The sequence below is a fragment of the Janthinobacterium sp. P210006 genome (genome assembly GCF_036231885.1).
Taxonomy (GTDB): domain Bacteria; phylum Pseudomonadota; class Gammaproteobacteria; order Burkholderiales; family Burkholderiaceae_D; genus Janthinobacterium; species Janthinobacterium violaceinigrum.
Map to the genome: position 1 here is coordinate 624,861 of NZ_JAZARD010000001.1, position 114,614 is coordinate 739,474.

102 protein-coding genes, 1 tRNA gene and 1 pseudogene (2 of these 104 cut by a window edge) are annotated in these 114,614 nt (G+C 62.4%); 75 read left to right on the forward strand and 29 right to left on the reverse strand.

Translation table 11 applies throughout. From position 1 onward, the window contains the following. Positions 1-234 carry the 5' portion of a DUF3052 family protein gene (locus tag VPH41_RS02815; RefSeq protein ID WP_328568889.1) on the reverse strand. The gene continues 144 nt to the left of window position 1, outside the view, so only the first 234 of its 378 coding nucleotides appear in the window; it begins with the start codon at positions 232-234; the stop codon falls past the left edge of the window. A 113-nt stretch (positions 235-347) separates the two neighbouring features. Here VPH41_RS02815 and VPH41_RS02820 point away from each other — a divergent pair, with 113 nt between their 5' ends. Further along, positions 348-1,031, forward strand: a complete 684-nt coding sequence (locus VPH41_RS02820) for a PadR family transcriptional regulator (protein WP_152285005.1) — start codon at positions 348-350, stop codon at positions 1,029-1,031. Positions 1,032-1,053: 22 nt separating this feature from the next. Then, a complete protein-coding gene (locus tag VPH41_RS02825) occupies positions 1,054-1,890 on the forward strand; it encodes a siderophore-interacting protein (RefSeq protein WP_328568890.1) in 837 nt (278 codons plus the stop codon). A gap of 82 nt (positions 1,891-1,972) precedes the next feature. On the opposite strand, the gene VPH41_RS02830 is transcribed toward VPH41_RS02825, so the two are convergent. Both VPH41_RS02830 and VPH41_RS02835 read right to left on the reverse strand, forming a co-directional pair. Beyond that, complete coding sequence (locus VPH41_RS02830; protein ID WP_034780029.1) at positions 1,973-2,557, reverse strand: response regulator transcription factor; 585 nt, start codon at positions 2,555-2,557, stop codon at positions 1,973-1,975. 28 nt (positions 2,558-2,585) lie between these two features. Then, a complete protein-coding gene (locus VPH41_RS02835; RefSeq protein ID WP_328568891.1) occupies positions 2,586-4,598 on the reverse strand; it encodes a sensor histidine kinase in 2,013 nt (670 codons plus the stop codon). A gap of 146 nt (positions 4,599-4,744) precedes the next feature. Between VPH41_RS02835 and VPH41_RS02840 the strand changes: the two genes are divergently transcribed. From VPH41_RS02840 to VPH41_RS02865, 6 genes are all read left to right on the forward strand, one after another. Next, a complete protein-coding gene (locus VPH41_RS02840; RefSeq protein WP_328569608.1) occupies positions 4,745-5,737 on the forward strand; it encodes a TRAP transporter substrate-binding protein in 993 nt (330 codons plus the stop codon). Between the two features lie 122 nt (positions 5,738-5,859). Then, complete coding sequence (locus VPH41_RS02845; protein ID WP_152256639.1) at positions 5,860-6,432, forward strand: TRAP transporter small permease; 573 nt, start codon at positions 5,860-5,862, stop codon at positions 6,430-6,432. Beyond that, entirely contained in the window at positions 6,429-7,709 is a 1,281-nt protein-coding gene (locus VPH41_RS02850; protein ID WP_099666605.1) for a TRAP transporter large permease, read from the forward strand. The genes VPH41_RS02845 and VPH41_RS02850 overlap by 4 nt, the downstream gene beginning before the upstream one ends. Positions 7,710-8,134: 425 nt before the next feature. Next, entirely contained in the window at positions 8,135-8,647 is a 513-nt protein-coding gene (locus tag VPH41_RS02855; RefSeq protein ID WP_328568892.1) for a methylated-DNA--[protein]-cysteine S-methyltransferase, read from the forward strand. Then, positions 8,644-9,561, forward strand: a complete 918-nt coding sequence (xerD, locus tag VPH41_RS02860; RefSeq protein ID WP_226941581.1) for a site-specific tyrosine recombinase XerD — start codon at positions 8,644-8,646, stop codon at positions 9,559-9,561. The genes VPH41_RS02855 and xerD overlap by 4 nt, the downstream gene beginning before the upstream one ends. Before the next feature lie 80 nt (positions 9,562-9,641). After that, positions 9,642-9,848, forward strand: coding sequence for a hypothetical protein (locus VPH41_RS02865; RefSeq protein WP_328568893.1), 207 nt, complete (start codon positions 9,642-9,644; stop codon positions 9,846-9,848). Between the two features lie 67 nt (positions 9,849-9,915). Here the strand turns inward: VPH41_RS02865 and VPH41_RS02870 are convergent, their stop codons facing one another. From VPH41_RS02870 to VPH41_RS02880, 3 genes are read right to left on the reverse strand one after another with little or no spacing between them, the layout of a single operon-like run. Further along, positions 9,916-11,193, reverse strand: coding sequence for a TolC family protein (locus VPH41_RS02870; protein WP_328568894.1), 1,278 nt, complete (start codon positions 11,191-11,193; stop codon positions 9,916-9,918). Next, the gene (locus VPH41_RS02875) at positions 11,180-14,284 is read right to left on the reverse strand and encodes an efflux RND transporter permease subunit (protein ID WP_328568895.1); all 3,105 of its coding nucleotides are present in this window, start codon (positions 14,282-14,284) and stop codon (positions 11,180-11,182) included. The genes VPH41_RS02870 and VPH41_RS02875 overlap by 14 nt, the downstream gene beginning before the upstream one ends. Next, on the reverse strand, positions 14,277-15,419 hold the full coding sequence (locus VPH41_RS02880; protein WP_328568896.1) for an efflux RND transporter periplasmic adaptor subunit: 1,143 nt from the start codon (positions 15,417-15,419) through the stop codon (positions 14,277-14,279). Before VPH41_RS02880 ends, VPH41_RS02875 begins: the two co-directional genes overlap by 8 nt. A 236-nt stretch (positions 15,420-15,655) precedes the next feature. Between VPH41_RS02880 and VPH41_RS02885 the strand changes: the two genes are divergently transcribed. Both VPH41_RS02885 and VPH41_RS02890 read left to right on the forward strand, forming a co-directional pair. Further along, a complete protein-coding gene (locus VPH41_RS02885) occupies positions 15,656-16,336 on the forward strand; it encodes a response regulator transcription factor (protein ID WP_152284998.1) in 681 nt (226 codons plus the stop codon). Then, the gene (locus VPH41_RS02890; RefSeq protein WP_328569609.1) at positions 16,329-17,726 is read left to right on the forward strand and encodes a sensor histidine kinase; all 1,398 of its coding nucleotides are present in this window, start codon (positions 16,329-16,331) and stop codon (positions 17,724-17,726) included. The genes VPH41_RS02885 and VPH41_RS02890 overlap by 8 nt, the downstream gene beginning before the upstream one ends. Here VPH41_RS02890 and VPH41_RS02895 read toward each other — a convergent pair. From VPH41_RS02895 to VPH41_RS02910, 4 genes are all read right to left on the reverse strand, one after another. Continuing rightward, positions 17,718-18,029: a hypothetical protein gene (locus tag VPH41_RS02895; protein WP_328568897.1), complete on the reverse strand. Its 312-nt coding sequence runs from the start codon at positions 18,027-18,029 to the stop codon at positions 17,718-17,720. The genes VPH41_RS02890 and VPH41_RS02895 overlap by 9 nt on opposite strands. Further along, positions 18,029-18,748: an MgtC/SapB family protein gene (locus VPH41_RS02900; RefSeq protein ID WP_226938990.1), complete on the reverse strand. Its 720-nt coding sequence runs from the start codon at positions 18,746-18,748 to the stop codon at positions 18,029-18,031. The genes VPH41_RS02895 and VPH41_RS02900 overlap by 1 nt, the downstream gene beginning before the upstream one ends. A 364-nt stretch (positions 18,749-19,112) precedes the next feature. Then, positions 19,113-22,235, reverse strand: coding sequence for an efflux RND transporter permease subunit (locus VPH41_RS02905; protein ID WP_328568898.1), 3,123 nt, complete (start codon positions 22,233-22,235; stop codon positions 19,113-19,115). A gap of 3 nt (positions 22,236-22,238) precedes the next feature. Beyond that, the gene (locus VPH41_RS02910; protein ID WP_328568899.1) at positions 22,239-23,471 is read right to left on the reverse strand and encodes an efflux RND transporter periplasmic adaptor subunit; all 1,233 of its coding nucleotides are present in this window, start codon (positions 23,469-23,471) and stop codon (positions 22,239-22,241) included. Between the two features lie 391 nt (positions 23,472-23,862). Between VPH41_RS02910 and VPH41_RS02915 the strand changes: the two genes are divergently transcribed. Further along, positions 23,863-26,394: a sensor domain-containing protein gene (locus tag VPH41_RS02915; RefSeq protein WP_328568900.1), complete on the forward strand. Its 2,532-nt coding sequence runs from the start codon at positions 23,863-23,865 to the stop codon at positions 26,392-26,394. 8 nt (positions 26,395-26,402) lie between these two features. On the opposite strand, the gene VPH41_RS02920 is transcribed toward VPH41_RS02915, so the two are convergent. Then, positions 26,403-27,380 (reverse strand): endonuclease/exonuclease/phosphatase family protein, encoded by a 978-nt coding sequence (locus VPH41_RS02920; RefSeq protein WP_328568901.1) that lies wholly within the window; start codon positions 27,378-27,380, stop codon positions 26,403-26,405. Between the two features lie 37 nt (positions 27,381-27,417). Here VPH41_RS02920 and ybaK point away from each other — a divergent pair, with 37 nt between their 5' ends. The 21 genes from ybaK to eutC all read left to right on the forward strand — a co-directional run bounded on the left by ybaK (position 27,418) and on the right by eutC (position 48,593). Next, positions 27,418-27,909 carry a Cys-tRNA(Pro) deacylase gene (gene ybaK, locus VPH41_RS02925; RefSeq protein WP_152256654.1) on the forward strand — a complete coding sequence of 164 codons (492 nt, stop codon included), beginning with the start codon at positions 27,418-27,420 and terminating at the stop codon, positions 27,907-27,909. Positions 27,910-28,013: 104 nt separating this feature from the next. Further along, positions 28,014-28,658, forward strand: a complete 645-nt coding sequence (gene plsY, locus VPH41_RS02930) for a glycerol-3-phosphate 1-O-acyltransferase PlsY (protein ID WP_328568902.1) — start codon at positions 28,014-28,016, stop codon at positions 28,656-28,658. 90 nt (positions 28,659-28,748) lie between these two features. Continuing rightward, positions 28,749-29,414, forward strand: a complete 666-nt coding sequence (locus VPH41_RS02935; protein WP_328568903.1) for a DsbA family oxidoreductase — start codon at positions 28,749-28,751, stop codon at positions 29,412-29,414. Between the two features lie 70 nt (positions 29,415-29,484). After that, positions 29,485-29,775, forward strand: coding sequence for a DUF427 domain-containing protein (locus tag VPH41_RS02940; protein WP_152281531.1), 291 nt, complete (start codon positions 29,485-29,487; stop codon positions 29,773-29,775). A gap of 47 nt (positions 29,776-29,822) precedes the next feature. Then, on the forward strand, positions 29,823-30,788 hold the full coding sequence (locus tag VPH41_RS02945; protein ID WP_287774999.1) for a DUF2157 domain-containing protein: 966 nt from the start codon (positions 29,823-29,825) through the stop codon (positions 30,786-30,788). Then, a complete protein-coding gene (locus tag VPH41_RS02950; protein ID WP_328568904.1) occupies positions 30,785-32,440 on the forward strand; it encodes a GDYXXLXY domain-containing protein in 1,656 nt (551 codons plus the stop codon). Before VPH41_RS02945 ends, VPH41_RS02950 begins: the two co-directional genes overlap by 4 nt. A 50-nt stretch (positions 32,441-32,490) precedes the next feature. Then, entirely contained in the window at positions 32,491-33,735 is a 1,245-nt protein-coding gene (locus VPH41_RS02955) for a metal-dependent hydrolase (protein ID WP_328568905.1), read from the forward strand. A 105-nt stretch (positions 33,736-33,840) separates the two neighbouring features. Next, positions 33,841-35,592: a cation:proton antiporter domain-containing protein gene (locus tag VPH41_RS02960; RefSeq protein ID WP_152281535.1), complete on the forward strand. Its 1,752-nt coding sequence runs from the start codon at positions 33,841-33,843 to the stop codon at positions 35,590-35,592. Between the two features lie 81 nt (positions 35,593-35,673). Further along, positions 35,674-36,582 (forward strand): ion transporter, encoded by a 909-nt coding sequence (locus VPH41_RS02965; RefSeq protein WP_328568906.1) that lies wholly within the window; start codon positions 35,674-35,676, stop codon positions 36,580-36,582. 48 nt (positions 36,583-36,630) lie between these two features. Further along, complete coding sequence (locus VPH41_RS02970; RefSeq protein WP_328568907.1) at positions 36,631-37,611, forward strand: 3-oxoacyl-[acyl-carrier-protein] synthase III C-terminal domain-containing protein; 981 nt, start codon at positions 36,631-36,633, stop codon at positions 37,609-37,611. A gap of 10 nt (positions 37,612-37,621) precedes the next feature. Continuing rightward, positions 37,622-38,659, forward strand: coding sequence for an NAD-dependent epimerase/dehydratase family protein (locus VPH41_RS02975; protein ID WP_328568908.1), 1,038 nt, complete (start codon positions 37,622-37,624; stop codon positions 38,657-38,659). After that, the gene (locus VPH41_RS02980; protein WP_328568909.1) at positions 38,652-39,482 is read left to right on the forward strand and encodes an MBL fold metallo-hydrolase; all 831 of its coding nucleotides are present in this window, start codon (positions 38,652-38,654) and stop codon (positions 39,480-39,482) included. The genes VPH41_RS02975 and VPH41_RS02980 overlap by 8 nt, the downstream gene beginning before the upstream one ends. Then, positions 39,479-40,783: a F390 synthetase-related protein gene (locus VPH41_RS02985; RefSeq protein WP_328568910.1), complete on the forward strand. Its 1,305-nt coding sequence runs from the start codon at positions 39,479-39,481 to the stop codon at positions 40,781-40,783. The genes VPH41_RS02980 and VPH41_RS02985 overlap by 4 nt, the downstream gene beginning before the upstream one ends. Further along, entirely contained in the window at positions 40,780-41,418 is a 639-nt protein-coding gene (locus tag VPH41_RS02990) for a phosphatase PAP2 family protein (RefSeq protein WP_328568911.1), read from the forward strand. Before VPH41_RS02985 ends, VPH41_RS02990 begins: the two co-directional genes overlap by 4 nt. Continuing rightward, entirely contained in the window at positions 41,415-42,530 is a 1,116-nt protein-coding gene (locus VPH41_RS02995) for a sterol desaturase family protein (RefSeq protein ID WP_152281541.1), read from the forward strand. The genes VPH41_RS02990 and VPH41_RS02995 overlap by 4 nt, the downstream gene beginning before the upstream one ends. Beyond that, the gene (locus VPH41_RS03000) at positions 42,527-43,645 is read left to right on the forward strand and encodes a fatty acid desaturase family protein (protein WP_328568912.1); all 1,119 of its coding nucleotides are present in this window, start codon (positions 42,527-42,529) and stop codon (positions 43,643-43,645) included. The genes VPH41_RS02995 and VPH41_RS03000 overlap by 4 nt, the downstream gene beginning before the upstream one ends. Positions 43,646-43,712: 67 nt before the next feature. Further along, positions 43,713-44,276, forward strand: coding sequence for a GbsR/MarR family transcriptional regulator (locus VPH41_RS03005; RefSeq protein WP_328568913.1), 564 nt, complete (start codon positions 43,713-43,715; stop codon positions 44,274-44,276). Next, positions 44,273-44,917 carry a DUF4166 domain-containing protein gene (locus VPH41_RS03010; protein WP_328568914.1) on the forward strand — a complete coding sequence of 215 codons (645 nt, stop codon included), beginning with the start codon at positions 44,273-44,275 and terminating at the stop codon, positions 44,915-44,917. The genes VPH41_RS03005 and VPH41_RS03010 overlap by 4 nt, the downstream gene beginning before the upstream one ends. After that, a complete protein-coding gene (locus VPH41_RS03015; protein ID WP_328568915.1) occupies positions 44,914-46,377 on the forward strand; it encodes a TIGR01777 family oxidoreductase in 1,464 nt (487 codons plus the stop codon). Before VPH41_RS03010 ends, VPH41_RS03015 begins: the two co-directional genes overlap by 4 nt. Before the next feature lie 44 nt (positions 46,378-46,421). After that, on the forward strand, positions 46,422-47,810 hold the full coding sequence (locus VPH41_RS03020) for an ethanolamine ammonia-lyase subunit EutB (RefSeq protein WP_328568916.1): 1,389 nt from the start codon (positions 46,422-46,424) through the stop codon (positions 47,808-47,810). A gap of 9 nt (positions 47,811-47,819) precedes the next feature. After that, positions 47,820-48,593 carry an ethanolamine ammonia-lyase subunit EutC gene (gene eutC, locus VPH41_RS03025; RefSeq protein WP_328568917.1) on the forward strand — a complete coding sequence of 258 codons (774 nt, stop codon included), beginning with the start codon at positions 47,820-47,822 and terminating at the stop codon, positions 48,591-48,593. A 10-nt stretch (positions 48,594-48,603) separates the two neighbouring features. Here eutC and tsaD read toward each other — a convergent pair whose 3' ends face one another. After that, complete coding sequence (gene tsaD / locus VPH41_RS03030; RefSeq protein WP_328568918.1) at positions 48,604-49,644, reverse strand: tRNA (adenosine(37)-N6)-threonylcarbamoyltransferase complex transferase subunit TsaD; 1,041 nt, start codon at positions 49,642-49,644, stop codon at positions 48,604-48,606. 221 nt (positions 49,645-49,865) lie between these two features. Here tsaD and VPH41_RS03035 point away from each other — a divergent pair, with 221 nt between their 5' ends. Next, positions 49,866-50,276, forward strand: a complete 411-nt coding sequence (locus VPH41_RS03035) for a nitrite reductase (NAD(P)H) small subunit (protein ID WP_328568919.1) — start codon at positions 49,866-49,868, stop codon at positions 50,274-50,276. A gap of 47 nt (positions 50,277-50,323) precedes the next feature. On the opposite strand, the gene VPH41_RS03040 is transcribed toward VPH41_RS03035, so the two are convergent. Both VPH41_RS03040 and VPH41_RS03045 read right to left on the reverse strand, forming a co-directional pair. Further along, on the reverse strand, positions 50,324-51,385 hold the full coding sequence (locus VPH41_RS03040) for a 3-deoxy-7-phosphoheptulonate synthase (protein ID WP_099666639.1): 1,062 nt from the start codon (positions 51,383-51,385) through the stop codon (positions 50,324-50,326). 150 nt (positions 51,386-51,535) lie between these two features. Next, positions 51,536-52,213, reverse strand: coding sequence for a hypothetical protein (locus VPH41_RS03045; RefSeq protein ID WP_328568920.1), 678 nt, complete (start codon positions 52,211-52,213; stop codon positions 51,536-51,538). Between the two features lie 160 nt (positions 52,214-52,373). On the opposite strand from VPH41_RS03045, the gene ybiB reads away from it, so the two are divergent. The 12 genes from ybiB to VPH41_RS03105 all read left to right on the forward strand — a co-directional run bounded on the left by ybiB (position 52,374) and on the right by VPH41_RS03105 (position 64,216). Beyond that, positions 52,374-53,366, forward strand: coding sequence for a DNA-binding protein YbiB (ybiB, locus tag VPH41_RS03050; protein ID WP_328568921.1), 993 nt, complete (start codon positions 52,374-52,376; stop codon positions 53,364-53,366). Positions 53,367-53,422: 56 nt separating this feature from the next. Then, complete coding sequence (locus VPH41_RS03055) at positions 53,423-54,637, forward strand: NAD(P)/FAD-dependent oxidoreductase (protein ID WP_328568922.1); 1,215 nt, start codon at positions 53,423-53,425, stop codon at positions 54,635-54,637. A gap of 183 nt (positions 54,638-54,820) precedes the next feature. Next, positions 54,821-55,033, forward strand: coding sequence for a 30S ribosomal protein S21 (rpsU, locus tag VPH41_RS03060; protein WP_008451879.1), 213 nt, complete (start codon positions 54,821-54,823; stop codon positions 55,031-55,033). Between the two features lie 320 nt (positions 55,034-55,353). Then, the gene (locus VPH41_RS03065) at positions 55,354-55,806 is read left to right on the forward strand and encodes a GatB/YqeY domain-containing protein (RefSeq protein WP_152256678.1); all 453 of its coding nucleotides are present in this window, start codon (positions 55,354-55,356) and stop codon (positions 55,804-55,806) included. 130 nt (positions 55,807-55,936) lie between these two features. Further along, the gene (dnaG, locus tag VPH41_RS03070) at positions 55,937-57,733 is read left to right on the forward strand and encodes a DNA primase (protein WP_152256679.1); all 1,797 of its coding nucleotides are present in this window, start codon (positions 55,937-55,939) and stop codon (positions 57,731-57,733) included. 464 nt (positions 57,734-58,197) lie between these two features. Then, positions 58,198-60,438 (forward strand): RNA polymerase sigma factor RpoD, encoded by a 2,241-nt coding sequence (gene rpoD / locus VPH41_RS03075; protein ID WP_092796101.1) that lies wholly within the window; start codon positions 58,198-58,200, stop codon positions 60,436-60,438. Between the two features lie 108 nt (positions 60,439-60,546). After that, positions 60,547-60,625: transfer RNA gene (locus VPH41_RS03080), tRNA-Ile, on the forward strand. Positions 60,626-61,183: 558 nt separating this feature from the next. Further along, positions 61,184-61,498 carry a hypothetical protein gene (locus VPH41_RS03085; protein WP_328568923.1) on the forward strand — a complete coding sequence of 105 codons (315 nt, stop codon included), beginning with the start codon at positions 61,184-61,186 and terminating at the stop codon, positions 61,496-61,498. 102 nt (positions 61,499-61,600) lie between these two features. Beyond that, a complete protein-coding gene (locus VPH41_RS03090; protein WP_328568924.1) occupies positions 61,601-62,341 on the forward strand; it encodes a DUF4145 domain-containing protein in 741 nt (246 codons plus the stop codon). Positions 62,342-62,347: 6 nt separating this feature from the next. Further along, positions 62,348-63,169 (forward strand): abortive infection family protein, encoded by an 822-nt coding sequence (locus VPH41_RS03095; RefSeq protein ID WP_328568925.1) that lies wholly within the window; start codon positions 62,348-62,350, stop codon positions 63,167-63,169. 51 nt (positions 63,170-63,220) lie between these two features. Then, a complete protein-coding gene (locus VPH41_RS03100; RefSeq protein WP_328568926.1) occupies positions 63,221-63,448 on the forward strand; it encodes a hypothetical protein in 228 nt (75 codons plus the stop codon). A 432-nt stretch (positions 63,449-63,880) separates the two neighbouring features. Then, positions 63,881-64,216 carry an FKBP-type peptidyl-prolyl cis-trans isomerase gene (locus VPH41_RS03105; protein ID WP_328568927.1) on the forward strand — a complete coding sequence of 112 codons (336 nt, stop codon included), beginning with the start codon at positions 63,881-63,883 and terminating at the stop codon, positions 64,214-64,216. Between the two features lie 16 nt (positions 64,217-64,232). On the opposite strand, the gene VPH41_RS03110 is transcribed toward VPH41_RS03105, so the two are convergent. Both VPH41_RS03110 and VPH41_RS03115 read right to left on the reverse strand, forming a co-directional pair. After that, on the reverse strand, positions 64,233-64,709 hold the full coding sequence (locus VPH41_RS03110) for a DUF2726 domain-containing protein (protein WP_328568928.1): 477 nt from the start codon (positions 64,707-64,709) through the stop codon (positions 64,233-64,235). Positions 64,710-64,806: 97 nt separating this feature from the next. Further along, positions 64,807-65,520, reverse strand: coding sequence for a YjjG family noncanonical pyrimidine nucleotidase (locus VPH41_RS03115; protein WP_328568929.1), 714 nt, complete (start codon positions 65,518-65,520; stop codon positions 64,807-64,809). Positions 65,521-65,650: 130 nt separating this feature from the next. On the opposite strand from VPH41_RS03115, the gene VPH41_RS03120 reads away from it, so the two are divergent. Both VPH41_RS03120 and VPH41_RS03125 read left to right on the forward strand, forming a co-directional pair. Beyond that, entirely contained in the window at positions 65,651-66,376 is a 726-nt protein-coding gene (locus VPH41_RS03120; RefSeq protein ID WP_328568930.1) for a pyridoxine 5'-phosphate synthase, read from the forward strand. Continuing rightward, positions 66,364-66,897 carry a DUF2947 family protein gene (locus tag VPH41_RS03125; protein ID WP_328568931.1) on the forward strand — a complete coding sequence of 178 codons (534 nt, stop codon included), beginning with the start codon at positions 66,364-66,366 and terminating at the stop codon, positions 66,895-66,897. The genes VPH41_RS03120 and VPH41_RS03125 overlap by 13 nt, the downstream gene beginning before the upstream one ends. Positions 66,898-66,912: 15 nt before the next feature. Here the strand turns inward: VPH41_RS03125 and VPH41_RS03130 are convergent, their stop codons facing one another. Then, positions 66,913-67,407, reverse strand: a complete 495-nt coding sequence (locus VPH41_RS03130) for a DUF4265 domain-containing protein (RefSeq protein WP_287775118.1) — start codon at positions 67,405-67,407, stop codon at positions 66,913-66,915. Positions 67,408-67,527: 120 nt separating this feature from the next. Here VPH41_RS03130 and VPH41_RS03135 point away from each other — a divergent pair, with 120 nt between their 5' ends. Beyond that, positions 67,528-67,944 (forward strand): GFA family protein, encoded by a 417-nt coding sequence (locus VPH41_RS03135; RefSeq protein WP_328568932.1) that lies wholly within the window; start codon positions 67,528-67,530, stop codon positions 67,942-67,944. A 21-nt stretch (positions 67,945-67,965) separates the two neighbouring features. On the opposite strand, the gene VPH41_RS03140 is transcribed toward VPH41_RS03135, so the two are convergent. Next, the gene (locus VPH41_RS03140) at positions 67,966-68,571 is read right to left on the reverse strand and encodes a glutathione S-transferase (protein WP_328568933.1); all 606 of its coding nucleotides are present in this window, start codon (positions 68,569-68,571) and stop codon (positions 67,966-67,968) included. 68 nt (positions 68,572-68,639) lie between these two features. After that, positions 68,640-69,359, reverse strand: coding sequence for a Crp/Fnr family transcriptional regulator (locus VPH41_RS03145; protein ID WP_035828139.1), 720 nt, complete (start codon positions 69,357-69,359; stop codon positions 68,640-68,642). Positions 69,360-69,595: 236 nt separating this feature from the next. On the opposite strand from VPH41_RS03145, the gene VPH41_RS03150 reads away from it, so the two are divergent. Both VPH41_RS03150 and VPH41_RS03155 read left to right on the forward strand, forming a co-directional pair. After that, positions 69,596-69,919, forward strand: a complete 324-nt coding sequence (locus VPH41_RS03150) for a hypothetical protein (protein ID WP_328568934.1) — start codon at positions 69,596-69,598, stop codon at positions 69,917-69,919. Continuing rightward, positions 69,916-71,598: a methyl-accepting chemotaxis protein gene (locus tag VPH41_RS03155; RefSeq protein WP_328568935.1), complete on the forward strand. Its 1,683-nt coding sequence runs from the start codon at positions 69,916-69,918 to the stop codon at positions 71,596-71,598. Before VPH41_RS03150 ends, VPH41_RS03155 begins: the two co-directional genes overlap by 4 nt. Here VPH41_RS03155 and VPH41_RS03160 read toward each other — a convergent pair. Then, the gene (locus tag VPH41_RS03160; protein WP_328568936.1) at positions 71,595-71,813 is read right to left on the reverse strand and encodes an oxidoreductase-like domain-containing protein; all 219 of its coding nucleotides are present in this window, start codon (positions 71,811-71,813) and stop codon (positions 71,595-71,597) included. The two genes, VPH41_RS03155 and VPH41_RS03160, sit on opposite strands and share 4 nt — an antisense overlap. Before the next feature lie 363 nt (positions 71,814-72,176). Between VPH41_RS03160 and VPH41_RS03165 the strand changes: the two genes are divergently transcribed. From VPH41_RS03165 to VPH41_RS03250, 18 genes are all read left to right on the forward strand, one after another. Further along, complete coding sequence (locus VPH41_RS03165; protein ID WP_328568937.1) at positions 72,177-73,715, forward strand: DEAD/DEAH box helicase; 1,539 nt, start codon at positions 72,177-72,179, stop codon at positions 73,713-73,715. 1,192 nt (positions 73,716-74,907) lie between these two features. Continuing rightward, positions 74,908-75,918, forward strand: coding sequence for a UDP-N-acetylglucosamine 4,6-dehydratase (inverting) (gene pseB / locus VPH41_RS03170; RefSeq protein WP_287775132.1), 1,011 nt, complete (start codon positions 74,908-74,910; stop codon positions 75,916-75,918). 9 nt (positions 75,919-75,927) lie between these two features. Continuing rightward, entirely contained in the window at positions 75,928-77,085 is a 1,158-nt protein-coding gene (pseC, locus tag VPH41_RS03175) for a UDP-4-amino-4,6-dideoxy-N-acetyl-beta-L-altrosamine transaminase (RefSeq protein WP_328569610.1), read from the forward strand. Next, the gene (locus VPH41_RS03180; RefSeq protein ID WP_328568938.1) at positions 77,082-77,984 is read left to right on the forward strand and encodes an aldo/keto reductase; all 903 of its coding nucleotides are present in this window, start codon (positions 77,082-77,084) and stop codon (positions 77,982-77,984) included. Before pseC ends, VPH41_RS03180 begins: the two co-directional genes overlap by 4 nt. Continuing rightward, positions 77,981-78,760, forward strand: coding sequence for a glycosyltransferase family protein (locus VPH41_RS03185; RefSeq protein ID WP_328568939.1), 780 nt, complete (start codon positions 77,981-77,983; stop codon positions 78,758-78,760). The genes VPH41_RS03180 and VPH41_RS03185 overlap by 4 nt, the downstream gene beginning before the upstream one ends. Position 78,761: 1 nt before the next feature. Beyond that, positions 78,762-80,051, forward strand: a complete 1,290-nt coding sequence (locus VPH41_RS03190; protein WP_328568940.1) for an aminotransferase class III-fold pyridoxal phosphate-dependent enzyme — start codon at positions 78,762-78,764, stop codon at positions 80,049-80,051. Then, positions 80,048-81,580: a UDP-2,4-diacetamido-2,4,6-trideoxy-beta-L-altropyranose hydrolase gene (pseG, locus tag VPH41_RS03195; protein WP_328568941.1), complete on the forward strand. Its 1,533-nt coding sequence runs from the start codon at positions 80,048-80,050 to the stop codon at positions 81,578-81,580. The genes VPH41_RS03190 and pseG overlap by 4 nt, the downstream gene beginning before the upstream one ends. A 4-nt stretch (positions 81,581-81,584) precedes the next feature. Beyond that, entirely contained in the window at positions 81,585-82,640 is a 1,056-nt protein-coding gene (gene pseI, locus VPH41_RS03200) for a pseudaminic acid synthase (RefSeq protein ID WP_328568942.1), read from the forward strand. 118 nt (positions 82,641-82,758) lie between these two features. Continuing rightward, entirely contained in the window at positions 82,759-84,084 is a 1,326-nt protein-coding gene (locus VPH41_RS03205) for a UDP-glucose dehydrogenase family protein (protein ID WP_328568943.1), read from the forward strand. A 115-nt stretch (positions 84,085-84,199) separates the two neighbouring features. Then, on the forward strand, positions 84,200-85,138 hold the full coding sequence (locus VPH41_RS03210; RefSeq protein ID WP_152256697.1) for a UDP-glucuronic acid decarboxylase family protein: 939 nt from the start codon (positions 84,200-84,202) through the stop codon (positions 85,136-85,138). Between the two features lie 132 nt (positions 85,139-85,270). Next, the gene (locus VPH41_RS03215) at positions 85,271-86,530 is read left to right on the forward strand and encodes a hypothetical protein (protein ID WP_328568944.1); all 1,260 of its coding nucleotides are present in this window, start codon (positions 85,271-85,273) and stop codon (positions 86,528-86,530) included. A gap of 80 nt (positions 86,531-86,610) precedes the next feature. Further along, positions 86,611-87,894: an O-antigen polysaccharide polymerase Wzy gene (gene wzy / locus VPH41_RS03220; protein ID WP_328568945.1), complete on the forward strand. Its 1,284-nt coding sequence runs from the start codon at positions 86,611-86,613 to the stop codon at positions 87,892-87,894. Between the two features lie 13 nt (positions 87,895-87,907). Then, positions 87,908-89,476: a capsular polysaccharide export protein, LipB/KpsS family gene (locus VPH41_RS03225; protein WP_328568946.1), complete on the forward strand. Its 1,569-nt coding sequence runs from the start codon at positions 87,908-87,910 to the stop codon at positions 89,474-89,476. Beyond that, entirely contained in the window at positions 89,466-90,224 is a 759-nt protein-coding gene (locus VPH41_RS03230) for a glycosyltransferase family 2 protein (protein ID WP_328568947.1), read from the forward strand. The genes VPH41_RS03225 and VPH41_RS03230 overlap by 11 nt, the downstream gene beginning before the upstream one ends. A gap of 61 nt (positions 90,225-90,285) precedes the next feature. Beyond that, positions 90,286-91,272 carry an NAD-dependent epimerase/dehydratase family protein gene (locus VPH41_RS03235; RefSeq protein ID WP_328568948.1) on the forward strand — a complete coding sequence of 329 codons (987 nt, stop codon included), beginning with the start codon at positions 90,286-90,288 and terminating at the stop codon, positions 91,270-91,272. Further along, positions 91,256-91,816: a sugar transferase gene (locus VPH41_RS03240; RefSeq protein ID WP_152256703.1), complete on the forward strand. Its 561-nt coding sequence runs from the start codon at positions 91,256-91,258 to the stop codon at positions 91,814-91,816. Before VPH41_RS03235 ends, VPH41_RS03240 begins: the two co-directional genes overlap by 17 nt. 115 nt (positions 91,817-91,931) lie before the next feature. Then, a complete protein-coding gene (locus VPH41_RS03245; protein WP_328568949.1) occupies positions 91,932-93,878 on the forward strand; it encodes a polysaccharide biosynthesis protein in 1,947 nt (648 codons plus the stop codon). Positions 93,879-93,930: 52 nt separating this feature from the next. Beyond that, positions 93,931-95,187, forward strand: coding sequence for a lipopolysaccharide biosynthesis protein (locus VPH41_RS03250; RefSeq protein ID WP_328568950.1), 1,257 nt, complete (start codon positions 93,931-93,933; stop codon positions 95,185-95,187). Positions 95,188-95,305: 118 nt separating this feature from the next. Here VPH41_RS03250 and VPH41_RS03255 read toward each other — a convergent pair whose 3' ends face one another. Continuing rightward, positions 95,306-96,214, reverse strand: a complete 909-nt coding sequence (locus VPH41_RS03255; protein ID WP_328568951.1) for a sulfurtransferase — start codon at positions 96,212-96,214, stop codon at positions 95,306-95,308. Positions 96,215-96,427: 213 nt separating this feature from the next. Here VPH41_RS03255 and dnaE point away from each other — a divergent pair, with 213 nt between their 5' ends. Next, on the forward strand, positions 96,428-99,976 hold the full coding sequence (gene dnaE / locus VPH41_RS03260; protein ID WP_442906213.1) for a DNA polymerase III subunit alpha: 3,549 nt from the start codon (positions 96,428-96,430) through the stop codon (positions 99,974-99,976). Between the two features lie 64 nt (positions 99,977-100,040). Here dnaE and VPH41_RS03265 read toward each other — a convergent pair whose 3' ends face one another. The 4 genes from VPH41_RS03265 to VPH41_RS03280 form a co-directional block, all read right to left on the reverse strand. After that, positions 100,041-100,271 (reverse strand): DUF6139 family protein, encoded by a 231-nt coding sequence (locus tag VPH41_RS03265; RefSeq protein ID WP_152281572.1) that lies wholly within the window; start codon positions 100,269-100,271, stop codon positions 100,041-100,043. Positions 100,272-100,453: 182 nt separating this feature from the next. Then, on the reverse strand, positions 100,454-101,446 hold the full coding sequence (locus VPH41_RS03270; protein ID WP_328568952.1) for a VirK/YbjX family protein: 993 nt from the start codon (positions 101,444-101,446) through the stop codon (positions 100,454-100,456). Between the two features lie 45 nt (positions 101,447-101,491). Then, positions 101,492-102,031, reverse strand: coding sequence for a universal stress protein (locus tag VPH41_RS03275; protein WP_328568953.1), 540 nt, complete (start codon positions 102,029-102,031; stop codon positions 101,492-101,494). Between the two features lie 103 nt (positions 102,032-102,134). Beyond that, on the reverse strand, positions 102,135-102,956 hold the full coding sequence (locus tag VPH41_RS03280) for a MipA/OmpV family protein (RefSeq protein ID WP_328568954.1): 822 nt from the start codon (positions 102,954-102,956) through the stop codon (positions 102,135-102,137). A gap of 157 nt (positions 102,957-103,113) precedes the next feature. Here VPH41_RS03280 and VPH41_RS03285 point away from each other — a divergent pair, with 157 nt between their 5' ends. The 4 genes from VPH41_RS03285 (at position 103,114) to VPH41_RS03300 (ending at position 107,497) form a co-directional block, all read left to right on the forward strand. Next, a complete protein-coding gene (locus VPH41_RS03285; protein ID WP_152256710.1) occupies positions 103,114-103,800 on the forward strand; it encodes a response regulator in 687 nt (228 codons plus the stop codon). Beyond that, on the forward strand, positions 103,797-105,185 hold the full coding sequence (locus VPH41_RS03290) for an ATP-binding protein (RefSeq protein WP_152281576.1): 1,389 nt from the start codon (positions 103,797-103,799) through the stop codon (positions 105,183-105,185). The genes VPH41_RS03285 and VPH41_RS03290 overlap by 4 nt, the downstream gene beginning before the upstream one ends. A 118-nt stretch (positions 105,186-105,303) precedes the next feature. Beyond that, positions 105,304-106,899 (forward strand): ATP-binding protein, encoded by a 1,596-nt coding sequence (locus VPH41_RS03295; protein WP_152281577.1) that lies wholly within the window; start codon positions 105,304-105,306, stop codon positions 106,897-106,899. Further along, entirely contained in the window at positions 106,886-107,497 is a 612-nt protein-coding gene (locus VPH41_RS03300; protein ID WP_287775176.1) for a response regulator transcription factor, read from the forward strand. Before VPH41_RS03295 ends, VPH41_RS03300 begins: the two co-directional genes overlap by 14 nt. Before the next feature lie 15 nt (positions 107,498-107,512). Here the strand turns inward: VPH41_RS03300 and VPH41_RS03305 are convergent, their stop codons facing one another. The 4 genes and pseudogenes from VPH41_RS03305 to VPH41_RS03320 all read right to left on the reverse strand — a co-directional run. Further along, the gene (locus VPH41_RS03305) at positions 107,513-108,613 is read right to left on the reverse strand and encodes a glycosyltransferase family 9 protein (protein WP_328568955.1); all 1,101 of its coding nucleotides are present in this window, start codon (positions 108,611-108,613) and stop codon (positions 107,513-107,515) included. A 34-nt stretch (positions 108,614-108,647) separates the two neighbouring features. Next, positions 108,648-110,381, reverse strand: coding sequence for a lipid A export permease/ATP-binding protein MsbA (gene msbA / locus VPH41_RS03310; protein ID WP_152281580.1), 1,734 nt, complete (start codon positions 110,379-110,381; stop codon positions 108,648-108,650). A gap of 58 nt (positions 110,382-110,439) precedes the next feature. Next, the gene (locus VPH41_RS03315) at positions 110,440-111,579 is read right to left on the reverse strand and encodes an O-antigen ligase family protein (protein WP_328568956.1); all 1,140 of its coding nucleotides are present in this window, start codon (positions 111,577-111,579) and stop codon (positions 110,440-110,442) included. A gap of 326 nt (positions 111,580-111,905) precedes the next feature. Next, positions 111,906-113,144: pseudogene (locus VPH41_RS03320) on the reverse strand (malic enzyme-like NAD(P)-binding protein); the annotation flags it as partial. 207 nt (positions 113,145-113,351) lie between these two features. Here VPH41_RS03320 and VPH41_RS03325 point away from each other — a divergent pair. Together VPH41_RS03325 and VPH41_RS03330 are read left to right on the forward strand one after the other, a co-directional pair. Beyond that, positions 113,352-114,377 carry a LacI family DNA-binding transcriptional regulator gene (locus VPH41_RS03325; RefSeq protein WP_328568957.1) on the forward strand — a complete coding sequence of 342 codons (1,026 nt, stop codon included), beginning with the start codon at positions 113,352-113,354 and terminating at the stop codon, positions 114,375-114,377. A gap of 73 nt (positions 114,378-114,450) precedes the next feature. Further along, positions 114,451-114,614, forward strand: partial view of a hypothetical protein gene (locus tag VPH41_RS03330; RefSeq protein ID WP_035821807.1) — the 5' end (the start) only. Its footprint extends 376 nt past the window's final position; the window shows 164 of its 540 coding nt (coding positions 1-164); the start codon lies at positions 114,451-114,453; the stop codon falls past the right edge of the window.

The window sequence follows — 114,614 nt, forward strand, 5'->3', positions numbered from 1 at the left end:
CACCCACAGCGCGCCGCCGGGCGCCAGGCGCGCCCGCGCCGCCGGCAGGTGCTGCTCCAGTTCCGCGCGGCTGCGCGCGAACAGCAATATCCAGTCCGCGCTGTCTCCTTCATCCACCCGCCGCCCGGCCGGTAGCTGCGCCAGCAGGGCGGCGTGCTCACCGCCGTCATTGAGCACGGCCAGGGCCTGGGCATTTTTCACATACATTTTGTCAGCGGTGGTTTTGTCGGGCATGGCAGGGGCGTGTCGATTGGCGAACCGCGAGCATAACAAATTTCTCCTTGACTTATCGATATATCGTTATAAAATGGCGATACCTACTAACGATATATCTTTAAAGAGAAAACATGAGAAACTCACACCACGCAGAACACGGCCACGGCGGCCACCACCACCATCACGGCCATTGCGGCCAGCAGCACCACCATCACGGCGAGCAGCGCCACGAACACCGCCATGAGCACCGCAGCGATTACTATCTGCACGGCCGCGGCCCGCGCGGCTTCGACGAGCGCGGCGACGGCATGGGCCATGGCGGCCCCGGTGGCCGGGGCGGGCGCGGCGAACGGGCCGAGCGCGTCTTCGGCCGCGGCGACCTGCCGCTGATCGTGCTGGCGCTGATCGAAATCAGCCCCCGTCACGGCTATGAAATCATCAAGGCCATCGAAGAGCGTTGCGGCGGCGCGTATGCCCCCAGCCCGGGCGCCGTGTATCCGACCCTGACCTTGCTGGAAGAGCAGGACTACGTCACGTCAGGCGAAAGCGCCAGCGGCAAGAAGCTCTACACGATCACTGACCTGGGCCGCGCCTACCTCGACGAGAACCGCGCCCAGGTGGACGGCATCCTGGCCCGCCTCGACATGTTCGCCCGCGTCCAGGCGCGCAACGCCTTGCCCGAACGCGTGCGCCAGGCCATGCACACCCTCAAGCATGCGCTCTTGCTGAACAAGACCAACTGGAGCGAAGCGGAAGCCGAGCGCGTATCGGCCGTGCTGGAACAGGCGGCCAACGCCATCGTCGACAGCCACTGAGCCCAATTTACAAGGACAAGCAATGACTACCGCCCCACCAGCATCACCTGCAGCACCACGTCCGCATGCCATCGAGCGCGTGCGCCATGACTTGAAACTGCGCGTGCTCACCGTCGTGCGCACGGAGCAGCTGACGCCGCACATGCGCCGCATCACCCTGGCCGGCGACGACCTCGAAGGCTTTGTCTCTCCCGCGCACGACGACCACGTGAAGCTGTTCTTCCCCGCCCCGGGCCAGGCCAGCCCCGTGTTCCCCGTGCTGGGCAATGGCGCCAACCCGATCCAGTACGCGGAAGGGGCGCGCCCCATCGCCCGCAACTACACGCCGCGCCGCTACGACGCCGCGCGGCGCGAGCTGGAAATCGACTTCGTGCTGCATGGCGACGGTCCCGCGGCCAGCTGGGCGGCGCAAGCGGCGCCCGGCCAGACCCTGGGCGTGGGCGGCCCGCGCGGCTCGATGCTGGTGCCGCTCGATTTCGACTGGTATGTGCTGGTGGGTGACCAGACGGCCTTGCCGGCCATCGCCCGCCGCCTGGAGCAGCTGCCGGCCACGGCGCGCGCGATTGCCGTGATCGACATCGTCGAAGACGGCGAGCAGGTCGCGCTGGACAGCGCGGCGCAGCTGGACGTGCACTGGGTAGCGCGCAATGGCCGCAGCGGCGCCTTGCTGCTGGCGGAACTGGCGAAGGTGGCCTTGCCGCAGGACGGCGACGGCTACGTGTGGGTGGCGTGCGAGCATGCGCAGGTACAGGGCTTGCGCGGGCATTTCATTGAAGCGGGCGTGCCGAAACAGCATTTGCACGTGGCCAGCTACTGGAAGCATGGGGCGGCGGAGCACCACGAGCATCATGATGACTGATTAAGGCCGGGGTCAGACCCCCGGATGCGTTGGCACCGAGCTTGACGCCAGCGGCATTGGGGGTCTGACCCCAGATTTCAGCCTACTTCAACAACCCCGCCAGCTCCACCGCCGTCTTGACCTGCATCTTGTCGAAGATATGCGCGCGGTGGACTTCCACGGTGCGCATGCTGATGCCCAGCTTGTCGGCCACCACCTTGTTCATCTTCCCCGCCAGAATCAGGTCCAGCACTTCGCGCTCGCGCGTCGACAGGGTGGCCAGGCGCGCGTGCACGGCGGCCAGTTCGCCTGCCTGGCGCGAGTTGGCCAGTCCCTGCTGCACGCGGTCCATCAGGTCGTTGTCGTTGAACGGCTTTTCAAAGAAATCGAAGGCGCCCCGTTTCAGGCTGTCGACGGCCATCGGCACGTCGCCGTGGCCGGTGAGGAAAATCACGGGCAGGCGCGCCGTCAGGTCGCGCTTGACCAGCTGGTCGAACAGGGCGATGCCGTTCATGTCGGGCATGCGCACGTCGAGCAGCACGCAGTCGCCGGCGGCGTCGAAGCTGCCGTCCAGGCTGTCGAGGAATTGCTGGGCGCTGGCGTAGTTGCGCGCCTCGATGCTGCGCGAGGCGGCCAGCCAGGACAGGGAATCGCGCACGACCTCTTCGTCGTCAATGATGTGTAGCATGGTGTCTCCGGCTTGTCGTTGTTGTCGCTTAGTGCGGCGCGCGCGGCGCAGCCGGCACGCTGAATGTAAAGATAGTACCGCCAACGGGGTTGGCGCTGAAGGTCAGCGCGCCGCCGTGAAATTCGATGGCGGTGCGGCAGATGTTCAGGCCCATGCCCATGCCTTCGGACTTGGTCGAGAAAAACGGCGAAAACAGCCGCTCGGCCACGTCCTGGGGAATGCCATGGCCATGGTCGATCACGTCCACCGTCACCATGCCCTGCTGCGCGTCGTGGCTGGCCCGCAGGCGCATGATACGCCGTCCCGGTGCCGCATCCTGCATGGCCTCGATGGCGTTGCGGGTCAGGTTCAGCAGCACTTGCTCGATCATCACGGGATCGGCGCGCAGCAGCGGCAGGTCCGCCGGCAGCTCTTCCTGGATGGTGACGTAGTATTTGCGCGCCTGCAGGTCGATCAGCGCACGGATGCCGTCGATCAGGGTGCGGATGGCGATATCCTGGCGCTGCGGTTCGCTCTTGCGCACGAAGTCGTGCACGCTGCGGATGATCTGGCCGGCCCGCTGCGCCTGCGCGCTGGCCTGTTCCAGCGCCGGCTTCAGGGTGTTCGGCTCGACGGGGGCGCCGCTGTCGATGGCGCGGCGGATCAGGTTCAGCGCGCCCGTCGTGTAGCTGGAAATGGCCGCCAGCGGCTGATTCAATTCATGCGCCAGCATCGACGCCAGCTCGCCCATGGTGGCCAGGCGCGAACTCGTTTGCAGCTTTTCCTGCTGCTGGCGATTCAGTTCCTCGACCCGCTTGCGGTCCGAGATGTCGAGCACGGAACCCATCCAGCCCGTCTGCTGGCCGTTCTTGTCCACCAGCGGCGCCTCGAAGATCAGCACGGGCACGCGCGTGCCGTCCGGGCGCTGGAAATAGGTTTCGAACTGCGGCGTGGGATTGCCGGCCAGCGCCTTGACGAAGCGCTGCTGGTATTCTTCCAGCGCCTCGGGCACCCAGTAGGGCATGGGCGGCAGACGCCCCAGGATTTCCTCGGGCGGATAGCCGACGATCTGGCAGAACGCGGGATTGACATAGGTGACGCGGCCTTCCAGGTCGCGCGCGCGCATGCCCGTCACCAGCGAGTTTTCCATCGCCGTGCGAAACAGCATCTGCTGGCGCAGCGCGCCTTCTGCCACCAGGCGGCGCGAAATATGCCGCCACAGGGCCAGCAAACTCCACAGCAGCCCCAGCGACAGGGCGATGACGGAACCGACCAGCAGATTGGGCAGCAGCTTGGGCTGGCTTTTCACGCTGTCGGTAAACAGGGTGATGGTGGCGCCGGGCACGTCGAGCGCGCGCTTGTGCGTGTACACGCCGTGGCCGGGACCGGCCGCGGCGCGCCGCGCCAGCACCTTGTCGTCGCGGTCGATCAGCGAAATCTGGTTATCCTGGGCAAACCACCACGGCACCATTTCATCGAGCAGGCTGCTGATCTGGTAGGTGGCCACCAGGCTGCCCACATAGCGCTGGCCATCGAACAGGGGCTGGTGGTAATCCATCAGCATGGCGCCGGGCGGCGCGTCGGGAAAGCCGCTCTGCTGCGAAGGCTGGGCGTACTGGCCCCGGTGCAGGCGGCGCGCATTGTCGGCGGCCGTCAGCGAGGCCGGCGAAAACGACAGCGCATGCGGCAGGCTGTTGTCGCTGGTCGCCAGCACCTTGCCGCTGGTGTCGAGCCACAGCACGCGCTGCAGTTCGCGCCCGTTGCGCAGCATCTGCTGCAGCCGTTCGTGCACTTTTTCCGCGCCCAGCGAGGCGCTGGCGATGTCCACGCCCAGGTTGAACAGGCTTTCCTCGTTGCGCGCCAGCTGGAAGCGGATGGTCTGCTCGACCCACAGGGTGTCGGCGATCAATTGTTCCTGGCGTTCGTTGCTTTCCATCTGGCGCGCCTGCCAGGGCAGCCAGAACAGGATGGACAGGAACAGCAGCAGCAGGATGACGGGCAGCAGCCAGCGCATCGGACTCGATAGCTTGAAGCGGCGCGCAAAGGTGGGGGAAGTCGGCATGGCTGGCAGGGTAGCGGCTTATCGGGAGCCGGCTATTGTGGTTAACCACAATAGCCGCAGTAGTTTCTTTGGCACAATATCCAAATAGACAAAAAATAAAGTTTTTTAAAAAACCACTCAGGAGACAAAAAATGCAACTGCCGCCTATGAAAACCCTGTTCGTCGCGCTGTGCGCCGCCATCGGCGCCACCGCCGGCGTCCACGCCTACGCGCAAGCGCCCATCGTCATCAAATTCAGCCACGTCGTGGCCACCGACACGCCGAAAGGCCAGGCCGCCGAACGCTTCAAGCAGCTGGCCGAAAAAGCCACGAACGGCAAGGTGAAGGTCGAACTCTACCCGAACAGCCAGCTGTACAAGGACAAGGAAGAACTCGAAGCCCTGCAGCTGGGCGCCGTGCAGATGCTGGCGCCGTCGCTGGCCAAGTTCGGTCCCCTGGGCGTGAAGGAATTCGAAGCGTTCGACCTGCCCTACATCTTCCCCACCAAGACGGCGCTGTACAACGTCACCGAAGGCGAAATCGGCAAGAGCCTGCTGAAGAAACTGGAACCCAAGGGTATCACGGGCCTGGCCTACTGGGACAACGGCTTCAAGGTGATGTCGGCCAACAAGCCGCTGCATACGCCGGCCGACTTCAAGGGCCTGAAAATGCGCATCCAGTCGTCCAAGGTGCTCGACGCGCAGATGCGCGCGCTGGGCGCCAACCCGCAGGTGCTGGCCTTCTCTGAAGTGTATCAGGCGCTGCAGACGGGCGTGGTCGACGGCACGGAAAATCCGCCATCGAATATGTACACGCAAAAGATGCATGAGGTGCAAAAGCACGTGACCGTGTCGAACCACGGCTACCTGGGCTATGCCGTCATCGTCAACAAGAAATTCTGGGATGGCTTGCCGCCCGAAATCCGCGCCCAGCTGGAAAAAGCCATGCGCGAAGCGACCACGTTCGAAAAAGCCATCGCCCAGCGCGACAATGACCAGGCCCTCGAGGCCATCAAGAAAGCGGGCAGGACGCAGATCTATACCCTGACGGTGCAGGAACAGGCCGAATGGCGCAAGGCGCTGGCGCCCGTGCAGAAAGCCATGGAAGCGCGCATCGGCAAGGACCTGATCTCGGCCATCAACAAGGAAAGCGCGAAGTAAGCCGCTGGCTGTAGCGCCGCGCCGCCTGGCGCGGCAGGCAGGCCATCCCTGCCAGTCCGTTCGAACGGCTCCTGCGCGTCCTGCGCGGGAGTGCGTGCATCCGCATTCTTTGAAAGTCCACCATGAAATTTCTGGATCACCTGGAAGAGTGGCTGATCGCGTCCCTGATGGGCGCCGCCACCTTCATCATCTTCGTCGCGGTCGTGCACCGCTACCTGGCCGGCCTGCCGATTCCCGTCGTGCAGGACTTCCTGATTCAAATCAACACCAGCTGGGCCCAGGAACTGTGCATCTACATGTTCGTCTGGATGGCCAAGTTCGGCGCCGCCTACGGCGTGCGCACGGGCATCCACGTGGGCGTCGACGTCTTGATCAACCGCATGAACCCCCGCTGGCGCGACCGCTTCATCGTCTTCGGCCTGGCCGCCGGCGCCCTGTTTACGGGCATCGTGGGAACCTTGGGCGCCAGTTTCGTGTGGTCGATCGGCCACACGGACCAGACCTCGGCCGACATGGAAATCCCGATGTGGCTGGTCTACCTGGCCGTGCCGCTGGGTTCCTACCTGATGTGCTTCCGCTTCCTGCAGGTGATGGTGCATTTCATCAAGACGGGCGCCTTGCCCAAACACGACCACTCGCATGTCGAGGGCCTGGACGATGAATTGACGGCCGAAGAAAAAGGAGCCAAGGCATGAACGCGCTGATTATTTTTGTATTGCTGCTGGCGCTGATGCTGACCGGCATGCCGATTTCCATTTCGCTTGGCCTGACGGTACTCACGTTCCTGTTCACCATGACCAGCGTGCCCATCGAATCGGTGGCCCTGAAGATTTTCACGGGCATCGAGAAATTCGAAATCATGGCCATCCCGTTCTTCATCCTGGCGGGCAACTTCCTCACGCATGGCGGGGTGGCGCGGCGCATGATCAACTTCGCCAGCTCCATGGTGGGCCACTGGCACGGCGGCCTGGCGCTGGCCGGCGTGATGGCGTGCGCGCTGTTTGCCGCCGTCTCCGGCTCCAGCCCCGCCACCGTGGTGGCGATCGGTTCCATCATCCTGCCGGCCATGGTCAAGCAGGGCTATCCGCGCGGTTTCGGCGCCGGCGTCATCACCACCTCGGGCGCGCTGGGCATTTTGATACCGCCATCGATCGTGATGGTGATGTATTCCGTCAGCACGAATACGTCTGTGGGCAAGCTGTTCATGGCGGGCGTGATTCCCGGCATGATGCTGGCCATGCTGCTGGGCCTGACCACGTGGTTTTTGGCGCGCAAGCATAACTATCCCCGCATGCAGAAGGCCAGCTGGGGCGAGCGCTTCGTCACGTTCAAGAAGAGCGCCTGGGGCCTGCTCTTGATCGTCATCGTCATGGGCGGCATCTATTCGGGCGCGTTCACGCCCACGGAAGCGGCCGCCATGGCTGCCGTGTATGCCTTCATCATCGCCGTCTTCGTCTACAAGGACCTGAAGATCAAGCAAGTGGGCAAGGTCTTGCTCGACTCGGCCGCCATGTCGGCGATGCTGCTCTACATCATCACGAATGCCGTGCTGTTCTCGTTCCTGATGACCAGCGAAAACATCCCGCAGGCGATGGCCGAATGGATCACGGGCAAGGGCCTGGGCGTGATCAGCTTCCTGCTGGTGGTCAACGTGCTGCTGTTGTTGGCGGGTAACGTCATGGAGCCGTCGTCGATCGTGCTGATCATGGCACCCATCCTGTTCCCCGTCGCCATGAAGCTGGGCATCGATCCCGTGCACTTTGGTATCTTGATCGTGGTCAACATGGAGGTGGGCATGTGCCATCCGCCCGTGGGCTTGAACCTGTACGTGGCTTCCGGCATCACGAAGATGGGCATTTCCGAACTGACCGTGGCCGTGATGCCGTGGCTGCTGACGATGCTGGGCTTCCTCGTGCTGATCACCTACGTACCACAAATCTCGCTGTGGCTGCCAAATTTAATTTACAACTAAAATAACTGTCCCCGTCATGGTGCAAAAAAAGTCGATCCTGCCGAATAAATGCGCTATGATGGGCGGCCTTACGGGGAAACACGTATAAGCATATACGCCCTGGTAGCAAGGCTGACATACAGAATTGGTAACAAGGTTGGTGGGGGAGTGGTCTATAAAAACGGTATTGATACCGGGGATATATTGAGGAGACACACGTTTCACAGAAGTTGTTGAGTCATAGCTGTCTGCGGCCACAAGCCGGCACCGGCGGACCCAAACGACCGGGAACGTGAAGCAATATTTGAAGCGCACCGACTGGTGCGCTTTTTTTTCGTGTCCCGGAAACGTCCGCCGGCACGCCCAAAGTCGGTGCATAATCGCCGTGGCGCCGTCTCCGGCGCCGGCAGGTTGCATATATGCCACACTTGAATAATGATCAGCAGATGAAAAAACAACAGGGCAGTGAACTGTTCAGCGCCATCGTGGCCGCGCCGTTCGGCGCCATGGGCGTGCGCACGCAGGACGGCCAGCTGCGCGAACTGGTCTACCTGCCGCCGCACTTTGCGGAAAAAGACGCGCAGGATGCCGTCTCCGCACTGGCGTGCGCGCAGCTGGCGCGCTATTTCCGCGACCCCGATGCGCCGTTCGACCTGCCCCTGGCCGCGCAGGGCAGCGCCTTCCAGCACAAGGTCTGGGCTGCCATCGCGCAGATCCCGCGCGGCCAGGTGCGCACGTATGGCGACGTGGCGCGCTTCATCGGTTCGGCGCCGCGCGCCGTGGGCCAGGCTTGCGGCGCCAACTGGTTCCCGCTGGTGATCCCGTGCCACCGCGTCACGGCTGCCGGCGGCCTGGGCGGTTTTTCCCACCACGACGACGCCACGGGCTTTCACCTGGGCGTCAAGCGCTGGCTGCTGGCGCACGAAGGCGTCGAGGGCATGCGGTGGTCGGCACGATGATGAACAGCCTGCTGGCGCCCGATAACGCCACCCTGATCGATGAATTCTGCGACAGCCTGTGGCTGGAAGACGGCCTGTCGAAAAACTCGCTGGACGCCTACCGGCGCGACATGCGCTTGTTTGCGCGCTGGCTGGAAGTGAACCGGCCCGGACGCGAGGGCCTGTACGACGTGTCCACGGCCGATATCGAAGCGTATTTCGCGGCCCGCCACGACGAGAGCAAGGCGACTTCGTCGAACCGGCGCCTGTCCGTGCTCAAGCGTTTTTACCAGCTGGCCTTGCGGCACAAGCATATCGCGGCCGACCCCTGCCTGAAGATGGTGTCGGCCAAGCAGCCCGCGCGCTTCGTGCATACCTTGAGCGAAGCGCAGGTGGAGGCGCTGCTGGCGGCACCCGACGTGAGCACGCCGCTGGGCCTGCGCGAGCGCACCATGCTCGAACTCATGTATGCGAGCGGCTTGCGCGTGTCGGAACTGGTGGACTTGAAATCCGTGGAGCTGAGCCTGAACGACGGCGTGCTGCGCATCACGGGCAAGGGCAGCAAGACGCGCCTGGTGCCGTTCGGCGAACAGGCGCGCCTGTGGATCGAGCGCTACCTGAAGGAAGCGCGCGGCGTCATCCTCGACGGCCAGATGGACGATGCGCTGTTCGTCACGCGGCGCGGCGGCGCCATGACGCGGCAAATGTTCTGGGTCGTGATCAAGAAGCATGCGCTGAGCGCCGGCATCACGGCGCCGCTGTCGCCGCACACGCTGCGCCACGCGTTCGCCACTCATTTGCTCAACCATGGAGCAGACTTGCGTGTTGTGCAATTGTTACTGGGGCACTCCGATATTTCCACCACGCAGATTTACACGCATGTGGCCCGCGAACGGCTGAAACTGCTGCATGCGCAGCATCATCCGCGAGGCTAAACATTTGGTGTTTGGCCCAACTACGTCATAATGTGCCTTATGTGCTTATCTGTAACATCTAAAAACTAAAGAGGTAGTAAATGGCCAAGACAAATTTCCAATACGAAAAACGGCAAAAAGAGCTGGAAAAGAAGAAGAAAGCCGAGGAAAAAGCCAGGCGCAAGCTGGAAGCGAAAAACAATCCCAAGCCGGCCGACGGCGTCGAGGGCGATGAGCCGGAAGCGGACGACGCCGACGTTGACGCCGATGCTGCCGCCGACGGCGACGCTCCCGCGCAGCCGCAGTAATTCCCCGCTCTTCCTGACCGGTGCGGCATGGCCGCGCCGGCCCCGCCTCGTACTTGCTTTCCCCTTGCTATAACGTCGGCCGCCGGCCGATGGCCAGTTGCAGCTGCGTGCTGGCGATGGCCGCATCGGCGCGCGCCTGCACATAGCCCTGGTAGGCTTCATCGGCCGAACGCTGCGCCGCCAGCCATTCCAGCAGCGAGGCATTGCCGCTGAAGTAGGATAGGCGCATGCCATCGACCACCTTTTGCGCATCGACCAGCACGCCGTCGCGGTAGCGCGCCAGCCGCTCCTGCGCCGCGCGCAGCTGCTGCTGCGCCGTGCGCACTTGCGTTTCCGCCTGCAGTTCCGCCTGGCGCAAGGCCAGCATCGCCTGCGTGACACCCGCTTCGGCCTGCACCACGTCGCCCTTGTCGCGCCGCGACAGGGGGATGGGGATGGCCAGCGAAACGGACAGCACGCGCGAGCGGGCCGCGCCATCGACGGGATTGCCGCTGCCATCGATACCGTCATGGTAGCCGCGCGCGGCGGCAAGGCCCAGCGTGACGGTGGGGTCGACGGAGCGGTTGGCGCGCACGAGCGCCGCGCCGTCGCGCAGATTGTCCAGCGTGGCGCGGGCGATGCGCACGTCGCTGCGGGCGTCGAGCGCCAGCGGCACGAGGGTGCTGGCGTCGCCGCCGTCCACCACGCTGAAATCGCAGGCCAGCTGCGCCTGCGGGAACAGGGCGTCGAACGGGCGCCCCAGCGGCGGCGACAGGTTCAGCATGGCGCTGTCGGCCTCGCTGCGCGCCTGCGCCAGTTCGGCCTGGAACTGGTCGCGTTCCACGCGCGACTGCAGCAGCTCGATGCCGCCCACGTCGCCCGCCTTGCGCCGCACCGTATTCGCTTCCACCACTTTCGACAGGGCCGCCATGGTCTGCTGCTTGCGCGCGGCCACTTCGCGCGTGCGGCACGCTTCCGTGAACGCTGCCGCGGCCGTGCCATACAGTTCGCTCCTGAAGCCGGCCACCGTTTCCTCGGCCAGCGCGATATTGCTGTGCGCCGCTTTCAGGCGCGCGGCGCGCTTGCCGCCCGTCTCGATGGCCATGCTGATGGCCGGGTTCCACGTGACGGGACGGTGCTCGACGCTGCGCACCGTCTCGCGCGTGGCGCCCAGGGTGAACTCGGGATCGGGACGCAGGCCGGCGATGCCGATGCCCGCCTTGGCCGAGACGATGCCCTGCTGCTGCGCCTGCAGTTCCAGGCTGTTGCTCTCCACGGCGGACAGGTAGGTCTCGAAGGTCAGGGGGGCGGCGGCGGCACAGGGCGCCAGCAGGCAGGCCGCCAGGATGCAATTAAATCGTGTCATGAGTCGTTCCTTCCGTTTGCGTCGGGCGCTTTGCTACATACGCCTCGATCAGGTAATACAGGGCCGGCAGCAGCAGCAGGGTGAGCGCCGTGGCCGTCACCAGGCCGCCTACCACCACCGTGGCCAGCGGGCGCTGCACGTCGCTGCCCAGGCCCGTGGCCAGCATGGCCGGCGTCAGGCCCAAAGCTGCCACCGTGGCCGTCATCAGCACGGGGCGCATGCGGTCGCGCGCGCCTTCGAGCACGGCGTCGCGCAGGCTTTTTCCCTCTTCGCCGCGCAGGCGGTTGATCTGCGCCAGCATCAGCACGGCATTCAGGACCGCCACGCCGAACAGGGCGATGAAGCCCACGGCGCTCGACACGTTCAGGGTCATGCCGCGCAGGTGCAGCGCGGCCAGGCCGCCCAGCATGGCCAGCGGCACGGCCAGCAAGACCAGCGCGGGCTGGCGCAGGTTGCGGAACTGGCCGAACAGCAGCAGGAACATGGCGCCCAGGGTCATCGGCAGGATCAGGGCCAGCCGGCTTTGCGCGCGCTGCAGGTTCTCGAACTGGCCACCCCATTCGACGCTGATGCGCTGGTGTTCGTTGGCCACGGCTTGCGCCACCAGCGGGCGCGCTTCGGCCAGGAAGCCGGCCAGGTCGCGCCCGCGGGCATTGAGGCGCACGATGATGTGGCGCCGTCCCATTTCGCGCACGATCACGCTTTCGCCCGAGGTGGTGCTGATGCTGGCCACCTGCGCCAGCGGCACCTTGGCGCCGTTGGCGGCCGTCAGCATCAGGTTGGCGACGGCGTCGGGGCTGGAACGCAGTGCGGGGGGAAAGCGCACGGAGATGTCGTAGCTTTTCTCGCCCACGTAGACCTGGCCGATGGGCGCGCCGCCGATGCCGGTGGAAATCAGATCGGCCACGTCGGCCGCGTTGATGCCGTAGCGGGCCGCCTTCGCCCTGTCCAGTTCCACCTTCAGGTTGGGCAGCGGCGGCTCCACGTCCACGGCCACGTCGGAAGCGCCAGGGACGCCTTTCAAGACGCCGGCCACCTTGCCGGCGATGCGGCGCACTTCATCGAGGTCGTTGCCGAAGATTTTTACCGTCAGGTCGCTGTGCGCGCCCGACAATTTATCCTGCACGCCGTCGATCATCGGCTGCATGAAGGCCACCGTGTAGCCGGGCATGCGGGCGAAGCGCTCGTTCATTCTGGCGATCAGCTGCTGCTTGCTCATGCCGGACTTCCAGCTTTTGTACGGATGCAGCCCCACGCTCGCCTCGATGTGCGACGGCGTCCAGTAATCGGTGCCGTCGTCGTTGCGCCCCGTCTGCGTGACGATGGTCGACACTTCGGGAAATTCCAGCGCGGCGCGGCGCAGTTCGCTGGCCATCTCGGAAGCCTTGTCCAGCGTGATCCCGGGCGGCATCTGCACCTGCAGCCATAACGATCCTTCGTCGAGATAGGGCAGGAAGTCGCGCCCGATGGTGCCGCCCAGGATGGCCAGCCCCGCCAGCGAGGCGGCGCAGACGGCGGCCACCCAGCGCCGCTTGCCCACTGCGCGCTCGAGGAAGCGGCCATAGGCGGCCGCCAGCTTTTCCAGCACGCGGTTATGGAAGGTGCGGCGCGGCTTGCGCAAGGCCAGCCAGGCCAGGCCCGGTATCAGCACCAGCGCCACCACCAGCGCGCCCACGAGTGCCGCGCCCACCGCATAGGCCATGGGCGAGAACAGCTTGTATTCGATGCGCTGGAAGGCGAACAGGGGCAGGTAGGCGGCGATGATGACGGCCATGCCGAACATGATGGGGCGCGCCACCTGCAGGGTGGCTTCGATGGCGTCCTGCAGGGTCAGGGGCCGTTCCTGTTCCCGTTCGCGGCGGCGCAGCATGTTTTCCAGCACCACCACGGAACCGTCGACGAGGATGCCGAAGTCGATCGCTCCCAGCGACAGCAGGTTGGCGGGAATTTTAAAGTGGTGCATGAAGATGAAGGCGATCAGCAGGGCCAGCGGGATCGTCAGCGCGACGATGGCCGCCGCGCGCGGACTGCCCAGGAACAGCAGCAGCACCAGGGCGACGAGCAGCATGCCTTCGCCCAGGGTAAATCCCACGGTGTGCAGGGTGGCGTCGATCAGCGAGCTGCGGTCCAGGTAGGGAACGACCTTCACGTCCTTCGGCAGCAGGTTGGCATTCAGGTCGTCGACGGCCGCATGGATGCCTGCCAGCGCCTCGGATGGGTTGAAATCCTTCAGCAGCAGGGTGATGCCTTCGATGGTGTCGGGGTTATCGTCCTTGCCGAGGATGCCGCGCCGCTCCACGTTGCCGTAGGCGAGCTTGCCCAGGTCCTTCACCAGCACGGGCACGCCGTTCTTGCTGCTGACGACGACGTTGCCCATGTCGTCGAGCGAGTACAGCAGGCCCACGCCGCGCACCACATACGATTGCTGGCCGCGGTCGATGACGCTGCCGCCGCCGCTGATATTGTTGGCGTTGATGGCGTCCTTGACCTGCGCCAGCGAGAAGCCGTAGCTGTCCAGTTTTGCGGGGTCGAGTTCCAGCATGAACTGCGTGGTGAGTCCGCCGAAATTGCTCACATCGGCCACGCCGCGCACCTGCTGCAGGCGCGGGATCACGGTCCAGAACTGCAGCTCGGACAATTCGCGCAGGCTGCGGCTTTTCGATTCCAGGGTGTAGCGGTAGATTTCGCCCGTGGGTGAGGTGTAGGGATCGAGTCCCGGCTTGGCCTCGTACGGCAGGTTGACGCTGGCGAGCCGTTCCTGCAGCCGCTCGCGCGTGAAGTAGCCGTCGCTGCCATCTTCGAACACCACCGTGATCAGCGACAGCGCAAACAGGCTGCGCGTGCGCAGCACATGCATGCCGGGCGTGCCCAGCAGCGCGCGTTCCAGCGGAATGGTGATCTGCTGTTCGATTTCCTCTGCGCCCAGGCCCGGCACCTGCGTGACGATCTGCGAGGTGACGTCGGCGATGTCGGGATACGCCTCGATGGGCAGCTGCTTCCAGCTGTACACGCCGTAGGCGGCGACGAACAGCAGTACCAGCCAGGCGATGCCGCGCCGCTGGCAGCAGGTGGCGATGAAACGGTCAATCATTGAGCAGCACTCCTTCCTTGACGACGATGCGCTCGCCCGCCTTCAGGCCGGCGAGGATTTCCACCTGCCCGCCATGGCTGGCGCCCACTTCCACCGTGCGCGGCGTGAACAGCAGCGGGCTGCGCTCGACCATCACGCGCGTCGACAGCCCGCTTTGCAGCACGGCCGATGCCGGCACCACGATGGCGCGCCGGCTGGCGCCGGCAAAGCCCGCGTGGGCGAACATGCCCGGCTTGAAGGTGCCGGCGCGGTTGTCGATGGCCACGCGCACCTTCACCGTGCGCGTTTCCGCGTCGAGCACGGCGCCCACGTACGCGACCTTGCCCTCGAAGTGCTTGCCTGGCCAGGCATCGACACTGATGCGCGCCATCTGGCCCACGGCCACCTGCGCCAGGTCCTTCTCGGCCACGTTGGCCGACAGCCAGACGGTGGACAGGTCGGCCACCGTCATGACGGGCGCGTTGATATCGTTCCAGTAGCCGCCCTGGGCGCCGTCCATGGCGATCACGGTGCCGGCAATGGGCGAGCGCAGCACGTAGTCGCGGCGCGAAGCGCGCGCGCTGGCGCCGTACTGGGCCAGCTTGTCGGCGCTGGCCTGGGCGTCGCTATTGGCTTGCGCAAAGGCGGCCTGCGCCGATTCGTATTCCTTGCGCGCGGCGATTTCCGCCTCGAACAGGGTTTTCTGGCGCTCCAGTTCCTGGCGCGCCTGCAGCAGGGCAGACCTGGCTTTGCTGTCGTCCGCGTAGGCGGCGCTCAGTTCCGCCGAGTCCAGCGTGAACAGGGGCTCGCCCGCCTTCACGCTGTCGCCCAGCGCCCGCTGCAATCGGGTGATGCGCCCGGCCAGGGGCGGCGTGATCTTCACCAGTTTTTCGGGCATGGCTTCGATGCTGCCCGGCGCATCCGTCTGCGTGGCGATATCCTGTTCCAGCACGGCGGCGACCTGCAGGCGCTGGCGCAGCGGCGACATCTTGTCGACGGCGATGCTGCCGTCGTCCAGATGGCGCGCCTGGACTGGCGATTCGGCGGGCGGCGTGGCCGCCGCCGTCGGTCTGGCGCAGCCGGCAAGGGCCGAGCAGCTGAGGGCCACGGCGAGCGCGCAGCAGGCGCCCAGGGTGTTGGGGGTGGTCGTGTTCATCCCGTGTTTCCTTGTTGTTGGTGGTGATGGGGCATGCGTGGATGCCATGCCCAGGCGGGCGGTCAGAAGGGGCGCAGGTGGCGCGGACAGCGTCACTACAGCGCCGGAAAAGCATAGCAAGGCCGTCCTGAAGAAGCGCCCAAGAACGCCTGAATCATTCTTCAGGTTGCGCGCGCGCGCAGTGCGGCGCGGTAAAATGCAGGCATGGAAAACACGGCGCAATGGGAAAGGCAGGCATGAGAATCCTCCTGGTGGAAGACGACCGCAAGGCGGCGCGCCTGCTGGCGCGGGGCTTGCAGGAAGAAGGCTTCGTCGTCGACGTGGCCCACAGCGCCGAGGAAGGCGAAGAGGAAAGCTACGCCGTCGATTACGACCTGATCGTGCTGGACTGGATGTTGCCGGGCAAGCAGGGCATCGATTTCTGCCGCGACCTGCGCGCGCGCGCCATCCAGACGCCCGTGCTGATGCTGACCGCGCGCGACGCCACGGCCGACCGGGTGGCGGGCCTGAACACGGGCGCCGACGATTACCTGACCAAGCCGTTCGAATTCGAGGAACTGCTGGCGCGCATCCGCGCGCTGCTGCGCCGCTCCGACATCAGCCGTCCGCTGGTGCTGGCGCTGGCCGACCTGACGCTCGATCCCGTCAGCCACCAGGCCACGCGCGCCGGCGTGCCGCTGGTGCTCACGCCCAAGGAATACGCGATCCTGCTGATCCTGCTGCGCCAGGCGGGCGAAGTGGTCAGCCGCGCGCGCCTGGCCGAGCAGATCTGGCAGGCGGACCTGATCGGCATCGACAACCTGATCGATGTCCACGTGCGCAACCTGCGGGGCAAAGTCGATGCGCCGGGCTTGCCGGCCTTGATCCACACGGTGCGCGGACGCGGCTTCCGCCTGGCGGAAAACCATGGTGGCTAGCTTTCGCAAGCGCCTGCTGCTGGTGCACCTGGCCGTCATCCTCGCCATCGTCGCCTGCACCGCGCTGGCCGGCTACTGGGGCCTGTCGCGCGCCGTGCATGGCCAGCTCGATGCGGCCCTGCTGGCGCTGGCCGAGACGGAAATGGCCATGCTGCCGGCCGCGCCGCGCCAGCCCGTGCAGGTGCACGAGGTGGCGTCCGGCCTGGCGCCGCCGTCGCTGACGCGGCTCGACCGCCTGGTGCAGATCATCGATGGCGATGGCCGCGTGCTGGCGCGCAGCCGCAACCTGGAGGCGGCGCAGCTGCCCGCCTCAGCGGCCCTGCTGGCGCGCCTGGCGGCCGGCGACACCGTCTTTGAAACCCTGCCCAAGTTTGGCGAGGAGCCGCTGCGCATGGTTTCCGTTCCCGTGCCCGCGTCCGGCGCACGCCTGGCCGTGCAGGTGGCCGGTTCGCTCGACGACGTCAACCACGTGCTGGCTGCGGCCACCGTGCTGTTTGGCGCCATGGCGCTGGCCTTGCTGGCGGCCGTGGGGCTGGCCGGCGAAATGCTCACGCGCCGCGTGCTGGGCGCCATCGACGACGTGGTGCGGCAGGCGCATTCGATCGGCGAGGCCAGCCTGCACCAGCGCCTGCCCCATCCCGGCACGCGGGACGAGATCGGCCGCCTGGTCGATACCCTGAACGCCATGCTGGACCGCCTGGAACACGGCTACGACGCGCAGCGGCGTTTCACGGCGGACGCTTCGCACGAACTGCGCTCGCCCCTGTCGCGCCTGCGCACGGAAATCGAGATCACTTTGCGCCGTCCGCGCGAGTCGCCCGAATACGTCGATGCGCTGGCCTCCTGCCTCGATGAAGTGCAGCGGCTGACGACCCTGGTGGAAGAACTGCTGATGCTCACGCGCCTGGACGTGGGCCAGGAGCGCAATGCCGTGGAAACGGTTGCGCTCAATCCGCTGGTGCGGGCGGCGGCGCAGCGCCTGGAAAAACCGGCAGCGCAGCGCGGCATCCGCATCGTCTTCGATGAAGGCGCGCCCGTGCACGCGCGCGTGGCGGCCGGCCCCGTGGATCTGGTGCTGGCCAACCTGCTCGATAACGCCGTGAAGTTTTCGCCATCCGGCAGCGTCATCAGCGTGCACGTGGCGCGCGACGGCGGCGACGCGCTCGTTGGCGTGAGCGATGCCGGCCCGGGCATCGGCGTGGAAGACTTGCCGCACCTGTTCGAACGTTTCTACCGGGGCGCCCAGGCGCGCGCGGGCGAGGCACCCGGCTTCGGCCTGGGCCTGGCCCTGTCGCAAGCCATCGTGCATGCATACGGCGGCAGCATCGAGGCGCAGAACCGCCCGCAAGGCGGTGCGCTGTTCATCATGCGCCTGCCCGCTTCAGGCTGAAGGCGCCACGCCTTCCCAGCGCACTTGCCGCACCTGCGGCCAGGCGCCCGCGCGGTTGACGAAGCGCACCAGCACGGCGCGCTGCACGGCCTGGCACAGCACCGTGGCGATCAGCCGCACCACCTGCCTGGCTTCATCCCAGCTGCGCAGCATCTGCGACGGCGCCAGGCCCGCGCCCTTCAGTTCGGCCAGCAGCAGGCGCACCACATGGTCGGCCTGCGCGGCAGGGCAGGTGACGGTCAGGCGGTAGGTGGCGATGGCCGGGCCGCGCCGGGCAAACCAATGGAAGAATTTTTTCATCATCACACTCCCCGTTCGGCGACAAATTCCGCGTTGTTCACCAGCGCCCAGCGCACGGCCGAGACGCTGCCTTCCAGGCTGACCTGGCTGACGATCTGTTCCAGCAATCCCAGGCTGGACAAGGGCGTGAGCAGGTCGGCGCGCACTTCGATGCGTCCCGCCTGCGCCGCGTCCTCGCTGTGCAGCGATTGCAGCATCAGCGCCGGCATGCCGCTGATCATGCGCAGCATCAGGTTGCGCACCTGGACTTCCTGCTCCGCCTCGCACACGGCCGTGACGCGGTAGATGCTTTCCGTCTCGATGCCCGCTTCGCTGCCGTGGGCATTGATGCGTTGCGCCAGGTGGCGCAGCACCAGGTTGGCGACCAGCACGAAGCCCGTGCCGATGGCCGCTTCCAGCGCAAAACCGAGGCCGCACAGCACGCCGATGGCGGCCGAGCACCACAGGGTGGCGGCCGTGTTCAGGCCGCGCACTGTCATCCCTTCGCGCATGATGACGCCGGCGCCAAGAAAGCCGATGCCCGACACCACCTGTGCGGCGATGCGCAGGTGGCCGTCGGGATCGCCTTCGAGCACGGAAACCATCACGAACAGCGAGGCGCCGACGGACACCAGCGCGTTCGTGCGCAGGCCCGCCATGCGCTGGCGCAGCTGGCGTTCGGCGCCGATCATGGCGCCCAGGGTCAATGCCGCGGCAACGCGCAGCGCAAAGTCAAATACCACCATCAGTTTCTCCCGGCTGGGGAGGAACAGGCGAGTGCACAGGGCGAAGACAATCCGCCCGGATTGGGTCAGCAGGCGATAACGGGGGAACGATGAGGAGGGGAGTGGCGGCGAGTCTGTACTGCCGCTGGTAGAACCGCACCTTGCCGAGGGCAAGGCGGGCGGAATGCACGCGTCTTGCCTAAGGCCGATCGCCGATGGTCAATCGACTACTGTCACTGGAACAAGCACCCACGAGTCACTCCATATCATTGATAACGGGGGACAGTCTAGCCAGCGGGGCCGCTTTGGTCAACTGAAGCTCTCTTCAGGAAGCCGCCGCGTCGTCCCCGCCAATGCGGGGACGGTGAAGGCGACCGGCAGATCAGTGGACGTGTGCCTTGCCATCGTCCGCGGATTCGGCGTGCGCATGCTCGTCGCCGCCGCCGAAGAAGCGTGCGGCGCGCTTGCCCAGGCTGTCGAGGTAGGTGTAGGCGACGGGCACCACCACCAGCGTCAGGAGCGTCGAGGTGATCACGCCGCCGATGACGGCGCGGCCCATCGGCGCCTGCGATTCGCCGCCGTCGCCCATGCCGATGGCCATCGGCAGCATGCCGAAGACCATTGCCAGTGTCGTCATCAGGATGGGGCGCAAGCGCACTTGTCCCGCTTCCATCAGCGCCTCGAACTGCCCCAGGCCTTCGCGCTGGCGCTGGTTGGTGAAGTCCACCAGCAGGATCGCATTCTTGGTGACCAGGCCCATGAGCATGATGAAGCCGATCACGGAGAAGATGTTCAGGGTGCTGCCCGTAATCAGCAGCGCGGCCAGCACGCCGATCAGGGACAGCGGCAGGGACACCATGATGGCCACCGGCTGCAGGAAGCTGCCGAACTGCGATGCGAGCACCAGGTAGATGAAGATCACGGCGATGCCCAGCGCCATCATCGCGCCGCCCATGGTTTCGGCCATCTGCTGCGCGTTGCCGGCCACGTCGAAGCGCACGCCGGGCGGCAGGTCGATGGACTTGATGGCTTTCTGCACGTCGGCGTCAACGTCGCCGGCAGGGCGGCCCTGCACGCCTGCATAGATGGCGACCCTGCGCTGCAAGGCCTGGCGTTTCAGCACTTGCGGGCTGGACGACGGCACGAATTCGACCACCTGGCGCAGCGGAATCATGACGGGCTTGCCATTCGCATCGAGCTTGCTGGACGCCAGCGACAGGTCGGCCAGGTCGGCCACCTTTTGCCGGCCCGACTTGGGCAGCTGCACGTTGACGTCATAGTTCTGCCCGTCGGACGCCAGCCAGTGACTGACCGTGTCGCCTGCCACGAACGGACGCAGGGCATTGCCGATCTGCTGCACCGACAATCCCAGGTCGCTGGCCAGCTCGTTGTTGATCTTCACGGTGGTCGACGGATTGGCGCCTTCCTGGCTGTATTCCATGTCGGCCAGGCCCTTGATGTTGCGCATCTTGTCCATCAGGGTATGCGCCACCGCATCGAGCTTGCCTTCATCCGTGCCGAGGATGGCGATGAAGATGGGACGCTGGCCCACGGACAGGGTGATGCCGGCAATCGGCGCCAGGCGTTCGCGGATCAGCTTTTCCAGTTCCTGCTGCGAGCGGCGCTTGTGCGTCTTGATGTCCGTCAGCTTCAGGTTCACCTCGGCCGTATTGCGGCCATCGGGCGTGCCAATATTGGCCACCAGGCTGTCGATTTCGGGGAATTCCTTCAGCGCCGTTTCGATCTGGCGCACCTTGGAATCCGTGTATTCGAGGCTGGAGCCGACGGGCGTCTTGAAGCGCAGGTTGACCCAGCCCTGGTCCGTTTCCGGGAACATCTCGCCGCCGATCATGGGCACGAGCATCAGGCTGCCCGCGAACAGCGCCACGGCCGTGGCCAGGGTGGTCTTGCGCCAGCGCAGGGCCACTTTCAGTACCTTGCCATACCAGACGTGCAGGCGGTCGATGCCCGTCTCGATCCAGGCCATGAAGCGGCCCAGCCATGGCGCGTACTTGAAGCGGTCCTTGACGGGGTCGCGCCAGACGGACGACAGCATGGGGTCGAGGGTGAAGCTGACGAACAGCGATACCAGCACGGCGACGGCCACGGTGATGCCGAACTGCAGGAAGAAGCGGCCGATGATGCCGTCCATGAAGGCCACGGGCACGAACACGGCGACGATGGCGAATGTGGTGGCCATCACGGCCAGGCCGATTTCATTGGTGCCGTCGTTGGCCGCCTTGTAGTGGTTCTTGCCCATGCCCAGGTGGCGCACGATATTTTCGCGCACCACGATGGCGTCGTCGATCAGGAGGCCGATGCACAGGGACAGCGCCATCAGGGTCAGGAAATTCAGGGTGAAGCCGAAGGCCTTCATGGCGATGAAGCTGGCCAGCACGGAGATCGGCAAGGTCAAGCCCGTGATGATGGTCGAGCGCCACGAGTGCAGGAACAGGAAGACGATCACCATGGTCAGCACGGCGCCTTCGATGATGGTGCGCTTGACGTTATTGAGCTGGCTTTGCACGCGCTCCGATTCGTCGTCCAGCACGCGCAGGGTGATATCGGGCGGCAGCGTCTTTTGCAGGTCCGCCGCCACCTTCAGGATGCCGGTGCCCACTTCGACCACGTTGGCATCCTGCACCTTGGTGATTTCCATGGTCACGGCCTGCTGGCCGTTCATGCGCGAGATCGACAGTTCTTCCTGCTCGCCGTCGACGACGGTGGCCACCTGGTCCAGGTAGACGGGACCGACGGCGCGGCGCGCCACGATGATCTTGCCGAATTCGCGCGCATCCTTGATCTTGCCTTCCACGCGCACCAGCTGTTCGGCCGCGCCATGGCTGATGGAGCCTGCCGGCAGGTTGGTATTCGTGGCCTGGATGGCACGGATCACTTCATCGACGCCGATGCCCTGGGCATTGAGTTCGATCGGCTTCATGCTGATGAGGATCTGGCGCGCGCGCAGGCCGCGCAGCTTGACCTGGCCCACGCCGGCCACGCCCTGGAAGCGCTTGCTGATGATCTGTTCCGTCATGGTCGACAGCGAGCGCAGGTCATGCCCGGTCGACGTCAGCACGATGGTGGCGATGGGGCGCTCGTTGTCGCCTTCGGCACGCGCGATGAACGGGTCTTTGGCTTCCTTGGGGAAGCGGGGACGCACCAGGGCCACCTTGTCGCGCAAGTCCTGCATGGCCTTGTCCATGTTCGTCGACAGCTCGAATTCCAAGTAGACGCCGGCGCGTCCTTCCCACGAGTTGGCGCGGATGGTCTTGATGCCGCTGACGGTGTTGACGGCGTCCTCGATGGGGCGCGTGATGTCGTTTTCCACGGCCTCGGGCGAGGCGCCCGGATAGTTCACTTCAATGGCGGCGAACGGAAACTGCACGCTGGGCATGCTTTCCACGCCCAGGCCCCGGTACGAGAAGATGCCCAGCACCACCAGCGCCACCATGACCATGGTGGCGAAGACGGGATTCTGTATGCTGACTTTGGTCATCCACATGGCTTAGTCCTTCCGTGCCAGCACGGCCGGCTGTGCTGCGGGCGCGGCGGGTGTCCCGGCAAAGGTCACGCCGTGGCCCGGCTTGACGCCATCGAGCTTGGCGACGATGACTTTCGCGCCCGGCACGAGGCCCGACGTCACTTCCGCATAGCCTTCGTCTTCGTTGCGCAAGCCCAGGGTGACGGGCTGCGCGACCACCTTGTTGTTCACCAGCGCATACACGACGGGGCCCTGCTTTTCATTGCGCACGGCCGTCAGGGGCACCAGCGGCGCCACGGGCGAGCGTTCGGTGACGATGCTGCCCTTGGCGAACATGCCGCCGCGCAGCGCGCCATCGCCATTGTCGACGGCGATGTAGACGAGCATGGCGCGCGAGCCGCTTTCGGTGGTGGGGTTGATGCGCGCCACCTTGCCGGCAAAGTCGCGCGCGCCGAAGCCGTCGACCTTGAAGTGCACGTCCTGGCCCAGCTTGATGCGGGGAATTTCCGCGCTGGGCACGGGCGCTTCCAGGGTCAGCTGGGCAAGATTGACGATGGTGTAGACGGGCATGTCGGGCGAGACTTTTTCGCCAGCTTGCAGATGGCGCTTGCTGACGATGCCGGCCATCGGCGCGCGGATCACCGTGTCGGCCAGCGCGATGCGGGCGATATCGAGCTGGGCGGCGGCGGACTTGACGTTGGCGCGCGCCAAGTCGACCGAGTTTTGCGTGGTGTCGTAAGCCGTCTGCGAAATGTATTTTTGCTTGAGCAGGGCCTGGCTGTTGGCTTCATTCTTGCTGGCCATCGACAATCGCGCCTGCGCTTCGTCCAGCATGGCTTGCTGCTGCGTCAGGCGGGCGCGCTGGTCGGCCGCGTCCAGGCGCACGAGGATCTGGCCATTGGCTACCTGCTGGCCTTCCTGCAAGGTCGTCTCGTGGATGACGCCGGAAACCTTGGCCTTGATGGTGGCCTGGGTCACGGGCGCCAGCGAGCCGGACAGGGGCAGGCTGATGCTGAGCGCGCGCGCATCGATGGCGGCCACGTCGCCCTGCGCCAGTTCATGCACGGGCGTCTTTCCCTGTTCCTTCTTCTTGCTGGCCTGCTGTTCGGCCGCCTTGGCGGCTTGTTGCTTCGATTGCATCACGGTCCAGCCGCCGCCGGCCAGGCCCAGCACGACCAGGATCAGCACGGGGGCGCGCCAGCGCCGGCGGCGCGTGGCTGCAAGGGGGGAGGCGGGGGGCAGGGTCTCGTTTTTCATAGGTATTTTGGGTCAGGAGCGGCGCAGGGGTTCGGCGCCAGGTCTCGATGCGGCCGGCCTGTGGCGGGCCGGGGGAATTCGGGTAGCGCATCACCGTGGCGGCCGCAGACAGCACGCCTGCTGCTGCGGCCGATCACGGCGATGCGCATGTTGCCACTTTAGGAAGATTCAACCCCGGCTGCCATCGCCGTGCGACAGATTGCATAAAATCGGGGCTGGAATGCAAAAAACGGCGACGGGAGACACTGCCGGCCTGGCCGACGCGCGCGTCACGATGCTTGCGCATGCTCAAGAAGCCGATTCGCCGGCGCGCAAGAATGGTCGAGATGGTTGCGCTACCGGCCAGGCCATTCGCTCGCCGGTTGCCGTGCGGCCGCGCCACGGGGGGCTGATGTCTGATCGGATTGTCGGAGCCGCCCCGTCGCCGGGCCGCCTGCTGGCCGCCGCCGAACCGCAGGCCGGGGCGGCCGGCACGGCGCTGGACTTGCTGTCCATTGTCGTCGCCGCCGTCGAGCAGGCGCCGGGCCTGGCCGTGCGCAGCATCGACCGCGATGGCATCGTGCGCTACTGGAGCCTGGGCGCGGCGCGGCTGTACGGCGTGGCGGCCGAGCTGGCGCTGGGCCAGCCGTGGGCCAGGGTGGCCGCCTCGCTGCACGACGCCGCCGCCCTGGCGGATTTTTCCGGCGAACTGGCGGCCGTGTGGGAAAGCGGCAAGGCGCGCAGCGCGCGCCTGTGGAAGCTGGACGCTGATGGCGCCGCGCCGCGCTGCATCTGTTCCACCGTGTTTCCCGTCATCCAGTCCGGCCGCGTGCGGCAAGTGGTCTGCATCGATGCCGACATCACGGCCAGCGGCCAGGAGGGCGCCGCGCAGGGCGCCTTGCTGTTGATGGGCGATAATTTCCGCCAGTTGTACGACAAGTCCGCCGACGCCATCGTGCTGCTGCGCGACGAGCATATCGCCGACGCCAACCCGGCCGCCATTGCCCTGTTTCAATGTGAAGACCGGCAACGCCTGCTGGGGCGCCGTCTCAGCGATTTTTCGCCCCTGCGCCAGCCCGACGGCGAATTGTCCTCGCTGCGCGGCACGCAGCTGGCGGCCCAGGCCCACGACCACGGCAACTGGCGCCACGACTGGCGCTATCAGACGTGCGCGGGCCAGCTGTTCTGGGGCGAAGTGCTGCTCACCTCCGTCACGCTCGACCACACCTATCTGTTTTACGCGGTGATCCGCGATATTTCCTCGCGCAAACTGGCCGAGCAAGCGCTGTACCTGTCGGCGCAGGTGGTTGAACATGCGCGCGAGGCCATCGTGGTGCTGGACCCGCAGCAACTGGTGGTCAGCATGAATCCCGCGTACAGCGAGATCAGCGGCTACAGCCCGGACGATATGCTGGGCAAGGCCTTCGTGCTGCACGGCGTGGAGCCCGATGCGCCGGCGTTCTTCGAGCACGTGTGGGACGAAGTCGATGCCAACGGCTATTGGCAAGGCGATATCGTGGGCCAGCGCAAGGCGGGCGGGCGCTATCCGGCCTGGCTGTCGCTGACGGCCATCCGCGACCCGCAGGGGCAATTGAGCAATTACCTGGCCATCCTCAGCGATATCAGCGAGCGCAAGAAGAACGAGGAGCACACGCGCCACCTGGCCGAGCACGATTTCCTCACCGACCTGCCGAACCGGGTGCTGCTGCTGGACCGCTTGTCGCTGGCGCTGGCCGCCGCGCGGCGCAAGCTGAGCATGCTGGCCATCCTGTATCTCGATCTCGACCATTTCAAGTACATCAATGACAGCATGGGCCACCACGTGGGCGACCTGCTGCTCAAGGAAGTGGCGCGGCGCCTCGTGCGCTGCGTGCGCGGCGTCGATACCGTCAGCCGGCATGGCGGCGACGAGTTCGTCATCATCCTGGCCGAGGTGGGCGGCATCGACCAGGTGGCCCATGTGGCGTCCAGCCTGCTGCATGCCGTGACGCAGGTGTACCAGCTGGGCGAATACGAATTGCATGTGTCCACCTCGATCGGCGTGGCCATCTTTCCCAGCGATGGCGACAGCATCGACACCCTCGTGCACAACGCCGATATCGCCATGTACCACGCCAAGGAAAGCGGGCGCAATAATTTCCAGTTTTTCAATGCCGAGATGAATGCGCAGATCGTCGAGCGGGCCAGCCTCGAGCAGGGCTTGCGCGCGGCGCTGGGCCGCGATGAATTCATGCTGGAATTCGAGCCCGCGCTCGACGTCGCCAGCGGGCAGATCGTGGGCGCCGAAGCGTTGCTGCGCTGGCGCCACCCGCAACTGGGCGTGCTGCCGCCCGAGCGCTTCATCGCCGTGGCCGAGGAGTGCGGCTTGATGGTGTCGATTGGCAACTGGGTGCTGCGCCACGCCTGTCTGCGCGCGCGCGCCTGGCACGATGCGGGCCATGCCTGGAGCGTGTCCGTGAATCTGTCGCCGGCGCAATGCCTGCACAATAATTTATTGCACAGCGTGCAAGAAGCGCTGGCCGTGTCGGGGTTGCCTGCCGGCAGCCTGGAACTGGAAGTGACGGAGTCCCTGCTGATGAAGGGCGGCGCGCGCCTGGCCGGCGTGCTGGCGCAGCTGCGCGCGCTGGGCGCCAGGCTGGCCATCGACGACTTCGGCACCGGCTATTCGCGCCTGGCCAATCTGCGCCATTACCCGGTGGATAAACTCAAGATCGATCCTTCATTCCTGCCCGCGGCGGCCGAGGGCACAGCGGGCGAGTCCGACACGGCGGTCGCCGCCACCATCATCGCCATGGGGCGCGAGCTGCAATTGCTGGTGATTGCCGAAGGGGTGGAAACCGCGCAGCAGCTGGCCTATCTGCGGGCGCAGGGTTGCCAGCAATACCAGGGACGCTATGCCAGCGCGCAAGTCGAGGGCAGCGCATTGGCGATGCTGTTGCAATAGCGATTACATCAATCGATATTGCCCAGCAGCTTGATGCGCGCCAGCACCTGGCCATGGTCGGACGCATGCGGCAGCCCCAGCAGTAAATGGTCGTTCAGGCAATGGACTTCCTGCACCACGCCGATGGCGCGCGACGAGGCGGGGTGGAAATGCTCGGATACGAGGATGTGGTCGATCGTCATGTAGTTGCTGTCGTGGATATTCGTGTAGCCCCCGTGGCGCGCCGCATCCTGGCGCAGCTGGATGGCGTTGGCGTCGTACAGACGCTCGCGCATTTCCATGCCCGGCTCGCACGGCGCGCCCGCCCCCATGACGATGGACGTGGTGACGGCATTGGCGATGTCGTTGAAATCGCCCAGCACGATGCGGGGACGGCCGCTGCGGCCCAATTCGCTTGCCAGCACGCGCAGGGCCACGGCTTCCGCGCCGCGCCGCTGCAGCGAACGCAGGTTGGCCAGCGCATAGGCGGCCGCATCGCTGCCGTCGCCATGGCGGTAGTCGGGCCGGCGCGATTTCAGGTGCACCACCACCACGTCCGTGAGTTGTCCTCCAGGCAAGAGCACCTGTACGTACAGGGGCGCGCGGGCGAAGCGGCAGGCTTGTTCATCGGCAGTATGCTGGTCGGCGGCCACGCTCACGCCGGCTGGAAAATTCGCCCAGGCAACGCCGGCGCCGGCCAGCGGCAGCCGCGACACGAGCGCCACCGTGGGCAGCATGCGTCCGGCCGCATCGCTCGCATCGTAGCTGGCCAGGGTGGCTTCGCGGTAATGGCGCGTGCGCGACAGCACGTCGCGCAGGGCTGCCTGCGAGAAAATCTCCTGGAAACCGATCACGTCGGCGTCGAGCAGGTCGATCTGCCGCGCCGTCCACTCCGCCTTGGCCTCGTATTGCGCGGGGCTCAGCGGTTCCAGGTTGTCATACAGTTTTTCCCCGGCCGGGGCCAGGTTGCAGACATTGAATGTGGCAAAGCGGATTTCTTGCTGCATAATTAGCACTCCTCACTGAACGATCAGCGTATCACGCATGGCTAAAAAAGAGCATATTTCCGAAACCCAGGCGACGCAGTTGCTGCGCAAGCATCAAGTTTCCTTTGAAGAACACCCATATCCGTACGAGGAGCATGGCGGCACCAGCGTCTCGGCGCGCGAATTGAATGTGCCCGAACATTCTGTGGTCAAGACCCTGGTGATGCAGGACGAGGCGGCCAAGCCGATGATCGTGCTCATGCATGGCGATTGCAAGGTATCGACCAAGAACCTGGCGCGCTCGATCGGCTGCAAGTCCGTCGAGCCGTGCAAGCCCGAGGTGGCGCAGCGCCATTCCGGCTATCTGATCGGCGGCACCTCACCCTTCGGCACGAAGAAGGCCATGCCCGTGTACGTGGAAGCGTCGATTCTGGAATTACCACGTATCTATATCAATGGCGGACGGCGCGGTTTTCTCGTCTCGCTGGCGCCGCAGGTGCTTGTCGATTTGTTGCACGCCAAGCCGGTGCAGTGCGCCTTGCAGGATTAAGAGAGCAAGAAAGCCGGGTCCGCCCTGTCCGTGGACGGGGCGCTGGTGTATATTCTGCTGCGCCAGCCTCGATGCTGGTGCAATAAACACAATAAAGGGAAGAAATGAATCCAGTAATTACAACCGTGGCAATGACAGTGGCCGCTTACTTGCTCGGCTCGATATCGTTTGCCGTGGTAATGAGCAAGGTCTACGGCATTGCCGATCCGCGCACCTATGGCTCGAAAAACCCGGGCGCCACCAACGTGCTGCGCAGCGGTAACAAGGGCGCCGCAATCATGACCCTGCTGGGCGACGGCGCCAAGGGCTGGCTGGCCGTGTTCCTGGCCGACCATTTTGCCGCGGCGCTGGGCGTGGGCGACACGGCCGTGGCCCTGGTCGCCATCGCCGTCTTCCTCGGCCATTTGTGGCCCGTGTTCTTCCGCTTCGTGGGCGGCAAGGGCGTGGCCACGGCCCTCGGGGTGTTGCTCGGCATCAATCCATGGCTGGGCCTGGCGACCCTGGCGACCTGGCTGATCATCGCCTATGCGTTCCGTTATTCCTCGCTGGCAGCGCTGGTGGCGGCCCTGTTCGCGCCGTTCTACTACGGCTTGCTGTTCGGCGTCGATCCCATCCTGCTGGCCGTGATCGTCATGAGCGTGCTGCTGGCCTACCGCCACAGCCAGAATATCGCCAACTTGCTCTCTGGCAAGGAAAGCAAGATCGGCGGCAAGAAGGATGGGGCCAAGGCGCCCGTCAAGAAGAAGTAAGCGCTTGATTTCCGGCGGCCCGCACGCATATGCTGTGCTTGCGGCGCCGCGCGGTGCGGCCGCCACCGACTCGCGCAAAGGCTGCCCACCATGAGTTCCACTCCCGCCATACCCACTCCCATCCGTATCGATTTCGTTTCCGACGTTTCCTGCCCCTGGTGCGTGATCGGCCTCAAGTCGCTGGAGCAGGCGCTGGACAAGCTGCAAAACACCGTCCAGGCCGACATCCACTTCCAGCCCTTCGAACTGAACGCCAACATGCCGGCCGAAGGCGAGGACATCGGCGAACACATCGCCCGCAAATACGGTTCCACCGAAGAACAGATGGCGCAGTCGCGCGAAGCGATCCGCGCGCGCGGCGAAGGCCTGGGCTTTACCTTTGCCATGGACAAGCGGGGCCGCATCTACAACACGTTTGACGCGCACCGTCTGCTGCACTGGGCCGGGCTGGAAGGGCGCCAGAAAGCACTCAAGATGGCCCTGTTCGATGCGTATTTCACGCAGGGCCAGGACCCATCCTCGCACGAGGTGCTGCTGGCCGCGGCCGGCAAGGCGGGGCTCGATGGCGCGAAGGCGGCCCAGGTGCTGGCGTCCGGCGCCTACGCGGACGAGGTGCGCGCGCAGGAACAGTTCTACCAGCAGAACGGCATCAACTCGGTGCCCGCCGTCATCATCAACGAGCGCCACCTGATTTCCGGCGGCCAGCCGCCCGAAGTGTTTGAGCAAGCCTTGCGCCAGATCATCAGCGGCGCTTGAACGGGGCGCCAATGGCGCGCGCCATGGCAGACTTTTTGCGCTACACTCGGCGCAAAAGGAGGATAGTCAAATGCCAACAGCCAGCTGGAATGGCGCCGTCATTGCGCAAGCCACCGATGCGCAGGTGCAAGTCGTTGAAAACAATGTGTATTTTCCTTTGGCGGCCGTGACGCAGGACTACCTGCGTCCCAGCAGCCATACCACCGTCTGCCCCTGGAAGGGCACGGCCAGCTATTACGACGTCGTCGTCGATGGCCAGACGAATGCCAACGCGGCCTGGTATTACCCCCACCCCAAGGATGCCGCCAAGCAAATTGCCGGCCATGTCGCCTTCTGGCGCGGCGTGAGCGTCGAGCGCTGACGCTTTCTTTCCCTATTAAAAAACTAAAAATCAACAGAAAGCAGACGATGGATTTACGCCTCGCCGTGTACCAGCTCGCCTCGGACTATGCGCTCGATGCCCAACAAACCCGGCAGTTGCAGGAAGTGGCCGGCTTCCAGCGCGAACCTGCCCGCCTGGCCTACTGGCTGCCCCGCGGCGTGGCCGTGCTGGGCGCCGCGCTGCTGGGCATGGGCTTGATTTGCTGGGTCGCCGCCAACTGGGAAGAGCTGGGCCGCATGGGCCGCTTTGCCCTGCTGCAAGGTGTGTTTGCCGCCGCCTGCGTGGGCGCGTTCGCCGTGCCCAAGGCGCGCGTGCCCTTGCTGCTGCTGGCCTTGCTGGCCATCGGCGGCCTGTTCGCGTATTTCGGCCAGACGTACCAGACGGGCGCCGACCCGTGGCAGCTGTTCGCCCTGTGGGCCGTGCTGGCGCTGCCCCTGTGCCTGGCGGCGCGCAGCGACGTGCTGTGGACGCCGTGGATGCTGGTGCTGGCCACGGCCGCCGCCCTGTGGATGCAGGCGCAGGCGCGCCACAGCTGGCGCATCGAGTCGGAGGACATCGGCATTTTCGTCAGCGGCTGGCTGGTCGTGCTGGCGGGCTGTGCCTTCGTCTCGCCCCTGCTGGCGCGCTGGACGGGCGCGGGCAACTGGGCCTTGCGCCTGGGCCTGGTGCTGGCCACCATTCTCATCACGGGCACGGCCGTCAGCGCCCTGTTCGGCAGCCATATCGCATCGCCGTACTGGGCCGGGCTGGGCTTGCTGGCCGTCGCCAGCGTGCTGCTGGCCAGGCGCCAGTTCTTTGACGTGTTCGGCCTGAGCGCCGTCGCGCTGGGCCTCAACACCCTGCTGGTGGGGGGCCTGACGCACGTGCTGTTCAATGGCGGCGGCAATGGCGATGGCGTGGGCAGGCTGTTGATGCTGGGCTTGTTTGCTGCCGTGCTGCTGGCGCTGACCGTGCAAGGCATCCTGTGGCGCTCGCGCAAGGAGGCCGCATGAGCAGCGTGAACCGCGCCGATGCGCTCGCTACCCTGATCGACGACGCCACGCGCGCCGGCCTGCTGCCGCCCGGTGCCGCCCGGCCCGTGCAGGATGTGCGGCCCTGGCCGCTGGTGCTGATGACGGCGTTTGGCGCCTGGCTGGCGGCTATTCCCCTGGTCGTGGCGCTGGGCGTGGGCCTGGAAAGCGTGGTGCGCCATGGTCCCGGCGCGTATGTGGTGGCGGCCATCGTGCTGGTGGCGGCCGTGCTGGTGATCCGCATGCGCGGCGTGGCCCTGTTCGTCGAGCAGCTGGCCGTGCCCTGTTTGCTGGTGGGGGGCGGCTTGCTCGGCTATGCCCTGTTCCGCGACTATGCCACGCAGACGGCCTCGCTGATGATGTGCCTGGCGTGCCTGGCGGTGGCCGCCTCCCTGCCGCGCGACTGGCTGCGCGTGCTGCTGGGACTGGTCGCCTGCGGCTTGCTGGGACTGGGCATCGTCGATAGCACGCGCGACTGGATTTTCGAGAACGACCCCACGCAACTGTATCTGGCCTGGATGCTGGCCCTGGCTTTCTGGCTGGGCGCCCACTGGCTGCAAAAGCAGGCGTTCAACGACGGCCGCGGCGCGCCTATCGCCGCCTTCCTGGAATCGCTGTCGACGGGCTGGGTGGTGGCAATCTTGCTGGGGCTGGTCTTCTGGTCCGGCATGACCTTCATGCTGGGCGGTGTCGTGGGCGGCGGCATAACCGGCGAGCTGGCGCGCGAAGCGACCCGGCACCAGGGCGGCGCCTGGTATGCGCAGGCGCTGAACGGGGTGTCGCTCGTGCTGGCCACGGCCGCTGCCGCCTGGACGGGGTGGCGCTGGCCGGCGCTGCGCCAGTTGCCCGCCATCGGCGTGGCGCTGGTGCTGATCGTGCTGGCGTGGTTCATGCCGGCGCTGGGGCCCGTGCTGCTGATCCTCGCGTATTGCCTGACGAGCGGGCGCTCGCGCGTGGCCGTGGCGGCCGCACTGGCGGCGGCGTGGATACTCGGCAGCTTTTATTATCAGCTGGCCTGGCCGCTGGCCAGCAAGGCGGCGCTGCTGGCCATGGCCGGCGCGCTGCTGTGCGTGCTGTCGTGGCTGGCCACGCGGGGCAAGGTATTGCACTTGGTGGAAAGCAAGCCGGCCGCCGCGCTGGCCGAAAGCCGCGCCGTGCGCCTGGGCGTGCTGGGCGGCTTGCTGCTGGTGTTGCTGGTCGCCAATGGCGGCATCTGGCAAAAAGAGCAGCTGATTGCCAAGGGGGAATCCATCTTCGTGGCGCTGGAACCCGTCGATCCCCGCTCGCTGATGCAGGGCGACTACATGCGCCTCAATTTCGTCAACCTGGGTGTTCTCAGTACCCTGGCCAGCGTGGAGCGGCCGCCTGGCCGGCCCCTCGTGGTGGCCATGCGCGATGCGCGCGGCGTGGCGGAACTGCTGCGCCCGTACACCAAAGAGGCGCTGGCGCCCGGCGAATTCCTGCTCGAACTGACGCCGAAAGATGGGCGCTGGGTGCTGGTCAGCGACGCCTGGTTCTTCAAGGAAGGCGAGGCGGCGCGCTGGGAAAAGGCCCGCTATGGCGAGTTCCGCGTCCTGCCCGATGGCCGCGCCTTGCTGGTGGGCATGCGCGGCGAGCAGCTGGAGAAACTGTAACTGCTGTAGCGCACGAGCACGCGGGGGCGGCCATCCTGTAAAATTGCCCGATGGATAATATTACGCATTCGGTCATCGGCCTCGGGGTCGGCGAACTGGTACACCGCAGCCTGCCGCCCGAGCCGCAGGCACCCGCCCAGCGCACCCGGCGCGCGCTGTTTCTCTTTACGGCCTGGTTTGCCAGCAACGCGCCCGACCTGGACCTGGTGCTGACCAAGCTGCTGCCGCGTCCGTTCGGCTACATGCTGCACCACCGCGGGCATACGCATACCTTGCTGCTGGCCTTGCCGCAGGCGCTGTTGCTGCTGGCCCTGCTATGGCTGCTGTGGCCCGGCGCGCGCCGGTTGCTGAAGGAGAGCGTGCCCGCCCGCATCGGCCTGGCAGCCTGTCTGCTGCTGGGATTCTGCTTGCACATGGGCATGGATTTCCTCAATTCCTATGGCTTGCACCCGTTCTATCCGTTTGACAGCCGCTGGCTGTATGGCGACATGGTCTTCATTGTCGAGCCCATGTTCTGGGTGTTGCTGGGCGTGCCCGTGATCATGTCCTTGCGTTATGGCATCGTCAAAAGCGTGCTGCTGGCGGGATTGGCGGCGGCCCTGTGTTTCTTTACCTATCAAACCTATCTGGCGCCCGCTTCGCTGGTCATCCTGCTGGGGCTGGGCGCGATCCTGGCCGTGCTGCAGGGACGGGCCGGCGAGCGGGGGCGGGGACCGCTGCTGCTGGCCTTCGCGCTGGCCGCCACGTTTATCGGCACGCAGGGCGTGGCCTCGGCCCTCGGCCGTGCCCGCATCGAGGCGGCCGTGCAGCGCCTCGACCCGGGCACGCGCGTGTGGGATGTGGCGATGACGGCCTTCCCCAGCAACCCCCTGTGCTGGATCTATGTCTCGCTCGACAGCAAGACGGACGTGTACACCCTGCGGCGCGGCACCTTGAGCCTGCTGCCGGATGCGCTGGCGCCGGCCGCTTGCCCGGCCGGCTTGGCCGAGACAGGCAAGCGGGAACAGCAGCTGGCGCCCGGCATCGCTGTGTCGGCCAAGGCGGCGGGCAGCTTGGCCGCCTTGCGCGCGCTGCAGGAAGACAATTGCTATGCCGATGCCTGGTTCCGCTTTGCCCGCATGCCCAGGTTGAATGCGGACAAGCTGACGGACGTGCGCTTCAATCCCGGCATGCTGCCCAATTTCACGACCGTCGAACTGCAGCAGTTCCGCAACCGGCCGTGTCCCGCCTACGTGCCGGGCTGGGACCGCCCCCGCGCGGACATGCTGGCGCCGCCGCAAGGGGCGCGTCCGTAGCGAATTTATTGCCTTGTGGCAAAATATCGTGTGTGCACTTACTTCGCCATGGCCGCGCAGGCGACACGACCAATTCAGCATGAATGATATTTAGTTAGGATTATTTTGGAAGAGCAACACGCCTTACCGTATTTGCGGGAAACCCTGCTGTTTCTTGCCCTGGCCGGGATTTTTATTCCCTTATTGCAACGCCTGAAAGTCAACCAGGTCCTTGGTTTCCTGGCCGTGGGCGCCCTGTTCGGCCCGTTCGGCTTCGGCCTGTGGGCCGGCGACTACACGTGGCTCACCTATTTTTCGTTCGTGCGTGCCGAGCAGGTCAGCGGCCTGGCCGAGCTGGGCGTGATGTTTTTGATGTTCATGATTGGCCTGGAACTGTCGACGGAACGGCTGTGGGCGCTGCGGCGCTGGGTATTCGGCGCGGGCGTGGGGCAGGTGGCCGTCAGCGCCTGCCTGATCGGCGGCGTCGCGTATTACTTCGGCCTGTCGCTGGAAGCGTCCATCGTGCTGGGCCTGGTGCTGTCGCTGTCGTCCACGGCCGTCGTGATGCAGCTGCTCACGGACCAGCGCTCCCTGCAGACGCCGGCCGGCCAGGCGGGCTTTTCCATTTTGATGTTCCAGGACCTGATGGTGGTGCCGCTGTTCATCCTGATCGACGTGTTCGCCAGCGGGCGCAGCGACGACCTCGCCTATCTGCTCAGCTTTGCCGCCGTGAAATCGGCGGGCGCCATCCTGCTGATCTATCTGCTGGGACGCCGGGTCATCCGCCCCCTGTTCCAGTTTTTCGTCAAGAAACGCCAGCCCGACGTGTTCATGGCCTTGACCCTGCTCAGCACGCTGGGCATCGCGGGCTTGACGTACCTGGCGGGCCTGTCGATGGCGCTGGGCGCCTTGCTGGCCGGCTTGCTGCTGGCGGAAACGGAATTCCGCCATGAAGTGGAAGTGACGATCGAGCCGTTCAAGGGCTTGCTGATGGGCCTGTTCTTCATGTCCGTGGGCATGCAGATCGACGTGCGCGAAATCCTCAAGTCGCCGATCCTGATTCCTTTGGCCGTGCTGAGCCTGTTTGCGGTGAAAACCCTGGTCATCGGCGTGATTTTCCGCCTGGGCGGCTTTCACTGGGGGCGCGCCGTGGAAACGGGCGTGCTGCTGGGGCAGGGCGGCGAATTCGCCTTCATCGTCGTCGCCTATGCGCTGGGCACGAAACTGATCGGCCCGCAGGTGGCGCAGTTCGTCATGCTGGTGGTGGGCCTGAGCCTGTTTGCCACGCCGGCGCTGGCGAAGGCGGCGCGCGCTTTCGGCAACTGGTGGGAACAGCGCCACCACCATCAGCTGGCCGACCTGGCGCACGGCGCGCTGCCGCCGCAGGGCAGTACCGTCATCATCGCCGGTTTCGGCCGGGTGGGGCAGCTGCTGGCCAAGGTGCTGACAGAGCAGGATATCGCGTATGTGGCGATTGAAAATGATGCGCGCCTGGTGACGACCCTGCATCCGCGCGGCTTCCCCGTGTATTTCGGCGATGCCTCGCGCGCGGAACTGCTGCAAAAGGTCAATGCGGACCGGGCTGCCGCCGTGGTGCTGACGATGGACCATGCGGCGTCCGTGCTGCATGCCGTGAAATCGATCCGCCGCGAATATCCGCAGCTGCCCGTGTATGCGCGGGCGCGCGACGAGGCCCATGCGGTGGCCCTGATACAGGCGGGCGCCACCCTGGTCGTGCCCGAGGCGCTGGAGTCGGCGCTGCAGCTGACGGCCACCGTGCTGCACACCGTGGGCTTGAGCGAAGCGCGCACGACGGACATCGTGCAGGCCGAGCGCGACCGGCGCAATGCCGTGCTGCTGGCGAAAAAGCTGTCGTAGTGGAAACTGTAGCGCAACCGTGCGTGTCGCCGTGCTTTGTAAATTATCTATACAATAATAGTATATGAGCACATTACCCACATGAAAGCCGCGACGAAGAGCGGAGCGGCGCCCCTGACGCCGCAGCAGCTGGCGGCGCAGGAAACGCAGCAGAAATTTGGCAAGCCCGAACGGGGCTGGCGCGAGCAGGTGTACACCGTCATTTTCGAGGCGGAAACGCGCACGGGCCGCGCCTTCGATCTGGCGCTGATCGCCGCCATCCTGATCAGCGTGACGGTGGTCGTGCTCAGCAGTGTCGCTTCCGTGGCCGAGCGCTACGGCGCCTGGCTGACGGCGCTGGAATGGTTTTTCACCATTTTATTTACCATCGAGTATTTCGCCCGCCTGTCCTGCCTGCAGCATCCGGTGCGTTACGCCAAGAGTTTTTTCGGCATTATCGATTTGCTGGCCATCGTGCCCACCTACATCGGCTTGCTGCTGCCGGGCGCCCACGTGTTGATCGACGTGCGTATTCTGCGTTTGCTGCGCATGTTCCGTATCCTCAAGCTCACGTCCTATGTGCATGAATACACGGTGCTGGGACGGGCTTTGCTGGCCAGCCGGCGCAAGATTCTCATTTTCTTGTCTTTCGTCATGATGGTGGTCTTTCTGTTGGGTACTGTGATGTATGTCGTGGAAGGGCCGGAAAATGGCTACAGCAGCATCCCCACGTCGATATACTGGGCCATCAGCACCATGACCACCGTGGGTTTCGGCGATATCACGCCGCGCACGGACATCGGCCGCACCATCGCTTCCCTGATGATGCTGCTGGGCTGGGGCATCCTGGCAGTGCCTACCGGCATTATCAGCGCGGAAATGACGGTACAGCGCAGTTCCAAGCTGGTCACCACGCGCACCTGCCCCACGTGCCTGAAAGAAGGGCTCGATGACGATGCCAATTTCTGCAAGAACTGCGGCGTCGATTTGCCGCCGCTGGCACGCGATTAGCGCATAGACCCTACATCAACCGTATTTACTTTACTTTTTAAGGCTGACATGATTCCAGTTCGCCTGATCGCGACGGGCAAAGCCGTGCCGTCGCACAGCGTTACCTCCGAGAGCCTGGACCTGACATTGGGCCACCCGGCCGGCTATACCTTGCGCAAGAGCGGCGTGCTGTCGCGCTTTGTCGCCGCGCCCGACGAGTCGCAAAGCCAGCTGGGCGCCGCCGCCCTGCTCGACGCGCTGAAGAATGCCAGCCTGCGTCCGGCCGACATCGACTTGCTGATCTGCGCCTGCGGCGTGCCCGAGCAAGCGTTGCCGAACACGGCCTGCTTCGTGGCCGAACACGCCGGCTTGCCGCCAGGCACGCAAAGCTTCGACGTCAACGCCAGCTGCCTCAGTTTCATGGCCGCCTTCCGCGTGGCCGCGTCCATGCTGGCGGGCGGTGCCTACCGGCGCATCGCCATCGTCTCGTCCGACCTCGCTTCGCGCGGGGTCGACTGGAGCGAGCCGGAAGCGTCGATGATCTTTGGCGACGGCGCCGCCGCCGTCATCGTCGAGCGGGGCGACGGCAGCGCCGGCATCCGCGCCTACAAGATGGGCACGTATCCGGAAGGGCGGCGCTACTGCGAAATCCGCGGCGGCGGCACCGAGCGCAACCCGCGCAACGGCTGCGAACCGGGCGACTACCTGTTCCGCATGGATGGCAAGGCCGTGTTCCGCCTGGCCGTCAAGGTGATGCCGGATTTCCTGGCGGAACTAATGCTGGAATCGGGCGCGGGACTGGAAAAAGTCGACGTGGTCGTGCCGCACCAGGCCAGCCCGCTGGGCCTCGCGCATGCGGCGCGCATCCTCGACGTCCCCGATGCTAAAATCATCAAGATCTTTGAAACGCACGGCAACCAGGTGGCTGCCTCCCTGCCCACCGCCCTGCATGAGGCGGTGATGACGGGGCGGGCCGTGGCGGGCCAGCGTTTGCTGATGATGGGCACGGCCGCGGGCCTGACCATCGGCGGCATGATCGTCGATTTATGAGGGCAGTGCGATGAGGCGGATACTGGTCACGGGAGCGACGGGGGGCTTGGGGCGCAATGCCGTGCGCACCCTGCTGGCGCAGGGCGTGGAAGTGCGCGCCACGGGCCGCAACGCCGCCGTGGGCCGCGAACTGGAACGCATGGGCGCGCAATTCGTCGCGCTCGACCTGGCGCAAGCGTCGCCGCGCCAGGTCGACGAGCTGGTGCGCGGCATGGACACCGTCTGGCACTGCGCCGCGCTGTCCTCGCCGTGGGGCCCCGAACGCGACTTCATCGCCGCCAACGTCACGGCCACGGGCCAGCTGCTGCGCGCGGCCGCCAGCCAGCACGTGGCGCGCTTCGTGCACATCTCCACGCCGGCCATGTATTTCGATTACCGCAACCGCTACGAAGTGCCGGAAACCTTCCGTCCCGACGTTTTCGTCAACGCGTATGCGCGCTCCAAGGCGATGGCGGAAAAGCTGGTGCAGGAGGCGGTGGACCGCCATCGCGGCATGACCTGCGTGATCCTGCGCCCGCGCGCCATCTTCGGCCCGCACGACCAGGTCCTGATCCCGCGCCTGGCGCGCGTGCTGCAGGAGCGCGGCGGCAAGCTGCCCCTGCCCAGGGGCGGGGCGGTCACCATCGACGTCACCTATGTCGACAATGTCGTGCATGCGATGTGGCTGGCCACCGTGCACAAGACCATCGCTTCGGGCGCCGCCTTCAACATCACGAACGGCGAACCGGCGCGCCTGTGCGACATCTTGCGCGCGCTGTTTTGCGAGCATCTGCAGCAGCCGTTCGAGATCGTCAGCATGCCTTACCGCGTGCTGGCGCTGGCCGCCCGCCTGATGCAGTTCGCCTCGCGCTTCACGCGGCGCGAGCCGTCGCTGACGCCCTACAGCATCGGCGCGCTCAGTTTCGACATGACGCTCGATAACGCCAAGGCGCGCAAGGTGCTGGGCTACCGTCCCATCGTCAGCCTGCAGGAAGGCATTGCGCTGACGGCGCAGTGGATGCGCCAGGAAGCGGCGGCGCACAAGGTGGGCAAGGAGCGCAATGGCTAGCATTACCGCGTTTCGCGTCGGCCACTGCACCCACCCGTCCTGCATGGTCCTGAAAGGCAGCGGGCTGGCCAGCCGCTGCTTCCCGTCGCGCGCCTACCTGATCGAAACGCGCGCGGGCCTGTACCTGTGGGACACGGGCTACGCCGAGCACTTCCGCGCCGCCACGTCGAAGGGCGTGTACCGCCTGTATGCGTGGGTGACGCCGATTTCCTTCGATGACAGCGAATCGCTGCAAGGCCAGCTGCGCGCGCATGGCGTGGCGCCCGGCGACATTCACACCTTGCTGCTGTCGCACTTCCACGCCGACCATATCGCCGGCCTGCGCGACTTCCCCGGCGCGCGGCTGATGGCTTCCCAAACGGGCTGGGACGCCGTGCGCAGCCTGTCCGGCGTGGCTGCCGTGCGCCAGGCCTTCGTGCCCGAGCTGCTGCCCAACGACATCGCCGACCGCCTGGCTTTCGTGGAAAGCGTGCCCGAGACGGCCTTGCCGGCCGCCCTGCTGCCATTCACGCACGGGCGCGACGTCAGCGGCACGGGCGAAATCTATATCGTCGACCTGCCCGGCCACGCCATCGGCCATCTGGGCGCCTTCGTGCTGCAGGAGGGCGGCTGGACCTTGCTGGCGTCGGACGCGGCCTGGGTGCCCGAAAGCTTCCAGCAGCTGCGCGGGCCGTCCGAACTGTCGTTCCTCATCCAGCACAAGCGCGCGCCGTACTATGCGACCCTGAACCGCCTGCACCAGCTGCACCGCTCGGGCAATGCGCACATCCGCATCACGCATGAAGACACGGCGGACTATGTTCCTGTGGCGGGCCGCCCGTGAAGCGTATCGTCTGGCTGTTGCTGTCGTACTGGCGCACGCGCCGCCTGCGGTTCACAAGCCGCGCGCAGCTGGACGCCTACCAGCACAGGCAGCTGGCGCGCTTCCTCGAGGTGCTGTGCGCGCGCAGCAGCTACTTTGCGCCGTTCCGCGATCTGCCGCTGGCGCAGTGGCCGACGATGAACAAGGCGCTGATGCTCGAGCATTTCGACGCCATGAACACCGAGGGGGTGACGTTGGCGCAGGCGATGGATGCGGCCATGGCGGCCGAGCAAAGCCGCGACTTCACGCCGGCCGTCGGCGACATCACCGTAGGCCTGTCGTCGGGTACGTCGTCGCGGCGCGCCGTGTTTACCGTCAGCCCCCGCGAAAAAGCCCAATGGGCGGGCGTGATGCTGGCCAAGGCGCTGCCCGATGGCCTGTTTTCCGGCGAACGGGTGGCGCTGTTCCTGCGCGCGAACAGCAATCTGTACACGGCCGTGCGCTCGCCGTGGCTGACGTTTGCCTTCTACGACCTGTTCGAACCGTTCGACAGCCTGTGCGCGCGGCTGGCGCACTATCAACCTTCCGTCATCGTCGCGCCGGCCCAGGTGCTGCGCCAGCTGGCCTTGCGCGTGATCGGCGGCAGCCTGGCGCTGGCGCCGAAAAAAGTGATCTCGGTGGCTGAAGTGCTGGAAGCCCAGGACCGCGCGCTGATCGTGCAGGCGTTTGGCGCCGTGCATGAAATCTACCAGGCCACCGAAGGTTTCCTCGCCAGCAGCTGCGAGCATGGCGTGCTGCACCTGAACGAGGAATACGTGCACATCGAGCCGCAGTGGCTCGATGCAGAGCAGCGCCGCTTTGTGCCCGTGATTACGGACTTCACGCGCATCACGCAGCCCATCGTGCGCTACCGCCTGGACGACATCCTGATTGCGCGTGACACGCCATGCCCGTGCGGCCGCGCCACGCGCGCCATCGTCGGCATCGAAGGGCGCTGCGACGACATGCTGTTCCTGCCATCCTTGCCGTCGGCGAACGGCGGCGCCTCCGTCGCCGTGTTTGCCGACGTCCTGACGCGCGCGTTTGCGCAAGCCTTGCCGCCGGATGCAGACTATCGCCTGGTGCAGTCGGGCGACGATGCCTTGCAGCTGCATGCGGCCGTGGACGACGCTGGCCTGGCCGCCCTGCGCGCGCACCTGGAAACGGTGCTGCGGGAGCTGGGCGTGGCCGTCGACGGCCTGGCTTGGACGGTAAGCGGCGAATTGCCCCCCTTTGACCCCACCATGAAACGGCGCCGCATCCGGCGCCTGGCGACCGCATGAACGATACTTCCATGACCGTACGCAGCCGCCTGCTGCATCTGCTGGCCGGCTGGGGCAGCGTCGGCCTCGTGTATTTTTCCAGCGACCTGCTGCAAGGGCAGGGCGCGCTGCTGCCCGAAACGGCCATCGACCGCGCCATTGCCTACAACGACGGCGCCATCTGGCTGTACCTGTCCTTCTTCGTCCTGATTCCCTACGCCTATCTGGCGGCAGATGCGGCCCGCGTGCGCTGGCTGGCGCGCGCCATGGCGCTTTCCGCGCTGGCTTGCGGCGTGGTCTTCCTGCTGTACCCGACCACCCTCGCGTATCCGCCCGTGGGCGAGGGCAGTGCCTGGAGCACGCAGGCGCTGCGCATGCTGCAGGCGGCGGATTCCACGCAAAACTGCCTGCCGTCGCTGCACGGCGCCCTGACATTGCTGTGCGTGTGGGCCTTGTGCGACAGGCGCCACCTGCTGCGCTCCGCATTGGCCGCGCTGCTGGGGATCAGCATCTGCTACGCCATCATCGCGCTGCGCCGGCACGTGAGCATCGACCTGGCCGCCGGCCTGGCCGTGGGCGTGGCGGGCGGCATGCTGGCGAAAATGCAGGTATTCTGGGCTGCCCGCCGCGCCATTTCTACTGAAACCGCATCATGATGAATCCCTTCGCCCTCTCTTTTCTTGTCATGCTGGCCTTCGTGCTGGCCGAGCTGCTGATCCTCAAATGGGTGCGCAAGACGCCCGTGCCGTGGAAGGACGTCATCTTCAACCTCAATTCAGGGCATATCCTGATGTGGGTGTTCCGCGGCGTGGAAGTGGCGGCTTTCGCCCTGCTCCTGCGCCATGTGAACCTGCACATCGTCGACCAGTGGCCCGTGGCGGCGCAATGGATCTTTGCCTTCTTTGCCTGGGATCTGTGCTTTTACTGGATGCACCGGCTGCACCACAAAATCCCCCTGCTGTGGGCCGTGCACGTGGTGCACCACCAGGGCGAGCATTTCAACCTGTCGCTGGGCGTGCGCAATTCCTGGTATTCGTCGCTGACGAATTTCCCGTTTGTCGCCATCCTGGCCGTGCTGGGCGTGCCGCTGGAAATCTTCCTCGTCGTCTCGTCCCTGCATTACACGGTGCAGTTCTACAACCACAATGCGCTGGTGAACAAGTCCGGCATCCTCGATAGCTTCATGGTCACGCCCTCGCACCACCGCGTGCATCACGGCACCGACAAACGCTACATCAACCGCAATTTCGGCGGCACCCTGCTGCTGTGGGACAGGCTGTTCGGCAGCTTCCAGCCCGAGCTCGAGGGCGTGGAAATGCGCTATGGCGTGAAGGGCATGACACCCACGCACAACCCGCTGCTGGCCAGCAACGGCAAGCTGTTTGGCTGGCTGCGCGCGCGCTTTCCCCACTGGCAGTCGCGCGGCACCTTCCACGTGCCCGAGCTGTTCATCGGCATCGGCGGCGTGATCCTGTTTGGTCTGGTGATCTATTACGTCAATCACGAGGCGGCGCTGGCCGGCGCGCAGCAGGCCATCCTGTTCGCGCTGATCTTCGGCGGCACCCTGGCGCTGGGCGGCCTGTCCGATGCGCGTCGCTGGGGTGCCATCGCCTGGGTGGCCATCGCCGTGGCCATGCCGCTGCTGTTCCTGGGCTGGTATGGCGCGCGCGACGCGTGGGGCATGGTCTTCCTGGCCGCGCTGCTGGCGCATGGCCTCGACGGCGCACGACGCCTGTGGTGGCCGGCAGCGGCGGGGACGCGCGCGTGACGCAGCCTGTACCTTCGCTGCCGCCGTTGCGCTTCCAGCCCGCCCGCGAGTCCGCCTTCCGCCGCGAATTGCGCGCGCGCGCCGACGCCTACCTGGCGGACGAAGGAAAGCACCGCTTCGGCGACCTGCGCATGCATGCGAAGATCCTCTTCCTGGCCGCGCTGACGGTGGGGCTGTATGCGCTGGCGCTGAACGCCGCAAGCACCTGGCCGTTTGTCGCCAGCTATGTGGCCTGCCTGGTCACGGCCATGGCGCTGGCCATGAATACCCTGCACGATGCGGCCCACAGCGCCGTCTTCCGCCAGGGAGCCTGGAACCGCGTGCTGATCCGCCTGGTGGGCTTGCCCGTGGGCGTGGACACGGATTTCTGGACCATCCGCCACGTGCACTTCCACCATACGTATGCGAACGTGGAGGGCTATGACCTCGACACGGAACCGAATCCGTTCCTGCGCCAGACGCCATTCCAACGCTGGTCGCCCCAGTACCGCTACCAGTACCTGTACTGGCCCGTGGTGGCGGCCCTGTCGCTACCCTACCTGAACTGGTATGGCGACTGGCTGGACCGCTTCGGCAAGACGCCCGTGGCCGCGCACAGCCGCCTGCAGGGCTGGCGCGGCTGGCTGTCCTTCCTGGGCTGGAAGCTGGGCCACGTGGCGCTGGTGCTGGCGCTGCCCATGTGGGTGCTGCAGCAGCACGGCATCGCCTGGAACGTGGTGCTCGGCGCGTATTTCGTGGGCCAGATGATCGCCTCGTGCGCGCTGGTGGCGCTGATCCTGGGCACGCACTGGGCCGAGGTGGAGTTCTTCCAGCCGGGGCCGGACGGCACCTTGCCGCACGACTGGTACCAGCACACGTTTTACACATCCTGCGACTGGACGCCGCAGCCGCGCGCGCTGCGCTGGCTCGGCTACTGGCTCGGCGGCTTGAATCTGCACCTCACGCATCATCTGTTCCCCACCTGGAACCACCGCCACTACCCGGCGCTGGCGCGCATCCTGGCCGAGCTGGCGCCCCGCCACGGGCTCGCCTACCGCGAACTCGGTTACGGCCAGCTGCACGCTTCGCAACAGAAGTTCCTGCGCGCCATGGGGCAGCCGCCCGCAAAGTCCTGACGAATCGCGCTTGACTCGGTTTCCGTTCCGTCTTACATTTCTGTAACGACAGAAATAAGAGAACGCCATGGAACTGAGTCCAACCACGCAAAAATACATCCTCCACTGGGGCGAAATGGGCACCCGCTGGGGCGTCAACCGCACGGTGGCGCAGATCCACGCGCTGCTGTTCCTGGCGAATGCACCGCTGACGGCGGAAGACATCGCGGCCAGCCTGAACGTGGCCCGCTCGAATGTCAGCAACAGCCTGAAGGAATTGCAAAGCTGGGGCCTGGTCCGCATCACGCACGTGTTGAAGGACCGGCGCGACCACTTCGTCGCCTTGCAGGATGTGTGGGAAATCTTCAGGGTCATCATGGAAGAGCGCAAGCGGCGCGAGATCGATCCGACCCTGACGGTGCTGCGCGAGTGCGCGATCGAGGGCGAACAGGATGCGGCCATACCGCCAGAAACGCTGGCGCGCATGGGCGAAGTGCTGGCCTTCCTGGAAATGTTGAGCAGCACCTACAGCGACTATAAAAACCTGCCGCCGGCGACCCTGCAGCGCATGCTGTCGATGGGCGGCAAGGTGGCCAAGTTCCTCAGCCCGGACGACAAGCCGGTCAAACCGAAAAAGCCGGGCAAGTCATGAACGGGCCGTCCGAAGGAGAGCTGTTCCGGAAGGTGATGGGCGCGCAGTGGCTCACCCTGCACCCGGACATCCGCCGCCGCTTCGAGAAAAATCCCGCGCCGGGCCAGCCCCTGTACTACCGGGGCGAACTCAGTGAACTTTCCAGCTCGCGCCTGGGCAAGGTGCTGGGCCGGCTCACGCGTCCCTTCATCGACGGCGCCCTGATTCCGCATGACGATCACGATTTCCCCGTCGATATCGAAGTCTATTCGCACCCCGATTGCCCCTTCATCTACAAGCAGCGCACCTACCGCCTGCATGGCCGCGCGCCGATCCGCTTCACCTCCTACATGGCGGAAAGCGCAAAAGGCGAAGTGCTCGAATACGTGGGCATGGGCCTGGGGATGAAGCTGCTGCTCCACGTCGAGGAGGGCAACCTGCACTTCACCAGCGACGGCTATTTTTGGGATATTTTCGGCTGGCGGATGCCGCTGCCCGGCGTGCTCACGCCCGGCAAGACCTATCTGTGCCACCGCAACGACACGCCGCAGCAGTTCAACATCCGCATCGAGATCCGCCATGCGCTGTTCGGCACCACGTTTACCCAGGTCGGCGTATTCCGCGAATGCGCGGCGCCGGCAAGTCACAAGGAGACACCATGAATACGCATCTGCTGGCCCTGCAACTGATGGCGGCGCAAGGCTGCCTGGGCGCCTTCGACACCATCTACCACCATGAAATTACGGAGGCGCTGCCGCAAAAGGCCTCGGCGCGCCTCGAATTGACGATCCATGCGACGCGTGCCCTGATCTACAGCCTGCTGTTCGTGGGCCTGGCCGCCTGGGAGTGGCATGGCGCCTGGGCCTGGGTACTGGTGATCGTGTTTGGCGTGGAAATCGTGCTGACCCTGTGGGATTTCGTGGTGGAAGACCAGACCCGCCTCCTGCCCGCCACGGAGCGCGTCACGCACACGGTGCTGGCGATTAACGCGGGCGCCTTCATCGCCTTGCTGGCCCTGAACAGCAGCGCGTGGGCCAGCCTGCCGACGGCCCTCGTGTGGCAGCCGTATGGCTGGCTCAGCGTCTTTCTCGCCCTGTGCGGCGTGGGCGTGGGCCTGTCCGGCCTGCGCGACGCGTATGCCGTGTGGCAGCTGGGACGGCGCCAGGCGCAGGAGACGGCAGAGCAGGAGGAGCAGCTGCGCTTTGCCAGCACGCCGCAGTCCGTGCTGGTGACGGGCGCCACTGGCTTCATCGGCCAGCAACTGGTGGCTGCCTTGCTTGCCGATGGCCACGCGGTGACGGTGCTGACGCGCCAGCCGAAACAGGCCGCGTGGACCTTCGACGGCCAGGTGCGCTGCGTCGCGGCGCTGGATGAGCTGTCGGACGCGCAGCGCATCGACATGGTGGTCAACCTGGCCGGCGCGCGCATCGTCGGACGTCGCTGGACGCCAGCGCGCAAGGCGGCCCTGCGCCGCAGCCGGGTGGCGCTGACGCAGGACCTGGTGGCGTGGATCGCCCGCGCGCAGCACAAGCCGAGGGTGCTGCTGTCGGCGTCGGCCATCGGCTACTACGGCGTGCAGCCGCAGGGCGATGCGACGCAGTTTGATGAAGACAGCGCGCCGCAAGCCATCTTCATGTCGCAGCTGTGCCAGGAATGGGAAGCGGCCGCGTGCCAGGCGGAACGATACGGCGTGCAGGTGGGCTGCATGCGTTTTGGCCTCGTCTTCGGCCACCAGGGTTCGCTGCCGCAGATGCTGCTGCCGATACGCTTCGGCGTGGGCGGCCCGCTGGGCAGCGGCAGCCAGTGGGTCTCGTGGGTGCATGTGCGCGACGTCATCCGCGGCATCGCCCACCTGGCGCGCCGCAGCGAAGACCATGCGGTGAACGGCGCATATAACTTCTGCGCCCCGGACGCCATCGAGCAGCGCCGCTTTGCTCAGGTGGCGGGCGCCGTGCTGCACCGGCCCGCCTTCATGCCCACGCCGGCGTGGCTCATGCGCGCCTTGCTGGGCGAGCAGGCCGACTTGCTGGTGGAAGGCCAGCGGGTCGCCCCGCGCCGGATGACGGAAGACGGCTTTGTCTTCCGCTATCCCACCGTGGAAGGCGCGCTGCGCAGCCTGTAGCCTGGCGTAGAATGGGGCCTTGGAGATGCATTGGAGTTCAATCTATGCCCCGCTTCAGCCATACGATAGACAGCCATACCTATGCGTTCGCCAGCCTGAAGGAACTGCTGGCGAAGGCCACGCCGCTGCGTTCGGGCGATGTGCTGGCGGGCGTGGCGGCCGCCAGCGCGCGGGAGCGGGTGGCGGCGCAGCTGGCGCTGGCGGATGTGCCGCTGCCGGCCTTCCTCAATGAGGCGCTGGTGCCGTATGAAGACGATGAAGTCACGCGCCTGATCATCGATTCGCATGACCGTGCCGCGTTTGCGCCCCTTTCCCACCTGTGCGTGGGCGATTTCCGCGACTGGCTGCTCGACGACGCGGCGGATACGCAAACGCTGTCCGAGGTCGCCGCCGGCATCACGCCCGAGATGGCGGCCGCCGTCTCAAAAATCATGCGCTTGCAGGACCTGGTGCTGGTGGCCCGCAAATGCCAGGCCGTCACGGCCTTCCGCAATACACTGGGCCTGGCGGGGCGCCTGTCCACGCGGCTGCAGCCGAACCATCCCACCGATGACGCCACGGGCATTGCCGCGTCCATGCTCGATGGCCTGCTGCTGGGCAGCGGCGACGCCGTGATCGGCATCAATCCCGCCACCGACAATGTGGCGCAGGTGGTGGCGCTGCTGCAGCTGCTCGACGCCGTCATCGATCAATATCAGATTCCCACGCAGTCGTGCGTGCTCACGCACATCACCAATACGCTCGAAGCGATACGCCGCGGCGCGCCCGTCGACCTGGTGTTCCAGTCGGTGGCGGGCACGCAGGCGGCCAACCGCAGCTTCGGCATCGATTTGTCCCTGCTGGCCGAGGGGCGGGCGGCGGCCCTGTCGCTGGGGCGCGGCACGGTGGGCCGCAATGTCATGTATTTCGAGACGGGCCAGGGCAGCGCGCTGTCGGCGGGCGCCCACCACGGCATGGACCAGCAGACGTGCGAGGCGCGCGCATATGCGGTGGCGCGCGCGTTCCAGCCGCTGCTGGTCAATTCCGTGGTGGGCTTCATCGGCCCCGAGTACCTGTACGACGGCAAGCAGATCCTGCGCGCGGGGCTGGAAGACCATTTCTGCGCCAAGCTGCTGGGACTGCCCATGGGCTGCGACGTGTGCTACACCAACCACGCGGAAGCGGACCAGGACGACATGGACGCCTTGCTGACCATGCTGGGCGTGGCCGGCTGCAATTTCATCATGGGCGTGCCGGGCGCGGACGACATCATGCTCGGCTACCAGAGCACCTCGTTCCACGACGCCCTGTATGCGCGCCGCGTGCTGGGCCTGCGTCCTGCGCCCGAATTCGAGGCCTGGCTGGCGCGCATGCAGATTACGGATGCGCAGGGCCTGTTGCGCACCGCGCTGGCGCCCGCCTTCCAGGCGGCCCTGCTGCGCCTGGACGACTAGGGAGGATGCATGGACGAGAACAAGCCGTGGCAGGCGCTGCGCACGCATACGGCGGCGCGCATCGCGCTGGGACGCCGCGGCGTGAGCGTGCCCACCCGCGCGCAGCTGGCCTTCCAGCTGGCCCACGCGCAGGCGCGTGACGCCGTGCACCTGGCCCTCGATGGCGAGGCCCTGGCGCGGGTGCTGGCGGAACAGGGGCTGGCCAGCATGCAGCTGCACAGCGCCGCTGCCACGCGCGCCGTCTACCTGCAGCGGCCCGACCTGGGGCGCCGGCTCGACGACGCTTCGCGCGCGCGGCTGGCTGCTGGTGTAACGGGCGTGGATCTGGCGCTGGTGGCGGCCGACGGCCTGTCGGCGCTGGCCGTGCAGCGCCACGCGGCGCCCTTCCTGGCCGCCTTGCGCGCACGGCTGGCGCTGGAAGCGTGGACGCTGTCGCCGCTGCACATCGTGGCGCAGGGACGGGTGGCGGTGGGCGACGAGGTGGGGGCGTTGCTGAAGGCGCGCGCCGTGCTGGTGCTGATCGGCGAGCGGCCGGGCCTGAGTTCCCCCGACAGCCTGGGCCTGTACCTGACGTGGGCGCCGACAGTGGGCTTGCTGGACGAGCGCCGCAACTGCATTTCGAACGTGCGTCCGCAAGGCCTGGCGTATGCGCCGGCCGCGTACCGGCTGCACTACCTGCTGGCGCAGGCGTTCCGGCGGCAGTTGTCGGGCGTGGACTTGAAGGATGAAACGGTGGAAGAGGGCGCGGCCCTGGCGGGCGGGCGCAATTTCCTGCTGGCGTGAGCGGCGGGGATCAGACTTCGCGGATCTCGTCCAGCGGCCAGCGCGGGCGCACATTGAACGAGTAATCGTGCTTGGCCGCCTGCGGGTTGATCTGCAGGCGCATGGCGCCGGCAAAGGCGATCATGGCGCCGTTATCGGTACAGAATTCCAGCTCTGGGTAATACACTTTGAAGCGCTTCTTGGCGGCCGCCGCGTTGAGCGAGGCGCGCAATTGCGCGTTGGCGCCCACGCCGCCGGCGATTACCAGGCGTTTCAGGCCCGTGTGCTTGAGGGCGGACACGCATTTGGCCGTCAGCACGTCGACGATGGCGTCGACGAAGCCGCGCGCGATGTTCGCCTTGTCCTGCTCGCAGATATTGGCGATGACTTTTTCTTCATGGTTCTTCACCACCGTCAGCACGGCCGTCTTCAGCCCCGAAAAGCTGAAGTTGAAATCCTTCGAGTGCAGCATGGGGCGCGGCAGCTTGTAGGCGAGCGGATCGCCGAATTCGGCCAGGCGCGAAATGGCGGGGCCGCCCGGATAGCCCAGTCCCAGCAGTTTGGCCGACTTGTCGAATGCCTCGCCGGCTGCATCGTCCAGGGTTTCGCCCAGCATCGTGTACTGGCCCACGCCATCGACGCGCATCAGCTGCGTGTGGCCGCCCGATACCAGCAGCGCGATGAACGGGAATTCCGGCGGTTCCGACGCCAGCAGCGGCGACAGCAGATGGCCTTCCAGGTGGTGGATGCCCAGCACGGGCTTGTTGATGGCCAGGCCCAGGCTGCAGGCGACGGACGACCCCACCAGCAGCGCGCCGGCCAGTCCCGGTCCCTGCGTGTAGGCGATGGCGTCGATCTCGGGCAGGGTGATGCCGGCCTTGGCCAGGGTTTCAGCGAGCAGCGGGATGGCGCGGCGGATATGGTCGCGCGACGCCAGTTCCGGCACCACGCCGCCATATTGCTCGTGCATGGCTACTTGCGAATAGAGGGCGTGCGACAGCAGGCCGCGTTGCGTGTCGTACAAGGCCAGGCCGGTTTCGTCACAGGAGGATTCGACGCCAAGAACAATCATGAAGGTGCTAAATAGGGAGGAGTAATCCGCCATTGTAAAGGAAAGCCGGGCAGTCCACCGTGCGGCGGGCGCACCATTTCGGCGGCAGTGTGCACTCGCGCAGTGCGCTACGGTGCCGTTTTGCCCGGGTTTTTTCGCGGATTTCGCCCTTTCCCTGCCCGCAGCGGCACTGGCACCGCTCTTGCTTAGACAGGCATGTGCCTTTTTCACGGGAGTCCGCGATGCCAGAACAATGGAAAATGATATGCCGCCTGAAGGACATGCCGCTGGCCGGCGCGCGCATGGTGCAGCGGGGCCTGGCGTGGCAGGACTTGCCGGGCGTGGCGCTGTTCCGCGCGCTGGATGACACGGTGTACGCCTTGCTCGACACGGTGCCCTGCCTGGGCGGCCCGCTGGCGCACGGGGTGCTGATGGAGAAGAACCTGATGGGGCCCAAGAACAGCTGGATCATCGAGCTCGATTCGGGCCGCCTGGTGGCGCCCGTGCAGGGCATGGCGCGCCTGTACGCCGTGCGCATCCTCGATGGGCGCGTCTACCTGGATGTCAATGAACTCAATATCCCGGCCAGCAAGGCCGAACAGGCGCTGGCGGGATCGTTTGCCGTGTTGCCGCATGTGCAGATGGCAGGGTGAGGAAAAAAACGGCGCACAAGGCGCCGTTTTTCGTATCCGCGAGAGGCTTATGCCGGGCGGTTTAACAAATGCGCATGCGCATCGCGCAGCATGGTAGCCGTCGTGTCCCAGTCGATGCAGCCGTCGGTGACGGAGCAGCCGTAGGTCAGTTGCGACAGGTCTTGCGGGATCTTCTGGTTGCCGCCGACGATGTTCGATTCGATCATCACGCCCACCAGCGAGCGGTTGCCCTGGCGGATCTGGTTGACCACATCGGCCATCACCAGCGGTTGCAGTTCCGGCTTCTTGTAGCTGTTCGCGTGCGAGCAGTCGACCACCAGGTTGGCCGGCAGCTTGGCCTTGGCCAGCGCCTGTTCGGCGATGGCGATCGAGACCGAATCGTAGTTCGGGCGGCCGTCGCCGCCGCGCAGCACCACGTGGCCGTACGCGTTGCCGCGCGTGCGCACGATGGCCACATTGCCTTCGCCGTTAATGCCCAGGAAAGAGTGCGGATGCGCCGACGACAGGATGGCGTTGACGGCGATGCTGATGTCGCCATCGGTGCCGTTCTTGAAGCCGACGGGCGTCGACAGGCCCGACGACATTTCGCGGTGCGTCTGCGATTCCGTGGTGCGCGCGCCGATGGCCGTCCAGGCGATCAGGTCGCCCAGGTATTGCGGCGAGATGGGGTCCAGCGCCTCGGTGGCGGTGGGCAGGCCCAGTTCGCACACGTCGAGCAGGAACTGGCGCGCCTTTTCCATGCCTTCGTTGACCTTGAACGAGTCGTCCATGTACGGGTCGTTGATATAGCCTTTCCAGCCCGTGGTGGTACGCGGTTTTTCGAAATACACGCGCATCACCAGCAGCATCGTGTCCTTGACTTCCTCTTGCAGTGCTTTCAGGCGGCGCGCGTAATCGAGGCCGGCGACGGGGTCGTGGATGGAGCAGGGACCGACGACGACGAACAGGCGCTGGTCCTTGCGGTCGATGATGTTGCGCAGCGCTTCGCGGCCGCGGCTGACGGTGTCGAAGGCGCTTTCCGACAGGGGCAGCTTGGCGTGCAGTTCGGCCGGCGTCGGCATGGGCGCGAAGGAGGTGACGTTGATATTTTCGATGTCTGGCGTATTCATGATTCTGGCTAGGCTTTCGCTATTGCGTTCTTTAAGAGGCAATAGTGTAGCGGAAATGCGGGCTGGCGGCGGGGACGGGGGTAAAACGGGAATGGATGAGTTGTTTTTATGGCAGGGCCGGCACGCTGCCGGCCCCCATTAATCAGCTGTTCAATGGCCGCCGGCCAGGCTGGCGCCAAAGGTGTAGCGGGCGATGCGCTGGTAGTTGTCGGCCAGCTCAGGCGGCCTGGGCAGGCCGGGGTGGCGCCGCACGTGCGCGAGGATGGCCGTTTCGTGCTGGCGTATCTGCGCATCCAGGCAGGCGATCTGCTGGCGCAGCAATTGATGCAGTGCAATCTGTCCCGCATGGAAATGGTCTTCCAGCCGCAGCATCTCCTGCTTGCGCAATTGCCGCACGGCTTGCAGGCGGCGCAGCCACAGGCGCAGTTCCACGTAGGCGGCCGACGGCGGCGTCCAGGGGGCAGGGCGTGTCGCGGCGCAATACTGCGCCAGCACCACGGCGCCGCGCACCGCGCCGCTAGGCAAGCCGCAGCCGCGCGCATACGCTTCCAGCGGACCCGGCTCGGCATCGCACACCAGCATGCCCATGTCGGCCAGCACGCGGGCGGCCACCTCGCTGTACGGATCGTCCAGGCGCATGCAGACGCGCAAGCCCATGACGGGCACGTCGTTCCTTTGCAGCCAGCTGCGCAGCCAGCGGTAGCCGGCCAGGTCGTTTTCCAGCACCTTGCACAGCACCTCGCCGCCCGAGATCAGTACGGCCTTGAGCAACAGCTTGCTCGTTTCGATGCCGACGAAGGCGCTTTCCTGTTTGGTCGCGTGTTCCATGATGAGTCCTCCTGTGTATGGATATACGCAGCGGTGGCATGGCTGGATTCAACGCGATGCATATTTCGAGAGGAAATATTTTTCTGGCGGACTGTTGCATTGGCGCATTTTGCTGCCGCCAGGCCGTCTGCATGGGGAAAAATCCGTGTAAGCTGGCGCCATGACTACTGTTTCCATACCCCATACCGACGTGGCCGGCGAGCCATTTCCCGCCGCGCGTTTCATCAAGGAAATAGGACGCGGCAAGAACGGCGCGCGCAGCATGACGCGCGACGACGCCGGCGCCCTGTACCGCGCCATGCTCGAGGGCCGCGTGTCGGACCTGGAGCTGGGCGGCATTTTGTTGTCGATGCGCATCAAAGGCGAGTCCGTCGAGGAAATCGCCGGCTTCCTCGACGCGGCCGAAGCGTCGTTCGTCCCGCTGGCCGCGCCGGTCGGCGAGTTCGCGCCCATCATCATTCCCAGCTACAACGGCGCGCGCAAGATGGCCAACCTGACGGCCCTGCTGGCGCTGCTGCTGGCGCGCGCGGGCGCGCCCGTGCTCGTGCATGGTGTCACCAGCGACCCGGGCCGCATCACGACGGCCGAAGTGCTGGCTGCGCTGGGCGTGCCGGCCTCGCCGGACCATGCGCAGGCCGAGGCCGCCATGGCACGCGGGGAAGTGGCCTTCCTGCCCATCGCAGCGCTGGCGCCGCGCCTGGCGTACATGCTGTCCCTGCGGCGCGTGCTGGGCGTGCGCAATTCCACGCACACCCTGGTGAAAATCATGCAGCCGTTCGCGGGCCCCGCGCTGCGGCTGGTGTCGTACACGCATCCGGAATACCTGGAAATGCTCGGCGAATATTTCCTGGCGGCGTCGCCGCCGGCGCGCGGCGACGCGTTCCTGATGCGGGGCACGGAAGGCGAGACGGTGGCCAATGCCAACAAGGCGCAGCAGATCGACTGGTTCCATGGCGGCGAACGCACGGTGCTGGTGGAAAAGCAGCTGCTGGTGGACGAGTTGCCGCACTTGCCGGCCGAGCGCGATGCGGCCACCACGGCCGACTGGATCGCCGCCGTGCTGCGCGGCGAGGTGCCCGTGCCGCCATCGATCGCCGAGCAGGTGGCGCAATGCCTGATGGCGTCGCGGCAGATTGCAGCACGGCCGCGCTAGCCGCGCCGCCGCAGTTTACAATGGCGTCTTTGTAATCAGCGGTGACCGGAATTCTTATGGCAAAACAATTTGATGTGGCAGTGATCGGCGCGGGCGCGGCCGGCATGATGTGTGCGGCTGTTGCCGCCCAGCAAGGCAAGCGCGTGGTGTTGATCGATCACGCGGCCAAGCTGGCCGAAAAGATCCGCATCTCGGGTGGTGGGCGGTGTAATTTCACTAATATTAACGCCGCGCCACAAAATTTCCTCTCGGAAAACCCGCATTTCTGCAAGAGCGCGCTGTCGCGCTACACGCCGCAGGATTTCCTCGCGCTGGTGAAAAAATACCGGATCGGCTACCACGAAAAGCACAAGGGCCAGCAATTTTGCAATGAATCGGCCGAGCAGATCATCGACATGCTCAAGGACGAGTGCGCCGCTGGCGGCGTGCACTGGCGCATGCCGTGCAAGATCGACAATGTTGCCCAGCAAGCAGACGGCGGCTTCGTGCTGCAGACGGATAGCGGCGACATCGAGACGGCCAGCATCGTCATCGCCACGGGCGGCCTGTCGATTCCGAAGATCGGCGCCACGGATTTCGCCTACCGCATCGCCAAACAATTCGATTTGATGATGGTCGAGCCCCGTCCGGCCCTGGTGCCGCTGACGTTCGATCCGGCCAGCTGGGCGCCGTTCGCGGAACTGTCCGGCATCGCCCTGGAAGTGGACGTGGAGACGGGCAGCCTGAAAGGCCGCAAGGCCACGGGCGCGCGTTTCCGCGAAGACTTGCTGTTCACGCACCGCGGCCTGTCGGGTCCGGCGATTCTGCAGATTTCCAGCTATTGGCTGCCCGGCACGCCCATCGTCATCAACCTGCTGCCGGAAGTGGACGTGGCGCAGACCTTGATCGAAGGCAAGGGCACCCTGAAGAAACAGCTGGGCAATATCGTGGCGCAATGGCTGCCGCAGCGCCTGGCGGACTGCTTGCTGGCCGTCAACGGCCTGGCGCCTGACGCGCGCATCGCCGACATGCCCGACGCCCAGCTGCGCAAGCTGGGGCAGGCCATCAATGCCTGGTCCATCGTGCCGAACGGCTCCGAAGGTTACCGCAAGGCCGAAGTGACGCGCGGCGGCATCGATACGCGCGAGCTGTCGCAGCAGACCATGATGGCAAATAAAGTGCCGGGCCTGTATTTCATCGGCGAATCGGTCGATGTGACGGGCTGGCTGGGCGGCTACAACTTCCAGTGGGCCTGGGCTTCCGGCGTGGCGGCAGGTATTGCCTTGCAGTAAGCAAATCTGTAGGATGGGGTTCTGGCGCCCGGTGCGCCGGCCCCGGTGCGTGGTTTACGCCACATTCCGGCAGTGATCGCAGGCTGCATGCCGCACGCAAGTGGGGGAGGGGCTTCCCTTTCCGAATAAAAGCTGCTACTATCTATCTCTTCCTATACACCACCTCAACGGTTTGAATTTTACATGACCACTATTCGCCTTAAAGAAAACGAGCCGTTCGAAGTCGCAATGCGTCGCTTCAAACGCACCATCGAAAAAACGGGTCTGCTGACCGAATTGCGCGCTCGCGAATTCTACGAAAAGCCAACAGCTGAGCGCAAGCGCAAGCTGGCAGCTGCTGTCAAGCGTCATTACAAACGCATCCGCAGCCAACAACTGCCGAAAAAATTATTCTAAGACTGTTCAGTCAGAACCAACCCGGGTAGTTCGGCGCATTGTTCGCCACGGGTTTTGTTTTGATTCGCCTGGAGTGATACTTCAGATGAGTCGCATACCCGCTCCGGTTCGCCGCAGCGGGTTTTCGCTTTTGTGGCTGCCTGCCTGGAGTACCTGGCAGAACCGTAGCGAGCGGCAGTGAGTTGCGGCTGAGAAGCGCAGCTGTGCGAATGCACAGTGAGCATCGGAGGCCGCAAATCGCGACGCGCAGTAGCTTATGTCAGGTACTCTTAGTCTGCGCACATCAGCATCGAGCCCCACTTACCAACACGAGGATTGCCATGAGCTTGAAAGAACAAATTACCGAAGACATGAAAAACGCCATGCGCGCCAAGGAAGCGGGCAAGCTGGGCACGATTCGCCTGTTGCTGGCGGAAATCAAGCGCAAGGAAGTCGACGAGCGCATCGAATTGACGGATGCCCACGTGACGGCCATCGTGGAAAAGATGATCAAGCAGCGCAAGGATTCGATCACCCAGTTCGAGGCCGGCGGCCGTGCCGACCTGGCCGACATCGAAAAAGCCGAGCTGGTGCACCTGATCGGCTACATGCCTGCGGGTCTGTCGGAAGACGAAGTGGCGGCCGAAGTGGCTGCTGCCGTGGCCGCCTCGGGCGCCGCCGGTCCGCAAGACATGGGCAAGGTCATGGCCATCGTCAAGCCGAAGCTGGCGGGCCGCGCCGACATGACCGTTGTTTCCGCCCTGGTCAAGAAAGCCTTGACGCCGGCAGCGTAAGCATACAATAGTAGCAAGGGCTGCCAGTCGTCGCGCTGGCAGCCTGTTAACAGCCCACACGTTGACCTGGCTCAACCTCCGGCCACGTGCGGTAGTATAGTCTGACCTATAACAAGACCCGCCCTAGCCAGTGATACCTCAATCCTTCATTTCCGATTTGCTCAACCGCGTCGATATCGTCGATGTCGTGGGCCGCTATGTGCAACTGAAAAAAGGTGGCGCCAATTTCATGGGCTTGTGCCCGTTCCACAGTGAAAAATCGCCCAGCTTTACCGTCAGCCCCACCAAGCAGTTCTATCATTGTTTCGGCTGTGGCGCGCATGGCACCTCGATCGGCTTCCTGATCGAATACTCGGGCATGGGCTTTGTCGATGCCGTCAAGGACCTGGCGCAGAACGTGGGCATGGTCGTGCCGGAAGCGGACGACAAGATTCCGCCGGCCCAGCGCGCGCAGATCCAGGCGCAAAGCCTGGCCCTGTCCGACGCCATGACGCAGGCTTGCGATTATTACCGCGGGCAATTGCGCCACGCGCCGGAAGCCATCGCCTACCTCAAAAACCGGGGCTTGACGGGCGAAGTGGCCGCTCGCTTCGGCATGGGTTTCGCGCCCGGCGGCTGGGACAACCTGCGCTCCGTCTTCCCCGATTACGACGTGGTGGCCCTGGCCGAAGCGGGCCTGGTGATCGACAAGGTCGATGAAGAGGGCAATAACCGCAAGCGTTACGATCGTTTCCGCGAACGCATCATGTTTCCGATTCGCAATACCAAGGGCCAGGTCATCGCCTTTGGCGGCCGCGTGCTCGACCATGGCGAACCGAAATACCTGAACTCGCCGGAAACCCCCTTGTTTTCCAAGGGTTTCGAACTATATGGGCTGTTCGAGGCGCGCCAGGCCATCCGCGACGCCGGCTATGTGCTGGTGACGGAGGGCTATATGGACGTGGTGGCGCTGGCGCAGATGGGTTTCCCACAAGCGGTGGCCACCCTGGGCACGGCGTGCACGCCCACCCACGTGCAAAAACTGCTGCGTCAGACCGATAGCGTGATCTTCAGCTTTGACGGCGACAAGGCCGGCCGCCGCGCCGCCCGCCGCGCGCTGGAAGCGAGCCTGGCCCACGTGTCGGACAATAAGACCATCAAATTCCTGTTCTTGCCGTCGGAACACGATCCGGATAGCTACATCCGCGAATTCGGCGCCGAAGGCTTCGAGCAGCAAGTGCATGAAGCCATGCCGCTGTCGCAATTCCTGCTCAAGGAAGTGTCGGGCGAGCATGATCTGTCGGAGCCGGAAGGGCGCGCCCGCGTGCAGTTCGACGCCAAGCCCCTGCTGCAACTGATGGCGCCGTCGTCCTTGCGTCTGCAGATCGTGCGGGGACTGGCGCAGCTGACGCAGTCCACGCCGGCCGAGATCGAAGCGCTGTTCGAGCTGGCCAAGCCTGTTGCTGTAGCGCATCGCGCGCCGCCGAAATCGGGCCGCCCCGTTCCTGTCGGGCTGGAATTGAAGATCATGCGCATGCTGGTGGCGCATCCGCCCTTGACCCTGCGTATCGACGAGGCTGCCCTGGCCGCCTTCCAGCACCTGGGGCCCGATGCGGCGCACAGTCTGGGGCAACTGGTGGCCGTAGGCCAGGCGCTGGGCGAACACGGCAGCTTTGCCGCGCTGGCGCAGCAGTTGAAGGAGCTGGGCAGCGAATACGACGAGATCATCGGCGAGATCGCGGCCGGCACGGAATCCGATTACGACAGCGAATTGTCGTGGCTGGTGAGCACCATCCGGGAGATCAAATTGAATGCCTTGAAGGCGGAATTGCAGCAATTGTTTGCGTCGGGTTTGCCATCCGAGAAAATTGGTGTACGCTACCGCGAAATCATGCAGGAGCAAGGTGAGCTGGAGCGTGAGCGCGATGCCGAGTTGGTGAATCGATAACCTTGCTCTGGGGGTATGGCGCGCACTGGAAAAACATTTTTCGCGTGCTATAATTAAATGCTAAGTATTGTGTGCTTTGGCAAGCTAGTTCTGTTTCGTAAATAGTATTTGTTTTCAGTAAGTTAGGCTCTTGATCGGCGCGGTGGATCGTGTCGGCAGCCAGGGCCAACTGGCGTTTTCGGCGTTGCGGGCAAGGCTCGCAGACGCTGGCAAGCCGCGCCAGGCTCTCGCTCCCAACGCGGTCGATGCAGGAATTTTTGCCGAGACGGCTGGCAACAGCCGGTGGACAGGAATTGCTGCGCTTCCCGCGGATCGTGGCCGATGAGGTGTAAGTAACGTAACAGTGTCGAATTTGCGTAGTCGGCAGGTTCGAAGATGGTGGTTCCCGCAGGTAGACAGGGAGCTGGCAGCAAACTTTATCCTAATCCACCGTAAAGCAAGTCGTTGTGTAATCGAAAGCGCCTGTGCCAATCAAGAAACCCGAATCCAAAGCGGCTGCAAAGCCCACTAAAGTTACCACGAAAGCCGAAAAGGCGCTCGACCGGCCAGAAGCCCGCGTAACCAGCGCGCCGCCTGTGGTCAGCCAGACCACCGATGCTGCCACCCTGGCAGCCATCGATACGTCCGGTTATGTCTTGCCGTCGGTAAAAGTGCCAGGCCGCCGCGGCCGCAAGCCCAAAGAATTCCAGCCAGAAAATGATGAAGTCGCCGCGCTGAACGCCGTCGAGCGGGCCGAGCTGAAGGCCGTCGACAAGGCCAAGGCCAAGGACCGCAAGGCGAAGGAGCGCGCGCTGCTGAAAGACGCGTTTTCGTCCGACACGGAAGCGAGCGAGGAAGAACTCGAGCGCCGGCGCCAGAAACTCAAGACCCTGATCAAGTTCGGCAAGGAACGCGGTTTCCTCACATATGCGGAAATCAACGATCACTTGCCCGAAAACATCGTCGATCCGGAAGCCATCGAAGGCATCATCGGTACCTTCAATGACATGGGCATCGCTGTCTACGAGCACGCGCCCGATGCGGAAACGTTGCTGCTGTCCGATAACGTTGCCGTCGTCACCAGCGATGACGAGGCGGAAGCAGCGGCCGAGGCCGCATTGTCGACCGTCGATTCCGACTTTGGCCGCACCACCGACCCCGTGCGCATGTATATGCGTGAAATGGGCTCGGTCGAGCTGCTGACGCGCGAAGGCGAGATCGAGATTGCCAAGCGCATCGAAGATGGCTTGAAAGACATGATCCAGGCCATTTCCGCCTGTCCCGTGACGATCGCCGAAATCATCGCCGCCGCCGACCGCATCGCCAACGAAGAGATCAAGATCGACGAAATCGTCGACGGTCTCGTCGATGAGAACGAACCCGTCGCCGCGCCTGTCGTGGCCGCCCCCGTCGAAGAAGACGAGGAAGAGGGCGAGGCGGAAGAAGAGGAAGAAGAAGAGGAAGAAGAAGCGAGCGCGTCGGGCGCCGCCGGTTTCTCGGCGGAACAGCTGGAAACCCTGAAACGCACGGCGCTGGAAAAATTCGCCGTCATTTCTCAGCAGTTCGACAAGATGCGCCGCGCCTTCGAAAAAGAAGGCTACAACTCGAAACCCTACGCCAAGGCGCAGGAAGCCATTTCGCAAGAATTGCTGGGCATCCGCTTCACGGCCAAGGTGGTGGAAAAGCTGTGCGACACCCTGCGCGGCCAGGTCGACGAAGTGCGCCATATCGAGAAGCAGATCCTTGACGTGGCGGTGAACCGCTGCGGCATGCCGCGCGCCCACTTCATCAAGGTCTTCCCGGGCAATGAAACCAACCTCGACTGGGTCGATGGCGAAGTCAACGCAGGACACGCGTACAGCGCCATCCTGGGCCGCAACATTCCGACCGTCAAGGAACTGCAGCAGCGCCTGATCGACTTGCAGGCGCGCGTCGTCTTGCCGCTGCCGGACTTGCGCAACATCAACCGCCAGATGGCGGCCGGTGAAATGAAGGCGCGCAAGGCCAAGCGCGAAATGACGGAGGCCAACTTGCGCCTGGTCATTTCGATCGCCAAGAAATACACGAACCGGGGCCTGCAATTCCTCGACCTGATTCAGGAAGGCAATATCGGCCTGATGAAGGCCGTCGACAAGTTCGAGTACCGCCGCGGCTACAAGTTCTCCACGTATGCCACCTGGTGGATCCGCCAGGCCATCACGCGCTCGATCGCCGACCAGGCGCGCACGATCCGCATTCCCGTGCACATGATCGAGACGATCAACAAGATGAACCGGATTTCCCGCCAGATCCTGCAGGAAACGGGCGCGGAGCCCGATCCGGCCACCTTGGCGATCAAGATGGAGATGCCCGAGGACAAGATCCGCAAGATCATGAAAATCGCCAAGGAACCGATCTCGATGGAAACGCCGATCGGCGACGACGACGATTCCCACCTGGGCGACTTCATCGAGGACAACAACACCCTGGCGCCGGCCGATGCAGCCCTGCACGCATCGATGCGCGGCGTCGTCAAGGACGTGCTCGATTCCCTGACGCCACGCGAAGCGAAAGTGCTGCGCATGCGTTTCGGCATCGAGATGTCCACCGACCACACGCTGGAAGAAGTGGGCAAGCAATTTGACGTGACGCGCGAGCGCATCCGCCAGATCGAAGCCAAGGCGCTGCGCAAGCTGCGCCACCCATCGCGCTCCGACAAGCTGAAAAGCTTCTTGGAAGGCAACTAGAAGCCAATAGGGCTTGACGTACGCCCCTGATACCCCTATCCTCGCGTGTCCGTTTCCAAAACGGTCGCGCGAGGCGGGCATCAACAGCGCCGCCACGCCGCAGTCCCCGGGCCTCTAGCTCATGCTTGGTTAGAGCAGCGGACTCATAATCCGTTGGTGCCGTGTTCGACTCACGGGAGGCCCACCAGAATTCAGCAATATTAGAACAAGCCCCGGCGGGTAACTGCTGGGGCTTTTTTACGCGCGAGACAATCACCGCAAGGTTTGGTCGTTCGGATGGGCTTGTTCTGGCTTCGTCACTAATTTCATCTTATAGAGGTACGGAGTGCATAGGAGGTGCTGCGTACTTTGCCTGCCGTTCGACCTTATATTGCGTTGCTCAATGCGGCTATGGTTGGGCTTGTGTCTAAATGGCGGACCTGACCCTGCTATCGCTGCTATCGCTCAGACATAAAAGCAATTTTGGTCTTTAATGACACTGAATATTTAGCACTGGCGATATATCTAATTGCAGATGTGAATTTAATAATGGGTTACACTGTGTAATTATTAATTTCCACATGGAATCATAGTGAAGATCAAGTCTACTAATCTCACCAAGAGCCTCCTCGTCAGTTTGCTTAGCGCCGTTTTTTCTACCACTGTATCTGCTCAAGTCCTGCTAGAGCCGAAAATCCCTCGCGCAATACCTCATTGTGCCGTTAAGAGTCAAGACCGAGCGTCATTTCCGGGCGTGAATACCTCCATGAACAGTAGTCAAACGTATGCAATGCGTACCGCCGACGGCGGTTTGAAGGGGGTGAAAGTAGATGACATCATAGGTTGTAACGTTAGTTTGAGTGAAGTTGAGGGCCATCTTATGGTGTTAGTGAAGGCAAGGAACGTAAATTCAGAGCCGATCACGTTGGACAAGGAGGGAGTTCTTGTAGTTGCGCCGGTGGAGAAAGTGGCGGTATGGGAAAAGTCCGTAGATATGACTAAGCAGGACCGATTTGAGTTTGATACTGCTGAGACAAAGTTAGGTTTTTCGGTGATAGTTGGCATACAGCGTATTGATTGAGCCCGACTCAATAGCCTATAAGATTTGTGCCTATTCATGCAGTATTTTTTGCTGCATGAGGTTGCGTTTGAAATTGTAGCAGTTGAATATTTTGGGTGAGACATGGTAGAAGATGAATCGAAGGAAGAATCGACTGAAAATCAAACCAAGGGGCAGATCAAAAAAGTTTTTTGTCTTGAATGCAAACGTTTGACTCGTCAGCTTGTCGCCGTCTCATTTGACAAAAAAGGGTCTGCGTGGAATCGACATGAAGGATGGGACGTATCCTGGAGTGAACACTATCAGATTCTTGAATGCCAAGGATGTTCGACTGTATCCTTCCGCGACGCAAGTTGGTTCTCAGAAAATCAAGAACCTGGAGAGGATGGGGTAGTTGAGCGTCTCTATCCCTTGCGAAAAGAGGGGGGGCTGATCGCCCGACCGTTTCAAAACGTGCCGTCGGCCCTGCGCAGGATATACACGGAGTCAATTGACTGTTTTAATTCCGAGAGCAATACTTTATGTGCGGCTGGACTAAGGGCTCTGGTAGAGGGCATTTGTTCCGAACAAGGAATTGTTGATGGCCCTGTCGAATGTCCCGCGAAGGGTGGCGCGACTCAGATACTGAGGAAGACAGACCTCAGTGGCCGAATAGCTGGACTCCATGAAAAAGGACTGTTGACTAAATCTTCAGCCGACACCCTCCATGAACATCGATACCTTGGGAACTCGGCAGTTCACGAATTGGCACGACCTCCCGATGAAGAGTTAAAGCTGGCCGTCGAAATTCTAGAGCATACACTTGATGCTCTGTATGAAATGCCTAAGAAGGCCGCTCAACTCAGAATGCATCGTAACAGGTAGAAAAATATGAGAAAATTAATTCCAGCTCCAGTTATAGCGGCTTGTTCGGAGATTATGGCTGAACGGGAGAGCCACGCCTCAATGAACAACCTGTTTATGTATGCTGGTGCACCAGGCGACCCACCGGAGGGTAGTAAGCCAGTCAAAGCACAGGAGTGGCTTCGTCGTATAAATGCCGATGTTCAGACCGACCCTCTTCAGGTACTAGGTCGACTTATTGAAGGCTACATGGAAGAAGCGCCACCGGAAGCGCGGCCCTTCGATGACAAGCCGGTGCCTCTAGAAACTGCAGATCAGCAAAAAATTAGTAAGGCTCTTTCCCGATACGATTTTCAATACATTAAAGGCGGAACTGTGACGGGTACGGTAGGTGCCCCCTCTAAAACGTTGGATGAGTTTATTCGCAAGCATGATTTGCCAGCTGTAGAGCACGAATTTAGTCGTGCACTTTCGAATGTAGATGCAAATCCACGTGAAGCCGTTTCCGCAGCAAGCAACATCCTAGAGAGTATCTGCAAGGTTTATATTGAGGAGCGTCATCTGGAGAAACCTCCTAAGCAAGACCTTAAGCCAATATGGACCGTTGTGAGGAAGGATCTTGGATTCGACCCGAGTTTGGTCGAAGATCAAGATCTTCAAGTTATTCTCACCGGACTTTTTGCTGTCGTGGAAGGAATTGGATCGCTTCGCACTCACGCAAGTTCTGCTCACGGGGCTGGGAAAAAGCAATATAGACTTGAGCCTAGACACGCACGTTTGGCTATTCACGCTTCGCATACTGCTGCACTTTTTATTCTTGAATCATGGAAGCGAGTAAGAGCAATTTGACCTCACTTGTTTATCTCAGTGGCAGCTATTTACATCGGAAGGATCGAAAATATGGATTACGATTACGAACTGCACGAGCTGCTGCAGGAGGCTATAGATGAAGGATGGATTGACGAGAGTTCTGCAGCCTGCGGCGTGGCAAAACAGTGTATTGATCGTGGGTATGACTCGCTCAGCAATTCACAGAAGGCCACTTACGATAATCACGTGACGCCACATCTGACAAGGATTGTACAGCGCCGTGAGCTCAATGATCGAATGCGCGGTATGCCCGATTAAACCCATAATGGATAATTTGGCATGAAAAAAGACGCGTGTAGACGGCCTACTTTGAGCTCTGAGTTCGTCCATTTAGCAAAGGTGTGTGGGTGCAAAATTTTTTGATGTACTGATGAAGAGTTTGAGCTTTGCAGGATTGGAAAAATGGCGATATGCAGGAGCGTTTTGAGAAGGTTCAACGCAGGTTCAACCGGGTAGTTAGATAACAGCCACTTGTAGTTAGGAATCTAATGATAAGTACTTGTATTGTTAGGTATTGTTCTCTGAAGTTGGATTGTGATAAGGACTCATAATCCGTTGGTGCGGTGTTCGACTCACGGGAGGCCCACCAGAATTTGCAGCAATAGAATGAGCCCCGGCGGGCAACTGCTGGGGCTTTTTTCGTGCTGTCGTACAATCGCGGCTTGGCGCTTTGATGAAGGATGAAACGAGATGACGGCTGAAGTGAAGATGGAAGATATCGTCGTGGGTAACGGCAAGGCTGCTGCGCGCGGTGCGCTGATCACGGCCCACTACCGGGGCTGGCTGGAAGATGGGACGGAGTTTGACTCGTCGCACAAGCGGGGCGAGCCTTTTCGGTGCGTGTTGAGCAATAACAAGGTGATCCAGGGCTGGATTCTGGGTTTGCACGGCATGCAGGTGGGCGGCACGCGCAAGCTGTGGGTGCCGGCGGCGCTGGCGTATGGCGAGCGGCAGATGGGCTTGATTCCGCCGCATTCCAATTTGATCTTCGAGATCGAGTTGCTGGAAGTGCTGACGCGCGATTGATGTTTGGATGGTGCAATCAGGCCGATACGACTTCCGCTTTTTTCAGCAGCAGCTGTTCGATGTCGGCGCGCAGCGCTTGTTGGGTAGGGAAGTTGGCATAGCGTAAGGTCACATAGCCGGCCAGCCTGAGCATGGCATCGCGTTCCCTGTCCTGGCGTTCGCGGCCGGCGTGGCTGCTGTCGTCGAGCTCGATCACGGCGATGACGTTCAGTTGCTGGCTGCACAGGACAAAATCGGCCACCTTGCGGTCGAAACGGTTTCTGTTCGCCCATCCCTTTGCAGTCACCAGCGCGGAAAATGCCACTTGCGCCAGCACCGTGCATTCCGGTAAGGCTGTCTGCAGCAAGTGGTACATCTGCTGCTCGCGCGCCGTCATGACGGGTTTTCTGTGCAGCCGCAGCGGCTTACGGGACTTCGCGTTTCCGCGCACGGCCAGCATGGCAAAGAACAGGAGCAAGGCCGCGATGACGAGCAGGATGCTGTAGGAAGGCATGGGCAGGCATCAGGATGGACGAGTCCTGATGGTACGCGAACAGCGGCGTGTTTTCGTGCCGCTGCCGGCGTATTTCAGGTGTAGCCCTTGTTGAAGATCAAGCCTGTTTCAAGTTGATCTGCATCACGTCCAGTGCCGGCACGATGTCGTCCAGGCTGGCCACTTCATAGGTGGGGATGGCGGCCGAGGTATTGGCCATGCTGTCCGGGTTGAACCAGCAGCTGTCGATGCCGTAGCGGTTGGCGCCCAGGATATCGGCGTCCAGGCGGTCGCCGATGATGATGGTCGTCTCCTTGCTGAAGCCGCGCGCCATGTCGGCCGCATATTCGAAGAAGCGCACGTCCGGTTTGGCGTGGCCGCATGCTTCGGAGGTGGCGACGAAGGAAATGTAGTCGCCCAGGCCGGAGGCGGCGATGCGGCGGTTCTGGATGGCTTCGACGCCATTGGTGATGATGCCCACTTCGCCGATGCGCGACAGGGTTTCGCACACTTGTTTGGCGCCGTCGATGAGCACGACCGTGTCCGGCAACGAGTCCAGATACAGCTGGCTGGCCAGTTCCGGATCGATGGCGATAGCGTTCAGTGCAAACGTCTTGCGGAAGCGCTCCACTTTCAGGAAGTCCTTGCTCACGTCACCCGTCTCGAAACGTTTCCACAGGTCCACGTTGATCGCCTGATATTGGGAAAACAAGTCGTCGATGCCGTCGCGCAAACCCAGTTCGTGCATGGTGTGCAGGAACGAGCGTTTTTCGGACGCCCTGAAGTCGAGCAGGGTATCGTCGAGGTCAAACAGGAATAATTTGTATTTCATGGCATGTTGTTGAAAGCGTGGAACTTGTTTTGCATCGTAGCACGTAGCGCCGAGTTCGGTTGGCCATCGCCTGAGCGGGCGATCCGCTACAATCGCTGCCACACTTGTTACGTTCACTTCATTCCTGCCCATGACCGAGCTCTCCGTCAACGTCAATAAAATCGCGCTGCTGCGCAATTCGCGCGGCCGTAACTTCCCGGATCTGCTCGGATTTTCCGCGCGTTTTCTCGACCTGGGCGCCGCCGGCATCACCTTGCATCCGCGTCCGGACCAGCGCCATGCGCGCTACGATGATGTTGCGCCATTGCAGCGGCTGTGCACGGAGAGGGGACGCGAGCTGAACGTGGAGGGATATCCGGCGGCGGAATTTCTGCAGGTCGTGAAAAGCGCGCGTCCGGCGCAATGCACCCTGGTGCCCGATATGCCGGGGCAATTGACGTCCGATCACGGCTGGGACATCGAACGGCATGCGGCGCTGCTGCGTCCCGCCATTGCGCAATTGAATGACCTGGGCATCCGCGTCAGCCTGTTTGTCGATGCCGACTACCCGGCGCTGGACTGGGCGCGCGAAGTGGGCGCGGCGCGGGTCGAGCTGTACACGGAACGGTTTGCCGAGAGTTATGGCAGCGGGCAGGCCGATGCCGTCTTCGATACCTATCTGCAGGCGGCGCGCCGTGCCCAGGCGCTGGGACTGGGCGTGAATGCCGGGCACGATCTTGACTTGCACAACCTGGCGCGTTTCCTGGATATTCCCGGCATCCTGGAAGTGTCGATCGGCCATGCGCTGGTGGTCGAGTGCATCGAGCAGGGCATGGACAAGGTGCTGGACCGCTACCTTGCGATATGTCGATCGTAGGGGACTTGGGCGACGACGCTGGCCGGCCGCTGCAGCCTGACCGCGACTGGGCATTCTTCGATGCCGATTTTTCCGTGCCGCCACAGATGCTGGCGCAGATACAGGCGCTGACGCCCCGCGCCACGGCGCTGCTGTGGACGCGCCATGTGTCGGCCCATCCCGCTGAAACGCATCCGATGCAGTTGCGTGAGGAACACCGCCTGCAGCCAACGATAGCGGGGCCGGAGTGGCTGGCCGAGTTTGATGCCGTTTCTGGCGAGCACCCTGCGCAGGCGGGATGCGTAGCCGCGTTTCTTGCTGCCCACTTTCAGGCTGCCGGGGCGGCACCCGTCTTGTTCATGGCCAGCCGAGAACTCGCCTACGCGTTGACACCGGCCGCGCTCGTCGCATGCTGGCCTTGCTTGCTGGCCCTGTCTGATGAGGGGCCCTTGCTGTACCAGCCGGCCACGGGCAAGTTCGTCTGGTGCCGGCCACATGGGGCGCTGGCCGGTGGCGAGGACGGGCAGGAATCCGCGCCGTGAGTGCGTACGCAGCGATTACATATCCACCCACCAGTTGAGCAAGGTTTCATCGTCGTCGTCATCGAGGTTGACGTAGATATTGGCGAAGTACCATTCCACGCCCGTCGCTGTGCGGAAGGCGTCGAAGGGGCCGTTGACGTTGTAGATGCCGTGGTGGCCCGGCACGCTGAAGGTGAGGTTGCCTTTGTACTGGCCGTCCATGGTGCCGCCCAGCTGGCTTTGCACGTCGCGTTCGAGCTGGTCCACAGCTTCTTGCGGCACGTCGTCGGCGTCGTAGATATGGATGCAGAAATTGCCGCCGCGCTTCAATACTTCGGCGGGGGCGAGCGGGTCGGCGATGTTGACGATGTCGCCGCGCGCCAGGTTCAGGGTCAAGCCGGGCGAGGCCAGCAGTTCATAGACGTGCTCGTCAATCTGGCGTGCGGGCAGGGTTTCATACACGGGACCGTGGGTGTTTTCGCCTGCCAATACGCGGATGTGCGGCAAGCCTTCGCAATTGATGTCTTCCATTCATTCTTTCATAGTGCCGGCGTCACGCACTGCGGACTGCGCCAGGGTGGGTTTATGGCAATATTGTACCGGGTACGTGCCCGCTGGCCGGGTACGCAACAGTGCAAACGAGGAGAGGCAATGGAGAATGTGGTGCAGGCCGGCGGCTGCTTATGTGGCGCCGTACGCTTTGAAGTGACAGGCGAGGGCAGCAATCCGCACAGTTGCTCGTGCCGCAATTGCCAGCAGCACACGGGCGCGCCCACTGTGGCGTGGGTGGAGTTTGCGCGCGATCAAGTGCGCTGGACGGGCACGGCTGGTGCACCGGCAACATACCGTTCTTCCGAGTATTCGAGCCGGGCCTTTTGCGCCGCGTGCGGCAGTTCCATCGGCGCCATCGACGATGCGCCGACGGTGGCCTTGCTGGTGGGTAGTTTCGATTATCCTGCCCGGGCGGCCTTTGCACCCGCATACCACTCATTTGACGATCTCAGGCCGCTCTGGTGGCACTTCGATGGGGCCATCGCCGCACCCGGACCGGGCGGCGCAGGCAAATAGCCTCCGTGCAGCCTCCGTGCGTCAGACGGGCGGCGTGGACAGGAAGGCGGGCAGGGTTTCTGCCGAGCGCGTGTAGGCGTGCACGCAGGGATAGTCGGCCGGCTTGACGATATCGGGCGTTTCCAGCTGGGCGAAGCTCCAGCCGACGGCAATGGTCACGCCCGCCTGGTCGATACTGCCCGTCTCGCCAGGCAGGGGCAGCTGCGCGCACTCGTGTTCCAGCGCGGTCCAGGCGGCGTGCAGTTGCATGCCGACCCGCTCCAGCCATGGCGCGTGCTGCTTGTCGAGCGGACGCAGCTTGCGTTCGTAGACGATTTGCACGGCTTTTTCATAGGCGGCCAGTGCCAGGCCCGTCAGGCGCAATGCGCGCACGCTGTCGGCGAGGGCGGGCACGGCGGTGTCCGGGCGCAGCAGCGATAGATAGTGGAGGATCAAGGTGGAATCCATCAGCACTTGCCCGTCGTCCAGTACCAGGGTCGGCACCTTGATGACGGGGTTGATCTCGCGTATGGCATCCATGTTGCGGAACACGGACAGCGGCAAGTGCTCGTAGGAAATGCCCTGCAGTTGCAAACAGATGGCGACCCTGCGCACATAGGGCGAGTCGAGCATGCCGATCAGTTTCATGGCCAGTCTCCGGGGTAGTCAGGAGTCTCCACGATACCCGCTTGCCTGCCCGCTGGCCAGCGCCCTGCTTAATTGTGTGCGCTGATGCCGCTGCGGAACTGTTCAAAACCGGCGCGCGCAGCCTTGTAGCAATTGCCGGCGGCCGCTTCCAGGCCTTCGCGGTCCAACACTTCGACCGTGCCGCGGCGGTACTGGATCAAGCCTTCGTCCTGCAGCTTGCGGGCCGTGACGGTGACGCTTTCGCGACGCACACCCAGCATGTTGGCCATGGTGTCTTGCGTGACCTTCAGCTCGTTCGACAGGGAACGGTCGAGGCGGTCCAGCAGCCAGCGGCACAGTTTCTGCTCGATGCTGCAATGGCGGCCGCCCACCACGTTCTGTGCCATTTGCGCAAACATGGCGCTGGTGTAGCGCATCAGCAATTGTGCCAGCGCGCCGCCCTCGTTGAACACTTCGCGCAGGAAGGCCGTTTTCAGGCGGTAGCCGTAGCCAGCCGTCTGCACGATGGCCGTGCAGGTGGCGCGCTCGGCTTCGTACAGCACCACGCCGGCGACGCCTTCGCGGCCGATGACGGCGATCTCGGTGGTGGCGCCGTCTTCCATCACATACAGCAGGGAAACGATGGCGTTGGTGGGGAAATACGTATATTCAATCTTGCCGCCGCAATCGAACAAGTGCTTGCCGGCAGGCAGGGCGACCAGTTCCAGCTGGCAAAACAGGCGCTCCAGATCGGCGCGCGACAAGGCACGCAGCAATTCGTTCTGTTGCGCACCCGTGATGCTGATCATGGGCGTGGCGGGAGCGGCTTGCCAGTTGTGCTGGACGGCGGCGTGGTTATTCGTTGCTGGGGTCAGGTTGCTATAAGCTTTGTACATGGTAGGGCCTCGTCTTCTGATTTTGTTGGATGGCGCTGCGTTTATGGCTTGCTAGCGTTGTGCTGAATCTTGTATCCACTATAAGACGAGGGGGCGCAGGCGGGCATCGGATGAGCCGACGTGCTTATGTAGGCTAGGAACATTGCCTCGTGTCATCCGACTCCTACGCCTGGTTTTTGATTTTTCTCCGCTTGGCAACCACGCTGCCCGGGCAAAAAGAGGGCTTGCTGCCGTTTTCCGCGAACTTTGGCCGTCTGCCGCGATCAAACCAACCGGCGCTGAAATACGGTAGTGATAAAATATTGCCTTGTGGAAATTGGTGTGCGTGTCTGCAGGTGCCGCTGCTCTCGCTGCCGAACCTGGCCTTTCTGCTTCACCTTGCGATGCTTTCATGGGTCGCCTCACTGCCCGTGCCGTGCATTTGCCGGCGGGTACCTGTCCAGTCCCGTTTAATGAAGGAAAGCAACGCATGAAATGGTTTTTTGATTTGAAAATTGCCACCAAACTGATCTTGTCGTTTGGCGCCGTGCTGCTGTTGACGGCGGCCTTGGGCGTGTCGGCGATCTTTTCCATGGCGCGTATCAATACCGCGTCGACGGACCTGTCCGCCAACTGGATGCCCAGCGTGCTGGCAGCCATGTCCATGCGCAGCGATGTCAGCGATTTCCGCCGCTGGGAACTGGCGCACATGCTGGCCGCGCAGGATGCCGACATGGCGCAGAATGAAACGCGCATGACGGAAACGCAGAGCAAGCTGAAGACGGACGGCGACAATTACCGCGCCCTGATTTCGGAGCCGGGCGAGAAGGAAGTGTTCGAGCGTTTCCTCGCGCTCAACGATGAATTCATGCGGCTGCACGCAACCATGCTGAGCCTGTCGCGCGAGATGAAAAAGGAAGAGGCGCGCGCGCTGGCCGTGGGGCCGTCGGCCAAGGTCATGGCGGACATGATGGTGACCCTGGATAAACTCGTGTCCATCAATACGGAAGGCGGCGCGCGTTCGAGCGCCAGCGCCGATGCCACGTATGCGGCTTCGCGCGCCAGCCTGATCGGCCTGCTGGTGGGTATCGTCGTTATCGGCATGCTGCTGGCGCTGTGGGTGGCGCGCAGCGTGGCCCGTCCGCTGATCGAGGCGGTCGGCGTGGCGCGCCAGGTGGCGGCAGGCGACTTGACCGCGCATATTGTTGTGCAATCGCAAGACGAAACGGGGCAATTGATGCAAGCCCTGAAAGAGATGAATGCCAGCCTGCAGAACCTGGTGGGCCAGGTGCGCAGCGGCACGGACACCATCGCCACGGCGTCGAGCCAGATTGCCGCCGGCAACCAGGACTTGTCGTCGCGCACGGAAGAGCAGGCCAGTTCGCTGGAAGAAACGGCGTCCTCGATGGAAGAGCTGACTTCGACCGTGAAGCAGAATGCGGACAATGCGCGCCAGGCCAATACCATGGCGCTGACCTCGTCGAGCATCGCCATCGAGGGCGGCAAGGTCGTCAGCGAAGTGGTGGGCACGATGGCGTCGATCAACGCTTCGTCGCGCAAGATCGTCGACATCATTGCCGTCATCGACGGCATTGCCTTCCAGACCAATATCCTGGCTCTGAATGCGGCCGTCGAGGCGGCGCGCGCGGGCGAGCAAGGACGCGGCTTTGCCGTCGTCGCCACGGAAGTGCGCAACCTGGCGCAACGCTCGGCTGCGGCAGCCAAGGATATCAAGGTCCTGATCGGCGATTCGGTCGAGAAAGTCGAAGCGGGATCGGCACTGGTGGACCAGGCGGGCCGCACGATGGATGACATCGTTGCCAGCATTACCCGCGTGACGGACATCATGAGCGAGATCACGGCCGCCAGCAGTGAGCAGAGCGCCGGCATCGAACAGGTCAACCAGGCCATCGCCCAGATGGACCAGGTGACGCAGCAAAATGCGGCCCTGGTGGAAGAGGCGGCCGCGGCGGCCGAATCGATGCAGGAGCAGGCCGCCAGCCTGAGCGAGGTGGTCAGCATCTTCAAGCTCGACGCTGCCAGCGCCGCTGCGAGCGTGCCGCGCGCGCCTGCCAAGGCTGTCAAGGCGCCCGCAGCGGTGGTGCCGGTGCCCCGTCAATTGGCCGCCACGCCGCGCCGCACGGCGCCAGTGGATGAGTGGGAAAGCTTTTAAGGGCGCTTGCGCGGTTTTTTGATGGCTGGAGTGGCGGACGCGGCAGCGGCTTGCTGGCGCTGTTGCCATGCCCTCAGGGCCGTTTCATAGGCGGCCAGGTCTTCCTGATACATTTCCAGCACGCAAAAGGTGCAACCGCTGCGGCAGCACTCGTCATTGTCCGGTTTCCTGGGCGCTTGCGGTTGCGGATCGTGGGGTAAAGGCGGGGTGGGCATGGTGAGGGCAGGGGGCGGCGGAGCTGGCATCGGAGCAGGCATCATACGGCATCCCGCCGTGCCTTTGCTGGAATGCTTTTTGCTCAAAAATCACGGTTTCCGTGTACAGTTGCGGTGAATTAGGGTATCGTTTACAGCACTGATATTGTATCTTCTGCGCGCGATGTTCCGCCGGCGCGATCTCCGCCGCCATCGCAGCACACCTCTTCGACGCTCCCGCATACGCCGTTCAGCATGTCCCGGAGCGCGCAGGTGCCGCAAGAACGATGATCCATGGCTTGCAAGACGGAGCTGCCTGTGCCCCGAAATGTTGTTTATTGAGAAAGCATGGCTTCCGCAGTGCGGAGGCACACCAGAAAATTTATGTCTGAAACCGAATCGACTCCTACGCCCAGCCCGGCGATTGCCCCTGAAGCGGCGCCTGCCGCCGCCCCTGCACCTGCCGCATCCGCTGCTCCCGCCCTGACTTTTGCCGACTTCGGCCTCGCGCCTGAAATCCAGCGCGCCCTGACCGAGCAAGGCTACACCCACCCGACACCGATCCAGGAACAAGCGATTCCCGTCGTGCTGCAAGGCCGCGATGTGATGGGTGCCGCGCAAACGGGCACGGGCAAGACGGCGGGTTTTTCCTTGCCGATCATCCAGTTGTTGCTGGCGCATGCCAGCAGCAGCATGTCGCCGGCGCGCCACCCGGTGCGCGCGCTGATCCTGACGCCGACCCGTGAACTGGCGGTGCAGGTGGCCGAAAACGTCAAGGCTTACGCCAAGCACACGCCGCTGCGTTCGACCGTCGTCTTCGGCGGCATGGACATGAAGCCGCAAACCGTCATCCTGCGCGGCGGGGTGGAAATCGTCATCGCCACGCCTGGCCGCCTGCTCGACCATATCGAGCAAAAGAACATCAGCCTGAGCCAGGTGCAGATGCTGGTCATGGATGAAGCGGATCGCATGCTGGACATGGGCTTCCTGCCGGACTTGCAGCGCATCATCAACTTGCTGCCGAAGCAACGCCAGAACCTGATGTTCTCGGCCACGTTCTCGCCAGAAATCAAGAAGCTGGCCGCGACCTTCCTCAACGATCCGCTGACGATCGAAGTGGCGCGCAGCAACCAGACGGCCGATAAGGTCACGCAGGTGGTCTACAAGGTGCCGGAAGACCAGAAGCATGCACTGGTTGCCCATCTGCTGCGCCAGCGCGACCTGAAGCAGGTCATCGTGTTCTCCAACACCAAGATCGGCGCTTCGCGCCTGGCCCGCGTGCTGGAACAGGAAGGCATGAGCGCTACGGCGATTCATGGCGACAAGAGCCAGCAGGAACGCATGGCGGCGCTGGAAGCGTTCAAGAAGGGCGAGATCGACGTGCTGGTGGCTACCGACGTGGCGGCGCGTGGCCTCGATATTTCCGATTTGCCTTGCGTCATCAACTTCGACTTGCCGTACAACGCGGAAGACTATGTGCACCGCATCGGCCGCACGGGCCGTGCGGGTGCTTCGGGCGACGCCATTTCGATCTATTCGGACAAGGACGAGCGCTTACTGGCCGATATCGAAAAACTCATCAAGCAAAGCATCAAGCGCGGTGAACTCGCCGGCTTCAATCCGGCACCGGCCCGCAGCAGCGACAGCGAGCGCCGTCCGCCGCGCCGCAGCGAAGGTGGCGAGGCGCGTCCTGCACGTGCCCCCGAGAGCCGCCATGCGGGCGACAGCCGCGATAGCCGTTCCGCCGAGCGCGGCACGCGCCCGGCCTTTGGTCCCGGCGCCCGCCGCGAAAAGACCGATCCCTGGTTCCTGAAGCCGTATGAGCCTGCCAAGGCGGCAGCCCCGGCGGCGGCCAGCATGGCGCCTGTGGTGGCCAAGCCGAAGCAGAAAGTGGCGGCCTTGCTGGGCGGATTGTTGAAGTAATAACGTTGATCCATTGGTATTCTGGATGGCGCAAGCGCCGGGACATTGGTCCCGGCGCTTTTTTTTTGACGGCGTGTTGTTGCGTCAGGGCGCACCGCGCCAGTACCTGTGCGCGTACTGATGGCTGGGCGTGCTTTCGGAGCGGGCTCGGCGTCCATACAGCATGTGGCGCGGCTAGCTTGCCGTCGTTCGCCGAACTTATTGTTGAGGTGATTTTTCGTGCCGAGCCTGCGGGTGGTCGCCAAGATTGGCGGGTGCGGGCTTTCTCATTGACCGGTGTGGGCGCATTGGCGACCCTGCTGACTGGCATGGGCGCGGGAGGCAGGAATTGTTCCGTATCGGCTTGCCGTAAAGCATGTGCGGCAGAATCTGGCATGCAGGGCAAATATTATAGGTGGTGGCGCTGGCTATGTTGCTGCGTAATTGTGACAAGGTGTAAAACCGCACAAGATGGTTAGAAAATCGGCGGCGGTGCATATATCATGCAGGCTTGGAAGGTCGTATCCGGAAATGTGGAAGTGGTGTTTGTTGCCGGGCGGGGTGCTGGAGGGTGTCGCTGCCGCAGTGCTTGTGCCGTGTGGCATGGAGTGTCAGGCAGGCCGTCAATTGCAGCATCAGCCATTCAGTCATCGCTTGCTTAGTTGAAAATATTTCCCGCATATGGCGCAGTATATTAATGCAGGTAATTTGCTTTCTGTCTATCGTTCTTGCGAAGAAATGGAACCATGGCTGCATGGTGGAATGTGGTTTTTTAGGCGAGAATTCCGTATTTTTAGCAAGACAATAATGTTAAAATGGTGCGACTGTATTTTTAAAAAGCAATTAGAAATATCTTGCGTCACATCATTCAGCGCATTCTGATCTTCTTGAATCCATGTCATCTTTGATGTGCGGTGATTCATCGATTAGTAGGTTGTCAAAGTGGCTGGCTGTGTTGCTCGGGCTCTTGATTACTTTGAGCTGGTTACGGTTTCCGTTTTGAAGCACGTCAATTTGTTGCGCTGACCAGGCTAGGGTAAATGTATGTCCGGCTGAGTCTCGGGCAATATCTATCCTCTCCTTCTCCTGGTTAGTGCAATGTGCTACCGAGTCGCCCTGACGGATATGATGCCGATTTGTTAACGATATCGGTATCTGCTGAGCATGTTGCGTTTATTTAATTCGTTATTCTCATTTAATTAATAATATAAAAATGTTATCAGATAAGTCTATTCTCATTACCGGCGGAACGGGTTCGTTCGGCAAGGCCTTTGTCAAAACCGTGCTGGAGCGTTATCCGACCATCAAGCGTCTCGTGGTATTTTCGCGCGATGAATTGAAGCAGTTTGAAATGGCGCATGAGTTTTCGGACGAGAAATATGCCGGTATCCGTTATTTCATCGGCGATATCCGCGATGAAGCCCGCCTGCGCCGCGCGCTGGAAGGGATTGATATCGTGATTCATGCTGCTGCGCTGAAACAAGTGCCCGCAGCGGAATATAACCCGTTCGAATGCATCAAGACCAACGTATTGGGTGCGCAAAACCTGATCGAGGCTTGCCTGGATACCAAAGTGCAGCGTGTAGTCGCCTTGTCTACCGACAAGGCTGCCGCGCCGATCAATCTGTACGGCGCCACCAAGCTGTGCTCGGACAAACTGTTCGTTGCAGCAAATAACATCGTTGGCAATCGCGATCTGCGTTTCAGCGTCGTTCGTTACGGTAACGTGATGGGCAGCCGCGGTTCGGTGATTCCCTTCTTCCTCGAGCGCCGCGCGACGGGCGTGTTGCCGATCACCGATACGGCCATGACTCGCTTCAACATCAGCCTGCAAGAGGGCGTGGATATGGTGCTGTGGTCGCTCGAAAACGCATGGGGCGGCGAAGTACTGGTACCGAAGATTCCTTCCTACCGCATCACCGATGTGGCTGAAGCCATTGGTCCCGAGTGCAGCTTCCCGGTGGTTGGCGTGCGTCCAGGCGAAAAGATCCATGAAGAAATGATTACCTCCAGCGACAGTTTCAATACCGTTGATATGGGCAAGTACTACGCCATCCTGCCGATGAGCGCCAAGTATTCGACGCAAGAGTATTGCGACAAGATGGGTGCCAAATTGGTGCCGCCGGGTTTCTGCTATGACAGCGGCAGCAATACCGACTTCCTGAGCAAAGAACAATTGCGCGAGCTGATCCAGGCTCACGTTGACCCTACCCATACCGTGTAAAACATGACGATGATTCCTTACGGCCGACAGGATATTTCCGAGGTCGATATTCAGGCCGTCGTCGATGTCTTGCGCTCCGACTTTCTGACGCAGGGGCCGGCGGTGCCGGCGTTCGAGCAAGCGCTGGCGGCATATTGCGGCGCATCCCACGCGATCGCGGTTAATAGCGCCACGAGTGCCTTGCATATCGCATGCCTGGCACTGGGCGTCGGCCCCGGGGATCTGGTCTGGACCAGTCCGAATACCTTCGTTGCCAGTGCCAATTGCGCCTTGTATTGCGGTGCCGATGTCGACTTTGTCGATATCGATGCGCGCACCTACAACCTGAGCGTGGAGGCCTTGGCGCACAAGCTGGCACAGGCGAAGCTGGCGGGACGTCTGCCGAAGGTGGTCATTCCCGTGCATTTGACGGGGCAGCCTTGCGACATGCTTGCCATCCATGCCTTGGGCCAGGAATACGGCTTCAAGATTATCGAAGACGCTTCGCACGCCATCGGCGGCAAGTATCGTGGCGAACCCATAGGCAATTGCCGCTACAGCGACATTACCGTCTTCAGCTTCCACCCTGTGAAGATTATTACCAGTGCCGAAGGCGGCATGGCGACCACGCAAGACGCACAGCTGGCGACCAGCCTGCAGCAACTGCGCAGCCATGGCATCACGCGCGACCCCGAGCTGATGACGCATGCGCCCGATGGCGCATGGTATTACCAGCAGGTCACGCTCGGCTATAACTACCGCATGACGGACATGCAGGCGGCGCTTGGCCTGAGCCAGATGGTGCGGCTCGATGACTTCGTGGCGCATCGCCATGTCATGGCGCGCCGCTATGACGCCTTGCTGGCAGATTTGCCTGTCATCACGCCATGGCAGCATGCCGACGGTTATTCGGGCTTGCACCTGTATGTGATCCGCCTGCAGACCGAGCAGCTGACGCAGACGCACCGCGAGGTCTTCGACGCCCTGCGCGCGCAATCGATAGGCGTCAATCTGCACTATATTCCCGTGCATCTTCAGCCTTACTATGCGGCAAAAGGCTTCAAGCCTGGCGATTTCCCGGAAGCGGAACATTACTATTCGCAAGCCATCAGCCTGCCCATGTATGCCACCTTCACGGAAGAGCAGCAAGACCGCGTTATCGAGGCCTTGCGGAAAGCGCTGAAATGAAAATAGGCTTGGGCGCAGTTCAGTTCGGGCTCGATTATGGTATCGCCAATACGGCAGGCAAGGTAAGCGAAGGGGAAGTGGCGGCGATTCTGGCTGCTGCGGCCCAGCTGCAACTGACGTTGATCGATACGGCGGCACTGTATGGCGACAGCGAAGCCGTGCTGGGCCGTGCGATGTTGCCGACTGCACCTTTCGATATCGTGACCAAGACGCCGCAGTTTGCCGGTTCGGCCGTGACCGAGGCGGAGGCGCAGCAACTGGAAGACAGCCTGCACGCTTCGCTGCGCAAGCTGCAGCGCCCCGCTGTATATGGTTTGCTGATCCACCGCGTCGACGACTTGCTGTTGCCCGGCGGCGAGGCATTGATGGCGCGCATGGCACTGTTGAAACAGCGTGGCCTGGTCAGCAAGATTGGCGTGTCCGTCTATACCGGGCAGCAGATTGATGCCGTACTGGCGCGCTTCCCGATCGACCTGATTCAGCTGCCTGTCAACGTGCTGGACCAGCGTTTGCTGCATAGCGGACATTTGCGCAAGTTGAAGCAGGCCGGTGTCGAGATCCATGCCCGTTCCGCCTTCCTGCAAGGTTTGCTGTTGATGGCTCCGCACGAATTGCCGGCCCATTTTGACGGCGTGCGCGAGCATCTGGCCGCCTATCACCGCTTTATTGCCGGACAAGGCTTGACGCCGCTGCAAGCTGCGCTGGGCTTTGTGACCGGGCTGGAGGAGATTGACCAGGTGGTCTGTGGCGTCAATTCCAGTGTGCAATTGCAAGAAATATGTGCGGCGGCTGGACACGCGGCCGCAGGAGCCGCGCGCGCAGGCTATGACGCGTTTGCAATCAGCGACGAAGCCATCGTCAATCCTGCCTTGTGGCAGCATGCAAAGGGTAAATCATGATATTGGCAATATTGCAGGCCCGTGTTTCGTCGTCGCGGCTGCCGGGCAAGGTGCTCAAGCCCTTGCTGGGCGAGCCGATGCTGCTGCGCCAGATCGAGCGTTTGCGCGACGTGCGCCAGATCGATCAATTGCTGGTGGCAACGAGCCGCGAAGCGTCGGATGACGCCATTGAAACATTGTGCGCGGCCAATGGCATCGCTTGCTTCAGGGGCGATCTGAACGACGTGCTGGAGCGTTTTCACCAGGCGGCGCACACGTTTGCCCCCGAGCATATCGTGCGTCTGACGGCCGATTGCCCGCTGACCGACCCGGCGCTGATCGACGAGGTCATTGCATTTTATCTGGCCGGCGGTTACGACTACGTCAGCAACTGTGTCGAGGCCAGCTACCCGGATGGCCTCGATGTGGAGATCTTCCGCGCCTCATGCCTGGACGAGGCGTGGCGCGAAGCGCGTCTGCCTTCGCAGCGCGAGCATGTCACGCCGTTCATTCACCAGCAACCCGGGCGCTACAAGGTGGGCGTGTACCGTAACGCCACGGATTTGTCGCACTTGCGCTGGACCGTGGATGAGCCGAAGGATTTCGAGCTGGTCTCCATGGTTTACGACGCGCTGTATCCGAAGAACGCGCGGTTTTCCATGCAGGATGTCCTGTCCCTGCTGGAGCAGCGCCCGGAATTAGTAAATTGGAACACCATGCATGGACGTAACGAGGGATATCAGAAATCGCTCGACGCCGATGCTGTACCGACTACCCCCCCCACCATAGAGAACTAATATGTCTACACGCTATCAACGCTCTGAAGAGTTATTGGAACGCGCCCTTAAAACGATCCCGCTCGGCTCGCAGACTTTCAGCAAGAGCAAAACCCAGTTTCCATTGGGTGTCTCGCCGTACTTTATTCAACGCGGCAAGGGTAGCCATGTATGGGATGTGGATGGCAATGAATATATCGACTTCATCAGCAGCCTGGCGTCGATCACGCTCGGCTACAACGACGAGGACGTGACCAATGCGGTCAAGGCGCAATTGGACGAGGGCGTGATTTTCAGCCTGCCGCACCAGATTGAAATGCAGGTCGCGGAAAAGATCTGCGAAATCGTGCCCTGCGCCGAGATGGTGCGTTTCGGCAAGAATGGTTCCGATGCCACTTCCGGCGCCATTCGCGTGGCGCGCGCCTACACCAACCGCGAACATGTGGCCGTGTGCGGCTACCATGGCTGGCAGGATTGGTATATCGGTTCGACCGCGCGCAACCGCGGCGTTCCCGTTGCCACGCGCGAACTGACGCATACCTTTGCATACAATGACCTGGCATCGCTGGAAAAGCTGTTTGCCGACTTCCCCGAGCAGATCTCGGCCGTGATTCTCGAACCGATGAATGTGTACGCGCCGGCGGAAGGATTCCTCGAAGGCGTCAAGGCACTGGCCCACAAGCACGGCGCGTTGCTGATCTTTGATGAAACCATCACGGGTTTCCGCTACGCCAATGGCGGTGCACAAGAGCTGTTTGGCGTCACGCCCGACCTGGCCACTTTCGGCAAGGGCCTGGCAAATGGCTACCCGGTATCGGCCATCGCCGGCCGCGCCGATGTCATGAAGCTCATGGAAGAAATCTTCTTCTCGTTCACCTTCGGTGGCGAAACGCTGTCGCTGGCGGCGGCCCTGGCGACGATGGAAAAATTGCAGCGCGAACCTGTCGTGGCGACGATCCAGAAGCAGGGCCAGAAGATTATCGACCGCCTCAACGCCATCATCGAGGCAAATGCGGCGCAGCACATCATGAGCGTTGCCGGCCATCCGAGCTGGAGTTTCGTGCTGATCAAGGATGCTGCCCCGTACACCCAATGGCATATCAAGACCTTGTTCATGCAAGAAATGCTGGCGCGCGGCATATTGACTTTCGGTACCCATAACGTCAATTACAGCCATAGCGACAGCGATCTCGAGAAGCTGTTCGCGGCATATGAAGAAGTGGTGCCGATGCTGGTTGCCGCCGTCAAGGATGGAACGCTGGAAGGTTTGCTGCGCTGCAAACCCTTGGAACCGCTGTTCAAGGTGCGATGAGCAGCTCCGTTGTCATTCGCGTCGATGCTTCCGTGCAGATGGGGAGTGGTCATGTCATGCGCTGTGCGACCCTGGCGGAAGAACTCCGGTCGCGTGGCGCAACGGTCACCTTTATTTGCCGAAAATTGCCAGGTAACTATATCGACTGGCTGGTATCCAGGAGTTTCGAGGTAATTGCATTGCCCGCGCCTGTGGAGGGCGCGGCGGCCGCGGCCGGCCAGCTTGCGCATGCTTCCTGGCTGGGCGTGTCCTTGGAGCAAGAAATTGCGGATGTGCACGAGGCTTTGTCGCAGCGGCCCGTGCATGACTGCCTGATCGTCGACCATTACGCGCTGGACGAGCAGTGGGAACGTGCGGCGAGATCCTTTGCCGGCACTGTCATGGTGGTCGACGATCTTGCGGACCGCCGGCACGATTGCGATATTTTGCTGGACCAGAATTTTTACCTGGGCATGCAGCAGCGCTACGATCATCTGTTGCCGTCGTCGTGCAAAAAACTGCTGGGCCCGACCTACGCCTTGCTGCGCCAGGAGTTCGTGGCGCAGCAATCCCGGGTCAAGCCGCGCGACGCCGCCGTGCAGCGCGTGCTCGTGTTCTTTGGCGGGATAGACGCCGAGAATTACACGGCGCCCGCCATTGCCGCGCTGGCGCGTGCCGCCAGGCCAGAGGTGCAGGTCGATGTCGTGATCGGTGCGCAACACCCGGCGCGGGCGGCAATCGAGGCCAGCTGTGTGCAACATGGCTATCGATGCCACGTGCAAACTTCGCGTATGGCCGAATTGATGGCGCAAGCCGATTTGGCGATGGGGGCGGGCGGCACGGCCACCTGGGAACGTTGTTGCCTTGGCCTGCCGGCATTGACTGTTTGCGTCGCGGAAAATCAACGGCAACTGGTCGATGACGCGGCACGGGCCGGCTTCATTTATGCGCCGCAGATCGAGCCTGGCGATACCTTGGAAGAGGCCTTCTTGCGCCATTACCTGGCGCTGCTGGACAATCCGGGTTTGCGCAATTTCCTGTCGCGCCGCAGTCTCGAGATTGTCGATGGCCGCGGTGCCGCCCGCGTGGCCCGCCTGATGGGCAGCAATGCCATCGCATTGCGCCTTGCCACTGCCGGGGATTCGGCATCCTTGATGGCCTGGCGTAACGATGATGCCATCCGTGCAGTGTCGCGCAATACGGCGCCGATCACGGCCGAGAACCATCAACGCTGGTTTGATGCCGTGTTGAACGATGCGCAGCGTATTTTGCTGATTGGCCAGCACGCCGATGGCCACGCTGCCGGCGTGGTGCGGTTTGACGTGCGTGACGATAGCGCCGAAGTATCGATTTACCTGGTTCCCGGCATGAAGCAGCGGGGCTTGGGGGCGGAGTTGCTGGCAAGTGCCGAGCAATGGCTGCGTACGGCGCGTTCTGATATCAAGATAATACGGGCCGAGGTGCTGGGCGATAACCAGCCTTCGCACCGCCTGTTCCTGGCTGCATCGTATGTCAGGGATTCCACATGCTATTTTAAGAAGGTGAACTGAAAATATGACTGATTCGATAAAAATCGGCAATCGCCTGATCGGCAAAAACCATCCGCCATTCGTGATCGCGGAAATGTCCGGCAATCACAATCAATCGCTGGAACGCGCGCTGGAAATTGTTGAGGCTGCGGCCAGGACAGGTGCGCATGCGCTGAAAATTCAGACCTATACGCCAGATACCATGACGCTGGATCTGGATGAGCGGGAATTTCACATCAGCGATCCCAAAAGCCTGTGGGCCGGCACGTCGCTGTACAAGCTGTACGGTGAAGCGTACACGCCGTGGGAATGGCACGCGCCCATCTTCCAGCGTGCGCGCGAACTGGGCATGATTCCGTTCAGCACACCGTTTGACGACACGGCAGTCGACTTCCTGGAAACGCTGGACATGGATTGCTACAAGATTGCCTCGTTTGAAAACACCGACTTGCCATTGATACGCCGCGTGGCGGCCACCGGCAAGCCCGTGATTATTTCCACGGGCATGGCAACCGTTGCCGAGCTCGACGAAACCGTGCGCGCAGCGCGCGAGGCCGGTTGCCGCGATTTGATCCTGCTCAAATGCACCAGTACTTATCCTGCCACGGCCGCGAATACGAATATCCTGACGATTCCACATTTGCGTGAATTGTTCGGCTGTGAAGTCGGCCTGTCCGATCACACCATGGGTGTGGGCGTGTCGGTAGCCAGCGTGGCGCTGGGCGCCAGCGTGGTGGAAAAACACTTCACCTTGAGCCGTGCCGACGGCGGTGTCGATAGCACGTTCTCGATGGAACCGGCTGAAATGGCGCAGTTGGTGGTCGAGACCGAGCGTGCCTGGCAAGCGCTGGGTCACGTTGCTTACGGTCCCACCGCAGCCGAGATGAAATCGCTGCAATTCCGTCGTTCGCTGTATGTTTCGCAAGATATCAAGGCGGGCGAGAAGTTAACAAAGGAAAATCTGCGTGCAATCCGTCCTGGCCTGGGTCTGCCGACCAAGTTCATGGACGTTTTCCTGGGCAAGTGCGTGACCAGCGATGTGCCGCGCGGTACGCCCCTGTCCTGGGACCTGATCGGTTAAGCATCGCGTTCGCCATGCCCGTATGGGCCTGATGCCTGATGCCGGCCTCTGTTGCCAGCATCAGGCAGGATAGCCATTATCCATCGATAAAGTAGAAGATTTTTAAAAGAGTAAGATTATGAATGTGACTGTCATTGGCACGGGGTATGTCGGCTTGGTCAGCGGTACCTGTTTTGCGGAAGTCGGCAACAATGTGCTGTGCCTGGACCTGGACGCGGAGAAAATCCGTATCCTGAATGAAGGCGGCATCCCTATTTTTGAGCCGCATCTGCTGGAAATGGTACAGCGTAATATCGCCGCCGGCCGCCTGCAGTTCACCACCGACGTCAAGAAGGCTGTTGATCATGCCTCAGTGCAATTTATTGCTGTCGGCACGCCGCCAGATGAAGATGGTTCGGCCGATCTGAAGTATGTGCTCGCGGCTGCGCGCAGCATCGGCCAGCACATGCAGGGTTACAAGGTGATCGTCGACAAATCGACGGTGCCGGTAGGCACGGCCAGCAAGGTTGCTGCCGTTGTTGCAGAAGAGTTGGCATTGCGTTCCGCCGACATCGGCTACAGCGTAGTGTCCAATCCGGAATTCCTGAAGGAAGGCGCCGCCATCGACGATTTCATGCGTCCCGACCGTATCGTCGTCGGCGCCGATGATGAACAGGCTATCCACCTGATGCGCGAGTTGTATGCGCCGTTCCAGCGCAACCATGAGCGCCTGATCATCATGGATGTGAAGTCGGCCGAACTGACCAAGTATGCAGCGAATGCGATGCTGGCAACGCGTATTTCCTTTATGAACGAACTGGCCGATTTGTCCGAGCGCCTCGGCGCCGATATCGAGTCGGTGCGCCTGGGCATGGGCTCCGATCCCCGCATCGGTTATCACTTCCTGTATCCCGGTTGCGGCTACGGCGGTTCCTGTTTCCCTAAAGATGTGAAGGCGCTCATCGGTACCGCCAAGGAACACCAGCAGGATCTGCAGATATTGAATGCCGTGGAATCGGTCAACAATGCCCAAAAACATGTGCTGACAAAAAAGATCAAGGCCCGTTTTGGCGCCACCCTGAAGGGCATGCGTTTCGCCATATGGGGCCTGGCCTTCAAGCCGAATACGGATGACATGCGTGAAGCGCCAAGCCGTGAGCTGATCGCCGATTTGCTGGCGGCCGGTGCCGTGGTGAGCGCATACGATCCCGTGTCCTTGCACGAAGCCAAGCGAATTTATGCTGGGCAAGAGGGACTTACCTTTGCGGAATCGCATCAGGATGCCCTGGATGGCGCCGATGCCCTGGTGATCGTGACCGAGTGGAAAGAATTCCGCAGCCCTGATTTTGCTGCGATCAAGGAAAAATTGAAAACGCCGGTGATTTTCGACGGACGGAATATTTACGACCCGGCGACGGTGCTTGCGCATGGCTTTGAGTATTTCCCGATTGGCCGCCGGGCATAGCAGCGACGCAGGCGGGGCGTGCCGGCTCCATGCTGGCCGCCGCACCGCCGCATATTGATATGGGCGCTTGACCGCCAAACCTGCCGAATAGGCAAACTTTTAAAAGTATATTGCGATGAAAAAAATTCTAGTAAGCGGCGGCGCCGGTTTCCTTGGCTCACATTTGTGCGAGGAATTGATACGGACGGGTAATGATGTCTTGTGCGTCGATAATTTCTTTACGGGCAGCAAGCGCAATATCGCGCATTTGATGACCAATCCGTATTTCGAAGTGATGCGCCACGACGTCACCTTTCCTTTGTATGTAGAAGTTGAGCAAATCTACAATCTGGCATGCCCGGCCTCGCCCGTGCACTACCAGTTCGATCCCGTGCAAACGACGAAGACCAGCGTGCATGGCGCCATTAACATGCTGGGACTGGCAAAGCGCCTGCAAGCGCGCATCCTGCAAGCATCGACGTCGGAAGTGTATGGCGATCCGGAAGTGCATCCGCAACCGGAAGAGTACTGGGGCCGCGTGAACCCGGTAGGCATCCGTAGTTGCTACGACGAAGGCAAGCGCTGCGCTGAAACCTTGTTCTTCGATTACTGGCGTCAGCACGCTTTGCTGATCAAAGTGGTGCGCATCTTCAATACCTATGGCCCGCGCATGCATCCGAACGATGGCCGCGTCGTTAGCAATTTTATCGTGCAGGCAATTCGCGGCGAAGACATCACCATCTATGGCGAAGGCCAGCAGACTCGCAGCTTCTGCTATGTCGATGATTTGATCAATGTAATGGTGCGCATGATGAATTCGCCGGACGATTTCACCGGTCCTGTGAATATCGGCAATCCTTGCGAATACACGATGCTGGAACTGGCTGAAATGGTCTTGAAGCTGACGGGTTCGACCAGCAAACTGGTCTTCAAGCCCCTGCCATCGGACGATCCGAAACAGCGTCAGCCAAACATTGCGCTGGCCAAGGAAAAGCTGGGCTGGGAACCGAAGGTCAGCCTGGAAGATGGCTTGACGCGCACTATCGAGTATTTCAAGAAAGAATTGCATCTGTAAGACGGTGGGCCATACAAGCTGATCGCGGTGATGACTGGCCGATTGTGCGCGCATGCTTTCCCCGCATGCGCCACGTCGGCTTAAACAAATGTCGGAAGTGAAATTTTGAAAATTTTTAGGGGCGTTCAGTCCTTGGCGGCGCGCCTGATCGCACATCTGAAGTACACACCGATACTCGGTCTGGCGGCATTGATCGGTTTTGTCCGCATCGGTATCTATGCCAGATTACTGAGCGTGGACGACTTTGGCCTCTTGTCGAAGTTGCTGCTGATTTCAGGATTTTTCTGTGTGGCCGGTAGCTGCGGCTTTCAGATACTGGCGCAGCGCGACTTGCCGGCCATGTTTGCCCATCAACGCTACCGCCGCGGCCTGGTTATTTTGGGCAAGGCTTGCATGATTACGTCGGCGGTGGCGCTGCTGTTGTGTGTCACTCCCCTGTTTGGCTATGTGCCGCTGAATGTGGCGGGACTGGCCTTGTTGATCGCCGTTATTCATGGCTGGGCGCAACAAAGTTTCATGCTGGTCGTACTGGACAGCCGTAGCCGGCTGGAGATGGTGCCGTATTCCTTGCAGATCCTGCTCAGAACGGTACTGTGCTGTGTTGTGGCCAGTGGTGTGGCCGCGCTGGGCGGCGGCGCCCTGGGCATCTTGCTGGCGGAACTGGCGGTCACCGTCGTGCTGAGCGTGAACTTGATGAAGAAAATGCTGCAAGGGATAGGTTTTTCCTGGGCCGTATTTGCAGGCTTGTGCAAGAAGGGCTTCACGAAGAAGGAATGGCATGTCGCGGCCATTCTGTTGTTGGGAACGACATTATCCTTTTTGAGTACCAGTGTTGATCGGTGGCTGGCGGCGGATGTCCTCAGTGCCAAGCAATTTGGCTTGTATTCCTTTTCGTGGATACCGTTGGTGGCTGCCTTGTCGATGCAGGCGCTCTTGAATGCGGGCCTGTTTCCGCTGATTGCGCAACGGCGCGTGGCTGGTTCGGATCAGAAGGCGTTGCGTGTGACGGCGCTGGTATCGGTTGGCCTGTTGCTGGCTGCGCTCCTGTTTGTACTGCTCGCCAATAAATTGATCGCCTGGGCTATCCCCATCTGGTATGGGCAATATAAGGATGCTTTGCCCTTGTTTCTCCCCTTGCTGGCGGCGGCGGCATTCCGGGTGTCGGATTTCTGGTCCAGTTTTTTGATCATTACACATCGCCATGTGAGCTTGCTGGTGACGCAGGTCATCTTGATTGTGGTGGCTTTTGTCTATTGCCGCTTTGCTTTGGATGGGACTGCGTGGATGCAGGATCCGTACAACTTTACGCTGCTGGCGCTGTTTTTAGCTGCAGGAAACTACTTCGTCAATGCATTGTTGGCGTTTTTCGTCGGACACAGGGCAGCTTCCTGATTCTGGCCTGATGAAGAGACTTGGCCGGCCATACTTGCAGGCCGATCCATGCTGTCATTATTTTTTATTGAAACAAACCTATGTCTTATAGTCTGCGCGCATTTGTTGGGATTTGGCTGCTGTATTTCTTTCTGGTTGCAGTTGCCCCTGCCTATTCGTTGACCTCGGAAATGCATCAAGCTGTGATGCTGGACATCCTGTTTGTTGTATTGACCTTGCTCGCGGCCGTGTTGACGCACCATTTTTTGGAAAAAAATATCCGGAACGATCACACGCAGCGCTATGCAATGCCGGCAGGTATGTCCCGCACCATTCTGAAGCTGAGCGTGTGGCTCGCCTTGCTGGGATTGTTGGCGCTCATGTTTGACAAGATTCAGGTACAGCATATCGACTACAGCGGCGAGCTGGCCCGGGCCCGGGAAGAGTGGCGCGAGCTGGGCGAGGGACGCGAGGGCGTATCGTCAATGTACAGCGTCATGGGCTATGCCTTTTCGACCTGCTTTGTGGTGACGCTGGTGCCTATCATGCTCAAGCCAGCCACGCTCAGCCCTGCCAGGATTGGCGTCGCGTTGTGCAGTTTGTTCCTGTTTGTGATGCTCAATTCTATCCTCACCGGCGGCAGAACCATCATCTTGCTGACCCTGACATTTGTGCTCGCCTTCTATGCCATGCGCCTGGAGCGCGGGGGCAAGGCGTATACGCTGTCACCGAGAACCAAGACGGGATTGATGGTGCTGGGAGCCGTGATGACCATGTATATCTTTTACGTGTTCATGTCGCGCGCCAGCGCTACCCACGATGGTGTTTCCGCTTCGGAATATATGGAAGGAATGCAGGAATACATGGGACTGGGGACGCTGGCATGGCCGGCAAAACTGGAAAGTGCCTTTCCCGTCGTGGGCTCCATTGTCGCCTTTGGCATGTTGATTATCACTTATCTGTGCCACAGCATTTTCATTTTTGCCGAGTATTTGCAGCACCAGGCGGAATACAGCGGCGACCCCTTGATTCTGTTTAATCACTTGCGTACCTTGCTGTCAAAGGTGGGGGTACTGGGACCGCAGAGTACTGACTGGTTCCTTGCCGGGCGTTTCCCCTCATTGCCCGGAGCCTTGTTCCACGATGGCGGTTACTTGTTGTTATGTGCAGGTACATTGTTGCTGGGCATGTTGACAGGCTGCGCCAATTTCTTCGCGCGGGCGAAAGAAATGTCCCTGCTGCGGGTTGGCTTTATATCTTCCGTATATACCGTGCTATTCCTGTCACCATTGCTGTTTGCCCCTGATCTGATGAGTTTCCCTTTCATCGTGTTCGAATTTATCATGTTTGGCGTATTGTTTTCCAAATTCAGAATTACAAAATAAAGTAGGTGTAAAAATGCGTTTAGGTTTAGTTTCCCTGTATTCGTTTCGGCCCCATGTCGAACATTTGTACTATGTATCGACACTGCTGAAGGAGGCCGGCCATGAATTGTTCTTCCTGACATGCGACGGTGCGCTGGATAACTGCTACGGGCGGGCCTTGAAAGGAACCTCCAAGCTGGCGGAGTGTCCTACCTGCATGGCAGGCGGCATCCGTTCGTTCCCGGTTTCGAAAATCACCTCGGTCCGCGCCAAGCATCGCGTCGACTTGCCCGAAGAAGAACGTAATTTATTGGCCTCGTCGAGCGCATGTACTTTGCTGCGTACCGAAACGGAAGCCGATACGCATTTGCCCGACTATCTGGCATTGAGGGCAACCTTCTACAAGCCCGTCGAAACGATGTTTGGCAATGCCGCTGAATGGATCAAGAACAATCAGCTCGATGGCGTGATTTGTTTCAACGGCAGGATGGATGGCACGCGTGCAATCACTTATGCGTGCGAACAGCTGTCCATTCCGTATCTGACGATGGAGCGGCCATGGTTTAGTGATGGATTGCAATTCATCCCTCAGGCCAACTGCCTGTCCTTGAAAGACGTCGACCGTCTGAATACCCAGTACCGCGACGTGCCGCTGACCGCGCGCCAGGCTGGCGTGGCCGCCCAGTTAATTGCGTCGCGCTTTGTGCGTACGAATCTGAAGGAGTGGCGTGCGTATAACCTGAATGCCACCCAGGCAGACTGGCCGACCGATGCCGTTGCCGGTCCCAAGGTGTTGATACTGCCAAGCAGCCGTAATGAATTCCAGGGACATCCCGAACAGGAAAGCGGCTGGGAAAGCTATGTGGAGGGCTTTGAACTGGTGCTGGCATCGCTGGGCATTCCCGCGGCGAATGTGGTGCTGCGTTGCCATCCCAATTGGAGCGAAAAGATTGGCGTCGCCGACGGCGCCAGTTCCGAACGCTATTACGCCGACTGGGCAAAAGGCCAGGGCATCCGCTGCATCGGCGCACGCGAAACAGCCAGTACTTTTGACTTGATCCAGCAATGCGACATCTTGCTGGTCAATGGCAGCAGCGCGGCGTTTGAGGCCGGTGCCTGCGGCAAGAAGATTATCTGCCTGGGCCATTCCACGTATCAGGAAGCGGGTATCGCCGTGCATCTGGACAAGCGCAGCGAATTGCACAAGCTGCAGGCATTGGAGCAGCATGAACCGCTGGATGTGATTCGCCGCACCTTGCGCTACGGCTATACGATGGCGCGCCGCTTTGCCCAGTTCACGGACTATGTCGAAGCGCTGACGCCGACGCGCTACCGCTATTTTGCGGGCGCCGACGCCGGCAGGATCGTGCGCGCGCTGTGTTCCGGCATGCTCGAAGCGGATGATCCGGAAGTGGCCGCCGACGACCGCAGCGAGATGGAAGTGGTTGCCAAGATGCTGGACAAGAAATGGGATCAGCTGGCTGTATTCGATGAGGCAAGGCCTGTACGCCCGGAAATCGACATCGGCCGTCGCGTTGGTTTGCGCTGGCTGGACCGCGCGCGTGAAAAGTTACCTACAGGGGATTTGTGGCATGGAAAATAATAAACTGGTATCGATCATCACACCGGCCTATAACGCGGCCAGGTTTGTGGAAGAGACGATACGTTCGGCGCAAAGCCAGTCTTACCCGCACTGGGAAATGCTGATCGTCGATGATTGTTCGAAGGATGATACCTGCGCGGTCATCGAGCGCCTGGCTGCGGAGGATGCGCGCATACGCCTGATTCGCCATGAAAAAAACGGCGGCGCGGCGGTGGCGCGCGAAACGGCCCTGAAGGCTGCCAGCGGCCGCTATATCGCGTTTCTCGATAGCGATGACGTGTGGCTGCCGGAAAAGCTCACGCGCCAGCTGGCTTTCATGGAAAGCACGGCGGCCCCCTTGTCCTACACCAGTTTCCGGCGTATTTCCGAAAACGGCGATAGCTGTGGCGAACCGATTGCCATCCCCTTGAGCCTCACGTATCGCCAGTTGCTGGGCAATACGGCAATTGCCACGTCCACGGCCATCATCGATCGCGAGAAGACGGGGCCATTTGCCATCACGCGTACCTATTATGATGATTTTGCCCTGTGGCTGACCGTGCTCAAGCGCGGGCTGGTGGCGCATGGCTTGCGCGAAGACCTGATGCGTTACCGGGTGGTGAATCAGTCGCTCTCCCGCAACAAGAGCAAGTCGGCCATGAAAGTGTGGCGCGCCTATCGCGACCTGGAAAAACTGGGGGTCCTCGCTTCGTCGTGGTATTTCGTGAACTATGCCTGGAACGCCTCCAGAAAGTATCGCAATTTATAGACGGCCATTCACCGTTGCCGGCGCGAGCTGGCAACGTAGTTTTTCTTCAGGTAATTATATTGTGCAAAATAATCAAGGTGCATCCAGACACATCGCCGTGACCGGTGCAAATGGCTTTATCGGCAGGCAGTTATGCGTCCACTTGAGCGACCGGCAGCACCAGGTACGGGCGATCGTGCGTGCGCAGGGCACGCAGCCGTCCATGGTCAGGCAAGTCGTCCAGGATCTGGCGGCACTGGCACCGGACAGCCGGGTGTTTGATGGCTGCGATGTCGTCATCCACCTTGCCGGGCGTGCCCATGTCTTGCATGATGACGTGGCCGATCCGCTGGCGGAGTTTCGCAAGGTAAATGTGGAGCTGACGCGGCACTTGATCGCCGATGCGGCCCGTTGCGGCGTCAAGCGCTTCGTCTTTGTCAGCTCGATCGGCGTGAATGGCAATGCCAGCGCTGCGCATCCGTTTACGGAGAAGGATGCGGCAGCTCCGCATGATTTGTATGCGATCAGCAAGCATGAAGCGGAGCAAATGATTGGGGAGCTGATTCCCGCATCCGAAATGCAATTTGTCATTGTGCGTCCGACGCTGGTTTTCGGCCCTGACGCACCGGGTAATTTTGCCTTGTTGCTCAAGCTGGCAGCCAAATCCCTGCCATTGCCCTTTGGTAGAATACCCGCCCGGCGCAGTTTGTTGAGCATCTGGAATCTGGTGGATTTTCTGCACGTGTGCGCCACGCATCCGGGCGCTGCAGGAGAAACATTTCTTGTGTCCGATGAGCAAAATTTGACGCTGGGAGATATTTTCCGGCACATAGGGAAGGGCATGGGCAAGAGCCAACATATATGGCCCATTCCTGCGGCCGTGGTGCGTGCCGTGGCGACGCTCTGCGGAAAGCGGCAGATGTATGCGAAATTGACCGCACAATTGCTGGTTGATACGACTAAAGCCAGGACCATGCTTGGGTGGCGCGCGCCATACGACAGTAGCGCGGCACTCGAGCGCGCGGGACAGGAATACATATCAGGGAAGATGAATGAAACGAGTATTTGATTTGGTATTGGCGTTGATCGCGTCGTTATTGCTGCTTATTCCGGTTGGCCTGGTCGCCCTGATGGTGCGGCTGACGTCCGCGGGTCCCATCGTTTACTGGTCCGATCGTGTGGGGCGGCACAACAAGATCTTCAAGATGCCGAAGTTTCGCACCATGCGTGTCGATACCCCCGCAGTTGCGACACATTTGCTGCCCGACCCCAAGCAATTCCTGACCCCGGTGGGTTCCTTTTTGCGCAAGTCCAGCCTCGACGAATTGCCGCAGCTGTGGAGTATATTGAAGGGCGACATGAGCTTTGTGGGGCCGCGTCCCGCTTTGTTCAACCAGTACGACCTGATCGAATTGCGCAGCCGCCATGGTGTCGACGGCATCTTGCCTGGCTTGACGGGATGGGCGCAAATCAATGGGCGCGATGAATTGCCTATCGTGGACAAGGTCAAACTGGACGTCGATTATTTGCAGCGCCGTTCGCTGGCGCTGGATCTGCGCATTCTGTTCCTGACTTTCCTGAAAGTGGTGCGCCGGGATGGAGTGACCCATTGATGAATATCTCGTCCGGTTTGCCAGCGATTGTGTCTGGCAATCGCGTATCGGTGATGGCGCAGGCCCGGTACTGCTGGGCATTGGCGCCAGCCGCTGTAGAAAAAGGAACCTTTGAATGAAGCCCGTATTCAATTTTTCGCGTTTTCACAAGCAGATTGTGGCGGCGTTTGCCGATCTGTTTTTCTTGCCGCTGACTTTTTGCATTGCGATTGCATTGCGTTTCGATGGCTTGGCAAATGCCCAGTTTTCCCCCTACATCTGGCTGATCCTGGCGGCACCGCTCGTCTCATTGCCTATTTTTATCAAATTGGGGCTGTACCGCGCGGTGATCCGCTTTATCGACTACAAGATCGTTTATGTGGTGTTTCTTGGCGTCAGTTTGTCCGTGGCCGTATTGCTGGCCATGGCGGTGTTTTTGAATGGCATGAATGGCTTGTCGCGCGGCGTTTTCGGCATCTTCTGGGTGTGCGCCATCATGTATGTGGCGGCCAGCCGTTTCCTGGCGCGCGCGTATTTCCTGTACACCAACCGGCGTGCGGATGGCATTCGCGTGGTCGTTTATGGCGCAGGCGCTTCCGGCAATCAGCTGGCGCAGGCCTTGAACCATGCTGGCGAGTACAAGGTCGTCGCTTTAATTGACGACAAGAAAGAGCTGCATGGCGCCAGTATCGGCGGCATGCGGGTATATGCGCCCGACGCCTTGCCGGATTTGGTGGCAAGCAAGAACATCAGCAAGGTGCTGCTTGCCATGCCGTCCCTGAGCAAGGCGCAGCAGCGCCGTATCCTGGAAAAACTGGAACCGCTGAAAATCAAGACCTTGGTGACTTCGCCCATCAAGAGCTTGATACGCGCCAGTACGCAGGTGCAGGATTTGCGCGAAATCGAAATCGAGGATTTGCTGGGGCGCGATGCAGTGGAGCCGGACCAGGACTTGATGGCCATGTGTATTTCTGGCAAGACGGTCATGGTCACGGGTGCAGGCGGTTCGATCGGTTCGGAATTGTGCCGCCAGATATTGCGTCAACGGCCGGCCTGTCTGATTCTGTATGAAATGTCGGAATTTGCCTTGTATTCCATCGAACAGGAATTACAGGCATTGAAAAAAGTCTTGCGGGTCGACGTGGAGTTGCTGCCGTTTCTGGGGTCCGTGCTGGAAACCGCCAAGTGCGAAAGAATTCTGCGGACTTTCCGTGTTGAAACTTTGTATCATGCGGCCGCATATAAGCATGTGCCGCTGGTGGAACATAATCCCATCGAAGGCATACGTAACAATGCCTTGGGAACCTTGAGCATGGCGCGTGCCGCGATCGATGCCCAGGTGAAGCGTTTTGTGCTCATTTCTACGGACAAGGCCGTCCGACCCACCAATGTCATGGGTTCGACCAAGCGGCTGGCAGAGCTGATTTTGCAGGCATTTGCCCGCAAACAGGACAAGACGCGGTTTTGCATGGTCCGTTTTGGCAATGTACTGGGCTCTTCGGGATCGGTTGTGCCGCTGTTCCGCAAGCAGATCATGGCGGGCGGACCGATTACGATCACGCATCCGGAAATCACGCGTTATTTCATGACGATTCCCGAAGCCGCGCAGCTGGTATTGCAGGCGGGCGCCATGGGACAGGGGGGCGATGTGTTCGTGCTCGATATGGGCGACCCCGTCAAGATCGTCGACCTGGCCAAGCGCATGGTGCATTTGAGTGGGCTGGAAGTGAAAAGTGAGCAGGCACCCGATGGCACGATTGAAATTCATCACGTAGGCTTGCGTCCAGGCGAGAAGCTGTATGAAGAGTTGTTGATTGGCGATAATGTTGAAGGCACGGACCATCCTTTGATCATGCGCGCACGCGAGGTGGAAATTCCTTGGGCGAAGCTGGAAGGCATGCTCGGCGAATTGACGAGGGCATGCGATCAGTTCGACCAGGCCGCCGTACGAACGCTGTTGCTGGAGATCGTTACCGAATATGAACCGCAGTGCGGCATCGAGGACTGGGTCTGGAATGCCCAGCGCGCTGCGCAGGGCAATAGCCCGGTCGTGGTGATGGCGCGCCAGGCCAATGCCGACTGACGGTCAGACTAGCGTTTTTATTTTTGATGTACTTATTAGCTAAAGAAGAATCATGGACAAATTGGTAGAAATGAAGCAAGCGCCGGAGCAGGAAGGTGCGCCTGAATTCTCCTTGACGGAGATACTGATCGTTTTATGGAAAGGCCGCAAGCTGATCGTCGGCGGTACAGTGGCCGTGATGATCTTGTGCGTGTTGTTTACCTTGTATACGGCAACGTACAAAAGCGAAGGCTTCTACCAGTTTGGCGGTGCGATACCCGTGCCAAAAGAACAGGTGATTGCCGAAAAAGACAAGGACAAGGAAAAAGAAAAGGAAGCGCCTCCCGGTATCGCACTGGGCGACTATAAACGCTATGTGGCGGCCTTGAGCAGCAGCGGCCGCTTTGACGACTACATGCAGCAAGTCAAGTTGAACAATGATCCTACGGTGCAGGAGTTGCGCCGTACCTTGATTGTGCGCGACAATTTTTCCAAATTCCTGGAGCCAATTTACCCGATGACCAAGCTCGATGCCAAGGAGTTGATGGATACGGCCAAGGATATCAGCAACAATGTCATCGGTTTGCGTATCAGCTACCAGGCAACAACGCCCCAGGATGCACAACGCATGGTTACCCTGCTGGGCCGCTACACGATGGATAGCGTGATCTACCTCGTGTATTCGGACTTCCTGCGTTCCAAGCACCTGGATTTGACGAGCAAGATCACCAAGCTCGATAACGAGATTATCAGCAACAAAGAGCGGCTGGAAAGTTTTGCCCGTAAAGGCGATACCTTGAGGAAAATTGTGTCGCGCTATCCTGACGCTGCGGCGCAGGGAAGCCGCCAGGTGGTCAGCGTGACCGAAGATAATGCCCGTTATCTGTCGCCATCGACGCAGTTGATGTCGACCGAGGTCGATGCCCTGATGGCCAACGAAGCGATTCTCAAGGCGCAGCGCGAACAGAAGCAAAACATCATATTGCGCGAGTACTATGATGGCGCGAAGGCTGTGCTCGATAGCAACAAGTCGGGCGAAGCGCTCTTGCTGGCGCTGGAAGCGATCAAGGAAAACGTCTTCAAGAAGCGCGACTTGAATGATGAGTCCGTCAAGGAAGTCTTCAACATGATTACTGTCGACAACCAGAAGGCCACGGCCGTCTACCTGGAAAAGAGCCGCTTTATCGCGGGACCAACCTTGCCGGAAAACCGTACCAGCCGGTTGTCGAACAGCTTGCTGGCAGGCTTCCTGGCCGGCCTGGCGTTCTTCTCGCTGCTGGTGTTTGGCCGCAGCTGGTGGCGGGCGAACCGTCTGAAGATGGCGGACTGAATATCGCCGCAATGACCGCCATGTGCAGCAATGCGCTGGCGGAATTGGAAATGCCCATCCTGGCAGGCAATGGCCAGGATGGGCATTTCAGTTTACCGCCGGTCCGGGGAGCGGGGCGTTATTCTTCCTTGTTTTTGTAGCAATGCGGGCATGACACCTCATACACGTATTCCGGCGCCAGCTGCTGGCGCGGCGTGACGACGGCGCGGCAGACGAAACACTGCACGGTTTCCGTCGGTTCCAGTTTCGGGTTCAGGGCCGTGCGGTAGTCGAACACGAAGCAGTCGCCCGTGTAGTGCTCGCCGCCCACCTCTTCAAAATACTTGAGGATGCCGCCGTCCAGTTGGTACACGCTGTCGTAGCCGATTTCCTTCATGTGGATGGCCGCCTTTTCGCAGCGGATGCCGCCCGTGCAGAAGGTGACGACGGTCTTGCCTTCCAGCTCGTCCTTGTGCGCCGCGGCGACGGCCGGGAATTCCGTAAACTTGTCGATACGGTAATCCAGCGTGTTGTTGAACGTGCCCACGTCCACTTCGAACGCATTGCGCGTTTCCATCATGACCACGGGTTTGCCCGCATCGTCGACGCCGGCGTCCAGCCAGCGCTTGAGCGTATGCGCGTCGACGGACGGTGCGCGGCCCAGTTCCGGCTTGATCAGCGGCATGCGCATGGTGATGATTTCTTTTTTCAGCTTGACCAGCATGCGCTTGTGCGACTGCTCATTCGACAAGCTTTCCTTCCATTCCAGGTCCGCCAGGCGGGCGTCGCTGCGCACCCACGCGAGGAAGGTGTCGATATGCTCGCGCGTGCCCGACAGGAACATATTGATGCCTTCCGGCGTCAGCAGGATCGTTCCCTTCAGGCCCAGCGCCAGACATTGCTCCTGATACAAGGGGCGCATGGCTTCCGTATCGTCGAGCGTAATGAATTTATACGCTGCAATATTGACAAAAGTGACGGCGGGCGTGGCGGCCAGCGGGCTGGCGGCGGCGGAAACGGACGGTGTTGCTGGGGTGATGGCTTGCATGATGGCGATCGGCTTAGACTGAACAGCCGATATTATAAGCCCGGCGGGCCGGGCGGGATACCCGCCATGCCGCCTGGTCGCATGCCGGCGGACCGTGCGCGGCAGGAATTTCTTGCTTGCAACCCGGCGCCACATCGCCGGTCCCTGGCCGCGACGCGGTAGAATAGACCCCATTGAATTTTGCAGGAAACGGTACACAGGATGGAAATGGTAATGCAAGAGGCCGGCGCTCCGGCAGGTTCACCGCAAGCGATGCAGCACGTCCCGCAAGGTCCCGGATTTGTCCACTTGCGCGTGCATTCGGAGTACTCGATCGTCGACGGCCTGGTGCGCATCGACGACGTGGTCAAGGCGGCGGCGAAGGACAAGCAGGTGGCGCTGGCCGTCACCGACCTGTCCAACCTGTTTGGCATGGTCAAGTTCTACAAGGAAGCGCGCGGCAAGGGCATCAAGCCCATCATCGGCGTCGATGTGTGGATCACGAATGACGACAACCGCGAAAAACCGTCGCGGCTGCTGTTGCTGGCAAAGAACCGCATGGGCTATCTGCAACTGTGCGAATTGCTGTCGACGGCCTGGCTGACCAACCAGTACAAGGGGCGCGCCGAGCTGCGCATCGAGTGGCTGCAGGCGCTGGCGACGAATACCTACGATCTGTACCCGGGCGAAAGCGCAGCCAATGGCTTGATCGCGCTGTCCGGCGCGCATTTCGGCGACGTCGGCATCGCCATCGAGAATGGCAACCTGGCCCTGGCCGAGCGCAATGCGCAGCGCTGGGCCGAGATTTTCCCCGGCCATTTCTATGTCGAGATCCAGCGCGGCGGCCAGGCCAACCAGGAGGCGCAGGTGCGCCATGCGGTAGCGCTGGCAGCCAAGCTGGGCTTGCCCGTGGTGGCCACGCATCCCGTGCAATTTATTTCCCCTGAAGAATTCATTGCCCACGAAGCCCGCACCTGTATCGCCGAAGGCGAAATGCTGGCCAACGCCAAGCGGGTGAAACGTTTCAACGACAGCCAGCGCTTCCTGTCGCAGGCCGACATGGCCGAGCTGTTTGCCGACTTGCCGGCCGCGCTGGCCAATTCCGTGGAAATCGCCAAGCGCTGCAACTTGACCTTGACCCTGGGCAAGCCGCAACTGCCGAACTTCCCCACGCCCGACGGCATGACGATCGACCAGTTCCTCGTCGCCGAATCGCAGGCGGGCCTGGAAAAACGCCTGATCCAGCTGTATCCGGACCCGGAGCGGCGCGAAAAGGAGCGCCCGCGCTACGAGTCGCGCTTGAAATTCGAGACGGACACGATTTGCAACATGAAGTTCCCCGGCTACTTCCTGATCGTGGCCGAGTTTATCCAGTGGGCCAAGGAAAACGGCGTGCCCGTCGGCCCGGGCCGCGGTTCGGGCGCCGGTTCGCTGGTGGCGTATTCGCTGCTCATTACCGACCTGGACCCGCTGCAGTACAACCTGCTGTTCGAGCGTTTCCTGAATCCCGAACGCGTCTCGATGCCCGACTTCGATATTGACTTTTGCCAGGAAGGGCGCGACCGCGTCATCCAGCACGTCAAGGATTTGTATGGCAAGGAGGCCGTCTCGCAGATCGCCACCTTCGGTACCATGGCGGCCAAGGGCGCCATCCGCGACGTGGGCCGCGTGATGGATTTCGGCTACAACTTCTGCGACGGCATTTCCAAGCTGATCCCGTTCAAGCCCGGCAAGCCCGTGTCGATCGCCGACGCCATCGAAGAGGAGCCGTTGCTCAAGGAGCGCCTGGAAAACGAGGAAGAGGTCAAGCAGCTGCTGGACCTGGCGCAGCAAGTCGAAGGCATCACGCGCAATATCGGCATGCACGCGGGGGGCGTCTTGATTGCCCCGGGCAAGCTGACGGATTTCTGTCCGCTGTACACGCAGGGCGGCGATTCCGGCGTCGTGTCGCAGTATGACAAGGATGACGTGGAAGCCGTCGGCCTCGTGAAGTTCGACTTCCTGGGTCTGACGACCCTCACCATTCTCGACCGCGCCGTGCGCTACATCAAGCAGCTCGATCCCGCGCAGGCGAACTTCGATCTGGCAACCTTGCCGCTGAACGACAAGCCGTCCTACGACCTGCTGACCAAGGCCAAGACCGTGGCCGTGTTCCAGCTGGAGTCGCGCGGCATGCAGGGCATGCTGAAAGATGCGCGTCCCGACCGCTTCGAAGACATTATCGCGCTCGTGGCCCTGTACCGTCCGGGCCCGATGGACCTGATTCCCGATTTCTGCAAGCGCAAGCACGGCGAACGCTTCGACTATCCCGATCCGCGCACGGAATCGATTCTGTCCGAAACCTACGGCATCATGGTGTATCAGGAGCAGGTGATGCAGATGGCGCAGATCGTCGGCGGCTACTCGCTGGGCGGCGCCGACATGCTGCGTCGCGCCATGGGTAAAAAGAAAGCCGAAGAGATGGCCGAGCACCGCGAGATTTTCCGCGCCGGTGCGGCAAAAGACGGCTTGACGGCGGAAAAGGCCGACGAGATCTTCGACTTGATGGAAAAGTTCGCCGGCTACGGTTTCAACAAATCGCACGCCGCCGCCTACGCCTTGCTGTCCTACCACACGGCCTACCTGAAAGCGCACCACACGGCCGCCTTCATGGCAGCCAACTTGTCGCTGGCCATGGACGATACGGACAAGATCAAGATCCTGGTGGAAGATTCGCTGGAAATCTGCAAACTGACCTTGTTGCCGCCCGATATCAACGAATCCGATTACCGCTTCACGCCGAGCGGCGCTGCGCCGTCCGTCAGCGGCAAGAAGGTCACGCAGATCCGCTATGGCCTGGGCGCCGTGAAGGGCTCGGGCCAGAACGCCATCGAAGCCATCATCGCCGCGCGCGAGGCGGGCGGGCCGTTTACGAGCCTGTTCGATTTCTGCAAACGCGTGGACAAGAAACAGATCAACCGCCGCACCATCGAATCGCTGATCCGCAGCGGCGCCTTCGATTGCCTGAAGGTCGACCGCGCCATCCTGCTGGCGTCCGTGGCCTTCGCCATGGAATGCGCCGACCAGGCGGCCAAGGCGGCCAATCAGGTGAGCCTGTTCGGCGGCGACGACAGCGACATGGTGGCGCCGCCCGAGTACGTCAAGGTGCCCGTGTGGACCGATAAACAGCGCCTGACGGAAGAAAAGATCGCGCTGGGCTTCTACCTATCCGGCCATTTGTTCGATTCATATGCGCCAGAGGCGCGCCGTTTTGCGCGCACGAAATTGTCCGAACTGTCGCCGTCGCGCGAACCGCGCATGATGGCCGGCGTCATCACGGGCTTGCGCACGCAGATGACGCAGAGGGGCAAGATTCTCATCGTCACCCTGGACGACAAGAGCGGCACGGTGGAAGTGACGGTGTACGGCGAATTGTTCGATTCCAACCGGAAAATCTTCAAGGAAGATGAATTCCTGGCCGTCGTGGGCAAGGTGTCGGAAGACCGTTTCTCGGGCGGCTTGCGCATCACGGCCGAGAGCGCCTTCGACATCATCGCCGCCCGCGTGCAGTATGGCCGCCAGCTGGGCCTGACCCTGCCCACGACGCTGGACATGAAACGCATCAGCGATGTGATCATGCCGCACCGGGCCGAGGATGGATTGCCGATCGCCGCCAAGGTCAGTCCGCAGGGCGTCAGCTGCGTGCTGCAGTTTGGCGATGCGTGGCGCGTGGCGCCATCGGACGAGTTGCAGACGGCGCTCGAGCAGGTACTCGGTGCGCAAGAGGTGGCGGTCGAATACTGACCGCTGGCCGCGCCGCAAATGACAAAGCCAAACCGGAGATATTCTGGTTTGGCTTTTTTTACGTTTACATGTCTTTCAGGCCCGTGATCGCATAGCCCTTGGCGGCGATCTGCTGGTGCGGCTGTTCAATATGGTAGTCGGGCAAGATCTGGGCATCGTCGGCCACTTCGCTGGCGCGTGCTTCGAGTTGCCAGTCGGTATTGGTCACTTCTTCAGGAATGATCTTTCCTTCCGGCACGGCGAGGTAGGAAAAAATGCCGTCGTGTTCGGCCCGGCGGTAGATGTCTACGCGCATGACTTGCCTCCTAGTAAGCGTTGGGGAAACCGGCGCACCGTAATGCATGCCGATAGTGCTAGCGTAACAGGATTGTGCCGCGGACGGGTTTAAGCGTGTGGGGGCGGGAAGCGGAAGGGAGAGTAGCGGGTGATGGCGGGCAAGGGCGCGGGGGCGGGGCGTCGTGCGGTGGCCGGGGCCGTTCAGGCGATAGCGGAAGCGTAGTCGTCGTCGATGGCCGATTGGCGTACCTCGCTGGAGGTTGCCGCGGCGCCTGGCAAGGCGATCTGCACGGGGCAGCGATGGTCGTCGAGGCCGCTACGCAGGCTGGCGATCATGGTCAGTGTCAATTCGTGGCGTTTGCGTGCTTCCGAGCGCTTTTTCGAAGGAATCTCTTCCATGACCGGCGAAGGCAGGTTTTCGCACTGCAACTCAAAATCGCCATCCTGGCGGGCTTGCGCTCCCAGTTCTTGCCATAGCGCATTGTAGTCGGCGAACAGACGGCCTTTCTTGGCGGAATGGTGCACGGCGCGGTTGATATTACCGACAAGAATCATCTTGCGGCAGCCGTGTTCATGTCCCAGCTGGCGCACCAGGCGCACCATCAGGGTCTTGGGACGCAAGCCGTGCAAGTCGCGCGTTGCTTCACGCACGCGCTGTGCGCTTTCCTGGCCCTTCGGACCTTGCACGCAGCCGATGCGCATGCCCAGGGTGGCGCGCAGCGGACAGCCGAAGAACGAGAAGGCGATTGAATAGAGCACGTTGTCGTCATGCATCAGTTGCAACACCATCTCGCCTTCGCGGTCCATCGGGTGCAGCGAACACAGTTGCAAATGGTAGGGCGCACCCGATTTGCCCGGCACCGTGCCGAGGCGCACGGGACCGCGGGCCGCCTGCGCCATCAGCGTGCCCCAGCCTTGCTGCAGGATGAAACGGTAGTGCTCGGCCAGCAATTCCACGCGCTGCTGGCAATTCAAGGTCAGGCTCAGGTAAGGGCGGTAGACCTTGTGGATCATGTGCGGATAGGCTTGCACCAGATCCTGAAACGCCGGATGCGAGTTCAGCAGCTGTAGCCAGAGGCGGGTGGGGCGCTGCTGCACGCGGGCACGCAAATGCAGCTTGAGTACTTCGCGCCAGCGGCGCATGCCGGGCGGCATCGCCATCAGGCCGTCAGACAGGGTAATAGTTGGCATCATCGTGCGCATGTCCATGTAAAGAGAGAACGTCCAGGCCGTTTCGGCTCAGACGGGTACCGGGCTGCTGACGCCCTCGTGGTTTGCCAGCAAGATGGTGGTGCTGCGGCTGCCACGCGCCAGCTTGCCGGCCAGCCCGCCCGAAAAATGGCGCGGCCAGCTGCTGTGCCTGTGCGCCGGCAAGACAACTTCGTGGCAGCCCAGCAGTTCAGCCGTATCGAGGATCGTAAACAGCAGCTCGCCGGCGAAAATGTGGGTGTTGAATTCGATATGAGTACGGCTCAGGTACAGGCCCGCCTCGTGCATCATCTGTTGCGTGGCCAGGTCCAGCGCCTGGCCCTCGCTGGCGCTGTGCTGGGGCACGCCATTGGCCTGGCGCGGCGGCGCCGGTGTCACGTGCAGCAGGCTGACGCGCACCTTGATGCCCCATTCCTGCAAGCGCCGGGCATAGCGCGCGCCATAGACGATGTCGCTGGCGCGCTTGACGGGCAAGAGCAGCAGCAAGGTATCCTGGCCCGGCATGCCGCACGCATCCGCGGCGCTGTTCGGGGCGCGGTCACGTTGCGGGGCAGGGCGCGATGCATGCATGGAAGGAATGGCTGTGGTGGGAAAACCAAGCCATCTTATCCACGCCCCCGCCCCCTGTAAATTGGCGAAACGGCGTACGGGTTTCCCTTACGCCGGCCCTGTTTTAGTAGCGGTAGGTGACATACACGGCACCGATCGGCGCCGTCTTGCGTTGCACGATGGGGCTCTTGGCCGCGTCGCCCATGCGGTGCTCGACGCCGACCAGGGTATTGAGGCTCCAGCGCGCATCGAAGCGGTGCTCCCAGTTGACGGTGGCCTGCGCTTCATAGAAACCGCCCTTGGGCGTGTATTGCTTGAACGAGGTATTGGCGGCCTGGGTGGCCGTCACGCCGTACATGGTCTGCACGTACTTGCGCTCGCCCCAGCCCAGCTGGCCGCCGATGCTCACGGTGTCTTGCTGCACGCCCTTGGCATCGGCGCGGCCGTAGACCTGGCCGGTGGCGCCGAAATGCACATTCGCGCCATTTTCGCGGTTCGACAGGGGAATGTCGCTCGAGACGCTCAGCGACAGGCCCGGCATGGGCGAATAGCCCGCGCTCAGCAGGGCGCTGGCGTTGCCCTTGACTTCGCCCATGCCCTTCAGGTAATCGCTGCCGCCCCAGCCGTTGACGCCCTTGCGCTTGTGGTCTTCGCGGTTGCCGCGGTAGCCCAGCGCAGCGCTGTAGCTGAAGGCGCCCGCCTGGCCGCCGTAGCCGATGCCGCGCGAGGTACTGATGAACAGGCCATTGGACATGGCGTAGTCGAGGATGATCAGCGGCGAGGCCGACAGCTTGTCGGAGCCGGAATAGCTGGACACGGCAGCGACGCCGCCGCCGATGGTGAAGACATTTTCCGACGTTGGTTCGGCTGCCGCGGCGGCCAGGGGGTTCAGGCTCAGGCCGCAGGCCAGTGCCAACGAGGTCAACAGGGTTGTAGATGCGTGCATGGAGTTTTCCGTCAGGTGGAGAACCGAGTCCGGAGTGGCTCGATTGACTGCCGACAGTATCGGACCGTGCCATGAAGGAAGAATGAGCCTTTTATTAAGATTGCATGAAGACGGCTTCTTTACCCATTCTTCAGCTTGTGGTGGTTTAATACTCACCATGAAGATACTGCTGATAGAAGACGATATGGACCTGGGCAATGGCGTGCGCATTGCCCTGCGCGACCAGGGCATGCAAGTGGTCTGGGTGCGCAGCCTCGAGGATGCGGCGCGCAGCATCGAGCACGACAGTTGCGAGCTGGTGCTGCTGGACCTGGGCTTGCCGGATGGCGATGGCCTCGATTTGCTGGCCCGGCTGCGCGCGGCCCGCTTGCCGGTGCTCATCCTCAGCGCCCGCGATACGCTGGAGCAGCGCCTGCGGGGCCTCGATGGCGGCGCCGATGATTACCTGGTGAAGCCGTTTGTGCTGGCCGAACTGCTGTCGCGCGTGCGCGCACTGGCGCGCCGCAGCTACGGCTTCGACGGCGACACCATCGAGTTGCGCGGCCTGCTGCTGCAGGTGCCCACGCGGCGGGTCAGCGTGCACGGCCGGCCGGTGGAACTGACGGCCAGCGAATACGCCCTGCTGAAGACTTTGCTGATGCGCGCCAACCGCGTCATCACGCGCCGCGTGCTGGAGGAACATATCCTGCCCGGCGGACTGGCCAATGCCAGCAATACCCTGGATGTGCATATGGGCAACTTGCGCCGCAAGATAGGGGAAGGATATATCCGTACCGTGCGCGGCGTTGGCTATGTCATCGACCAGCAAGGCGACACCCCCGCACCGCCGGGCGCTGGCGCATGATGGGGCGTTTCTGGGCCATGCTGCGCCGGCCCACCCTGGTGCGCCGCCTGATGCTTGCGCAAATGCTGATGCTGACCGTGCTGTGGAGCCTGGCTGTGGCCTACGTGCTGTTCGAGGGCACGGGCGAAGCGAGCAATGTGACCCGCGGGGTCTTGCACGCCATTATCAGCGTGACGGACAACCTGGCTGACCAGCCCGTGCGTCAGGAGCAAAGCTTGCGCGCCATCGACGAAGCCTTGCGCGAAGAGTTTGAAATGGGGAAAGTGCCGGAACTGGCGCCGCGCATCCTGGTCTGGCGCGAGGGCAAGCTGGTCTACAAGTCGCCGAATGCGCCCAGCGGCATCCGCAGCGCCGGCCCGGAACAGATGGAAGTGGTGTACGTCAAGGGACAGGCCTGGCGCAGCCGCAGCCTGGTCGAAGGGGAGACGCGCGTGACGGTACTGGAGGTGGGCGGGGCCTGGCAGTTTTTCATCACGATCAATTCGCACGGCTATTACCTGCTGCCGCTGCTGATCAGCCTGCCATTCCTGCTGGTGCCGGCCTGGCTGTCGATCCGCCTTGCCATGCGCCCGTGGCGCAAGGTGGCGCAGGAGGTGGCGGCGCGCGGGCCGCAGGACTTGCGTCCGCTGACGTTCAAGCCGCCGCATGGCGAACTGGCGGCACTGGTCGACAATATCAATGCGCTGCTGCAGCGCGTCGACGCCAGTGCCGCGCGCGAGCGCAGTTTCATCGCCGATGCCACGCATGAGCTGCGTACGCCGCTGGCGGCCATGCGCGTGAATGTGGAAGCCTTGCAAGGCCAGGCGCATGACGCGCGCCAGCAAGAGTTGCTGGACGGTATCTTGAACAGCGGCAACCGGGCCGCGCGCCTGGTGGGCCAGCTGCTGCAGCTGACGCGCAGCGAAGTGCAGGCGGGCGCGGGCGAGCTGCCGCGGCGGCAGGCACTCGATACCTTGCTGCAAGATCGGCTGGCGGCCCTGTCCGGCCTGGCGCAGGCGGGCGATATCGAGCTCGAGCTGCAAGCCAGCGTGTCGCTCAGCGTGCCCGGGCAGCGCGAGAGCCTCGTGTCGCTGATCGACAACCTGGTGGAAAACGCCATCAAGTACAGCCCGCGCGGCAGCAGCGTGACGGTGTCGCTGCATGCGGAGCGGGGCCAGGCCGTGCTGCATGTGGCTGACCAGGGACCGGGCATCGCGCCAGAGCTGTATGCGCGCGTGTTCGACCGCTTTTTCCGCGCGCCGCAGCAGGCGCAGCCGGGCAGCGGCCTGGGCTTGTCCATCGTCGCTTCCGTCGTGCACCAGCATGGCGGCACGATTCAGTTGCACAGAGGCAACGGTGGCCTGGGCTTGCTGGTGGAGGTGCGCCTGCCGCTGGCCGAGGCCTGACGCCGCCGGCGTGTCTTGCGATATTGCATGAAAATTATTTTGTGTGCTTATAACGCAAGATGCCATGGCGTGGCGCACGCCTGCGATGCATAATGCGGGACAGTCCGAAAACACCGTTATGCGCCCATTCCTGTCCCGCTACCTGTCCTACCCCGCCTTTGTCGGCCTGTATCTGCTGTTTGACTGGGCGACATACATCGATCCGATGTATGGGTTGAACATTACGCCCTGGAATCCCGATCCCGCGCTGGGCCTCGTATTTTGGCTGATCCACGGCCGCAAGGCGGCGTTGCCGTGGTTTATCGCCTTGCTCGCCGGCGAAGTGCTGGTGCGCGGCATGCCGGCGGGCCTGCCCCTGACCCTGCTTTGTTCGGCGTGGCTGGTGCTCGGCTATGGCGGCATCGGCGTGGCCCTGCGCCGCAGTTTCAGCAGCAGCGATATCTTCGACAACCGGCGCCGCCTGGGCGCCTGGGTCGCCATCGTGCTGCTTGGCACGGCGCTCAATGCGCTCGGCTATATTTCATTGCTGTCGCTGACGGGGCGCATCCCGGCCGGCGAATGGGGGACGGCCGTATGGCGTTTCGGCATCGGCGACACGGTCGGCCTGCTCGTCTCGATGCCGCTGATCTGGGTGCTGTTCAGCGAGCGGGGGCGCGAGCGCCTGCACGCCGCCGTCTGGCGCTGGGAAACCCTCGCGTATCTGGCCCTGGCCAGCTTCGTGCTGTGGAGCGTCTTCGGTTCCATCGTGCGCTCCGAATACAAGCATTTCTATTTCCTGTTTCTCCCCGTGATCTGGGCCGCCTCGCGCCAGGGCTTGCATGGCGCCGTGCTGGCCGTGTTTGTATTGCAGCTATGCATCATTACTTTGGTGAAATGGACGCATGCCGTCGATATCCAGTTTTATGAGTTGCAACTGCTCGATGCCGTGCTGGCGCTGGTGGGATTTTTTATCGGTATTGTCGTCGATGAAATGCGCCAGGTGGCCGATGAGCTCAAGCACACGATGCGCCTGGCGGCGGCCGGCGAGATGGCCGCCGCGATCGCGCATGAGCTGAACCAGCCGCTGACGGCCCTGTCGACCTATGGCAAGGCATGCGAATACCTGCTGGAACGGGGCGAGAGCGGTGCCTTGCTGCAAGGCGCCGTGGGACATATGATCGTGGAATCGGGGCGCGCCGCAGACGTGGTGCGCCGCCTGCGCGATTTTTTCCGCACGGGCGCGATGCAGCTCGAGGCGGTCGAGGCGAGCGCCTTGATCGAGGGCATGGCGCGCCAGTTCACGCCCCTGTTCCATGAGCATGGCATCGAGCTGGTGCTGGCGCCGCCGTCGCCGCTGGCCGTCAATGCCGACCGCCTGCAGATCGAGCTGGTGCTGCGTAACTTGCTGGCCAATGCGCAGGATGCCGTGATGGGCCAGCCGCGCGGCCAGCGCCGCATCACGGTGTCGGCCGAGCGGCTCGAGGGCGGGCGGCTGCGCCTGTCCGTGGAAGATAGCGGCCCAGGCATTTCCAACAGCCTGGCGGCACGCCTGTTCGAACCGTTTGTCTCGACCAAGGCCAGCGGCCTGGGACTGGGACTGGTACTCAGCCGTACCATCGTCGAGGCGCATGGCGGCCAGCTGTGGGCCGAAGTGGGCCAGCATGGTATTTTTCGGTTTATCCTGCCCCTGGCGCGCGCCAGTGCGGCCGCTACGGGAGAGTATGGTGACAAGTAATTTGACGGTGTTTATCGTGGACGACGATCCCGCCGTGCGCGATGCGCTGGGTTTGCTGTTGGGCATACGCGGCTATCGCACGGCCCTGTTTTCCTGCGGCGAGGATTTCCTGCAAGGGTGGCGGCCCGAGTGGGCCGGCTGTCTGCTGATCGATATCCGCATGTCGGGCATGGATGGCCTGAGCCTGCAGCGCCGCCTGCTGGAGCTGGAATGTATGCTGCCCATCATTATTATCACGGGGCATGGCGACGTCGCCCTGGCACGCCAGGCCTTCAAGGCGCAAGCCAGCGATTTCCTGGAAAAACCATTCGATCACGACAAGTTGCTGGCAGCCATCGATGAAGCGTTTTCGCGCGAGGCGCATGCGCGGGGCCAGCTGCAGCGCCAGGCGGAGGGACAAGCCTTGCTGCGCGCGTTGACGCCGCGCGAGCGGGAAGTGATGCACCTGGTGGTGACGGGCCAGCACAACCGCGATATCGCCCCGGCGCTGGGCATTTCCGTGCGTACGGTGGAAGTGCACAAGGCGCGCCTGATGGACAAGCTGGGGGTCGATAATGTGGCCGACCTGGTGCGCATCAGCATGCTGGGCACCGGCTAGCCGTTGAGCAGTCGTCTAGGCGATGGTCTTCAATACCTGATCGACTGAAATCGCCTTGACCCAGTCGCTGCGCCGCGCCACCGTGATGACGGTGCTGTTGGCGCTGTCGAAGGGCGCCCATTCGGGATTCTTCTTGCGCATCAAGGCCACTACGGGCACATGCACGGCATTCGCCAGGTGCATGATCGATGTTTCCACCGAAATAATCAGATCGCATTGCGCCAGCATGGCCGGCAGCTGGAAAAAGTTGTCGACGGCGCTGAAGGCTTGCGTGCGCGGCAAGTTGTGCGCCTGCACGACGGCATTCACCTTGGCCAGTTCCTGCGGCATGGCATTGATCAGGAAGCAGGCATGCTGCCATTTCGGCAGCGTCTGCATGCGTGCGATCAGCTCGGCAATGCGCTCCAGCGGCCAGCCGCGCTTGTGCGACTTGGCAAACGGGTTCAGCAGTACGAGCGGACCCTGGCGCGGGGCAAAGCCCCAGGCCGTCAACTGTTCCTGTGCCTGCTGCAACGCGGGCTGGGGAATGTGCACGAAGGGATAGCGTTCGGCCACGGGAATGTCGAGTCCCGTCAATTGATGGAACCAGTCGGCATACACGCTGCTGATATGGTGCTCGCCGGCATCCTGCCCCGCATACGAGGCCAGGACGGCATCGATCTTGCGGTAGGCCAGGTAATGCCAGGGGCGCAGCGGGCTGAACGGCTTGCGCGTGCCGATCACCAGCCCGTTCGGGCTGATCGCGCGGGCCAGGTCCGCGTACTGCTGCGGCCGTACGTGGGCCAGCGACACGACGACAGGATAGTGCTCCGCCTGTGCTTCGCGCAGTGACTCTTCGTAGAGGGCGGGGCTGTAGGTCTTGCGGTACACCTTGCTGAACAGGCCCGACTGTTCCACCCAGTCGTACAGCGAATAGGTGCGCAAGCCTTCCCATTGCCTGGCGTCGGACGTGCGGCGTACTTCATCGACCCACAGGTGGATCTGGATATGGGGGTAGGCCGCGGCAAAGGCGCGGAAACCGTTTTGCAGGTATGTAAAGTCTCCCAGCGCCAGATGGGCGATGAACAGAATTTTGTCCGACTTTTGTAGAAGTTCGGCGGGAATCAAAGGCGTCATGTATCAGTACGATTTCAGGTATTCATTCGATGGGTCAAGCCACTTGCTGGGAAAATTGCAGGCGATGCAGATTGGCATACGCACCGTTGGCATCCAATAATTGCTGGTGACTGCCGGTTTCCATTATTTTCCCATGTGACAATACCACGATACGGTCCGCACGTTCAATTGTTGATAGCCTATGAGCAATAACTAGGGTCGTTTTACCTTGCATTAAGTGTTCCAGTGCCGCTTGCACGGCCCGTTCCGCCTCCGTATCCAGTGCCGAGGTGGCTTCATCGAGGATCAGGATGGGCGCATCCTTGTAGATCGCGCGGGCGATGGCCACGCGCTGGCGCTGGCCGCCGGACAGGCGCGAGCCGTTGTCGCCCAGGCGCGTTTCCAGGCCGTCGGGCAAGCCGTCGATGACGTCCGACAGGAAGGCCGCCGCTGCCGCGGCCTCGACGCGCTGCCGGTCCGGGGCCGCATCGCCATACGCGATATTGGCGGCCAGGGTATCGTCGAACAACACTACCTGCTGGCTGACCATGGCGATCTGGCTGCGCAGGCTGGTCAGGGCGATGGCATCGATATTCTGTCCATCGAGCAGGATTTCACCGCTGCTGGCCGAGTAAAAGCCGGGCAGCAGGCTGACCAGGGTCGATTTGCCGCCGCCGGACATGCCGACAAAGGCCACCGTTTGCCCGGGAGCGATGCTCAGGTCGATGTGCCGCAGGGCCAGCTCCTGGTGTCCGGGGTAGGCAAAGCTCACGTCCCGGAATTCGATGCGGCCGCTGCAGCGGCCAGCCAAGGGCATGCCGCCCGTGCGTTCCGGTGTCTTGTCGATCAGCTGGAAGACTTCCTCGGCGGCGGCCATGCCGCGCTGCAGGGGGCCGTTGACTTCGGCTAGCTGCTTCAGGGGCGTGAGCAGCATCAGCATGGCCGTGATGAAGGAAACAAAGCCGCCGACCGTGATCTGGCCCTGCTCCGACTGGAACAGGGCCATCACGATGACCAGGGCCACGGCGGCGGCCGTGATCACCTGCGTGATGGGCACGGTGGCGGAAAAGGTCGTGGTCATGCGCATGCTGTAGCGGCGCAATTGTTCCGCGCGCTCTTCGAAACGCGATTTTTCGTAGTCCTGGCCGCCGAAGATCTTGATCACTTGCTGAGCACGCGTGGTTTCCTCGATGACCTGGGTCAGTTCGGCATTGACGGCCAGCGAGTCGCGGTTGAGTTTTTTCAGGCGCTTGCCCGTGGTGCGCACGACGATGGTCAGCAGGGGCAGCAGCACCAGGGTGACGAGGGTCAGCACCCAGTTCAGGTACAGCAGCCATGCCAGCAGGCCCAGCACGGTCAGCGAGGAGCGCACGATCGAGGTAAACACCTTGGTCACCATTTCGATGATCTGCTGCACTTCGAACATGATGGAATTGATGACTTTGCCCACCGTGTGCGTGTTGTAGAAGTCGATGGGCAGGTTGAGCATGCTGGCAAACATGCGGCGCCGCAATTCGTTGAGGATGCGCGTGGAGACATAGCTCATCAGGTAGCTGCTGGCAAACGTCGATGCGCCGCGCATGGCAAAGATGCCGATGACGATCAGCGGCACCAGCCAGAAGGAAAAACTCACCTTGCCGCCAAAACCATTGTCGAGTAGCAACTTGAGCGCATACGGCAGCAGCGGTTCCGTGGCCGCCGTGACGACCATTGCCAGCAGGGCCAGGGCCAGGTGTTTCTTGTAGGGCGCGTGCAGCGCGGTGAGGCGCTTCAGGTCGGGCGTGAGCATCGGTATGGTTCCTTGCAGGGGACAGCAGACAGCAAAAACGGTCGGGCGGAAAACGAGCTCAGGCAGTACGTTCCTGCCGGCGCAACAGGGCCCACAGGATCACCATGGGGAAGACCAGCATGATGATGCCGATATTCAGGGTGAGCGAACTGGTCGTCAGGCCAAAGATCATGTAGCAGGCGCACAGTATCACGCCGGCCAGCGCATATGGCTGGGCTGGAGCGGCGCTGTGGCGCACGCCGCGGGCAAACAGGGTCAACGGAACGAGGAAGAGCGCAAGCAAGGCCAGTGCGCCGATGATGCCGCGCTTGACCAGGGCGTCGAGGTAGTCGTTGTGGGCATTGGTATAGTCCTTGATGATTTTATCCATTTTGCCTTCTTCAGCCATCTCCTGCTTGGCCGCCAGATAGCCGTTGCGCCCCATGCCGAGCCAGAGATGCTCGCTCGACAGTGCCCAGGCGGTGCGCCACATTTCCATGCGCTGGCCGATGGACGTGGTCACATTGTCGCTGTCCTGAAATTGTTTGATGTCATTGACCGCCACCGCCACGCGCTGGGGCACGCGTGAGTTGGGAAGCGTGTAGGCAAGGACGAACGCCGCCAGCAGTGCGCCCAGCAGCGCGGCCAGATAGCGGGTGCCGCGGCCCTTCGAATAATAGCCGGCAAAAAGGCAGCCGCAGACGGGGAGCACCAGCCAGCCGCTGCGGCTGCCGCTGATGACCGATCCCAGAATGCCGGCCAGGCCACCGGCCACCAGGAGCAGGGTCCATGCCAGGCGATGGCTTTGTTCACGCGCCCAGCCCAGGCCGCACAGGGCCAGCATGCCCAGCAGCATGCTGACATTGCCATAATGGATGGCATTGCTCGTTGCCGCTTGCGGGCGGTACATTTCGAGCACGAGAAATTGCCAGGAAGCCAGAGCCGCGCCGCTGATGGCGCCGATGGCCAGGCCGCTCCACCAGGCCGCAGGGCGGGGCGGATAAGCAATCAGCAGCAGCAGCACGGGCATGGCCAGCAATGCCCGCAATGGCATGTCGAGTTCGCGCGCGGGATCGTCGTGGTACAGCATGTTGGCGGTAAAGATGAAGAAGTACAGCAGCAGGGTGCCCAGCAGCAGATAATCGCGGCGTTGCAGGTTCAGGCGGGGGCGTTTCCATACCAGGCACATGCTGGCCAGCAAGAGAACCAGGGCGCCCAATGAATATCCGCTGGTGACAGCCAGTGCCAATGCCGAAAAGAGAAAAACACAAACAGAGGTCAGGCCGAGCATGAATATCCTTGGTAACGCATGTCGTCGCCGTTATGGCAACTGTAGCAACATAAAGTAGGCGTCATTGTAATCGAAGGTGGCTGAAAAAACGCCCCTGGGGAATTTGTCCTTCGATAACGGCATGGGCGTTCTCAAGGGGGGAGAATGCAAAAAACCATGGTTTTCAGCCATGGTTTTTTTGTAAGCAATGGTAACTTGCCGTTAATTGGACGAGGCCCGCGAGCCTGTCAGGCGGATCAGGCGTTTGCCGGTACGCGGGTGGCGACGCCGGTGGCGATGGCCGCTTGCGACACGGCTGGCGCGACCCAGCTGCGCAGGCGCTCGTCGAACGGCGACGGAATCAGTTGCAGCGGCGTCAGCGCGCTGCTCTCGTGACCCGGCAACGGTTCCTTGGCCAGTGCGGCGATGGCGCGCACGCAGGCCAGCTTCATCTCTTCGTTGATGGTGGTGGCGCCCACGTCGAGCGCGCCGCGGAAGATGTACGGGAAGCACAGCACGTTATTGATCTGGTTCGGGTAGTCGGAACGGCCCGTGGCCACGATGGCGTCGTCGCGCACGGCATGCACTTTCTCGGGAGCGATTTCCGGATGCGGATTGGCCAGGGCGAAGATCAAGGGCTTGGCAGCCATCGATTCGACCATCTGCGCGCTGACCACGCCGCCCTTCGAGACGCCGATGAAGATGTCGGCGCCGACCATGGCGTCGGCCAGGTCGCGGTCGCTGGTGTCATTCGCGTAGCGTGCCTTGTTTTCTTCCATGTTGGCGTCGCGGCCCGGGTAGATCACGCCCTGGCTGTCGCATACTTTCAGCAGCGACTTGTTCAGGCCCAGCGAGACGAGCAGGTCCAGGCAGGCGATCGAGGCCGCGCCGGCGCCCGAGACGGCCACCTTGACGTTGCCGATGTCCTTGCCCACCAGTTCCAGGCCGTTCAGGATGCCGGCCGCGACGATGATGGCCGTGCCGTGCTGGTCGTCGTGGAAGACGGGAATGTTCATGCGCTTGCGCAATTGCTGTTCGATATAGAAGCAGTCGGGCGCCTTGATGTCTTCCAGGTTGATGCCGCCGAAGGTCGGCTCCATGCGCACCACGGTGTCGATGAACAGGTCGGGATCGTTCTCGGCCAGTTCGATGTCGAACACGTCGACGTCGGCAAATTGCTTGAACAGGCAAGCCTTGCCTTCCATCACCGGTTTGCTGGCCAGCGGACCGATATCGCCCAGGCCCAGCACGGCCGTGCCATTGGTGATCACGGCCACCAGGTTGCTGCGCGAAGTGTAGGTGCCGGCCGTGCGCGGATCTTCCACGATGGCTTCGCAGGCAAAGGCCACGCCCGGCGAGTACGCCAGGGTCAGGGCGCGGGCGTCGCCCAGCGGTTTGGTTGGCGTGACGGAAATCTTGCCTGCGCGGGGTTCCGCGTGATAGGCGAGGGCGGCTTCTTTCAGGTTGAAGGTTTCGCCGTTCTGGTCGGCGTGCTTGCTGTGGGAAGTAGACATAGGAATTCTGGGAGGGGCCGATAGAGCCCGAGTGGTAAGTCTGAGCCATGTTATGCAAGCGTTTGCACGCTGTCAAGGCTCGTTTGTGGCGAAGTCGATCAAAACCGCTTTGGGTGACGGCTTTATTTCAATGCAAGCGTTTGCTCGGTTTTTGACGGAAGGGGGAATTTTTGCGATAAAATCACTGTATTGCGATCCGGGAAGCCCATGACAAACAAGAACCCCACCTTAAGCGACGTTGCACGGGCCAGCGGTGTGCACTTTTCCACCGTCTCGCGCGTGATGAACCCGGCAACGCGGCAGATGGTCAGCGCCGAGGTGGCCGCGCGCGTGCTGGCCGAAGCGGGCCGGCTCGGCTACCGGCCGAACCGCGCCGCCTCCACCCTGGTCACGCGCAAGTCGCGCATCATCGGCGTGGTCCTGCCCGACATTACCAACGCCGTGTTCCCGCCGATTTTGCTGGGCATCGAGGAAGGCTTGCGCAAGCATGGCTACCTGGCCATCGTCGCCAATGTGGGCGCCGACGAGGAAGAGCAGCTGTTCGTCATCAACCGGCTGCTGGGGCAGCAGGTCGACGGCCTGATCCTGGCCACGGCGCGCCGCCACGATCCCGTCATCAAGATGTGCATCGACCAGAATGTGCCCGTCGTCACCGTCAACCGCAGCGACGAGACGGGCGTCGCTTCCTGCGTGGTCAGCGACGACGTGGTGGGCATGCGCCTGGCCGTGGAACACTTGCTGGCGCTGGGGCACCGCCATATCGCCCACATCGCGGGGCCGGAAAACCTGTCCACGGGCCACGTGCGCCGCCTGGGCTTCCTGGCCGCCATCCAGGCCAGCGAACTCGATCCGTCGCAGGCCTTCGTCTTCGAGAGCAGCGGCTATTCGCGCGAATGCGGCAAGGCCGCCCTGCTGGAACTGCTGCGCCAGTCGCCGCAAACGACGGCCGTGGTGACGGGCAGCGACCTGGTGGCCCTCGGCTGCTACGACGCCATCCGCGAACTGGGCTTGAGCTGTCCCGAAGATATTTCCGTCGTGGGCCACAACGACATGCCGTACATGGACATGATCCGCCCACCCCTGACCACCATCCGCATCCGCCACCACGGCATCGGCACGGAAGCGGCCCGGCTGATCCTGCAGACCATCGACTCGCCCGATGCCTCGGTGCTCGACGTGCGCCTGAAACCGGAGCTGGTGGTGCGCGAATCGACGGCCGCTCCCCGGGGCTGATGCAACGCCGGTGGCCGCGCCGCTGCAAGGTGGTACACTGGCGCCCCTCAACGTATTTTGCCCCTCCATCGCCATGACCAAAACCAACACGCCTTCCCCCAAACGCCGCGAAGAGGGCGTCGCCAAGCTGACCGTCAATCCTTTCCTCGATGCCGAGTTTTACGCGCGCATGCGCGACTACACGGAGCGCGATGCGGCCATCATCAAGGAATTGAAGGCGATCGCCGAGATCCGCGC

Excerpts from the sequence above, each read along its gene's own strand:
- VPH41_RS03065 (WP_152256678.1), top strand. The coding sequence starts at position 55,354 with ATGAGCTTGAAAGAACAAATTACCGAAGACATGAAAAACGCCATGCGC.
- VPH41_RS02945 (WP_287774999.1), top strand. The coding sequence starts at position 29,823 with ATGGATTTACGCCTCGCCGTGTACCAGCTCGCCTCGGACTATGCGCTC.
- eutC (WP_328568917.1), top strand. The coding sequence starts at position 47,820 with ATGGACGAGAACAAGCCGTGGCAGGCGCTGCGCACGCATACGGCGGCG.
- VPH41_RS03280 (WP_328568954.1), bottom strand. The coding sequence starts at position 102,956 with ATGCACGCATCTACAACCCTGTTGACCTCGTTGGCACTGGCCTGCGGC.
- VPH41_RS03180 (WP_328568938.1), top strand. The coding sequence starts at position 77,082 with ATGAAAATAGGCTTGGGCGCAGTTCAGTTCGGGCTCGATTATGGTATC.
- tsaD (WP_328568918.1), bottom strand. The coding sequence starts at position 49,644 with ATGATTGTTCTTGGCGTCGAATCCTCCTGTGACGAAACCGGCCTGGCC.
- VPH41_RS03250 (WP_328568950.1), top strand. The coding sequence starts at position 93,931 with ATGGACAAATTGGTAGAAATGAAGCAAGCGCCGGAGCAGGAAGGTGCG.
- dnaE (WP_442906213.1), top strand. The coding sequence starts at position 96,428 with ATGCAAGAGGCCGGCGCTCCGGCAGGTTCACCGCAAGCGATGCAGCAC.
- VPH41_RS02990 (WP_328568911.1), top strand. The coding sequence starts at position 40,780 with ATGAACGATACTTCCATGACCGTACGCAGCCGCCTGCTGCATCTGCTG.
- pseC (WP_328569610.1), top strand. The coding sequence starts at position 75,928 with ATGATTCCTTACGGCCGACAGGATATTTCCGAGGTCGATATTCAGGCC.
- VPH41_RS02950 (WP_328568904.1), top strand. The coding sequence starts at position 30,785 with ATGAGCAGCGTGAACCGCGCCGATGCGCTCGCTACCCTGATCGACGAC.
- xerD (WP_226941581.1), top strand. The coding sequence starts at position 8,644 with ATGATGAACAGCCTGCTGGCGCCCGATAACGCCACCCTGATCGATGAA.
- VPH41_RS02855 (WP_328568892.1), top strand. The coding sequence starts at position 8,135 with ATGAAAAAACAACAGGGCAGTGAACTGTTCAGCGCCATCGTGGCCGCG.
- VPH41_RS02940 (WP_152281531.1), top strand. The coding sequence starts at position 29,485 with ATGCCAACAGCCAGCTGGAATGGCGCCGTCATTGCGCAAGCCACCGAT.
- ybiB (WP_328568921.1), top strand. The coding sequence starts at position 52,374 with ATGACTACTGTTTCCATACCCCATACCGACGTGGCCGGCGAGCCATTT.
- VPH41_RS03035 (WP_328568919.1), top strand. The coding sequence starts at position 49,866 with ATGCCAGAACAATGGAAAATGATATGCCGCCTGAAGGACATGCCGCTG.
- VPH41_RS02850 (WP_099666605.1), top strand. The coding sequence starts at position 6,429 with ATGAACGCGCTGATTATTTTTGTATTGCTGCTGGCGCTGATGCTGACC.
- VPH41_RS03055 (WP_328568922.1), top strand. The coding sequence starts at position 53,423 with ATGGCAAAACAATTTGATGTGGCAGTGATCGGCGCGGGCGCGGCCGGC.
- VPH41_RS03015 (WP_328568915.1), top strand. The coding sequence starts at position 44,914 with ATGAATACGCATCTGCTGGCCCTGCAACTGATGGCGGCGCAAGGCTGC.
- VPH41_RS03020 (WP_328568916.1), top strand. The coding sequence starts at position 46,422 with ATGCCCCGCTTCAGCCATACGATAGACAGCCATACCTATGCGTTCGCC.
- VPH41_RS03270 (WP_328568952.1), bottom strand. The coding sequence starts at position 101,446 with ATGATGCCAACTATTACCCTGTCTGACGGCCTGATGGCGATGCCGCCC.
- VPH41_RS03095 (WP_328568925.1), top strand. The coding sequence starts at position 62,348 with ATGAGAAAATTAATTCCAGCTCCAGTTATAGCGGCTTGTTCGGAGATT.
- VPH41_RS03130 (WP_287775118.1), bottom strand. The coding sequence starts at position 67,407 with ATGGAAGACATCAATTGCGAAGGCTTGCCGCACATCCGCGTATTGGCA.
- VPH41_RS03120 (WP_328568930.1), top strand. The coding sequence starts at position 65,651 with ATGACCGAGCTCTCCGTCAACGTCAATAAAATCGCGCTGCTGCGCAAT.
- VPH41_RS03295 (WP_152281577.1), top strand. The coding sequence starts at position 105,304 with ATGCGCCCATTCCTGTCCCGCTACCTGTCCTACCCCGCCTTTGTCGGC.
- VPH41_RS03005 (WP_328568913.1), top strand. The coding sequence starts at position 43,713 with ATGGAACTGAGTCCAACCACGCAAAAATACATCCTCCACTGGGGCGAA.
- VPH41_RS03190 (WP_328568940.1), top strand. The coding sequence starts at position 78,762 with ATGTCTACACGCTATCAACGCTCTGAAGAGTTATTGGAACGCGCCCTT.
- VPH41_RS03225 (WP_328568946.1), top strand. The coding sequence starts at position 87,908 with ATGCGTTTAGGTTTAGTTTCCCTGTATTCGTTTCGGCCCCATGTCGAA.
- VPH41_RS03255 (WP_328568951.1), bottom strand. The coding sequence starts at position 96,214 with ATGCAAGCCATCACCCCAGCAACACCGTCCGTTTCCGCCGCCGCCAGC.
- VPH41_RS03145 (WP_035828139.1), bottom strand. The coding sequence starts at position 69,359 with ATGATCAGCATCACGGGTGCGCAACAGAACGAATTGCTGCGTGCCTTG.
- pseI (WP_328568942.1), top strand. The coding sequence starts at position 81,585 with ATGACTGATTCGATAAAAATCGGCAATCGCCTGATCGGCAAAAACCAT.
- VPH41_RS03245 (WP_328568949.1), top strand. The coding sequence starts at position 91,932 with ATGAAGCCCGTATTCAATTTTTCGCGTTTTCACAAGCAGATTGTGGCG.
- VPH41_RS03040 (WP_099666639.1), bottom strand. The coding sequence starts at position 51,385 with ATGAATACGCCAGACATCGAAAATATCAACGTCACCTCCTTCGCGCCC.
- VPH41_RS02935 (WP_328568903.1), top strand. The coding sequence starts at position 28,749 with ATGAGTTCCACTCCCGCCATACCCACTCCCATCCGTATCGATTTCGTT.
- VPH41_RS03240 (WP_152256703.1), top strand. The coding sequence starts at position 91,256 with ATGAAACGAGTATTTGATTTGGTATTGGCGTTGATCGCGTCGTTATTG.
- VPH41_RS03125 (WP_328568931.1), top strand. The coding sequence starts at position 66,364 with ATGTCGATCGTAGGGGACTTGGGCGACGACGCTGGCCGGCCGCTGCAG.
- VPH41_RS03115 (WP_328568929.1), bottom strand. The coding sequence starts at position 65,520 with ATGAAATACAAATTATTCCTGTTTGACCTCGACGATACCCTGCTCGAC.
- VPH41_RS03205 (WP_328568943.1), top strand. The coding sequence starts at position 82,759 with ATGAATGTGACTGTCATTGGCACGGGGTATGTCGGCTTGGTCAGCGGT.
- VPH41_RS03085 (WP_328568923.1), top strand. The coding sequence starts at position 61,184 with ATGAACAGTAGTCAAACGTATGCAATGCGTACCGCCGACGGCGGTTTG.
- VPH41_RS02920 (WP_328568901.1), bottom strand. The coding sequence starts at position 27,380 with ATGCAGCAAGAAATCCGCTTTGCCACATTCAATGTCTGCAACCTGGCC.
- VPH41_RS03325 (WP_328568957.1), top strand. The coding sequence starts at position 113,352 with ATGACAAACAAGAACCCCACCTTAAGCGACGTTGCACGGGCCAGCGGT.
- VPH41_RS03135 (WP_328568932.1), top strand. The coding sequence starts at position 67,528 with ATGGAGAATGTGGTGCAGGCCGGCGGCTGCTTATGTGGCGCCGTACGC.
- VPH41_RS03185 (WP_328568939.1), top strand. The coding sequence starts at position 77,981 with ATGATATTGGCAATATTGCAGGCCCGTGTTTCGTCGTCGCGGCTGCCG.
- VPH41_RS03155 (WP_328568935.1), top strand. The coding sequence starts at position 69,916 with ATGAAATGGTTTTTTGATTTGAAAATTGCCACCAAACTGATCTTGTCG.
- VPH41_RS03110 (WP_328568928.1), bottom strand. The coding sequence starts at position 64,709 with ATGCCTTCCTACAGCATCCTGCTCGTCATCGCGGCCTTGCTCCTGTTC.
- VPH41_RS02820 (WP_152285005.1), top strand. The coding sequence starts at position 348 with ATGAGAAACTCACACCACGCAGAACACGGCCACGGCGGCCACCACCAC.
- VPH41_RS03230 (WP_328568947.1), top strand. The coding sequence starts at position 89,466 with ATGGAAAATAATAAACTGGTATCGATCATCACACCGGCCTATAACGCG.
- VPH41_RS03300 (WP_287775176.1), top strand. The coding sequence starts at position 106,886 with ATGGTGACAAGTAATTTGACGGTGTTTATCGTGGACGACGATCCCGCC.
- VPH41_RS03290 (WP_152281576.1), top strand. The coding sequence starts at position 103,797 with ATGATGGGGCGTTTCTGGGCCATGCTGCGCCGGCCCACCCTGGTGCGC.
- VPH41_RS02905 (WP_328568898.1), bottom strand. The coding sequence starts at position 22,235 with ATGTGGATGACCAAAGTCAGCATACAGAATCCCGTCTTCGCCACCATG.
- VPH41_RS03105 (WP_328568927.1), top strand. The coding sequence starts at position 63,881 with ATGACGGCTGAAGTGAAGATGGAAGATATCGTCGTGGGTAACGGCAAG.
- VPH41_RS02875 (WP_328568895.1), bottom strand. The coding sequence starts at position 14,284 with ATGATTGACCGTTTCATCGCCACCTGCTGCCAGCGGCGCGGCATCGCC.
- ybaK (WP_152256654.1), top strand. The coding sequence starts at position 27,418 with ATGGCTAAAAAAGAGCATATTTCCGAAACCCAGGCGACGCAGTTGCTG.
- VPH41_RS02975 (WP_328568908.1), top strand. The coding sequence starts at position 37,622 with ATGAGGCGGATACTGGTCACGGGAGCGACGGGGGGCTTGGGGCGCAAT.
- VPH41_RS03090 (WP_328568924.1), top strand. The coding sequence starts at position 61,601 with ATGGTAGAAGATGAATCGAAGGAAGAATCGACTGAAAATCAAACCAAG.
- msbA (WP_152281580.1), bottom strand. The coding sequence starts at position 110,381 with ATGCTCACGCCCGACCTGAAGCGCCTCACCGCGCTGCACGCGCCCTAC.
- VPH41_RS03275 (WP_328568953.1), bottom strand. The coding sequence starts at position 102,031 with ATGCATGCATCGCGCCCTGCCCCGCAACGTGACCGCGCCCCGAACAGC.
- plsY (WP_328568902.1), top strand. The coding sequence starts at position 28,014 with ATGAATCCAGTAATTACAACCGTGGCAATGACAGTGGCCGCTTACTTG.
- VPH41_RS02835 (WP_328568891.1), bottom strand. The coding sequence starts at position 4,598 with ATGCCGACTTCCCCCACCTTTGCGCGCCGCTTCAAGCTATCGAGTCCG.
- VPH41_RS02885 (WP_152284998.1), top strand. The coding sequence starts at position 15,656 with ATGAGAATCCTCCTGGTGGAAGACGACCGCAAGGCGGCGCGCCTGCTG.
- VPH41_RS02895 (WP_328568897.1), bottom strand. The coding sequence starts at position 18,029 with ATGATGAAAAAATTCTTCCATTGGTTTGCCCGGCGCGGCCCGGCCATC.
- VPH41_RS03265 (WP_152281572.1), bottom strand. The coding sequence starts at position 100,271 with ATGCGCGTAGACATCTACCGCCGGGCCGAACACGACGGCATTTTTTCC.
- VPH41_RS02840 (WP_328569608.1), top strand. The coding sequence starts at position 4,745 with ATGAAAACCCTGTTCGTCGCGCTGTGCGCCGCCATCGGCGCCACCGCC.
- VPH41_RS02865 (WP_328568893.1), top strand. The coding sequence starts at position 9,642 with ATGGCCAAGACAAATTTCCAATACGAAAAACGGCAAAAAGAGCTGGAA.
- VPH41_RS02825 (WP_328568890.1), top strand. The coding sequence starts at position 1,054 with ATGACTACCGCCCCACCAGCATCACCTGCAGCACCACGTCCGCATGCC.
- VPH41_RS02955 (WP_328568905.1), top strand. The coding sequence starts at position 32,491 with ATGGATAATATTACGCATTCGGTCATCGGCCTCGGGGTCGGCGAACTG.
- VPH41_RS02870 (WP_328568894.1), bottom strand. The coding sequence starts at position 11,193 with ATGACACGATTTAATTGCATCCTGGCGGCCTGCCTGCTGGCGCCCTGT.
- VPH41_RS02910 (WP_328568899.1), bottom strand. The coding sequence starts at position 23,471 with ATGAAAAACGAGACCCTGCCCCCCGCCTCCCCCCTTGCAGCCACGCGC.
- VPH41_RS02995 (WP_152281541.1), top strand. The coding sequence starts at position 41,415 with ATGATGAATCCCTTCGCCCTCTCTTTTCTTGTCATGCTGGCCTTCGTG.
- VPH41_RS02845 (WP_152256639.1), top strand. The coding sequence starts at position 5,860 with ATGAAATTTCTGGATCACCTGGAAGAGTGGCTGATCGCGTCCCTGATG.
- VPH41_RS02830 (WP_034780029.1), bottom strand. The coding sequence starts at position 2,557 with ATGCTACACATCATTGACGACGAAGAGGTCGTGCGCGATTCCCTGTCC.
- VPH41_RS03305 (WP_328568955.1), bottom strand. The coding sequence starts at position 108,613 with ATGACGCCTTTGATTCCCGCCGAACTTCTACAAAAGTCGGACAAAATT.
- pseB (WP_287775132.1), top strand. The coding sequence starts at position 74,908 with ATGTTATCAGATAAGTCTATTCTCATTACCGGCGGAACGGGTTCGTTC.
- VPH41_RS02965 (WP_328568906.1), top strand. The coding sequence starts at position 35,674 with ATGAAAGCCGCGACGAAGAGCGGAGCGGCGCCCCTGACGCCGCAGCAG.
- VPH41_RS02970 (WP_328568907.1), top strand. The coding sequence starts at position 36,631 with ATGATTCCAGTTCGCCTGATCGCGACGGGCAAAGCCGTGCCGTCGCAC.
- VPH41_RS03010 (WP_328568914.1), top strand. The coding sequence starts at position 44,273 with ATGAACGGGCCGTCCGAAGGAGAGCTGTTCCGGAAGGTGATGGGCGCG.
- pseG (WP_328568941.1), top strand. The coding sequence starts at position 80,048 with ATGAGCAGCTCCGTTGTCATTCGCGTCGATGCTTCCGTGCAGATGGGG.
- rpsU (WP_008451879.1), top strand. The coding sequence starts at position 54,821 with ATGACCACTATTCGCCTTAAAGAAAACGAGCCGTTCGAAGTCGCAATG.
- VPH41_RS03140 (WP_328568933.1), bottom strand. The coding sequence starts at position 68,571 with ATGAAACTGATCGGCATGCTCGACTCGCCCTATGTGCGCAGGGTCGCC.
- VPH41_RS03285 (WP_152256710.1), top strand. The coding sequence starts at position 103,114 with ATGAAGATACTGCTGATAGAAGACGATATGGACCTGGGCAATGGCGTG.
- VPH41_RS03210 (WP_152256697.1), top strand. The coding sequence starts at position 84,200 with ATGAAAAAAATTCTAGTAAGCGGCGGCGCCGGTTTCCTTGGCTCACAT.
- VPH41_RS03045 (WP_328568920.1), bottom strand. The coding sequence starts at position 52,213 with ATGGAACACGCGACCAAACAGGAAAGCGCCTTCGTCGGCATCGAAACG.
- VPH41_RS02915 (WP_328568900.1), top strand. The coding sequence starts at position 23,863 with ATGTCTGATCGGATTGTCGGAGCCGCCCCGTCGCCGGGCCGCCTGCTG.
- VPH41_RS03165 (WP_328568937.1), top strand. The coding sequence starts at position 72,177 with ATGTCTGAAACCGAATCGACTCCTACGCCCAGCCCGGCGATTGCCCCT.
- VPH41_RS02880 (WP_328568896.1), bottom strand. The coding sequence starts at position 15,419 with ATGAACACGACCACCCCCAACACCCTGGGCGCCTGCTGCGCGCTCGCC.
- wzy (WP_328568945.1), top strand. The coding sequence starts at position 86,611 with ATGTCTTATAGTCTGCGCGCATTTGTTGGGATTTGGCTGCTGTATTTC.
- VPH41_RS02980 (WP_328568909.1), top strand. The coding sequence starts at position 38,652 with ATGGCTAGCATTACCGCGTTTCGCGTCGGCCACTGCACCCACCCGTCC.
- VPH41_RS03100 (WP_328568926.1), top strand. The coding sequence starts at position 63,221 with ATGGATTACGATTACGAACTGCACGAGCTGCTGCAGGAGGCTATAGAT.
- VPH41_RS03160 (WP_328568936.1), bottom strand. The coding sequence starts at position 71,813 with ATGCCCACCCCGCCTTTACCCCACGATCCGCAACCGCAAGCGCCCAGG.